The sequence below is a fragment of the Streptomyces sp. NPDC007863 genome, from assembly GCF_040633895.1.
Taxonomy (GTDB): Bacteria; Actinomycetota; Actinomycetes; order Streptomycetales; family Streptomycetaceae; genus Streptomyces.
Window position 1 is genome coordinate 113,191 of the sequence record NZ_JBEYEI010000010.1, and the last position, 112,602, is coordinate 225,792.

The 112,602-nt window shown below is 72.3% G+C and carries 101 protein-coding genes and 1 pseudogene (2 of these 102 cut by a window edge); 48 read left to right on the forward strand and 54 right to left on the reverse strand.

Going from position 1 to position 112,602, the window contains the following annotated elements; all coding sequences use genetic code 11:
- Window positions 1–331, reverse strand: partial view of a hypothetical protein gene (locus tag ABZ621_RS17490; RefSeq protein WP_360605298.1) — the 5' portion only. It extends 119 nt beyond the left edge of the window; only the first 331 of its 450 coding nucleotides appear in the window; its start codon is at window positions 329–331; its stop codon lies beyond the left edge, outside the window.
- Window positions 332–415: 84 nt separating this feature from the next.
- Window positions 416–1,063: an HAD-IA family hydrolase gene (locus ABZ621_RS17495; protein ID WP_360605300.1), complete on the reverse strand. Its 648-nt coding sequence runs from the start codon at window positions 1,061–1,063 to the stop codon at window positions 416–418.
- Between the two features lie 141 nt (window positions 1,064–1,204).
- On the opposite strand from ABZ621_RS17495, the gene ABZ621_RS17500 reads away from it, so the two are divergent.
- The gene (locus ABZ621_RS17500; RefSeq protein ID WP_360605302.1) at window positions 1,205–1,690 is read left to right on the forward strand and encodes an SRPBCC family protein; all 486 of its coding nucleotides are present in this window, start codon (window positions 1,205–1,207) and stop codon (window positions 1,688–1,690) included.
- Window positions 1,691–1,836: 146 nt separating this feature from the next.
- Here the strand turns inward: ABZ621_RS17500 and ABZ621_RS17505 are convergent, their stop codons facing one another.
- The 3 genes from ABZ621_RS17505 to ABZ621_RS17515 form a co-directional block, all read right to left on the reverse strand.
- Window positions 1,837–2,457 carry a hypothetical protein gene (locus ABZ621_RS17505; protein ID WP_360605304.1) on the reverse strand — a complete coding sequence of 207 codons (621 nt, stop codon included), beginning with the start codon at window positions 2,455–2,457 and terminating at the stop codon, window positions 1,837–1,839.
- A gap of 66 nt (window positions 2,458–2,523) precedes the next feature.
- Window positions 2,524–4,545, reverse strand: a complete 2,022-nt coding sequence (locus tag ABZ621_RS17510; RefSeq protein ID WP_360605306.1) for a bifunctional serine/threonine protein kinase/MFS transporter — start codon at window positions 4,543–4,545, stop codon at window positions 2,524–2,526.
- A gap of 313 nt (window positions 4,546–4,858) precedes the next feature.
- Window positions 4,859–6,292 (reverse strand): hypothetical protein, encoded by a 1,434-nt coding sequence (locus ABZ621_RS17515; RefSeq protein WP_360605308.1) that lies wholly within the window; start codon window positions 6,290–6,292, stop codon window positions 4,859–4,861.
- A gap of 474 nt (window positions 6,293–6,766) precedes the next feature.
- Here ABZ621_RS17515 and ABZ621_RS17520 point away from each other — a divergent pair, with 474 nt between their 5' ends.
- The 7 genes from ABZ621_RS17520 (at window position 6,767) to ABZ621_RS17550 (ending at window position 14,401) form a co-directional block, all read left to right on the forward strand.
- Entirely contained in the window at window positions 6,767–7,405 is a 639-nt protein-coding gene (locus ABZ621_RS17520; RefSeq protein WP_360605310.1) for an endonuclease, read from the forward strand.
- A 95-nt stretch (window positions 7,406–7,500) separates the two neighbouring features.
- Complete coding sequence (locus ABZ621_RS17525; protein WP_360605312.1) at window positions 7,501–9,024, forward strand: ABC transporter substrate-binding protein; 1,524 nt, start codon at window positions 7,501–7,503, stop codon at window positions 9,022–9,024.
- A gap of 137 nt (window positions 9,025–9,161) precedes the next feature.
- Complete coding sequence (locus ABZ621_RS17530) at window positions 9,162–10,982, forward strand: ABC transporter permease subunit (RefSeq protein WP_360605614.1); 1,821 nt, start codon at window positions 9,162–9,164, stop codon at window positions 10,980–10,982.
- 22 nt (window positions 10,983–11,004) lie between these two features.
- The gene (locus ABZ621_RS17535) at window positions 11,005–11,928 is read left to right on the forward strand and encodes an ABC transporter ATP-binding protein (RefSeq protein WP_360605314.1); all 924 of its coding nucleotides are present in this window, start codon (window positions 11,005–11,007) and stop codon (window positions 11,926–11,928) included.
- Window positions 11,925–12,599, forward strand: a complete 675-nt coding sequence (locus tag ABZ621_RS17540) for a dipeptide/oligopeptide/nickel ABC transporter ATP-binding protein (protein WP_360605316.1) — start codon at window positions 11,925–11,927, stop codon at window positions 12,597–12,599. The genes ABZ621_RS17535 and ABZ621_RS17540 overlap by 4 nt, the downstream gene beginning before the upstream one ends.
- Window positions 12,596–13,846: an MFS transporter gene (locus ABZ621_RS17545; protein WP_360605318.1), complete on the forward strand. Its 1,251-nt coding sequence runs from the start codon at window positions 12,596–12,598 to the stop codon at window positions 13,844–13,846. The genes ABZ621_RS17540 and ABZ621_RS17545 overlap by 4 nt, the downstream gene beginning before the upstream one ends.
- Before the next feature lie 96 nt (window positions 13,847–13,942).
- Window positions 13,943–14,401, forward strand: coding sequence for an SUKH-3 domain-containing protein (locus ABZ621_RS17550; RefSeq protein ID WP_360605320.1), 459 nt, complete (start codon window positions 13,943–13,945; stop codon window positions 14,399–14,401).
- A 186-nt stretch (window positions 14,402–14,587) separates the two neighbouring features.
- Here ABZ621_RS17550 and ABZ621_RS17555 read toward each other — a convergent pair whose 3' ends face one another.
- The 3 genes from ABZ621_RS17555 to ABZ621_RS17565 form a co-directional block, all read right to left on the reverse strand.
- Window positions 14,588–15,367 carry an alpha/beta hydrolase gene (locus tag ABZ621_RS17555; RefSeq protein WP_360605322.1) on the reverse strand — a complete coding sequence of 260 codons (780 nt, stop codon included), beginning with the start codon at window positions 15,365–15,367 and terminating at the stop codon, window positions 14,588–14,590.
- 350 nt (window positions 15,368–15,717) lie between these two features.
- The gene (locus ABZ621_RS17560; protein WP_360605324.1) at window positions 15,718–16,401 is read right to left on the reverse strand and encodes a methyltransferase domain-containing protein; all 684 of its coding nucleotides are present in this window, start codon (window positions 16,399–16,401) and stop codon (window positions 15,718–15,720) included.
- 171 nt (window positions 16,402–16,572) lie between these two features.
- Complete coding sequence (locus ABZ621_RS17565; protein ID WP_360605326.1) at window positions 16,573–17,331, reverse strand: DeoR/GlpR family DNA-binding transcription regulator; 759 nt, start codon at window positions 17,329–17,331, stop codon at window positions 16,573–16,575.
- A 48-nt stretch (window positions 17,332–17,379) separates the two neighbouring features.
- On the opposite strand from ABZ621_RS17565, the gene ABZ621_RS17570 reads away from it, so the two are divergent.
- Entirely contained in the window at window positions 17,380–17,601 is a 222-nt protein-coding gene (locus ABZ621_RS17570; RefSeq protein WP_360605328.1) for a hypothetical protein, read from the forward strand.
- A complete protein-coding gene (locus ABZ621_RS17575) occupies window positions 17,598–18,341 on the forward strand; it encodes an NUDIX domain-containing protein (protein ID WP_360605330.1) in 744 nt (247 codons plus the stop codon). Before ABZ621_RS17570 ends, ABZ621_RS17575 begins: the two co-directional genes overlap by 4 nt.
- On the opposite strand, the gene ABZ621_RS17580 is transcribed toward ABZ621_RS17575, so the two are convergent.
- Window positions 18,338–18,727 (reverse strand): cupin domain-containing protein, encoded by a 390-nt coding sequence (locus ABZ621_RS17580; protein ID WP_360605332.1) that lies wholly within the window; start codon window positions 18,725–18,727, stop codon window positions 18,338–18,340. The two genes, ABZ621_RS17575 and ABZ621_RS17580, sit on opposite strands and share 4 nt — an antisense overlap.
- A 131-nt stretch (window positions 18,728–18,858) precedes the next feature.
- The gene (locus ABZ621_RS17585) at window positions 18,859–19,977 is read right to left on the reverse strand and encodes a serine hydrolase domain-containing protein (protein ID WP_360605334.1); all 1,119 of its coding nucleotides are present in this window, start codon (window positions 19,975–19,977) and stop codon (window positions 18,859–18,861) included.
- Between the two features lie 187 nt (window positions 19,978–20,164).
- On the opposite strand from ABZ621_RS17585, the gene ABZ621_RS17590 reads away from it, so the two are divergent.
- Together ABZ621_RS17590 and ABZ621_RS17595 are read left to right on the forward strand one after the other, a co-directional pair.
- Window positions 20,165–20,839, forward strand: coding sequence for a TetR/AcrR family transcriptional regulator (locus ABZ621_RS17590; protein ID WP_360605336.1), 675 nt, complete (start codon window positions 20,165–20,167; stop codon window positions 20,837–20,839).
- A gap of 167 nt (window positions 20,840–21,006) precedes the next feature.
- Complete coding sequence (locus ABZ621_RS17595) at window positions 21,007–22,281, forward strand: hypothetical protein (RefSeq protein WP_360605338.1); 1,275 nt, start codon at window positions 21,007–21,009, stop codon at window positions 22,279–22,281.
- On the opposite strand, the gene ABZ621_RS17600 is transcribed toward ABZ621_RS17595, so the two are convergent.
- The 3 genes from ABZ621_RS17600 to ABZ621_RS17610 all read right to left on the reverse strand — a co-directional run bounded on the left by ABZ621_RS17600 (window position 22,226) and on the right by ABZ621_RS17610 (window position 24,549).
- Entirely contained in the window at window positions 22,226–22,789 is a 564-nt protein-coding gene (locus ABZ621_RS17600) for a hypothetical protein (protein ID WP_360605340.1), read from the reverse strand. The genes ABZ621_RS17595 and ABZ621_RS17600 overlap by 56 nt on opposite strands.
- The gene (locus tag ABZ621_RS17605) at window positions 22,786–23,721 is read right to left on the reverse strand and encodes a class I SAM-dependent methyltransferase (RefSeq protein WP_360605342.1); all 936 of its coding nucleotides are present in this window, start codon (window positions 23,719–23,721) and stop codon (window positions 22,786–22,788) included. Before ABZ621_RS17605 ends, ABZ621_RS17600 begins: the two co-directional genes overlap by 4 nt.
- Window positions 23,722–23,811: 90 nt before the next feature.
- Window positions 23,812–24,549 (reverse strand): dienelactone hydrolase family protein, encoded by a 738-nt coding sequence (locus ABZ621_RS17610; protein WP_360605344.1) that lies wholly within the window; start codon window positions 24,547–24,549, stop codon window positions 23,812–23,814.
- 365 nt (window positions 24,550–24,914) lie between these two features.
- On the opposite strand from ABZ621_RS17610, the gene ABZ621_RS17615 reads away from it, so the two are divergent.
- The 5 genes from ABZ621_RS17615 (at window position 24,915) to ABZ621_RS17635 (ending at window position 30,576) form a co-directional block, all read left to right on the forward strand.
- On the forward strand, window positions 24,915–26,111 hold the full coding sequence (locus tag ABZ621_RS17615) for an FAD-dependent oxidoreductase (protein ID WP_360605346.1): 1,197 nt from the start codon (window positions 24,915–24,917) through the stop codon (window positions 26,109–26,111).
- A gap of 137 nt (window positions 26,112–26,248) precedes the next feature.
- Entirely contained in the window at window positions 26,249–27,322 is a 1,074-nt protein-coding gene (locus ABZ621_RS17620; RefSeq protein WP_360605348.1) for an ABC transporter permease, read from the forward strand.
- 69 nt (window positions 27,323–27,391) lie between these two features.
- Window positions 27,392–28,345, forward strand: a complete 954-nt coding sequence (locus ABZ621_RS17625) for a sigma-70 family RNA polymerase sigma factor (protein ID WP_360605350.1) — start codon at window positions 27,392–27,394, stop codon at window positions 28,343–28,345.
- Between the two features lie 132 nt (window positions 28,346–28,477).
- Window positions 28,478–29,830 (forward strand): phospholipase D-like domain-containing protein, encoded by a 1,353-nt coding sequence (locus ABZ621_RS17630; protein ID WP_360605352.1) that lies wholly within the window; start codon window positions 28,478–28,480, stop codon window positions 29,828–29,830.
- Window positions 29,831–30,042: 212 nt separating this feature from the next.
- Window positions 30,043–30,576: a hypothetical protein gene (locus ABZ621_RS17635; RefSeq protein ID WP_360605354.1), complete on the forward strand. Its 534-nt coding sequence runs from the start codon at window positions 30,043–30,045 to the stop codon at window positions 30,574–30,576.
- Between the two features lie 360 nt (window positions 30,577–30,936).
- Here the strand turns inward: ABZ621_RS17635 and ABZ621_RS17640 are convergent, their stop codons facing one another.
- Window positions 30,937–31,440, reverse strand: a complete 504-nt coding sequence (locus tag ABZ621_RS17640; RefSeq protein WP_360605356.1) for a hypothetical protein — start codon at window positions 31,438–31,440, stop codon at window positions 30,937–30,939.
- A 53-nt stretch (window positions 31,441–31,493) separates the two neighbouring features.
- Here ABZ621_RS17640 and ABZ621_RS17645 point away from each other — a divergent pair, with 53 nt between their 5' ends.
- The gene (locus ABZ621_RS17645) at window positions 31,494–32,099 is read left to right on the forward strand and encodes a hypothetical protein (protein WP_360605358.1); all 606 of its coding nucleotides are present in this window, start codon (window positions 31,494–31,496) and stop codon (window positions 32,097–32,099) included.
- A 760-nt stretch (window positions 32,100–32,859) separates the two neighbouring features.
- On the opposite strand, the gene ABZ621_RS17650 is transcribed toward ABZ621_RS17645, so the two are convergent.
- Complete coding sequence (locus ABZ621_RS17650; protein ID WP_360605360.1) at window positions 32,860–33,384, reverse strand: VOC family protein; 525 nt, start codon at window positions 33,382–33,384, stop codon at window positions 32,860–32,862.
- 457 nt (window positions 33,385–33,841) lie between these two features.
- Between ABZ621_RS17650 and ABZ621_RS17655 the strand changes: the two genes are divergently transcribed.
- Both ABZ621_RS17655 and ABZ621_RS17660 read left to right on the forward strand, forming a co-directional pair.
- The gene (locus ABZ621_RS17655) at window positions 33,842–34,552 is read left to right on the forward strand and encodes an RNA polymerase subunit sigma-70 (RefSeq protein ID WP_360605362.1); all 711 of its coding nucleotides are present in this window, start codon (window positions 33,842–33,844) and stop codon (window positions 34,550–34,552) included.
- 122 nt (window positions 34,553–34,674) lie between these two features.
- Window positions 34,675–35,121: a DUF732 domain-containing protein gene (locus tag ABZ621_RS17660; protein WP_360605364.1), complete on the forward strand. Its 447-nt coding sequence runs from the start codon at window positions 34,675–34,677 to the stop codon at window positions 35,119–35,121.
- A gap of 39 nt (window positions 35,122–35,160) precedes the next feature.
- Here the strand turns inward: ABZ621_RS17660 and ABZ621_RS17665 are convergent, their stop codons facing one another.
- The gene (locus ABZ621_RS17665) at window positions 35,161–35,631 is read right to left on the reverse strand and encodes an SsgA family sporulation/cell division regulator (RefSeq protein WP_360605366.1); all 471 of its coding nucleotides are present in this window, start codon (window positions 35,629–35,631) and stop codon (window positions 35,161–35,163) included.
- A complete protein-coding gene (locus ABZ621_RS17670; RefSeq protein WP_360605368.1) occupies window positions 35,628–35,933 on the reverse strand; it encodes a hypothetical protein in 306 nt (101 codons plus the stop codon). Before ABZ621_RS17670 ends, ABZ621_RS17665 begins: the two co-directional genes overlap by 4 nt.
- A gap of 361 nt (window positions 35,934–36,294) precedes the next feature.
- Between ABZ621_RS17670 and ABZ621_RS17675 the strand changes: the two genes are divergently transcribed.
- Entirely contained in the window at window positions 36,295–37,194 is a 900-nt protein-coding gene (locus ABZ621_RS17675) for a DUF2637 domain-containing protein (protein ID WP_360605370.1), read from the forward strand.
- A gap of 184 nt (window positions 37,195–37,378) precedes the next feature.
- On the opposite strand, the gene ABZ621_RS17680 is transcribed toward ABZ621_RS17675, so the two are convergent.
- Window positions 37,379–38,512, reverse strand: coding sequence for an NADH:flavin oxidoreductase (locus tag ABZ621_RS17680; RefSeq protein WP_360605372.1), 1,134 nt, complete (start codon window positions 38,510–38,512; stop codon window positions 37,379–37,381).
- Window positions 38,513–38,630: 118 nt separating this feature from the next.
- Between ABZ621_RS17680 and ABZ621_RS17685 the strand changes: the two genes are divergently transcribed.
- Together ABZ621_RS17685 and ABZ621_RS17690 are read left to right on the forward strand one after the other, a co-directional pair.
- Window positions 38,631–39,065, forward strand: coding sequence for a MarR family transcriptional regulator (locus ABZ621_RS17685; RefSeq protein WP_360605374.1), 435 nt, complete (start codon window positions 38,631–38,633; stop codon window positions 39,063–39,065).
- Between the two features lie 237 nt (window positions 39,066–39,302).
- Window positions 39,303–40,976: a carbohydrate binding domain-containing protein gene (locus ABZ621_RS17690; protein WP_360605376.1), complete on the forward strand. Its 1,674-nt coding sequence runs from the start codon at window positions 39,303–39,305 to the stop codon at window positions 40,974–40,976.
- Window positions 40,977–41,091: 115 nt separating this feature from the next.
- Here ABZ621_RS17690 and ABZ621_RS17695 read toward each other — a convergent pair whose 3' ends face one another.
- The 3 genes from ABZ621_RS17695 to ABZ621_RS17705 form a co-directional block, all read right to left on the reverse strand.
- The gene (locus tag ABZ621_RS17695; protein ID WP_360605378.1) at window positions 41,092–41,967 is read right to left on the reverse strand and encodes an alpha/beta hydrolase; all 876 of its coding nucleotides are present in this window, start codon (window positions 41,965–41,967) and stop codon (window positions 41,092–41,094) included.
- Window positions 41,964–42,557: a TetR/AcrR family transcriptional regulator gene (locus tag ABZ621_RS17700; protein WP_360605380.1), complete on the reverse strand. Its 594-nt coding sequence runs from the start codon at window positions 42,555–42,557 to the stop codon at window positions 41,964–41,966. The genes ABZ621_RS17695 and ABZ621_RS17700 overlap by 4 nt, the downstream gene beginning before the upstream one ends.
- Before the next feature lie 288 nt (window positions 42,558–42,845).
- Window positions 42,846–43,220 carry an FKBP-type peptidyl-prolyl cis-trans isomerase gene (locus ABZ621_RS17705; RefSeq protein WP_360605616.1) on the reverse strand — a complete coding sequence of 125 codons (375 nt, stop codon included), beginning with the start codon at window positions 43,218–43,220 and terminating at the stop codon, window positions 42,846–42,848.
- Window positions 43,221–43,409: 189 nt separating this feature from the next.
- Between ABZ621_RS17705 and ABZ621_RS17710 the strand changes: the two genes are divergently transcribed.
- Window positions 43,410–44,036 carry a hypothetical protein gene (locus ABZ621_RS17710; RefSeq protein WP_360605382.1) on the forward strand — a complete coding sequence of 209 codons (627 nt, stop codon included), beginning with the start codon at window positions 43,410–43,412 and terminating at the stop codon, window positions 44,034–44,036.
- Between the two features lie 95 nt (window positions 44,037–44,131).
- The gene (locus ABZ621_RS17715) at window positions 44,132–45,721 is read left to right on the forward strand and encodes an alpha/beta hydrolase (protein WP_360605384.1); all 1,590 of its coding nucleotides are present in this window, start codon (window positions 44,132–44,134) and stop codon (window positions 45,719–45,721) included.
- A gap of 49 nt (window positions 45,722–45,770) precedes the next feature.
- Here ABZ621_RS17715 and ABZ621_RS17720 read toward each other — a convergent pair whose 3' ends face one another.
- Both ABZ621_RS17720 and ABZ621_RS17725 read right to left on the reverse strand, forming a co-directional pair.
- On the reverse strand, window positions 45,771–46,970 hold the full coding sequence (locus ABZ621_RS17720; protein WP_360605386.1) for a M20 family metallopeptidase: 1,200 nt from the start codon (window positions 46,968–46,970) through the stop codon (window positions 45,771–45,773).
- Window positions 46,967–48,412 (reverse strand): MFS transporter, encoded by a 1,446-nt coding sequence (locus ABZ621_RS17725; protein WP_360605388.1) that lies wholly within the window; start codon window positions 48,410–48,412, stop codon window positions 46,967–46,969. Before ABZ621_RS17725 ends, ABZ621_RS17720 begins: the two co-directional genes overlap by 4 nt.
- A gap of 316 nt (window positions 48,413–48,728) precedes the next feature.
- Here ABZ621_RS17725 and ABZ621_RS17730 point away from each other — a divergent pair, with 316 nt between their 5' ends.
- The gene (locus ABZ621_RS17730) at window positions 48,729–49,748 is read left to right on the forward strand and encodes an Lrp/AsnC family transcriptional regulator (RefSeq protein ID WP_360605390.1); all 1,020 of its coding nucleotides are present in this window, start codon (window positions 48,729–48,731) and stop codon (window positions 49,746–49,748) included.
- A 181-nt stretch (window positions 49,749–49,929) separates the two neighbouring features.
- Here ABZ621_RS17730 and ABZ621_RS17735 read toward each other — a convergent pair whose 3' ends face one another.
- Complete coding sequence (locus tag ABZ621_RS17735; protein WP_360605392.1) at window positions 49,930–50,313, reverse strand: hypothetical protein; 384 nt, start codon at window positions 50,311–50,313, stop codon at window positions 49,930–49,932.
- A 286-nt stretch (window positions 50,314–50,599) separates the two neighbouring features.
- On the opposite strand from ABZ621_RS17735, the gene ABZ621_RS17740 reads away from it, so the two are divergent.
- Window positions 50,600–51,778, forward strand: coding sequence for an alginate lyase family protein (locus ABZ621_RS17740; protein ID WP_360605394.1), 1,179 nt, complete (start codon window positions 50,600–50,602; stop codon window positions 51,776–51,778).
- 361 nt (window positions 51,779–52,139) lie between these two features.
- On the opposite strand, the gene ABZ621_RS17745 is transcribed toward ABZ621_RS17740, so the two are convergent.
- Window positions 52,140–53,414: an MFS transporter gene (locus tag ABZ621_RS17745; protein ID WP_360605396.1), complete on the reverse strand. Its 1,275-nt coding sequence runs from the start codon at window positions 53,412–53,414 to the stop codon at window positions 52,140–52,142.
- Window positions 53,415–53,554: 140 nt separating this feature from the next.
- Here ABZ621_RS17745 and ABZ621_RS17750 point away from each other — a divergent pair, with 140 nt between their 5' ends.
- Both ABZ621_RS17750 and ABZ621_RS17755 read left to right on the forward strand, forming a co-directional pair.
- Window positions 53,555–54,163, forward strand: a complete 609-nt coding sequence (locus ABZ621_RS17750) for a CGNR zinc finger domain-containing protein (RefSeq protein ID WP_360605398.1) — start codon at window positions 53,555–53,557, stop codon at window positions 54,161–54,163.
- Between the two features lie 182 nt (window positions 54,164–54,345).
- On the forward strand, window positions 54,346–55,602 hold the full coding sequence (locus ABZ621_RS17755) for a PQQ-binding-like beta-propeller repeat protein (RefSeq protein WP_360605618.1): 1,257 nt from the start codon (window positions 54,346–54,348) through the stop codon (window positions 55,600–55,602).
- Between the two features lie 21 nt (window positions 55,603–55,623).
- Here ABZ621_RS17755 and ABZ621_RS17760 read toward each other — a convergent pair whose 3' ends face one another.
- Complete coding sequence (locus ABZ621_RS17760) at window positions 55,624–56,973, reverse strand: bifunctional folylpolyglutamate synthase/dihydrofolate synthase (RefSeq protein ID WP_360605400.1); 1,350 nt, start codon at window positions 56,971–56,973, stop codon at window positions 55,624–55,626.
- Window positions 56,974–57,294: 321 nt separating this feature from the next.
- Here ABZ621_RS17760 and ABZ621_RS17765 point away from each other — a divergent pair, with 321 nt between their 5' ends.
- On the forward strand, window positions 57,295–57,969 hold the full coding sequence (locus ABZ621_RS17765; protein WP_360605620.1) for a carbonic anhydrase: 675 nt from the start codon (window positions 57,295–57,297) through the stop codon (window positions 57,967–57,969).
- 115 nt (window positions 57,970–58,084) lie between these two features.
- Here the strand turns inward: ABZ621_RS17765 and ABZ621_RS17770 are convergent, their stop codons facing one another.
- The 3 genes from ABZ621_RS17770 to ABZ621_RS17780 form a co-directional block, all read right to left on the reverse strand.
- Window positions 58,085–58,354 (reverse strand): hypothetical protein, encoded by a 270-nt coding sequence (locus ABZ621_RS17770; RefSeq protein ID WP_360605402.1) that lies wholly within the window; start codon window positions 58,352–58,354, stop codon window positions 58,085–58,087.
- A 164-nt stretch (window positions 58,355–58,518) separates the two neighbouring features.
- Window positions 58,519–58,854: a hypothetical protein gene (locus ABZ621_RS17775; RefSeq protein WP_360605404.1), complete on the reverse strand. Its 336-nt coding sequence runs from the start codon at window positions 58,852–58,854 to the stop codon at window positions 58,519–58,521.
- A gap of 140 nt (window positions 58,855–58,994) precedes the next feature.
- Complete coding sequence (locus tag ABZ621_RS17780; RefSeq protein ID WP_360605406.1) at window positions 58,995–59,327, reverse strand: hypothetical protein; 333 nt, start codon at window positions 59,325–59,327, stop codon at window positions 58,995–58,997.
- Window positions 59,328–59,765: 438 nt separating this feature from the next.
- On the opposite strand from ABZ621_RS17780, the gene ABZ621_RS17785 reads away from it, so the two are divergent.
- Entirely contained in the window at window positions 59,766–60,650 is an 885-nt protein-coding gene (locus tag ABZ621_RS17785) for a ricin-type beta-trefoil lectin domain protein (protein WP_360605408.1), read from the forward strand.
- 64 nt (window positions 60,651–60,714) lie between these two features.
- On the opposite strand, the gene ABZ621_RS17790 is transcribed toward ABZ621_RS17785, so the two are convergent.
- Window positions 60,715–62,001: a family 43 glycosylhydrolase gene (locus tag ABZ621_RS17790; RefSeq protein ID WP_360605410.1), complete on the reverse strand. Its 1,287-nt coding sequence runs from the start codon at window positions 61,999–62,001 to the stop codon at window positions 60,715–60,717.
- A 391-nt stretch (window positions 62,002–62,392) separates the two neighbouring features.
- Between ABZ621_RS17790 and ABZ621_RS17795 the strand changes: the two genes are divergently transcribed.
- Window positions 62,393–63,268: a hypothetical protein gene (locus ABZ621_RS17795; RefSeq protein WP_360605412.1), complete on the forward strand. Its 876-nt coding sequence runs from the start codon at window positions 62,393–62,395 to the stop codon at window positions 63,266–63,268.
- A gap of 27 nt (window positions 63,269–63,295) precedes the next feature.
- Here the strand turns inward: ABZ621_RS17795 and ABZ621_RS17800 are convergent, their stop codons facing one another.
- Window positions 63,296–63,802 (reverse strand): GNAT family N-acetyltransferase, encoded by a 507-nt coding sequence (locus tag ABZ621_RS17800; protein ID WP_360605414.1) that lies wholly within the window; start codon window positions 63,800–63,802, stop codon window positions 63,296–63,298.
- A 234-nt stretch (window positions 63,803–64,036) separates the two neighbouring features.
- Here ABZ621_RS17800 and ABZ621_RS17805 point away from each other — a divergent pair, with 234 nt between their 5' ends.
- On the forward strand, window positions 64,037–64,417 hold the full coding sequence (locus ABZ621_RS17805; protein WP_360605416.1) for a hypothetical protein: 381 nt from the start codon (window positions 64,037–64,039) through the stop codon (window positions 64,415–64,417).
- Between the two features lie 82 nt (window positions 64,418–64,499).
- Here the strand turns inward: ABZ621_RS17805 and ABZ621_RS17810 are convergent, their stop codons facing one another.
- The 9 genes from ABZ621_RS17810 to ABZ621_RS17850 all read right to left on the reverse strand — a co-directional run bounded on the left by ABZ621_RS17810 (window position 64,500) and on the right by ABZ621_RS17850 (window position 75,341).
- Window positions 64,500–66,026, reverse strand: a complete 1,527-nt coding sequence (locus ABZ621_RS17810) for a PHB depolymerase family esterase (RefSeq protein WP_360605418.1) — start codon at window positions 66,024–66,026, stop codon at window positions 64,500–64,502.
- Between the two features lie 159 nt (window positions 66,027–66,185).
- On the reverse strand, window positions 66,186–67,523 hold the full coding sequence (locus ABZ621_RS17815) for a cytochrome P450 (RefSeq protein WP_360605420.1): 1,338 nt from the start codon (window positions 67,521–67,523) through the stop codon (window positions 66,186–66,188).
- A gap of 140 nt (window positions 67,524–67,663) precedes the next feature.
- Complete coding sequence (locus ABZ621_RS17820; protein ID WP_360605422.1) at window positions 67,664–68,104, reverse strand: VOC family protein; 441 nt, start codon at window positions 68,102–68,104, stop codon at window positions 67,664–67,666.
- Between the two features lie 142 nt (window positions 68,105–68,246).
- On the reverse strand, window positions 68,247–69,056 hold the full coding sequence (gene xdhC, locus ABZ621_RS17825) for a xanthine dehydrogenase accessory protein XdhC (protein WP_360605622.1): 810 nt from the start codon (window positions 69,054–69,056) through the stop codon (window positions 68,247–68,249).
- 1 nt (window position 69,057) lies between these two features.
- The gene (xdhB, locus tag ABZ621_RS17830; RefSeq protein ID WP_360605424.1) at window positions 69,058–71,445 is read right to left on the reverse strand and encodes a xanthine dehydrogenase molybdopterin binding subunit; all 2,388 of its coding nucleotides are present in this window, start codon (window positions 71,443–71,445) and stop codon (window positions 69,058–69,060) included.
- Window positions 71,442–72,962 carry an FAD binding domain-containing protein gene (locus ABZ621_RS17835; protein WP_360605426.1) on the reverse strand — a complete coding sequence of 507 codons (1,521 nt, stop codon included), beginning with the start codon at window positions 72,960–72,962 and terminating at the stop codon, window positions 71,442–71,444. The genes xdhB and ABZ621_RS17835 overlap by 4 nt, the downstream gene beginning before the upstream one ends.
- Window positions 72,963–73,482: 520 nt before the next feature.
- Window positions 73,483–74,280 (reverse strand): hypothetical protein, encoded by a 798-nt coding sequence (locus ABZ621_RS17840; protein WP_360605428.1) that lies wholly within the window; start codon window positions 74,278–74,280, stop codon window positions 73,483–73,485.
- 184 nt (window positions 74,281–74,464) lie between these two features.
- Window positions 74,465–74,863, reverse strand: coding sequence for an FKBP-type peptidyl-prolyl cis-trans isomerase (locus ABZ621_RS17845; protein WP_360605430.1), 399 nt, complete (start codon window positions 74,861–74,863; stop codon window positions 74,465–74,467).
- 55 nt (window positions 74,864–74,918) lie between these two features.
- Window positions 74,919–75,341 carry a hypothetical protein gene (locus ABZ621_RS17850; RefSeq protein WP_360605432.1) on the reverse strand — a complete coding sequence of 141 codons (423 nt, stop codon included), beginning with the start codon at window positions 75,339–75,341 and terminating at the stop codon, window positions 74,919–74,921.
- Window positions 75,342–75,524: 183 nt separating this feature from the next.
- Between ABZ621_RS17850 and ABZ621_RS17855 the strand changes: the two genes are divergently transcribed.
- From ABZ621_RS17855 to ABZ621_RS17865, 3 genes are read left to right on the forward strand one after another with little or no spacing between them, the layout of a single operon-like run.
- Complete coding sequence (locus ABZ621_RS17855) at window positions 75,525–76,754, forward strand: hypothetical protein (protein WP_360605434.1); 1,230 nt, start codon at window positions 75,525–75,527, stop codon at window positions 76,752–76,754.
- A complete protein-coding gene (locus ABZ621_RS17860; protein WP_360605436.1) occupies window positions 76,738–77,526 on the forward strand; it encodes an alpha-ketoglutarate-dependent dioxygenase AlkB in 789 nt (262 codons plus the stop codon). The genes ABZ621_RS17855 and ABZ621_RS17860 overlap by 17 nt, the downstream gene beginning before the upstream one ends.
- 58 nt (window positions 77,527–77,584) lie before the next feature.
- On the forward strand, window positions 77,585–78,178 hold the full coding sequence (locus ABZ621_RS17865; protein ID WP_360605438.1) for a DUF4291 domain-containing protein: 594 nt from the start codon (window positions 77,585–77,587) through the stop codon (window positions 78,176–78,178).
- Between the two features lie 104 nt (window positions 78,179–78,282).
- On the opposite strand, the gene ABZ621_RS17870 is transcribed toward ABZ621_RS17865, so the two are convergent.
- Window positions 78,283–78,696 carry a DUF4345 domain-containing protein gene (locus ABZ621_RS17870; RefSeq protein ID WP_360605440.1) on the reverse strand — a complete coding sequence of 138 codons (414 nt, stop codon included), beginning with the start codon at window positions 78,694–78,696 and terminating at the stop codon, window positions 78,283–78,285.
- An 89-nt stretch (window positions 78,697–78,785) separates the two neighbouring features.
- Here ABZ621_RS17870 and ABZ621_RS17875 point away from each other — a divergent pair, with 89 nt between their 5' ends.
- Window positions 78,786–79,415 carry a TetR/AcrR family transcriptional regulator gene (locus tag ABZ621_RS17875; protein ID WP_360605442.1) on the forward strand — a complete coding sequence of 210 codons (630 nt, stop codon included), beginning with the start codon at window positions 78,786–78,788 and terminating at the stop codon, window positions 79,413–79,415.
- Window positions 79,416–79,689: 274 nt separating this feature from the next.
- On the opposite strand, the gene ABZ621_RS17880 is transcribed toward ABZ621_RS17875, so the two are convergent.
- Window positions 79,690–80,136 carry a DUF1772 domain-containing protein gene (locus ABZ621_RS17880; protein ID WP_360605444.1) on the reverse strand — a complete coding sequence of 149 codons (447 nt, stop codon included), beginning with the start codon at window positions 80,134–80,136 and terminating at the stop codon, window positions 79,690–79,692.
- A gap of 91 nt (window positions 80,137–80,227) precedes the next feature.
- On the opposite strand from ABZ621_RS17880, the gene ABZ621_RS17885 reads away from it, so the two are divergent.
- Window positions 80,228–80,806, forward strand: coding sequence for a TetR/AcrR family transcriptional regulator (locus tag ABZ621_RS17885; RefSeq protein WP_360605446.1), 579 nt, complete (start codon window positions 80,228–80,230; stop codon window positions 80,804–80,806).
- Between the two features lie 11 nt (window positions 80,807–80,817).
- Here the strand turns inward: ABZ621_RS17885 and ABZ621_RS17890 are convergent, their stop codons facing one another.
- Window positions 80,818–82,455, reverse strand: coding sequence for an NAD(P)/FAD-dependent oxidoreductase (locus tag ABZ621_RS17890; protein WP_360605448.1), 1,638 nt, complete (start codon window positions 82,453–82,455; stop codon window positions 80,818–80,820).
- Window positions 82,456–82,707: 252 nt separating this feature from the next.
- Window positions 82,708–83,868 carry an FAD-dependent monooxygenase gene (locus tag ABZ621_RS17895; RefSeq protein WP_360605450.1) on the reverse strand — a complete coding sequence of 387 codons (1,161 nt, stop codon included), beginning with the start codon at window positions 83,866–83,868 and terminating at the stop codon, window positions 82,708–82,710.
- An 82-nt stretch (window positions 83,869–83,950) separates the two neighbouring features.
- Here ABZ621_RS17895 and ABZ621_RS17900 point away from each other — a divergent pair, with 82 nt between their 5' ends.
- From ABZ621_RS17900 to ABZ621_RS17915, 4 genes are all read left to right on the forward strand, one after another.
- Entirely contained in the window at window positions 83,951–84,508 is a 558-nt protein-coding gene (locus ABZ621_RS17900; protein WP_360605452.1) for a TetR family transcriptional regulator, read from the forward strand.
- Window positions 84,509–84,657: 149 nt separating this feature from the next.
- Window positions 84,658–84,942, forward strand: a complete 285-nt coding sequence (locus ABZ621_RS17905; protein WP_360605454.1) for a pyrimidine/purine nucleoside phosphorylase — start codon at window positions 84,658–84,660, stop codon at window positions 84,940–84,942.
- Between the two features lie 61 nt (window positions 84,943–85,003).
- The gene (locus ABZ621_RS17910) at window positions 85,004–85,366 is read left to right on the forward strand and encodes a hypothetical protein (protein WP_360605456.1); all 363 of its coding nucleotides are present in this window, start codon (window positions 85,004–85,006) and stop codon (window positions 85,364–85,366) included.
- 116 nt (window positions 85,367–85,482) lie between these two features.
- On the forward strand, window positions 85,483–85,827 hold the full coding sequence (locus ABZ621_RS17915) for a DUF1801 domain-containing protein (protein WP_360605458.1): 345 nt from the start codon (window positions 85,483–85,485) through the stop codon (window positions 85,825–85,827).
- A gap of 88 nt (window positions 85,828–85,915) precedes the next feature.
- Here ABZ621_RS17915 and ABZ621_RS17920 read toward each other — a convergent pair whose 3' ends face one another.
- The 3 genes from ABZ621_RS17920 to ABZ621_RS17930 form a co-directional block, all read right to left on the reverse strand.
- On the reverse strand, window positions 85,916–87,019 hold the full coding sequence (locus ABZ621_RS17920) for a S1 family peptidase (RefSeq protein ID WP_360605624.1): 1,104 nt from the start codon (window positions 87,017–87,019) through the stop codon (window positions 85,916–85,918).
- Between the two features lie 213 nt (window positions 87,020–87,232).
- A complete protein-coding gene (locus tag ABZ621_RS17925; RefSeq protein ID WP_360605460.1) occupies window positions 87,233–89,185 on the reverse strand; it encodes a GAF domain-containing protein in 1,953 nt (650 codons plus the stop codon).
- A gap of 123 nt (window positions 89,186–89,308) precedes the next feature.
- Window positions 89,309–90,694 (reverse strand): MFS transporter, encoded by a 1,386-nt coding sequence (locus tag ABZ621_RS17930; protein ID WP_360605462.1) that lies wholly within the window; start codon window positions 90,692–90,694, stop codon window positions 89,309–89,311.
- Window positions 90,695–91,227: 533 nt separating this feature from the next.
- Between ABZ621_RS17930 and ABZ621_RS17935 the strand changes: the two genes are divergently transcribed.
- Both ABZ621_RS17935 and ABZ621_RS17940 read left to right on the forward strand, forming a co-directional pair.
- Window positions 91,228–93,114: an AAA family ATPase gene (locus ABZ621_RS17935; protein ID WP_360605464.1), complete on the forward strand. Its 1,887-nt coding sequence runs from the start codon at window positions 91,228–91,230 to the stop codon at window positions 93,112–93,114.
- Between the two features lie 3 nt (window positions 93,115–93,117).
- A complete protein-coding gene (locus ABZ621_RS17940; RefSeq protein ID WP_360605466.1) occupies window positions 93,118–95,013 on the forward strand; it encodes a UvrD-helicase domain-containing protein in 1,896 nt (631 codons plus the stop codon).
- Between the two features lie 1,461 nt (window positions 95,014–96,474).
- Here the strand turns inward: ABZ621_RS17940 and ABZ621_RS17945 are convergent.
- The 3 genes from ABZ621_RS17945 to ABZ621_RS17955 all read right to left on the reverse strand — a co-directional run bounded on the left by ABZ621_RS17945 (window position 96,475) and on the right by ABZ621_RS17955 (window position 100,823).
- Entirely contained in the window at window positions 96,475–98,568 is a 2,094-nt protein-coding gene (locus tag ABZ621_RS17945) for a SpoIIE family protein phosphatase (RefSeq protein WP_360605468.1), read from the reverse strand.
- Between the two features lie 321 nt (window positions 98,569–98,889).
- Window positions 98,890–100,476, reverse strand: a complete 1,587-nt coding sequence (locus ABZ621_RS17950) for a hypothetical protein (protein ID WP_360605470.1) — start codon at window positions 100,474–100,476, stop codon at window positions 98,890–98,892.
- Window positions 100,473–100,823, reverse strand: a complete 351-nt coding sequence (locus ABZ621_RS17955; RefSeq protein ID WP_360605472.1) for a hypothetical protein — start codon at window positions 100,821–100,823, stop codon at window positions 100,473–100,475. Before ABZ621_RS17955 ends, ABZ621_RS17950 begins: the two co-directional genes overlap by 4 nt.
- A 399-nt stretch (window positions 100,824–101,222) precedes the next feature.
- Between ABZ621_RS17955 and ABZ621_RS17960 the strand changes: the two genes are divergently transcribed.
- The 3 genes and pseudogenes from ABZ621_RS17960 (at window position 101,223) to ABZ621_RS17970 (ending at window position 106,037) form a co-directional block, all read left to right on the forward strand.
- A complete protein-coding gene (locus ABZ621_RS17960; protein ID WP_360605475.1) occupies window positions 101,223–102,923 on the forward strand; it encodes a class I adenylate-forming enzyme family protein in 1,701 nt (566 codons plus the stop codon).
- A gap of 362 nt (window positions 102,924–103,285) precedes the next feature.
- A complete protein-coding gene (locus ABZ621_RS17965; RefSeq protein WP_360605477.1) occupies window positions 103,286–104,272 on the forward strand; it encodes an alpha/beta fold hydrolase in 987 nt (328 codons plus the stop codon).
- Window positions 104,273–105,047: 775 nt separating this feature from the next.
- Window positions 105,048–106,037, forward strand: a pseudogene (locus tag ABZ621_RS17970) (zinc-binding dehydrogenase).
- A gap of 202 nt (window positions 106,038–106,239) precedes the next feature.
- On the opposite strand, the gene ABZ621_RS17975 reads toward ABZ621_RS17970, so the two are convergent.
- Window positions 106,240–107,226: an alpha/beta fold hydrolase gene (locus ABZ621_RS17975; RefSeq protein WP_360605478.1), complete on the reverse strand. Its 987-nt coding sequence runs from the start codon at window positions 107,224–107,226 to the stop codon at window positions 106,240–106,242.
- A gap of 1,122 nt (window positions 107,227–108,348) precedes the next feature.
- Here ABZ621_RS17975 and ABZ621_RS17980 point away from each other — a divergent pair.
- Window positions 108,349–109,266, forward strand: coding sequence for an SMP-30/gluconolactonase/LRE family protein (locus ABZ621_RS17980; protein WP_360605480.1), 918 nt, complete (start codon window positions 108,349–108,351; stop codon window positions 109,264–109,266).
- A 265-nt stretch (window positions 109,267–109,531) separates the two neighbouring features.
- Here ABZ621_RS17980 and ABZ621_RS17985 read toward each other — a convergent pair whose 3' ends face one another.
- The 3 genes in view from ABZ621_RS17985 to ABZ621_RS17995 are tightly spaced (at most 28 nt apart) and all read right to left on the reverse strand, a layout consistent with a single transcriptional unit that may run on beyond the window.
- Window positions 109,532–110,794, reverse strand: a complete 1,263-nt coding sequence (locus tag ABZ621_RS17985) for an ABC transporter substrate-binding protein (RefSeq protein WP_360605482.1) — start codon at window positions 110,792–110,794, stop codon at window positions 109,532–109,534.
- Window positions 110,791–111,975, reverse strand: coding sequence for a branched-chain amino acid ABC transporter permease (locus ABZ621_RS17990; protein WP_360605626.1), 1,185 nt, complete (start codon window positions 111,973–111,975; stop codon window positions 110,791–110,793). The genes ABZ621_RS17985 and ABZ621_RS17990 overlap by 4 nt, the downstream gene beginning before the upstream one ends.
- A gap of 28 nt (window positions 111,976–112,003) precedes the next feature.
- Window positions 112,004–112,602 carry the 3' portion of a branched-chain amino acid ABC transporter permease gene (locus ABZ621_RS17995; protein ID WP_360605484.1) on the reverse strand. It continues 292 nt past the right edge of the window, so only the last 599 of its 891 coding nucleotides appear in the window; its start codon lies off the right edge, out of view — the gene reads right to left on this strand; its stop codon occupies window positions 112,004–112,006.

Below are 112,602 nucleotides of genomic sequence, written 5' to 3' on the forward strand. Positions count from 1 at the left end.
CTTCCGGGGTGCCGGCGCGGTCGGCCGTCACGTGGACCTGGGGAGGCGTCGACGTCGGCCGGTCGCGGAGCAGGTCGTCGTAGGGGCGTGCGCTGGTCAGGAGTCGACGCATGCCGCCGGCGGCGGTACGCGGGTCGACGCCGCGCAGGGCCACGCCGATCGCCTGCGTGCCGATGCCGCAGGAGCAGCCGGGCACGGCCGCGTGTTCCTGGCCGATCGGGGCGTCCAGAGCCTGCCCCTGCCGGCGGATGCTCGCGTGCCAGTCCGCGTGGATCAGGTGGTGGTCGTCGGTCGGCTCGCCGTCGAACCGCGCCACCGAGGTGCCTCGCATCGCGCGAGGCTACCGTGCCGCTGCGCCGGGCCCCAGCGACGTGACCGAGACCGGCCAGGGCCTCCTCGGCAGGACCCGTCCGGATCAGGGTCGGCGTGAGGCATCCGGCTCGGCCGGGGGGAAGGTGCCGGCGTCGAGGTGGGCCGCGATGCGCGTGATGGTCCGGGCGTTGTCCTCGTACAGATGCGCCTGCATGCCCGTCGCCCGCGCCGCCTCGACGTTGACCGCGACATCGTCGACGAACAGGCAGTCCTCCGCCCGCGCGCCCATGGCGGCGCACGCGGCGTCGAAGGCACGGGGGTCGGGCTTCTCGATGCCGATCTCGTGCGAGTAGACGATCTGTTCCACCAACTCGTCGAAGCGGTACAGCGTCGTCTCCCGCTCCCGGGCGCCGACGAAGCTGTTGCTCAGGATGCCCAGCCTGCACCTTCCGCGCAGCCCGCGAAGGTAGTCGATGAGCTCCTCGTTCGGTGTCCCCAGGTACTCCGCCCAGAGGTCGGCCATGAAGGCGTCGACCTGCGGGGCGTCGAGCCCCAATCGGACCGCCACTTGCTCGTGCACGTCCTTCTCGCTGACACTCCCGAGGCTCCCCGCCCGCCATATGTCGTGCATCCGCGCGTGGACCGTGCCGCGCGGCAACTCCAGCCGCTCCTCCCAGCATTGCACCCATCCCGTGTCCGGCGTGAACTCCAGCACGCCACCGATGTCGAGAATGACGCAGGCCTCGGTCATGTGAATCCCCTCTTCGTCGACGGAAGCTCTCGCACAGGGTCCGGTCGGCGAAGATCCGGAGACAGGCGGCCGCCGCACCCATTACCGTACCGGCGAGTAGGAAGTCGGCGACGGTGTCGCACGGTACAGAGGGAGCGGGCCATGGACCGGCAGTGGAGCCTGGAGGAGAGCGTGGTGGTCGACGCACCGCCCGCGGTCGTCTACGGGTTGGTGTCGGACCTCCGGAACATGGGGCGCTGGAGCCCGGAGTGCCGGTCCGTGTGGGTGCTGCGGCCTCCGGCGCGTACGGGTTCCCGGTTCGTCGGGTTCAACCGGCGCGGGCCGTTCCTCTGGCCGACCGTCGGGCGCGTGACCCAGGCCCGCCCGGACAGCGAGTTCGTCTTCGACATCAGCGCCTTCGGGCTGCCGATCGCGCGCTGGGGCTACCGGTTCGAGCCGGAGGGCTCGGGCACACGGGTCACCGAGTTCTGGCAGGACCTGCGGACCGAGGGGGTCCGCGCCCGCGCCGCCGAACTCCTCGGAACGGTCTTCGCCGGTTCCAACCCGGCCCGCCGCGTGGCGCTCAACCGGGCCGGCATGCGCACCACCCTCGCACGCATCGCGCAGACGGCCACCGCCGGACTCTGAGAGCTGACGTCCCCGTCTGTGGACCGGCCCCAGGGGGACGTACCGCCCCGATGCCCCTCCGGCCGGAAGGACTGGCCAGGGGGCCGGAAGGACTGGCGAGGGCGGCCGTCCGAGGGGGCGTTCGGAGCGGCCGCGTGCGGTGGGGCTCAGGAGCCGGTCGTCGGCAGGCTCAGGAACAGGTCGAAGTACGTACCGACGGACAGGAACAGCCCGATCCCGCCGAGTACTGCGCCCGCGACGGCGATCGCGCGGACCCAGACGGGGCGCCGGGGCAGGGTGAGCACGAGGACGGCGACGATCACGGCGAGGAGCGCGAAGACCCCGTTGACCAGCGCGGTGCTGTGCCAGGCGTCGCCGTAGATCTCGCTGATCTGCTGCGCGGGGGTGCCGGTGCCGGAGGTCTTGATCTGGCCGACGAGCGTCTCGCGCTCGGCGACGACCTTGCCGGTCCAGGTGCCGGTGAGGGCGACGACGGAGAGCGCGGCGGACACGACCGCAGCGGCGGCGGCACCGACGCCGGCGCCGGTGGCCTCCGGCCGGCCGGAGGCCGCGTCCTCGTCATCGTCCTCGTCATCGCCGTCGTGCTCGTCATCGCGCAGTTCGTCGATCGGGTCCGCACCGTCGTCGACGGCAGCGTGCCCGGTGGTCTCGCTGTCCGGGCCCGCTGCCGTCTCTTCGGTCGTCGCGGTCTTCGCGGTCGTCGCGGTCGCAGCGGTCGTCGCGGTCTTGTCGATCGTCTCGGCCGACTCGGTCGTCTTCGTGTCCATGCGGCGCACGCTAGGCGCCCCACATGAGAACCGCCTTAACCGATCGTCGGACCCCTGCGCGCTCGGCTAGGAATGGAGCTGTCCGGTGGCCATGAGCAGGACGACGACGCCGACGTTGGTCAGGGCCGCCGCCAGGACGTACCCGACGGGTGCCGGAGCGCGGGTGTCGGGCGGCGCGGCGAGGGCGCCGGCCGTCCTCGTCTGCCACCACACGTAGGCCGTGAGCAGGAGGACGGCGGCCGGGAGCAGGATGGCCTGCCCCGTGAAGTGCGGTACGGCCCCGCTGACGCCGACGACTCCCGCGGCGCCCAGCAGCACGCCCCGGCCGTCGAAGCGGAGGCCGATGCTCCCCGGACGGTCGCGTACCAGGACCGCCGCCGCGATCGCGGCGGTCACCGCGAAGGGGATTCCGGCGAACAGACACGCACGCCAGTCCAGGGCCATCGGGAGCCACCAGGTCGCCAGCAGGCCGAGTGCCGGGCCGCCGGCGCCCGCGATGGCGACGTAGATCCCGAACGCCTTCCGGCGTTCCTGGAGGTCGGCGAAGGAGGTGGACACCAGGGGCACCGCGGACGACGAGACCAGCGCGGCGAAGGCCCCTTGCAGGGCGCGGGCCGTGATCCAGACGCCGGACGACGGCGCGAGTCCGCCGAGCGCGGCGGCCGCCGCGAAGCCCGCCAGGCCGATCACCAGCATCCGCTTGCGCCCCATGAGGTCCGCGATCCTGGCGCCGAACAGCAGCACCCCGACGAAGGCCAGCGCGTAGGCGAGGGGCATCACGTCCAGGTAGACGGTGGACGACACCTTCCAGCCGTCGCCGGGAAGCCCCAGGTCCCTGCCGGCGCCCGCGTGCATCATCGCCGTGTTGGCGAACACCGCGTCGAAGACGACGACCGACTGGGCCAGCGCGAGCACGACCAGGCCCCACCAACGCCGGGGCATCGGGGCCTCCGGTTCCGGGAGGCGGGCCGGGGACGTGGGCGCGGCGCCCCAGGCTCCGGGTGACGGAGGAAGCGGCGCGCCGAAGCCGGCGGCGGCACCGGAGTGCCCGGAGTGCGCGGAGTGTGCAGGGGCGGTCGGGACGTACGCGGGCTGAGCGGGTGGCGCGGGCACCGGCGTTCTGGCGGGTGGGACGCGGGGGTCCTGCGGCGCGGCGGCACCGGCGTCTGCGGGTGGAGTGGGCGCTGCGGCGGGGGCGTAGTCCAGCAGATGGGCGGCGCGGCGGCCGAGCTGGGCGAGTACCGCCCCCGGCAGCCACTCTCCCGCCTGGTCGGTCGCCGTGCGCGCGGCCACCTCGTGCGGGGTGGGCCGCTTGGCCGGGTCCTTGTCGAGGCAGGCGCGTACGAGATCGACGAGCGCGTCCGGCACGCCGGTCAGGTCCGCCTCTTCCTCGGCGATCCGGAAGAGGTGGGCGTTGAGGCCGGTGTCCGTGGCGCCGAAGAGGAGCCGTCCGGTGGCGGCGTAGACGAGGAGCGCGCCCAGGCAGAACACGTCGGACGCGGGGGTCAGTTCGAGCCCGCGCACCTGCTCGGGCGACATGAAGCCGGGCGAGCCGATCAGCATGCCGGTGCGGGTGTGCAGGCTGTCGCCGGCCAGGCTGTCCATCGCCCGGGCGATCCCGAAGTCGATGACGCGGGGGCCGTCGACGGTGACCAGGACGTTGGACGGTTTGAGGTCGCGGTGGATGAGGCCCGCCTCGTGCACGGCCTGGAGGGCGAGGGCGAGGCGGTTGGCGAGGGTGCGGACCGAGTGCTCGGGCAGCGGCCCGAAGTCCCGGGCCACGACGGTGGTCAGGTCGGGCCCGGGGATGTACTGGGTCGCCACCCACGGCACGGCGGCGTCGGTGTCGGCGTCCAGGACGTCGGCGGTCCAGGCGCCGCCCACCCTCCGGGCCGCGGCCACCTCGCGGGCGAACCGTCTGCGGAACTCCGCGTGCTGGGCGTGTTCGGCCTGGACGACCTTGACGGCGACGGTACGCCCCAGGTCGGAGCGGCCCAGGTAGACGAGGCCCATCCCGCCCGCGCCCAGGCGGGCGATCAGGCGGTACGGGCCGATGTGCGCGGGGTCCTCCCCCGTCAGCTGTTCCACGGTAGAGGTCAGCCCTTTCGGTGCCGGTCGTCCGGTCCGCGGGGTGCGGCGGGCGGGGCGGGGTCGATCGGTTGCGCTGAGCGGAGTGCGTCACGTCCCATGTGTGGTGATTCCCCCGTGTGGGTGCGGAGATCTCGAGTTGGAACAGAATTCCAGAACGCGTCTCGCAGCGCCAACCTCCCGCCGTTCGAGGTGCGTTGACGACGAGCCAGGACACGCCGGGACGGCTGCGCGCCTGGCATCGCCCGCCCGACCGGCCGACCCGTCCGTGTGCTGCGGAGCGTGCGTGCGTACATGCGTGCGTGCGGGGAGGTCAGCCCATGGACGCACGCCGGCCGTCCCTGGCGGCGACGAACAGGGCCCCCTGGTGCAGGTCGAGACCGCGGGCCGCGGTCGGCGCCCCCACCTGGACGAGCGGACCCGCGCCCTCGAACGCGGCGGCGCGGAGGCGGAAGGCTTCCGGCTCCGCGCAGCCGACCGTGCGAAGCCGCCAGCGCGCAGGCGTGGTCGCGTCGGGGCGGGGCGGCAGGGCGAGTTGAAGCTGCGCGGCAGCCGGGCGTTCCGTCCGGTGGTCGGTGTGCGCGGCCGTCCAGGAGGCCATCACGAGCACCGCACGCGAAGGCGTACGGCCGTGGACGGGTGAGCCGTCCGCCAGGGAGGGCGGCGTTCGGTCGGCGATCGGCGGCGCCTCGACGAGGTCCGTTCGGCCCGTCTCCGCCCTGAGGACGCGGGCGAACCCGCGGGCGAGCCGCGGACCGCCCTGGACGGCCCACCGTCGGATCACGTCGCGGAACGCCGCCTCCCGGCGGCGTGCGTCCGTCCGCGCCCCGGCGGCGAGGATCGCCGTCCCCGCCCCCGAGAACGCCCGGCACAGCATGAGCACGGGAACGCGATCCGCGTGCTCGGGGTAGCGCACCGAGCGGAGTTCCAGCATGGCGCGGTGCAGAAGCACGGCGGCGGCGTGCGCGTCGGGGCCCAGGTCTCCGCCCGGCGCCTGACGCGGCCGCGCCTCCCCGCCGGTGCGCGGAGGGGTGACCGCGTCCGCGCGTCGGCCGGCGGCCGACAGGTGCCAGGAGTGGTCGTCCGGATGGCACTCTCCACCGGCCGCGCGGAGCCGGCCGCCCCCACCCAGGGATATCCCGATCTCCCCCGGTCCGGCGTCCAGGGTCACTCCGCCGGCGCCGGAGGCGGCGAAGTCGACGTCCGTGACGCCGTCCAGCCACACGTTCAGCACGGCGACGGGCGGCACAGGCCCTACGACGGCGAACCTGCGGTCGGCGACCACCTGGAGAAAGGCGGTCAGCCGACGGCCGGCGCGCTCCACCCGCATGTGCCGCACGGTCGCGGTCGTCATGTCGTAGTCGGCGGCCAACTCCTCCGCCTTCTCTCGCGTGAGCCGGTCTTGCGGTGCCATGACGTGCCCGAGGTAGTCCCGGCCCGGCGTGTACGGCCCGGTCGGTGCCGGCGGCAGGAGCGCTCCGACGTCGTGACCGGCGATGGCGGCCTGCTCGGTCATCCATGCGCGCCGCCGCTCGCCGAGACCCGCCATCCACTCCAGTACGGCCGACGCCCGGCGCTCCCGTTCACCGGCGCTCGCCGCGCTCACGGCCCAGAAGAGCGGGAACAGGTTGTTGTCCCACACGTCCGCCGCCTCGCGCACCGCCTCCCGGTCGAAGACGCGAACGTCCGCCGCGGCCTCCGCCATCCGCTGCACCGAACGGTCGAGCAGCGCCGCCAGCACGGACACGGCCGATGTGGCCGACCCGCCGGACGTGGGAGGCGCGGGCGAGCACGGCACGTCGGACGACGGAGGAGGAGGGGCAGGCGTGGTCATGCCGTGATGCTCGCAGGTGACGGCCAACGGATGGCGGGATGGCCGTCCGGCCCCTCCGGCCCCTCCGGCCCCTCCGGCCGCGTCGCGGACGAGGTACGTCACGGAGCCGCTCCCTCGGGCGACTCCGCCCGGTGGACCCAGTCCGGGAACCAGTCGGCGGCGTCTTCCCGCGTGGAACGGCCCCAGTATGCGCGGGCCGTGGCGCGCCCGCCGTGATGGCGTCGTGGATCCGGCCGCGGATCCGGTGCCGATACCCCCGTGTGACGACCCCGTTGCCGGGCAGCCGCTCGGAGAGACCTGACAGACCGGACAGACCGGAGAGACCCGAGAGCGACGTACGGAGCGACGCCGCCGCACTCCGACGCACGAAGGCGAGGTACGCGGGAGATGACCCCCGACACGATGGCCTCCCGACTGCTCTCCGCGTACGGCCGGACCTACGCCCAGCAGGCGGGCATCCCCCTCCGCGACAAGCCCTCCCCGCTGTACCGGCTCCTGGTGCTCACGGTGCTCTGCTCGATCCGGATCAGCGCCGACACGGCGGTCGCGGCCGCGCGGGAGCTGTCCCGGGCCGGGTTCCGGACACCCCGGGCGATGGCCCGCTCCGACTGGCAGGACCGGGTGGACGCCCTGGGCAGGGCCCACTACGTGCGGTACGACGAGAGCACCGCCACCGCCCTCGGCGACGGGGCGCGCCTGGTGCTCGCACGCTGGCACGGCGACCTCCGCCGCCTGCGGGACGAGGCCGACGGCGACCCGGAGGCCCTGCGCGAGCTGCTCCGGGAGGTGCCGCGGATCGGCCCGGTCGGCGCGGACATCTTCTGCCGCGAGGCCCAGGCGGTCCGGCCGTGGCTGCGTCCGTACTTCGACGACCGGGCGTGCGAAGGGGCGCGGACCCTCGGTCTTCCGCACACGCCGCGTGGCCTCGGACGTCGCGTACCTCCGGAGGACCACGCGAGGCTCGCCGCCGCGCTCGTCCGAGTCGGCCTCTCGAAAGACGCGGCACGGAATCTCCGGGCCGCCTGACCGCATCGGACCTCGCCCCGCCCCACCCCCTTAATGAATACGATTTTCATTCTGTTAAGGTCTGGATCCTCACCACCGCACCCTTGAGGATCCGCATGTCTCACCCCTCCCCCCACCCGCGCCGAACCCGCCGCAGCGTGACCGCCCTCCTCTCCGCCGCCACGGCCTCGGCCCTCCTGAGCGGCTGCTTCGCAGGCGGCGGGGGCGAGGCCGGCCCTGGGTCCGGGGACGACGGCGAGCGCATACGGGTGGCGATGATGCAGCCGCCGCGATCGGGACTCTCCCCGCTCTCCGACGACGCCTTCAAGCTGTCGCGGTGGTCCACCGCGGAGACCCTGGTCCGCCTGGACCCCGACGGCGACGCCCTCCCCTCCCTCGCGACGGGCTGGCGGCAGCAGGGCAGGACCTGGACGTTCACCCTCCGCCAGGGCGTCACCTTCCACGACGGCAGCCCGCTCACGTCCTCGGACGTCGTCCGCTCCCTCTCCGCCGCCGCGACGGCCTCACCGAAGCCGCGGATCCTCGACGGCGTCGACCTCACCGTCCGGGCGGACGGCCCCCGTTCGGTGACCGTGACCACCACCCGCGCCGATCCCCTCGTACCGCAGCGACTCAGCTCTCCCCAGCTGTCGATCCTGGCCGCCAAGGCGTACCGGGGCAGGAGCGTGAACCCCGTGGGCGCCGGCACCGGACCGTTCGTCCTCGTGCGCGCCGACGGCACCTCGTCGGCGACTCTCGACCGGTACGACCGCTACTGGGGCGGCCGGGCGAAGGCCCCGGGCATCGACGTGCGCTACGTCCCCGACGGGACCGCCCGGGCCGCCGCGCTGCGCAGCGGGGAGGCGGACATCGTCGAGGCGGTGCCCGTCTCGCAGGCCGGCCTGCTGGACCCGGCCCTCGTCACCGAGGTGCCGATGCCCCGGACCAACACCCTGTACCTGAACACCGAGCGCGGCGCCTTCCGCGATCCGGCGCTGCGGGCCGCCGCCCGTGAGGCCGTCGACGCGCGGAGCCTCGTCGCGGGTGTGTACGAGGGCCGGGCGGACCGCGCCGACGGCCTCCTGGGACCGGCGCTGCCCTGGGCGGCGAAGCTGCGCACCCCGCCCCGGCGCACGGCGGCCGGTGACCCGAAGGGCGCCACGATCACCATCGGCACGTTCACGGACCGGGCCGAGCTTCCCGAGGTCGCCCAGCTGCTCCAACAGCAGCTGAGCAAGGCGGGGTTCGAGGTCGAGCTGGACGTGCGGGAGTACGCGCACATCGAAGCGGACGCCCTGGCCGGGAAGTTCGACGCCTTCGTCCTGTCACGGGCCACCGTGCTCGACTCCGGTGACCCGGCGGCGTACCTGTACAGCGACTTCGCGGGTGACGGTTCCTTCAACATCTCCCAGCTCTCCGATCCCGCCGTCGACTCCGCGCTCTCCGTCGCCGCGACGACGGGAACGGGCGAAGCGCGGCGGAAGGCCGTCGTCACGGCCGAGGCCGCCGTGCTCGCCACCGACGCGGCCGTGCCGCTGCTGCACGAACGAGTCATCCAGGGCGACGCCGAGAACGTGGTGGACGCCGCGCACGACCCTCGCGAGCGCGAGCTGGTCACCATCGACACGTACGTACGGTGAAGGCACTGTTCCACCGCCGTACGGTAAGGGCACTGTTCCACCGCCGTACGGCGAAGGCTCCCGTCCCCGGCCTGCGCGCGCCCTCCCCCGCGGCCGTACGGGCGAGCACCGCGCGGCTCGTCGCCCTGGCCGCCGTCATGACCGCGGTCGGATTGCTGCCCTGGCTCTCCGGCAGGGATCCGGCGCTCACCCTGCTTCGCGCCCGGTCCGCCGAACAGGAACCGACGCCCGAGGCGCTCGCCGCCATCCGGGCCGACCTCGGCCTGGACGCGGGCCCCGTGGGGCTTCTCGGCGGCTGGCTGAACGGGCTGCTCCACGGCGACCTGGGGGTCTCGTGGGTGTCGGGCACCGACGTGCTGACGACGGTCGTGTCCGGGCTCGGGGTGTCGCTGACGCTCATGGGCGCGGCCCTGGCCGTCACCCTCGTCGTCGGGGCGCTGCTCGCCGCCCCGGCACTGCTGCGGGGACGCGCCACGGGCGGGACGCCGGCAGCGGTGCTCGCGGCGGTTCCCGAGTTCCTGCTCGCCCTGGTCCTGCTCCTGACGGTCGGCGTGTGGCTGGGGTGGCTGCCCACGTCCGGCTGGGCGGGGCCGGCCCATCTGGTGCTGCCGGCCGTGGCCCTCGGCGTGCCGGCCGGCGCGCTCCTCGGCCGGTTGGTCGCCGAGGCGCTCCCGGCCGTGCTCGAAGAACGGTGGGTGGAGTCGTGGCGCGGGGCGGGCATCGGCCGGTGGCGGATCACCAGGGCGGCGGTGCGCCGCGCGATGCCCGCGCTCGCCGCCCAGTTCGGCATGGTGGCCGTCGGTCTGACCGGCGGAGCGGTGGCCGTGGAGACGGTGTTCGCCGTACCCGGCATCGGCCGTACGGCGCTGGGCGCGGCGACGTCGCAGGACCTGCCGCTGCTCCAGGGGTGCGTTCTCGCGCTGCTCGGGCTGGGGCTGCTCGCCGGGGCCACGGCCTCGCTGGTCCGGCGCCGGCTGCTGGGGCCCGCCCTGCGGGAGGCCGGGCTCGCGCTTCCCGCGCCGCGTCCCCGACGGATCACGCTCGCCGTGCCGGTCGTACTGGCGGTCGTTCTGGCGGGGGTGGTCTGGTGGGGCCTGCTGCGCGATCCGTACGCGGTGGACGTGGCGGCCCGGCTCGCCGGGCCTTCCCGCTCGCATCCGCTCGGCGCGGACGCGCTCGGCCGGGACGTGCTCGCCCGCCTGGGGCACGGTGCGGCGGCGACGGTGGGCACCGCCGCGGCCGTGACGGCGGCCGGCTGGCTGATCGCGCTCGCGCTCGGTTTCGTCCCGGGAGTGGCGTCCGGCTTCTCGGACGTCGCCAACGCGCTGCCGCCGGTCCTCACCGGGATGCTGGTCGCGGCGGTCACCGGTCCGGGAGCCGGGACGGCCGCGCTGGCCGTGACGCTGACGTCGTGGCCCCCGCTCGCCGCCCACGCCGCCGCCCTGGTCCAGGAGATACGGGCCTCCCGGTTCCTGTCGGCACAGCGGGCCATCGGCGCGAGCCCCCTGTGGGTGTGGACGCGGCACGTCCTGCCGTCGGTGGCCGGTCCGGTCGCCCGGCACGCCGTGCTGCGCCTGCCGGGCGTCGCGCTCGCCCTGGCGTCGCTGGGCTTCCTGGGGCTCGGCGCCCGGCCCCCGTCGCCCGAGTGGGGACTGCTGCTCGACGAATCGGCCGACTACGTCGAGCGGGCACCGGTCCCCGCCCTCGCCCCTGCCGTGGCCCTCGCGCTGCTCGCCGCGCTCGCGGTCTGCCTGTCGTCCCTCGGCACCGCCCGCCACCCCGGCCCGCGCTCCCCCGGTTCCGTGCTCGCTTCGAAGAAAGCCCGCCCCCGTGTCGTTCCCTCCGCACGTCCCTCCACCCGCGTCTCCACCCGCATCTCCGCCCGCCTCTCCGAACGTGCCCCCGTCCGTCCCCCGGCCCGACCCTCTTCCCGACCCTCTTCCCGTCCCTCCGTCTGATGCCCCGGCTCCGCTGCTCCGGGTGGACGGTCTGCGGATCGGCTTCCCCGGCGGTGAGGCCGAGGCCGTCCGCGGAGTCTCCTTCGAACTGGCCGCCGGTGAAGCGTTCGCCCTGGTCGGCGAGTCCGGGGCGGGCAAGTCCCTCACCGCGCGGGCGTTGCTGGGGATGGTCCCGCGCGAGGCCACCGTGCGGGGTCGGGTGCTGCTGGACGGCGGCCCGGTCACACCGGCCGATCTCGGCCGCCGCATCGCGTGGATCCCCCAGGACGCGATGTCGGCCCTGTCGCCGGTGCACCGCGTCGAGAACCAACTCGCTTTCTCCATAAGGTCGGTGACCCGCACGGGACGCCGCGAGGCCCGGTCGGCGGCCCGCCGCGCGCTCGCCGCGGTCGGTCTCGGACCGGAGGCCGCCGGCGCGTATCCGCACGCCCTGTCGGGCGGGATGCGGCAGCGTGCCGTGATCGCGATGGCCCTGGTGAACGGGCCGGCGCTGGTCGTGGCCGACGAGCCGACCACCGCGCTCGATCCCGAGCGCCAGGAAGCCGTGCTGACGCTGCTCCGCGAACGCTGCGCGGCAGCGGGGGCCACCCTGCTGCTCGTCAGTCACGACCTGCCGGCGGTACGACGGCACGCCGACCGCGTGGCCGTGATGTACGCCGGACGGATCACCGAACTCGGCTCGGCGGAGCAGGTACTGGAACGCCCGGTCGCCCCGTACACACGGGGCCTGCTCGCTTCCCTCCCGCGAACCGGGCTTCCCCGCCGGGCGCGCCTCCCCGTCCTCGCCGGCGCGCCGCCCGCGCCGGGAGCGGGCGGCGCGGGGTGCGGCTTCGCGCCCCGCTGCCCGGGCGCCGACGACCTCTGCCGGCGCGCGGAGCCGACGCTCCGTACGGTGGATGCCCGCGCCGTGGCCTGCCACCACCCCTCTGAGGAGGCGACGGCGTGAACGCTCTCCTGGACGTGCGTGACCTCGAAGTACGGTACGGAACACGTCAGGTCGTGAACGGGGTGTCGTTCACGGTCGGTCGCGGGGAAGCGGTCGGCCTGGTCGGCCCGTCGGGCTGCGGCAAGTCGACGACCGCGCTGGCGGTGCTGCGTTTGCTCCGGCCGGCCGCCGGCGCGGTGCACCTCGCCGGAATCGACGTCACCGACCTTCCGGAACGCGAACTCCGGCTCCTGCGGCCCCGGTTCCAGCCGGTCTTCCAGGACCCCCACGGGGCTCTGAGCCCGCGCCGGCGGGTCCGTGACCAGATCGCGGAACCCCTGCGCGTCCACGGCCGGTGGTCCCGGGCGGACGGACCGGCCCGCGTGGACGAACTGATGGAACTCGTCGGGCTCTCGCCCGCCCACGGACCGCGGTTCCCGCACGAGTTGTCCGGAGGCCAGTGCCAGCGTGTCGTCATCGCCCGCGCCCTGGCCACGCGCCCCGAACTGCTCGTCCTCGACGAGCCGACCTCGGCGCTCGATCCCTCCCTGCGCGCGGGAGTCCTCAATCTGCTGATGGGCCTCCAGGACTCCCTGGGTGTGGGCTATCTGCTCATCTCCCACGACCACACGGCGGTCCGGCACGTCAGCGACCGCGTCCTGACCATGCGCGACGGCAGGCTCACCCCATGACACCGCTCGGCCGCCTTCTGATCGGCAGTCAATTCGCCTTCAACACGGGCTTCTTCGCCGTCCTGCCGTATCTCGCGGAGCACCTGACGGGAACGCTCGGCCTGAGCGGGGCCGTGGTCGGGCTCGTCCTCGGCCTGCGGACCTTCAGCCAGCAGGGCCTCTTCGTGGTCGGAGGACTGCTCACCGACCGGTACGGGCCACGCCCCGTCGTCCTCGTCGGCTGTGCGCTGCGCGTCGCCGGATTCTGCTGGCTCGCACTGGCGACGGGCGTCGGGACGGTCATCGGAGCCGTCACCCTCGTCGGCTTCGCCGCCGCGCTGTTCTCGCCGGCGGTCGAGTCCGAGATCACCCGCGAGGCGCTGCGCATCGAGCACGCGGGAGGCCCCCGCCGCACCCGGACCCTCGCCCGCTTCGCGGCCGGCGGCCAGGCCGGCGCCCTCATCGGCCCGGCAGCCGGATCCCTCCTCCTCGCCTGGGGCGGCGACACCGCGTTCCGCTCGGCGTGCTTCGCGGGAGCGGCCGTCTTCGTACTCGTCTTCGCGGCCCATACTCTGCTGATGCCACGGAAGGACGGGAACGGGGCGGGGACTCCGCCCGGTGCCGAGGGCGTGAGGACGACGGTACGGCTCGTCCTGGGCAACCGTCGCTTCCTGCGACTCACCGTCGCGTACGCGGCCTATCTGCTGGCCTACAACCAGCTCTACCTGGCGCTGCCGGCCGAACTCGAACGCTCCACCGGCTCCCAGGCCGCGCTGGGCTGGCTGTTCGCGCTCTCCGCCACGCTGGTCGTGTGCCTGTCCGGACCGGTGGAGAAGCTGGCCGCCACGCGCCTGGACCATCCCGGCGCGGCGCGGGCCGGCCTCCTCGTCATCGCCGGGTCCTTCGCGGCGGCAGCGCTCCTGCGGCCCCTGGAAGGCATCTGGGCCGCCCTGGCGTTCACGGTGCTGCTCACCCTCGGGCAGACGCTGATCCTGCCCGCCACCCGGGCCATGCTCCCCGACCTCGTGGACCACCGGCACCTCGGACTGTTCACCGGAGCTCTTTCCTCCCTGTCCGGCCTGGCCGTACTCGCGGCCGGCGCCCCGCTCGGCGCCCTCCTCGACCTCGGCGGCTCCCTGCCGTGGCTGATCCTGGGCGCGCTCCCGCTCCTCGCCCTCACCGCCGTCCCGACCACGAGCCCAAGGGAACGCGCCGAGCCGACGGCGGCAACCGGCCGCCGATCGCCCGGGGAAACCTCGATATCGTGATCGCGATCGCGCATCGGCCATCAACGCGGCGACGGATTCCTCGCACGTGAGAACGGCGAGTCATGGTGCCTGGAATGCAAAGAGAGGTGCCATCGGATGGGTGCGGAGAAGATCCAGGCGAGAGAGGAAACCCTCCGCAGGGCGTTCACCGGTGCCTCACGAGTCGAGTGCGGCTTCGTGGACCTCAAGGCGGCCCGCCTGGCCTATCAAAGGTCGGGTTTCCCTGTCACCGACGAACTCCTGGAGTTCCTGGCGGCGTACGGCGAGACGACGGTGTTCTGGCCGTCGTACGTCACCGGGGACGAATCGTCCCTGACGATCTCGATCGACGAGGTCGCCCAGGCCTACGCGCCGAACGTCCGGTCCTTCGAAAAGCGCCTCGGCATGTCCGCACTGCCGCTGGGCGTCGCCCTCTCGACCGAGGAGATGGTTCTCCTCGCGGAGAACGGTGACATCCTCCTCGCCGGTGACGCCGGAGTTCAGCGAGTGGCACACGGCTTCGAGGCAGCCATGCGTGCTCTGATCACTGGCGACTGGGACATGACGTTCTTCTGAGGAACGACCCGGTCAATTGGTGGCACTCACAGAGCGGATCGTGATCTCCAGAAGTCCGCCCCCGGATTGACGCGCACGGCTCACCGGCGCCGGCTCAGGACGGAGCAGCTCCTCCTCGGCGGAACAGTCGGAATCGGCATCTTCCACCAGGCACAGATTGATTCCACGGTGCCGATCCGGCTCGCGTCATGAGGCCAGGAAGGGCGCGATGGCGGCCGTCAGACCCGGGTGGGCCAGGATGTCGTAGTGGCCGGCGCCGGGCAGGATGGCCAGTTGCGCATGCGAGCGGCCCGATCCGTCGAAGCCGGCGTCCTTCAGGCCGCCGCCGAGCAGGGCGTAGAACTCCACCATGTGCGCGGGGCGGATGGCGTCGGCGTCGCCGAACACGAGCAGGGTGGGCGCGGTGATGGCGGGGACCTCGGCGCTCCAGTCGTAGTCCCGGTGCTTCAGCTCGGCCGTCTTGCCGACCAGCACCGGCCAGTCCTGGGGCCGGGGCGCGAGCCGCGCGTAGAGCCCGTGGACCGGGGACCGCTTCATCGCCTCGGCGGCCTGGGCACTCATCTGGTCCATCGCGGCGACGACTTCCGGGTGCCAGCCCTCGCGCTTGCAGGGCGTGGACACGATCACGAGCCGACGCACCGTGTGCGGGTGCTGGATCGCCGTGCGCAGCGCGACGTCCGCCCCCGTGGAGTAGCCCAGCAGGTCGGCCCGCTCGCATCCGAGGTGCTTGATCAGGGCAGCGATGTCGTCCGCCATGAACTCCGGGCGCAGCGGACGGTCGATGTCCGCCGTGCGCCCGTGACCCTGCAGATCGACCAGGATCACCCTGCGGTTCCGCGACAGCACCGGCACCAGCGGCGCGAGCGTCTCCGCCGCTCCGAGCCCACCGTGCAGCAGGATGACGGGCTCACCGGAGCCGTGCTCCTCGAAGTACAGGGACAGGCCGTTGACGTCTGCGTAGCTCATCGCATCACCCTTCATCGTGATCACTGCGGGGGTGGACCGCGATGCCCGGTGAAAGTCATCGGTCCGCCCCGCAGACCGTCCACGATCGCACTCCCCGCCCCGGTGCACGCGGTGCGACCGCCCCGCGTCCGGCCGTCGGACGCGCCCGCGGCCGCCCTTCGCTGTCGGCACCCCGACTGCCCGCGCAGCAAAGGCGGCGGCGCGTGACGGAGCCTGCCTGAGAAGCAGTCGGATTCGACATCATGTGGCGGTGAAGTACTTCGAGGACAACCCCGAGATATTCGCCGCCCTGGTGGCCGCCATCGCCGTCGTCGGCGGTCTCCTCGGCAGTGTCATCGGGGTCCGGGGTGTCAGCGGAGGCGGCGGGCGCGCAGCACGACGTCGTGGGTGTGGTGGGCGCCCGCGCCGCCCTCGGGGAGCACGCGGGGGCGCTCCTCGTCGACCTCGATCCTCCAGTCGTCGCCGAGGAGCGCGGCGACCATCGAGGGCCAGACGTAGTCGGCGGGGTCGAAGGCGCTGTCCTGGCCGGCGTGGTGCTCGTCCATGCCCGCGTGGTGGACGAACAGCAGGACGCCACCGGGCGCGACGGCGTCGAGCAGGGCGCGCTCGGCCGCCGCGCCCGGGGTGCGGAGCAGCGCCGGGTACTGCGCGGAGACCAGGTCGAAGGAGGCGGGCGGGAGCGCCGCCTCGGTCAGACCGGCGTGCACCCAGCGCACGCCGGCGCCGGCCTCCCGCGCATGGGCGGCGGCCCGGGCCAGCGCCACGCCCGAGACCTCCACGGCGGTGACGTCCCAGCCGGAGCGGGCGAGCCAGATGGCATCCGCCCCCTCGCCGCAGCCGACGTCCAGCACGCGCCCGGGCGGGAGGTCGGCGACCCCCGCGACGAGCGCCCCGTTGGGCTGTCCGCTCCAGAGCTGCGGGCGCTCGGAGTAGCGGCTGTCCCACTCGTCGCGCACGGCGGGGTCGCCGATGTAGCCATCGGCGAAGGAGGGGCTGTCGGAGGAGAGGACTTCTGCTGCGGTGTCGTCGGCCATGACCCCACCGTCGCCCAGCGCCTCCTCGCCGGGCCAGTCCTGTTGCCGAAACGGCAAAGGCAGGGAGGAGTCTTCGTACGAGCCCGGGCCCGGGACCGGGCCCGGCCGATCATGAACCGAGCGACGCCCCCACCTTCGTCCCGCTTCCCGCGTCCTCGTCCGGCTCGGCTTTCAGCCGGCTGCCAGGACGTCCACGCCGAGCGCCGCGAGTCGCCCCACCGTCGGGTCCCCGGAGTCCGCGTCGGTGATCAGTCCGGTGATCGACTCCCACGGCAGGACGCGGTACGGCGAGGCCGTGCCGATCTTCTCGGAGGAGGCCAGGATGTACGTGTCCGCGGCCCGTGCGGACAGTGCGCGTTTCATCGCCGCCTCGTCGGCGTCGGCGGTGGTCAGTCCCGCCTCGGGGTGAACGCCCGTGACGCCGAGCAGGCAGAGTTCGGCGGAGACGTTCTGCGCCGCCTCGACGGCGGCGGCGCCGCAGGTGACCGCCGAGTGCTTGAAGACGCGGCCGCCGATCAGGAAGAGCTCCGCGTGCGGATGGTCGATCAGCGCCGTGGCGATGGTCGGGCTGTGGGTGATCACCGTGCACGCGAGGTCCCTCGGGAGGGCCCGCGCCACGGCGAGGGCGGTGGTTCCGCCGTCGAGGATCACCGAGCCGCCCGGCCGTACGAGCCCCGCGGCCACCGAGGCGACCTTGCGCTTGCCGTCGGAGGCCAGCGCCTGCCGGGCGTCGTAGTCCGCCACGGCGGGAGACACCGGAAGCGCGCCGCCGTAGACCCGCTGGCACAGCCCCTCGGCGGCGAGGTCCCGCAGGTCGCGCCGCACGGTGTCCTCCGAGACGCGGAGGCCGGTGGCGACGTCCTTGGCCACGATCTTCCCGGTGCGGGCGAGCAGTTCGAGCAGGTGCTCGCGCCGTTCAGCAGCCAGCATGCACGTTCCTTCCTGTTCTTGCACGATCCTGCATGTATCTTAACGGGCATGAACGACGAGCCGCAGCCCATCCCGATCGCCGCCCCCTTCCGATCCGTCCCCGTCGGCGCCACCACCGATCCGCCGGCCGATCCCCCCATCGGTTCCCCCGTCGGTTCCCCCTCCGACGCCCTCCCCGGCCAGGACGTCGCGGCCGCGCACCGCCGGCTCCGGCCCGTCCCGCACGAGGGCACCGCGACGACCCGCCGCCCCGCGCCGGTGTCGGCATGACCGGCCGCGCGGGGATCGACACCCCCGATCACCGCGGACGCACCGGCCTTCACCTGGCCGGACGCGAGCTCGACCGCAACCCCGACGTCCGGATCCGCGACGTCGAACTCACCTCCCAGGGCTGGCACGTCCTGCGCCGCACCACCTTCGACTACCGCCGCCGCGACGGCCGGTGGGAGACCCAGCAGCGGGAGACGTACGACCGCGGCAACGGCGCCGTCGTCCTGCCCTACGACTCCGAACGCGGCTGCGTCCTGCTCACCCGCCAGTTCCGCTACCCGGCCTACGTCAACGATCACCCCGACGGCATGCTCGTCGAGGCGGCGGCGGGACTCCTCGACGCGGACGACCCGCACACGGCGATCCGCCGCGAGAGCGCCGAGGAACTCGGTGTCGCCCTCGGCCCGCTCACACCCGTGCTCGACGCCTACATGAGCCCCGGCTCGGTCACCGAACGCCTGCACTTCTTCGCCGCGCCCTACACCCCGGCCGACCGAACCGGCGCCGGCGGAGGGCTGGAGGAGGACGGCGAGGACATCGAAGTCCTCGAAGTGCCCTTCACCGACGCCCTCGCCATGGCCCACGACGGACGCATCACCGACGGCAAGACCATCCTGCTCCTGCAATGGGCGGCCCTGTTCGGCCCCTTCTCCCCGCATCAGAAGAGCCCGGCGTTCGCGGCGGGCGAGGAGGACGGCCGGACGTCTTCCGTACGAGGAGCGGGGCCGCGGCCCGCCTAGGCCTCGGTACGGCTCCGCAGGCGGCTGCCGCGCGGCAGGGTGACGGACATGATGTCGCTGGGACCGTCCAGCGCGATGCGGTGCCAGCGCCCGCGCGGGACGATGACCGCCGTCCCGGCCGTCAGCGTGACCTCCTCCTCCTTCTCCCCCGGCCGCTCCGGGCGGAAGCAGAGACGCATCCCGCCGGTGAGGCAGGACACAAGTTCGTCCGCCTCGGTGTGGATCTCCCAGTGGTCGCCGTGGACGTCGGCGTCGGTCTCCACGTGGAAGGTCATCAACTGCCAGCCGTCCCGCTCGGAGTCGAACACGGGTCGCGCGGCGCTCACCTCACCGCTCTGGTCCAGGTGAATGAACGAGGAGAAGAGATCGATCGGTGCAGCGGTCATGTCGGGACATCCAATCTGCGTAGTGCGTCGAGTGGGTTGCGGACGTCGACCGCCGGACCGGCCGGCCGCGGCACGGCGGCAGGGGGCGGGCAGGCAGGCGGCGCGGCGGTGGCAGGCCGGTGGTCGGGCCGTCAGCCGTACATCGCGACGCGGTACAGCGCCGCGAGCGCGTCGTCGATGGGGTGGGGCCGGGGGCTGCCGGAGGAGTCGAGCCTGTTCCACCGTTGCAGGTTCACCGCGACCGCGAGCTGCCGCTCGCCGTCGGCGCGGATCATGGCCAGCGTCCCGCCGCCCCAGACCGTGCCGCCGTTGCCCCAGAAGGTGATTCGACCGGGCTCCGCCATCGGGTACAGGCCGAGGCCGTAGTCGATCACCGCCCCCGTGTGGGTGACGACCGGGCCGGTGCGCCGCATCTGCGCCAGCGACGACGGGCTGACGATCTCGCCGGCGAGCAACAGGCGGTAGAAGCGGTTGAGGTCCGCGACGGTCGACGTCAGCGAGCCCGCCAGCCCCACCCACGACATGTCGTGGACGCTGTAGTCGCGCGGCGGGTCGATCATGCCGAACCATGCCTCGTAGAGCTGCGAGTGCGGACCGTCGACGGACGGTCCGGTGGGGAACGCCGTGTCCCGGAGCCCGGCGCGCTCGATGACGCTCCGGGTGATGTGCCGCTCGGCCGTCGTGCCGGTCACCCGTTCCAGGAGCCGGCCGAGAAGCAGGTAGTTGGTGTTGGAGTACACCCCCGGGGTGCCGCCGGGGGTGCCGACGGCGGGCGCGGAGACCCCCATCCCGATCAGCTCGACGGGGTCGAAGCGCGTGAAGCGGTGGTCGTCCAGGCTCTGGGGGCTGGTGTCGGCGACGGCGGGGAGCGCCTTGAGGGAGGGGTAGGCGTACGGGAGGTACTCGGCGAGAGCGCTGGTGTGGTTGATCAGCATCCGCACCGTGATCGCGTCACCGCGCTCCCCGGGGACGAGCTCCGGAAGGTACCGGCCGATCGGCGCGTCGAGACCGATCCGGCCCGCCTCTGCCAGTCGCAGCACCGCGACGGAGGCGAAGGTCTTGGTGATGCTGCCGACGCGGTGCCGCATGCCGGCGGTGACGGGGCGGCCGGTGGCGACATCGGCGACCCCGGCGGCGCCGCGCCAGACCTGGTCACCGGCCCGCACCTCGGCGAACAGGCCCGGAATCCCGGCGCGGTGGACGTTCTCGACGGCGGCGTCCAGCGCCGCTGAATCCAGTGGGTTCCTCACGACATGCGTCCTTTCGCATCGCTCGGGGTGAGCTCCACATCGGTCGCCCCGATCCGGGCGACGGGGCGTGCGAGACACGTCGGCCCACCTGCTGCCGGTGCGCTCGCCACACCCATGTCCTCATTATGCACGCACCGCGTGCATCACCAAGTGCATGCGCTAGACTCGGTCCGACGAGAGGGGCGAAATGGCAGGTCGAAGGCGTTGGACGACCGAGGAAATCCTCGACGCGGCAGCGGAGTTGCTGCGCACGAGCGACGCGGAGTCGTTCAGCGTGCGCAAGCTCGCCGCGACCCTGGGGACGGATTCCTCCAGTCTGTACCGGCACTTCCGCAGCAAGACCGAACTGCTGCGGGCGGTCGCCGACCGGATCCTCCTGGCCTCCATGGACGGCTACCGCGCCGAGGGCGACTGGAAGCAGCGCATCACCGCCCTGGCCCTGCGCGTGAGAGAGGCGTTCGGCCAACAGCCCCAACTCGCCGCGGTCTGGGGGCGGTACGCGTCGGGCGGCGCCGGTTCCCGGCTGGTCATGGAAGAGGTGCTGCAGGCCCTGCGCGCGTCGGGGCTGCCCGACGAGGAGATCCCGGCGCGCTATCACCGGCTCGCGGTCCTCATCGCCGCCCTGATCGCCTCCGAGGCCGGAGTCGGCAGCATCACGGCGGAAGAGTACGAGCAGGGCATGGAGCTGTTCCGCGTCGCGGTCCTGGGCGCCGACCCCGAACGCTTCCCCGCCCTGGCCCACTTCGCCCGTGACGTCCGCCCCCTCGGAGCGGATCGCCAGGCCGCGTTCGAGGAGATCCTCGCCGCACAGCTCGACCACATCGAGGCCGCCATCGCCCCGAGCCGACCGACCGGCTCGTAGGCGTCGGCCACCCACCCAGCCGGTTCCGCACGGCGGCAGGCTGCCGCGCGGTGGTCCGGGCCCGGGTGCGGGTCCGGGTCCGGTTGCCGTGTCCCTTCGTCGGCGCGCCTCGTTCGCACAGCGGGTTGCACGTCGAACGGATGCGAGGTGGGTTTGTGGAGGTCCGGATGGTGTCGGAGAACGTGGGCGGGTCCGGTGCCGGGTCGGTGCGGCCGGGGCGGATGAACGCGCTGGACCGGGCGTTCGCGTTCCTCTCCGACCGCAGCACCGAACCGTTCATGGTGGGCCATGTCCTGGACTTTCCCGCCGACTCGTTCACGCTCGACGCCCTGCGCGCCCGTGTGGACGAGCGTGCGGCCGGGCTGGAGACCCTGAATGTCGCGGCGGTGCCGGGAGCACGGTCGTGGACCCGGACAGCGCCGCCCCGTTCCGGGCTGCACGTCGGCGCGGAGCGGGTGGACGGCCGGCTCGCCGAGGCGACCGACGAGGCTCTGCGCCGACCGCTTCCCGCCCGTCCGGCGCCCCGCTGGGACCTGCGGCTGCTGACGTGCCGTACCGAGCAGGTGCAACGCGTGTGCTTCCGTATCGAACACGCGCTCACGGACGGTGTCGGCGCCGCCCATCTGCTGGCCGCGCTGCTGGCCGACGAGCCGTGCGCGGGGCCGTATCCGTACCGTCCGCCCGTGCGAGGGCGGCGCGGCTCCGCGGTGTGGCTGGCCAAGTGGCCGCTGGGGAAGCTCCCTGTCGAGGAGACGGTTCCGGCCGGGTCCGACGCCGCGCGGAGCGGGCAGGTGGCCATGGCGTACGCGGATGTCCCGGAGGCGGACCTGCGGGCGGTGGCGGCACGGTGCGGGGTGGGCGTCAACGACGTGTACCTCGCCGCGGTGACAGGCGCCCTCGCGACCCTCCAGCAGCGGCAGACCGGCCGGGCGAGGGACCTGATGGTGGTGATGCCGATGTCGGTCCGCCCTCGGGGGGCCGCGCTCGCGCCGGGAAACGCGGCGCTGCCGGCGATCGTACGGTTGCCGTGCACAGCGGCGGCGCCGGGGCAGCGCCTGGAGGACCTGGCCGGACAGACCCTCGCGCACAAGGAGTCCGGGCTGCGGGAGAGCGGCTGGAGGACCCTTCTGCGCCTTCCGCCCCGCTTGCTGTGCCGGACGACGGAACGTGCCGGCTTCCGGCTCGCCGCCAGCCACATCAACCTCAACGGCACCTACCGCGTCCTCGACGCCCCCCTGCTCGGCGGCAGCGTCTTCGCCCTGAACAGTCCCGGCATGCTCGGCTACTTCTCCCTCATCCGCACGACCGACACCGCCCGCGTCACGGTCGTTCACGACCGGTCCCTCGTGGCGGCCGCCGAACTGCCGGGGCTGTGGGTGCAGGCCCTCACGGAACTCGCCCGGCACGGTGAGCAGCCGGCGGAACGGATGGCGGAAGCGTGAGCACATGGCGGTACCAGCGCCGGTGCACCGCGGGTTCGACGCACAGGACGGCCGCGCCCGCGATCGCACCGACCAGGAGGGCCGCGGCTCCGCCACCGTTGAGGAGCGCGCCGAGGCAGGCGGCGGCGAGGGCGAGGGGACGCAGCAGGGTCAGCGGGCCGAGGCCGATGACCACCGCGAGGGTGCTGGCGCGGAAGGGCAGGACGAGGTACGCCGCGAGCGAGACCGCCACGACGGCGGTGTAGGCGGCGAGCGGGAGCAGGTATCCGAGGCCTCCGGCGGCCAGGGTGCCGAAGGTCTCGGCCGGGTCGGACGCGGTGGACAGGACGATGACGGCGGTCAGCGTGGGGGCGAGCAGCAGCACGGCCCCGACGGCCAGGCCGCGCAGGGCCGCTCGCGCCGTGGCCCGGTGCTTCCGGATGCGGGCGTCACGGCCGGCATAGGCGCGGAATCCGCTGAACGACGCGTCGATCAGACCGAGGAGCACGAGGAGCATGGCGGTCGTCATCGGGCGGCCTCGGCCAGGTGTTCCGGGCCGACCAGCCGGCGCGCGGCCCGTCCCAGCGCCAGGCGGAGCGGCGCCTCCAGGTGCGGGCGTACGCCGATGACCGGCCGCAGCGTGGTGCCGAACGGGTTCGCCGTACCGCGCGGCTCGTACAGCAGCGGCCGGATGCCGGGTGCGGCGGCGGCGCGCAGCAGGGTCTCGTCGCTGTGTGCGCGCCGCGCGGAGACGACGCCGTCGTGGCGGCCGAGGGGGTGGCGCATCCGGGCGCGGTGGAACACCCACGCGCCGATGGGGGCCAGGCCGGTCGCGGCGATGTCGAAGTGGCAGAAGGCCTGCGCCGGTGAGGCGGCCTGGGCCTGGAAGAACTCGGCCAGGGCCGGACCGCGGAAGTGGTGCAGCACGCCGGTGGAGACGTAGACGGTCGCCGCCTCCGGCATGGCGAAGGCGTTCCCGTGGACGAAACGACAGTCGAGCCCCTCCGCGCGGGCCAGCCGGTCCGCTTCGCCGACCAGCGAGGCGTCGAGGTCGACTCCCACCAGCTCGACGTCCGCTCCCAGGGCGTTGGTCGCCGCGAGCCAGCGGACCAGGTAGCCGAGCCCGCAACCGACGTCGACCAGGCGGTACGGGCCGGACCGCGCGCCGACCGACCGGATCGCGGTGAGGAGCGGACCGAGCACGTGGACCAGGCGTTCGCCGATCCGCAGCTCCTCGCTCAGGCGCTGGAGCTCGGTGTGCACGCCGATGAGCAGACGGTCCACGGCGTGCGGATCGAGTACGCCGTCCTCGTCCGCGGGCAACGCGGCGACGATCCGGGCCCCGCGCTCGTCTCCGCTCTCCAGGAGCCGCTCGATCACCTCGGCGCGCCGGACCGGGAGCCGGCGGCCGCTCCCTGGCTCCACCACCGTGATCAGGTCGGATATCTCAAACTGGTGCACGAGGCAGAACCCTATGGGTTCCCCGGGCCCTGCTCCGGCCTCTGTCTCCGGTCGCCCGGCAGGGAGATCACACCGCCTGGCTCAGGGGGATCACTCCCCCTTGGCCAGGGTGCGGTCCAGGAGGGGAATCAGGCGGTCCCAGTGGCGCTTCAGGCCGGAGGCGCTGAAGGCGTCCGTGTCGGACATGGTGAAGCCGTGGATGGTGCCGGGGTAGATCTCGGAGGCGTGGTCGACACCCGCGGCGTCCAGGACCTGGTTGAGCTCGTCGAACGCCTCGGGCGTCACGTCGCCTTCGGCGTGGCCGAGGTGGACCTGAGCGGTGATCTTGGAGAAGAGGTCCGGCCCGTCGACGCCCACGGGACCGTGGAACGCGGCGACGGCGGCCACCTGGCCGGGATGGGCGGCGGCGGTACGCATCGCGTACAGGCCACCGATGCAGTACCCGGTCACCGCGACCGGTCCCGCGCCGACCTCGGGCTGGGCGGCGAGGAACCCGAGATAGGCGTCGGCGTCGCTCAGGACGCGTTCGGCGGTGTGCGCCTCGATCAAGGGCATCAGCCGCGCGAAGACGGCGGGGCGGTCCTCCTCCCCGATGTGCGCGGGCAGCTCGACGACCGGTGCCGGGCCATGGCGGTAAAGGAGATGGGGGACGAGTACGTAGTACCCGTGCCCGGCCAGTTCGCGGGCCATGTCCCGCAGCACGGGCCGGATGCCGAAGCCGTCCGCGTACATCAGCACCCCCGGGTGCCGCCCGCCTCCGTCCGGGAACGCGGCGAACGCGTCGGCGTGCCCGTCCGCGGTGGGAATCCGCAAGGTCTTGGTGGGCATGAGCTCTCCTGTCGTGGTTGATGTGTCCAGCCTGTGATCAACACGACGGAGGCGGAGCCCGCGCGGCCGCGCAAGATCCACGATCGAGTGACGGGCCCGCACCGGCCCGTACGGCGCTCAGGAGAGCACCGGGTCACCGATCCGTGCGTGGCGCGATGCCGTCCCGGTAGTCATCTCCACAACATAGCCCACAGCCCTGGTCGTTCGGATCGAGATCACGTCGAGGCGGATTCCCCCGTTCTCTACCGCCGCCCACCAACCCCCCCCCTGTGACTCACGTCACATTCGACACCTGTCAGGAATCGCGTGGCTGCCCCGCTCAAGCCATCGAGAGCAGGCACGAAGCACAACGACAGGAGCCGGACATGAAGCAGCACCGCATCGTCGTTCTCGGGGCCGGATACGCCGGGGCCTACGTGGCCGGGACCCTGGCCCGCCGGCTGTCGCCGAAGGACGTCGAGATCACCGTGGTCAACGCCGAGCCGGAGTTCGTGCAGCGGCTGCGGCTGCACCAGTTCGCGGCCGGCCAGGAGATCGAAGCGCCGCGGCTGGCCGACGTCTTCGCTGGGACGGGGGTCCGGCTGCGCCTGGCCCGTGTCACCGCGGTCGACCCCGAGCGGCAGGTGGTCGCCGTGGCCGACGCCGGCGGCGGCGACGAGTTCGGGTACGACACGCTCGTCTACGCGCTCGGCAGCCACGGCGACTCCCACGGCGTCCCCGGCGTCGCCGAGCACGCCTTCGACGTCGGCACCCGGCCCTCGGCACTGCGTCTGCGCGAGCGCCTGGCCGGCCTGGACGAGGGCGGGCGGGTGGTCGTGGTCGGTGACGGGCTCACCGGGCTCGAGACCGCCACCGAGGTCGCCGAGTCGCGGCCCGGCCTGTCGGTGGCCCTGGTCGCCCGCGGGGAGCTGGGCGCCCGGCTCTCGGCCGGGGCGCGCGGTCATCTGCGCCGGGCGTGCGAGCGGCTGGGCATCACCGTGTGGGAGCACACCGAGGTCGAGTCCGTCGAGGCAGGGCGCGTGGTGTGCGCCGACGGCACCGTCCTGGCGTCGGACACGACCGTCTGGGCGGCCGGGTTCGCGGTCGGCCCGCTCGCCGCGGCGAGCGGTCTCCAGGTCACCGAGAACGGCCGGATCGTCGTCGACCGCGCCATGCGGTCGGTCTCGCACCCGAACGTCTACGCCGTCGGCGACAGCGTTCTCGCCGTGGGCGACAACGGCCGGCCGCTGCCGATGTCCTGCGCCACGGCCGGTTACACCGGCCAGCAGGCCACCCACGCGATCGTGGCCCGTCTGACCGGCCGCACGATGGCGACCACCAAGCTGGAGTACGTCGGCAACCACATCAGCCTCGGCCGGCGCGACGCGATCCTGCAGATGGTCGACGGCGAGGGGCAGGCGAAGCCCACGTACACGGGCGGCGGGAAGGCCACACGCTTCAAGGCGGTCATCGTCTGGATGTCGCTGTGGGCCACCTCGCACCCGACCTTCGGCCTGCCCAGGCGCAAGCACCGCCTGGCCACCGCACCGGTCACGTCGTCCACCGAGACGGTGGCGGCGTAGCCGTGCGACCCATCGCCGCTCGGGCGGGGTCCGGGGCAGGGCCCGGGGCCGGGGCCGGGGCCAGAGTCGATTCGGCTGACGCAGCAGCCGCTTCCGCTCCGGCCGGGGCCGCAGCCGGCGTCTCGTCCTGGCCCGCCGTGGCCAGGGCGGTCGCCCTGCTCACGGCGGGCATCAGCCTGCTGCTCGCCGCCTTCGCCTGGCCGTCCGTACGCTCATCGGTGCACGACGTGCCGATCGCCGTCGCCGGGCCCGCCCCCGCCGTCGAACAGTTCACCGCCGTACTCGGTCAACGGCTCCCCGGCGGCTTCGAGGTCACCGAGGTCGCCGACACCGCCGCCGCCGAACGGCTGATCCGCCATCGCGAGGTGTACGGGGCGATCGACCTCGGCTCCGGCACGCCCCAGGTCATCACCGCGTCCGGCGCGAGCATCGCCGTCGCCCAGACGCTGAACGGCATCGCGACCGGCCTCGGCCGGGCACCGAGCGCCGGCACGACAGAAGCCGACACGACGGAAGCGGGCACGGCGGGAGCGGGCACGACCGGGGCCGCCACGAGCGGAGCGGGCCCGACGGAAGCCGGAGCGGCGGGAGCCGGCACCACGCCCACCGTCCGCGACCTCGTTCCGCTGCCGGTTGACGACCCGCGCGGCGCGGGACTGGCCGCCGGAGCCCTGCCGCTCGTCATGGGCGGCCTCCTCGCCGCCCTGCTCCTGACCAGGCTCGTACGCGGCCGTACCCGCCGCGTCGCCGGAGCACTCGCCTTCGCCGTCACCGGCGGCCTCGCCACGGCGACGATCCTCCACCTCTGGTTCGGCTCGCTCGACGGCTCGTTCTGGGCCAACGGCGGCGCCATCGCCCTGACGCTCGCCGCCACCTCCCTGAGCATCCTCGGTCTCGCGTCACTGCTCGGGTCCGTCGGCTTCGGTCTCGGCGCAGCCGTCATGATGCTCGTCGGGAACCCCCTGTCCGGCACCGCGACCGCGCCCGAGATGCTGCCCGGCTGGTCCGGCGCCCTCGGACAGCTACTGCCGCCCGGGGCCGGTGGCCGACTGCTGCGCTCCACCGCCTTCTTCGACGGTCACGGCGCCACGGGCCCGGTCGTGGTCCTGGCCGCCTGGCTCGCGCTCGGGGTCGTACTGTGCCTGGCCGGCGGCCTGCGCGCCCGCACCGCAGCCGCCCTCGCCGGCCCGCCGGCACCTGCGACGGCCTGACCGACCAGCCCCCCGGCCTGCCCCTTCACCCCTTCACCCCTTCCCTCAAGATCTTCTAGGGTGGTCCCCGTGGACAGCACCGTCTCCGATCCCTTCGACACCCATCGGTTCGAGCTCGGCCGGAACCGGCTGGCCTCGCTGGCGTACCGGCTGCTCGGCTCCGCCGTCGACGCCGAGGACGCCGTGCAGGACGCGTTCCTGCGCTGGCAGGCCGCCGACCGGCAGCGGATCGAGGTGCCGGAGGCCTGGCTGACCAAGGTCGTCACCAACCTGTGCCTCGACCGGCTCCGTTCGGCACAGGCGCGCCGCGAACGCTCCGTCGGTGCCTGGCTGCCCGAACCGCTCCTCGACGGCGACCCGATGCTCGGCCCCGCCGACACCTTCGAGCAGCGCGAATCGGTCTCCCTGGCCGTGCTCACGCTCATGGAGCGCCTGTCCCCCGTCGAGCGGGCCGTCTACGTCCTGCGGGAAGCCTTCTCGTACGGCCATGCCGAGATCGCCGAGATCCTCGACATCTCCGAGTCGGCGAGCCAGCAGCACCTCCACAGGGCGCGGCAGCGCGTCACGGCCGCCCGCCGCCACGGGGCCGAGGTCGACCGGGCGGCGGCCCGCAGGATCGTCGAGGAGTTCCTCGCCGCCGCCTCCTCGGGCCGCACCGAACGGCTGGTGGCCCTGCTCACCGACGACGCGACCGCGATCTCCGACGGTGCCGGTCTGGCCGAGAAGCTGCTGCGGTTCGACACCCCGCAGCGCGTCGCCGCCGTCGCCCGCGCCGGCTTCAAACCCACCCCCGCGAAGCGGCGCCTGGCCGGCGGCACCCCCGCCATCCACTACGCGCTCCTCAACGGCACCCCCGCCATCGTCACCGTGGTCGGCGACCGGGTCGTCGGCTCCGTCACCTTCGACCTCGTGGACGGAAAGATCGCCACCGTACGCGGCATCGCCGCCCCCGCCCGCCTCACCCGCCTCACCGAAGCCTGGCGCCGGCACGAACCCGACACCCCCCTCATCGCCGAGTGGTGACCCGCCGCACGTCCACAGCGGTGACGTCCGACGAGGCCGCGTCACGCCCTCTCGACGGAAAGGTGTGAGTCGCGAGCCGGGAGCCGGGAGCCGGGAGCCGCGACGAAGAGTCCCCGCACTATGGTGACGGCCGTGATCAAGAACAGGATCAAGAACAGGTTCCTCACCGGCCTCCTCATCGTGGGACTCCTCGTGGCGGGTGCGCCGGCCGCCACCGCGCAGGACGACACGTACGTGAAGACCGGCGTCGTCTTCAACAAGCCGAACGGCACGACCACCGAGCAGGGCGCGATCCTCAGCCACCTCGGGCGCCTCGTCAACGGCACGCCCAGCGGGTCGACCATCCGCATATCCCTGTACGCGTTCGGGTCGTCCTGGCTCGCCGACCAGCTGGTGCAGGCGCATCAGCGCAACGTGAACGTGCAGGTCCTCGTCGACGACACCAGCGTCTCCGCGGCGTGGATGGGCTCGTCGGGCAAGGCTGTCCGGGACAAGCTCCAGGCCGCCTTCGCGACGCAGTCCGCGCCCGGTCAGGCATCGTGGTTCCGGGTGTGCGCGGCGGGCCGGCCGTGTCTGGCCGCGGGGACCGGCGGCGTGAACCACAACAAGTTCTTCCTGTTCACCCGCTCCACCGGAAGCGGTTCGCCGACCACGGGCACGGTCGTCGAGGACATCGTGGTGCAGTCCTCCGGGAACCTCACCACCTGGGACCGCGAGTCCGGCTGGAACGACGCGATGACCGTCACCGGCAACGCCCCCCTGCACGCGGGCTACGTCCGCTACTTCGACCTGATGGCCGCTTCGCAGGCGCAGCCGGACGGGTCGAGGACGGTGAGCGACCTGGCCATCGACGTGGAGGCCGGGCAGGCCAAGGGCTACTTCTTCCCGCGCTCCTCGACCGACGTCGTGGAGAACATCCTGAGCATGGTCGAGACCCGTGTGCCGAACGCCGACGGAACGGTCGCCCCGGTCTGCCACGGCAACACCCCGGGCCACGGAACGGCGGACGGCCGCACCGTGATCCGCATCGCCAACGGGCACATCTCACGACCGGCCGTGGCGCAGAAGCTGTGGACGCTCGCCGACGCGGGCTGCTACGTCGACGTCGTCTACGGCAAGCTCTCCGACTACGGGGCCGTCGGCACGCACCGGGAGACGGCGTACTGGCTGACGCGGTCGACCGGGAAGGGAAGGATCTCCCTCCACCGCCTGGCGAACGACGAGGTGACGAACCCGGCCGCGCCCGAGGTCTCCGGCACGACCACCCACACCAAGTACCTGCTGATCGAGGGCTCGTACAAGGGCGTGAAGGATCAGAAGCTGGTCTTCACGGGCAGCCACACGTACACGGGCCTGGCGCTCACCGCCAACGACGAGGCGCTCCTGAAGTACGTCGCCCCGGAGATGCACGACGCGTACGTCACGAACTTCCGCGACCAGCGCGCCGCCGCCCTCGCGGAGTCCCAGTACGGCGGCGTTCTCTGAGACGTCGTCTCCTGGTTCCGCGACCCGCTGGGCGGCCTTGTCGCCCAGGCGGTAGCCCGGCCGACCAGGGCAGTCGTTCAGCGCCGTCCTGGACTGGTTTCTCCTCACGGTCCTGGGGGATGAACCGCCAGTAGCGGCCGTGGGCCGGGACACCTCTCGCGTCGGACGCCTTGGACGCGTCCGCGGGGGCAGGTACACGAGACGGGGGGATCATGAACGAGGCGCTCGACTCCGCCGGATTGGCGCTGTGTTGCGCCGCAGCCATCCGCCTGGGTGGGGCCGTGCGCGTGCTGACTGCCCGATCCGGCCTGATCGATCACTCCAGCCCGATCATGGCCGGGTTGGAGAGCATCATGGTGTCCCTCGACGGGCGAGGGTTCGACGACGACCTGCTCGGCGATGCGTTTGCCGAGAGCTGGTCCCTGGATGACAGATATCCGGCGGGGCTTCCGGGGCACGCCTTCGTCAGAGGCTGGTCGCGTCTCGTGTTCGGCACGGTGGTGCTGACCAGGCCCAGCCAGCAGAACATCGTGGCAGCGCAGACGTTGGACTTCGCCTCGGAAGCGACGGCGGCCTGGCCGTCCGCCGTTCGTATCGGCCCTTTCGACACCCTGGCCCGCTTCGAGGAGGCTTGCCGGCAGGAGGCGGAGGACCGGCTGCGCAAGAACGGACTGCCTGCTCTGCGGCAAGTGACGGAAGAACGGACGGAGTTGTATCGCCAGGTGGCGGAGCAGCTCGTCGGGTAGTCGGTGCTTCGGCCTGGCCTCGACCGCCGACCGGCCCCGTACACGGCTTCCGACCACCCGTCGATGCCGGCCCAAGTGCTGTGGGGCTCGATGTGCTGGCGTGCGTCGAGGTGTTGGATGGCCCGTCGCGACGGATCCCGATGGCCGGGATGCCTCGGATGTGGACTTCCAGGCCCTGGTGTCGTACCTGCTCGCACCGGAGATGCCCCGCGGCCCCCTTTCGCGGCCTGCAGGCTGACGGAGTCGATCGCGTGCCGAGACCGGTCCGGGTGTCGGCTCCCCCGGAGGAACCCGACCTGGCCGAGCACCGGCGGCAGCAAGGAAAGACCACGCCGTAGGCAGGGACGTCCAAGGGACCGTCTATGCCCCGAGTCCGGCGCAGAGGGCGGCGTAGGTCCGGAGGTGGTCGGGGTTGCCGCGGAGGGCGCCGAGGCCGATCACGTCGAACTCGTCCGCCGTGTCGGTCGCCTCTACGCCCAGCGCCGCCAGAGCCTCGTTGATCGTCGCTCCGTCGGGTGTCAGGCGCACCTTCCCGTCGAACGCGGCCGCCCACTGGTCGCCCGTGCCGGCGAAGTACTCGGTCTGGATGACGGCGAAGCGTGGTGCGTGCCCGGGGGTCACCTCGCGGACGAGGTCGTGCAGGACCTCCTCTCCCGGGAACGTCACGCTCTCCGTGAGGATCCCGGGCGGCAGGTCGAGCTCCGCGTGGTTGCCCCGTACCGCCGCCCAGTAGGCGGAGAAGTAGTGGTCGATCGGGAAGACGGTGATGTCCGCGTGTGCGAGTCCGGCGCGCAGCCCCAAGGATTCGGCTCGTGGGGTGTCCACCTGGCCGGCCACGACGAGGGCGCACAGAGCGTGGGTCATGCGGGCATCGTATCCAGTGGGGCGTGTGACGATCAGAGGGGAGCTGGAGGGCCATGGGCGGGGAAATCGCCGGTGCGGCGGAGGAGTTCGAGCGCGGCGCGGACCGGCTGCGGGATGCCTTGCAGGGTCTCGTGGCGGCCGTCGACCGGGCCGCTGAACCGGAGGTCGAGGAGTGGGTCCAGGAGCGACGGACCACGCGCGGGGCACAAGGGCGTCAGTTCGGGATGCGTATGACTCGTATCGCTCCGGCCCGTCCCCACCACGCGGGCGCCGTCGCCGCCGCGTTGGCCGCCGCCGATGATGCGATGACCGCGGCGGGCTGGCGCACCGAGATCAGGGAGGACGCCCGGGGGCCTCGACTCCTCGCGCAGCAGGACGGCTTCGAAGTCGGCCTCTTCAGCGTGCCGAACGCCGGGCTGAGCGCGTGGGGGAAAGCGCCCACCGTCTGGTTCCGCACCCGCTGGAAGCGTCCACCACGCGCGGCCACGCCTGAGGCATTGGCGCCCGGTGACGGGCTGTGCCCCGGGTGCGACGGCTGGGGCACCTGCTTCGCGTGCGAGGGCCTGGGATTCATGGACGGCCGGCAGTGTCCGGAGTGCGGTCTCGGCATGGACTGCTCGTACTGCGGCGGTTCCGGTAGGCAACGCGTCGATCGTTGACGCGACGCAGCGGCGCGGGGTTCGCGGCCTTCTGCGCGTCGTCCTGACCGGGGTGGGTGGGTGCGAGCCGGCGAAGTTCGGCCCGGGACCGTGTGCGCCTCAGCCGGTGGGGTGCGGATTCGTCTCTTGCGTGGCGATCGCATGGCGTCCATCCCCCATGCCGAACCAGAGACGCTCCTCCGGCTCGTCGTGGGCGCCCGCCCCGCACTCGACCCCTACGCCACCGGGCGTGCCGGGTGCGCCCTGGGCGCGGAGCCCCTTCCGTCGCCGCAGACGACCGCACCTGAACGACGGGAGGTGGCTGGGCAGCAGTTCTCGGAGGCGCGCGTGGCCTTGCGAGCCCTCGCGCCTCCGTGACGGCAAGGGCCGACACGGTCCGCTTGCCCCGCGCCCCCGCCGTGGGAATGGAGGCGACCGTCGATGGTTCCGTATCGCGGCCTCGCGGCGCGCTTCTCGTGCCCGGTACCAGCGGAGCCCGCGGTCCGAGCGGATTGCCTGCGGGTACGCTCCGCCGACGCGCCGGCCGGATTGCCCCCCGGGGGGGGAGAGCTTCCCGTCCACACCTGCCACCCCTGCGTGTACGGGATCTTTCTGATCCAGCCGGCCGTACGGCAGCTGCGCGGCGAGCGCTCCTCGGCTCCGCGAAGGCCTGTGCGTGGTCGTTCGAGAGATCGCCGGACTGCTCTCCGCGTACGTACCTCGCCGCGGAGAGCTTGAGGAGAAACCGCTCCCCGGCTGCTGCGAACGAGCCCGGAAGGGCTCAGTGGCTCGGGCGCCGCGGGGCGCTCGCCACCCCTGCGTCCCGGCCGCTCAGCGCGGCGTCCAGCGTCTCCTGGGCCATACGCATCGACTCCGCGTACTTCGGCTCGAACATCCGCTCCCAGGCCCGGTCCGGTGCGACGTCCTCGACCCGGCTCACCACCCACCAGATGTTGCCGAACGGATCCCGCACCCGGCCGCCGCGATCCCCCCACGCGCTGTCGGCGCTCTCGGTGATCACCTGCGCCCCGTGCGCGACGGCAGCGGCCATGGCGGCGTCCGCGTCCGGGACGTAGACCCGCAGCAGCGAGGGCATGACCGGCCAGTCGGGCCGTCGGTCGAAGGCCAGCACCACCGTGTCGCCGACACGGATCTCACCGTGGCCGATGGTGCCGTCCTCGACCGGCACCCGTGCGAGTTCCTCGCCGTCGAACGCGGCGGCAATGAAGTCGAGCAGCGCACCGGTGTCGTCCGTGACCACCCACGGTGCCACGCTGGTGTAACCCTCGGGTGCAGTGTGCGTCATCGGTCTCATCTCCTCGTGGTCCTTCGCGATGTCACCAACCTAGAGGCCAACTAGGACAACAGCGGACCTAGATGGCGCGACGTTCCGCAGGTCTCCGGAGCGGCATCGTGGCGATGCGCCTCTCCCTGGTTTCGGACCTGCACCGGGATCTCGTCACTCCTTCGTGTGAATCAATCACCGGATCGACGGACATCTCACGGCTCGATCATGTCGTTATGTGGACGTAAGAGGGACACAGGGGGGCGGAGAAAGGATTCTTCCGCACGTCGGCGCTGCCGCATCGGCCTATCGGCCGGCCCTGCCGTTCCGCACACATACGCATTCCGCACACGAACGAACCGGCCACCTCGCGCCCTCTCCCAAGGACACCCCCATGCATCGCCCTACGATCAACCGGCCAGGCGGCACTCCGGAGAGCCCGAGTTCGGGAGCGCCGCCGGCGCCTGCGCCGGACCGCGTGGGCGATTCCGCCGAGGCGGATTTCGACGCGCTCTACCTGTCCACCGCACCCGGCCTCACGCAGCAGGCGTACGTGCTGACCGGCTGCCGTCGCCTCGCCTTCGAGTCGGCCGAGCAGGCGTTCCACCGGGCTTGGGAGCAGTGGCCCGAGGTGGCGCGCGATCCCGACCCCGAGGCGTGGGTCAGGGCGCGGGCCCACGAGTACGCTCTCGCCCCTTGGCACCGCCTGCGCCCCGGCAGGCCCCGGCCCGATCCGCCGGCCGCCGATCCCGTCGTGCGCGTGCTCCTGGAACTCCCGCCGTGGCAGCGCCGGACGGCGCTGCTGTGCGACGGCCTCGACCTGAGCGTGGCGGAAGCCGCCGCCGAGACGCACGCGAGCACGGCGGCCACCGCCGGCCGGCTGCGTCATGCCCGCGCCGTCATCAGCGGGCGGCTGCCCGACGGCGTCGCGGGCGCCCCGGACCACCCGCTCCGAAGGCGCGTCAAGGACGCGTCGGCCGCCACGCTCGCGCAGCCCTGGTGTGTCCGCGCGGCGAGCGAGCGTCGGGCACGCGCCCTCACCATCGTCGTGTTCGCGGCGACCGCGGCCCTCGCCCTCCTCGCCGGAGCCTTCGCCCTCGCCCCGTCGGCCGACAGGTCCGACGACGACAGCGGCCGCTCGCCCCACGCGCGTTCCCAGCCCGCCGACCCGTCGCCCGGGACGCGGTGACGTACGTCGGGGGCACATCTCTTCAGGTCCGTACGAGGCACGTCACAACGTTGTCATCACCGCCGCGCCTTCGCCTCGCCTGACGCACCATGTCCCCAACTCACCGGACATCAAGGGGAACCATGCGTATCCGCACCACCAGCGCGACCGCCGCCGCCGTCGCCGTACTCGCTCTCACCCTCGTCGGCTGCGTCGGCGACTCCGACGGCCACAAGCCCACCACCGTCGAAGTCCCTTCTCCTCCCTCCACATCCACATCCGCACCCAAGGCGACGGGCACGGCGGACCCGGGTGCCGGTGCCACGAACGCCGGCCTTCCGCCCGCGCCCACCGGCGCCCGGCGGGACGCGCTCCTCGCGGCCCTCCGTGACGTCAACGCCGACCTCGCCCGCGACGAGGAGAAGGCCGTCGACGCGGCCCGCAACCAGTGCGCGGCGCTCGACGGCGGCGCCGCGAGGCCCGACCGCAGTGCCGCGCAGCGGTTCTCCTACGACGGCGTGACGCTGACCGATGACGACGGGACCCACCTCAACATCGCGCTGCGCGGGACGCTCTGCCCCGAGTCCTGAGGCATCCGCCCGCCGCGGCCGGGGCGAGCGGAGCACGTATCAGCCCGCGGGCGGGGTGTCGCGGGCCAGGAGCCGGCCGAGCTGCGCTTCCAGGTCGCCGTACTCGGTCTCGCGGCCGGCCGGGACGATCGCGTACGTGGCCGCGAGGAAGTCCTCGATGACGGTGCGCGGCGCGTGGAACGTCACCGGGCAGCCGGGTGGGTGCAACCAGAAGTAGACGACGTCGTGGGCGGGGTCGAGCGACGGATGGACGGATACGTCTCCCGGACCCGCCCAGCCGTTGAGCCCCTGGACGAGGAGGTCGCGGGCGAAGACCCACGTGACGGGCGCCGGAAGGTCGACCCGGCAGTCCAGGTGCACCGCGTACGGATCCCCTCGGTGGTAGCGCAGCCGGGCCGGCACGGGCATCGTCCGGTCCGGCGCGGTGTACGCCGCCAAGGTCAAGGGGACGACGCAGTCGGCGGCCCGCGGCGCGCGGCAGGGCGCCTTCTCCGGATTCCCGCCGGTCACGGGCGCTCCACCCCCGACACCACGCGCCGTGCGCCACGGGCGCCCGGGACCAGCTCCGGCAGGGCCGGGGAGACCAGAGTCGGGGCCGGCAGGACCGGGGTCGGCAACAGCGGGGTCAGCAGGGTCGAGGTCGGCACGGTCGGGCTGACCGACACGATCGCCAGTGGGCGGTCCTGCGCGGCCGTCCCTGGGACGAAGCGCCCGGTCTCCAGCCACTGGCAGGCGAGCGCGGCAAAGATCGGAGACTCGCGCAGAACCGTTTCGTCCAGAGCCAGGACGGTGACGCGAGGGTAGGAGGTCATGCCAGAGGAAACGATGCTGCAAGATCTCGGTAACTCCTCGGGTCAATCCCCCTTGACGTTCGGGCCGGCCCCCGAGCAACTCCTCCGTTCGTCCGCCCCTCGACCCGCCACACGCTTCGCTCAGGCGTTTGAGAGACGGATTCCGCATCCCCCATCAAGCGAATTGATCACCCATTGGTGGTGCGACCTTCCCCCGACCGCCGTCGTTAGGTGGGCATGACGTCGGAAGGGGTGTTTGCAGAAAGGGTTCTTCTATGGAACGCCGTCACACCCACGAGTTAACCGGAGAAGATCACGTGCGCGCCTCCGCACTCCGTGCTCTCGACGGAACGACCTGAAACAAGGGCACGAAGAAAGTCAGATGGACTGGTACAGAGACAAGCCGAACTTCTACGTCCCGCACCACCCCATGGAGCCGGTACGGGAGATGCCGCAGTACCCCGGCGTGGGGCGTGAGGTCCCGCCGTATCCCACGGGCGCGGGCTGGGACGTGCGGGAGTACCCGGGCCTGGGGGACGACGTCCCGCTGTACGCCTCGGGTCCGGTGCGGGAGATGCCGCAGCACTCCGGGGCGGGGCGCGACGTCCCGCTCCATCCTCCGCGTTCCGGGCGCGACGAGCGCGGCCGGTACGACAACGGCCCGCTCCCCACCCGGCAGCCCTGGGACGACGACGGGCTCGACACCACCATGAGTCACAGGAAACTGGAGGAGGAGCTGGCCCACCTGCTGGCCACGGAGCCGGGGCCGCCGCAGGACGCCGGCCCGGAGGACCGGCAGGCGCCCAGGATCGACAGGCGGCGCACCCGTCCGAGACCGCAGTTCCTCGGCCTCTGTCGGCGCATCACCCAGGTGACCGCGCTCTTCGCCGCCATCGCCGTGTGCGCGGCATGTCTGCTCGCGTGGTCCATCGCCTACACGTACGGGCAGCTCTCGGAGACCGCGGCGTCCGTACTCCCGATGAACCTCGCGCTCTGGTGGCCGCTCACGCTGTACGGCCCCTGGTCCGTCGCGGCCCTCTCGATCCTGCGGGCGGCCGTCCAGCGACAGCCCGCGAGGCGTTCCTGGGGTGTGCTCCTGGTGACCTCGGCCATGGCGGTGGCCCTGTGCGTGAGCCACTCGTCCCACTCGGTGCTGGCGTACGTGACGCTCGGGATTCCGCCGATCACCTCGCTCGTGTGCTTCTGGGAGCTCGTCGGCCAGTTCTCCTGCGAGCGCCGGACCCGGCGGAGGGCGCGCGTCCAGCAGCCCTCCAAGGCATGAGGAACTCCCGGAGGAATCCGGGGAGATTCCGGGGAGAACCCAGAAGCATTCCGGAAGATCCCTGAAGAACCCTCATGGACCCTGATGATTCCTGGCGGTTCCCGGGCGCTTCCCTGGCGCATCCCCATGAAGAAACGGTTCGCCGATTCCCTCGGCGAACCGTTCCGGCCAGGCCGCCGCGCGACTAGCTCAGCGTCTTCACCGCGGCGGCGTCGTACGGCTTCAGCTCGTCGAAGCGGCCCGACAGGACCTTCGACGCCCACTCGGGGTCCTGGAGCAGGGCGCGGCCGACGGCGACCATGTCGAACTCGTCGCGCTCCAGGCGGTCCAGGAGGTCGTCGATGCCCTGCACCGGGGAGCCCTCGCCCATGAAGGCGCCGATGAAGTCGCCGTCGAGGCCGACCGAGCCGACGGTGATGGTGGGCCTGCCGGTGAGCTTCTTGGTCCAGCCCGCGAGGTTCAGGTCCGAGCCTTCGAACTCGGGGATCCAGTAGCGGCGGGTGGAGGCGTGGAAGGCGTCGACGCCGGCCGCGGCGAGCGGGGACAGGATCGCCTCCAGCTCCTGCGGCGTCTCGGCGAGGCGCGCCTCGTAGGCGTCCTGCTTCCACTGCGAGTAGCGGAAGATCACCGGGAAGTCGGACGAGACGTTCGCCCGCACCGCCGCCACGATCTCGGCCGCGAACTTCGTACGGGCCACGGGGTCGCCGCCGTAGCCGTCGGTGCGGCGGTTCGTCCCCGCCCACAGGAACTGGTCGATGAGGTAGCCGTGGGCGCCGTGCAGTTCGACGCCGTCGAAGCCGATGCGCTCGGCGGCCGCCGCGGCCTCGGCGAAGGCGCCGATGACGTCGTCCAGGTCGCCCTGGGTCATCGCCTTGCCCGCTCCCTCGGTCCCGTCGGTGCGGATGCCGGAGGGGCCGACGGCCGGGGCCTCGGGGTAGGGGGCCTGGCCCTCCTTGCGCACCATGCCGATGTGCCAGAGCTGCGGCACGATCGTGCCGCCCTCCGCGTGGACGGCCTCGGCGACCTTCGCCCAGCCCGCCAGCTGCTCCTCGCCGTGGAACCTCGGCACCCGGTCGCTCTGGCCGGCGGAGTCGTGGCCGACGTAGGTCCCCTCGGTGACGATCAGTCCCACGCCGGCGGCGGCACGGCGGGCGTAGTAGGACCGCACGTCGTCGCCGGCGATGCCGCCCGGGGAGAACATGCGCGTCATCGGCGCCATCGCGATGCGGTTCGGGACGGTCAGGCCGTTCAGCGCGACGGGCCGGGACAGGATCTCGGCCGCGCGGGAGGCGGGGGACGCGGACGCGGTGACAGTCACAGGGACGCTCCTCAGGGCTACTGCTTGACTACTTCGATGCTTGAGAACCTCATGCAATGACGAAGACGGTAGAGCTCGATATTTGAGGTAGTCAAGTATCTCCGGGTAGAGTGATCCCATGACCGAAGCTCCCCGCGCCGACACGGCCCAGCTCATGGAGCTGCTCTCCCTGTCCCTCGGCGTCTACTACGGCGAGTTCATCGCCTCGGCGGCGAGCGAGAACCTCACGGCGAGCCAGGGCAAGGCCCTGACCGTGCTGCGCCGGGGACCCGCGGCGATGCGCGCCCTCGCCGAGACCATGACCTGTGACGCCTCGAACATCACCGGGATCGTCGACCGGCTGGAGAAGCGCGGCCTGGTGCGCCGCGAGGCCGGCGCCTCCGACCGGCGCGTGAAGAACGTCGTCCTCACCGCGGAGGGCGAGCGCGTCGCCGACGCCATCCGCGCGCGGATGCGCACCACCCAGGAGGGCCTCGACCGGCTCGGCGACGAGGACCGGGACCGTCTGCGAAGCCTCCTGGAACGGATCTTCCTCTCTCACCCCACCGCCTGATCCCCCTCCCTCGGGCGGGAACACCCGCGAGCCGTGGGCCGCTCTCCGCCCGGGACGGCACCCCCGAGCACCCAACTCCTCACCGCCTCCGCCGAGTTCTTTCGCGGGGGCGGTGAGCTGCGTTTCTCCATGAACCGACTCAAGGGGTGAGACGGAGGTCTTGACGGCGCGATTGGTCCAGTCCAATCTGTGACGCGCTTGCCCCTCCCTGCCACCCCACAGTTCCCCCCTGGAGGAATGGTGCTCGTACGCAACCGTCTGGTGGCGTCGCTCGGCGCGTCGCTTCTGGGCGCGGCGGCCCTCGTCGCCCTGCCCGCCCCGGCCCAGGCCGCCGAACTGCTGACGAACCCGGGCTTCGAGTCCGGCTCCCTGTCCGGGTGGAGCTGCTCCGGCGGCACCGGCTCGGTCGTGTCGAGCCCCGTCCACGGCGGCACCAAGGCACTGGCCGGCGCGGTGAGCGCCTCCGACACCGCCAGATGCGCCCAGACGGTCGCCGTCCAGCCCAACACGACCTACACACTGGCCGGTTGGGTGCGCGGCAACTACGTCTACCTCGGCGTCGACGGCGGCGCCTCGACCTGGACCGCGTCGGCACCCTCGTACCAGCGCCTCTCGCTGAGCTTCACGACCGGTGCGAGCCAGACCAGTGCCACCGTCTACACCCACGGCTGGTACGGGCAGGGCACCTACCACGCCGACGACCTCAGCCTCGACGGCCCCGGCGGCGGGGGCGGCGGCGACACCCAGGCGCCGAGCGCGCCCACCGGCCTCCAGGTGGCCTCCAAGACCGCCTCCGCGGTCACCCTCGCCTGGACCGCCGCCTCCGACGACGTGGGCGTCACCGGATACGACGTCTACCAGGGGGCCACCAAGGTCACCACGGCGACCGGCACGAGCGCCACGGTCGGCGGGCTGGCCCCGAGCACCGCGTACACCTTCACGGTCAAGGCCCGTGACGCCGCCGGCAACGTCTCCCCCGCGTCCGCTCCGGTCACGGTCAGCACCGAGGCGGGCGGCGGAGGCGGCACCGGCTTCAAGCAGGCCGCGCCCTACCTGTACCTCGGCTGGGGCAACCCGCCGGCCCCGGCCACGGTCATGAACGCCACCGGCATCAAGACCTTCACCATGGCCTTCATCCTCTCGTCCGGCGGATGCAACCCGGCCTGGGACGGCCAGCGCCCGCTCACCGGCGGGATCGACCAGTCCACCATCAACGCCATCCGGGCGGCCGGCGGCGACATCGTCCCGTCCATCGGCGGCTGGTCCGGCAACAAGCTCGGCCCCAACTGCGCCACCGCGGAGGCCCTCGCCGGCGCCTACCAGAAGGTCATCGACGCCTACGGGCTCAAGTCCATCGACGTCGACATCGAGAACACCGACGAGTTCGAGAACGCCGCCGTCCAGGACCGTGTCCTCGGCGCGCTGAAGATCGTCAAGGCGAACAACCCTGGCCTGCGCACCATCCTCACCTTCGGCACCTCGACCACCGGCCCCACCTCCTGGGGCAACCGGCTCATCGAGCAGTCCAAGGCGCTCGACGCCGGCATCGACGTCTTCACGATCATGCCCTTCGACTTCGGCGGCGGCGCCGACATGTACGGCAACACCGTGAACGCGGCCGAGGGTCTGAAGAACAAGCTCAAGTCCGTCTACGGCTGGGACGACGCCACCGCCTACGCCCACATCGGCATCTCCGGCATGAACGGCCTCTCCGACCAGCAGGAGGTCACCACCCCGCAGACCTGGACCGCCATCCGGGACTGGGCCAACACCCACCACATCGCACGGCTCGCCTTCTGGTCCGTCAACCGCGACCGGGGCTGCGCCGGTGGCGGGGTGACCGAGACGTGCTCCGGAATCGCCCAGGCGGACTGGGAGTTCACGAAGATCACCGCCGGCTTCACCGGCTGACGCCCCCCTCCCCGATCGGCGGGCCGGGCTCCCCTTCGCGGGCCCGGCCCGCCGCCGTACGTACCGGTCGGGGCCGCCCGCCGGGTCACGGTACGGACTCCGTGGCAGCACGGGCTCAGGCGCGCAGGGTCTTCCGCAGGAGTTCGCCGAACTCGGCGGGATGGGTGGTCGAGCCGGTGTGGCCGCCGGGGAAGTGCCGGAGGTCCACACCGAGGCGTTCGGCGAGGAAAGCGGCTGTGCGGTGAGGGAGTTCGCCGCGCGAGTCCTGGCCGCCCGCGAGGACGAGCCGGTCCGTCAGCGCTTCCAGACGGTGGACGTCGGGGGCGTAGGCCATGAAGGCCGGGACGATGCGTCCGACGAAGTACGGCAGGTCCGCCATCGTCCGCGCGGCGCGTGCGGCCGCCTGCGGCGGCAGGGCGGGCGCGGCCTTCGGCTCGGCGCTCCCGGCCTCGGCCCCCTCCTTCACCCCGGCCGCCCCGTCCTCGACCCCCTCCGTCAGCCCGGCGGCGAACACGGCCATCGCCGGCATGAGGCCTTCGGTACGGAGCGTGTCCCGCACCCGGACGAGGAGCGCGCGGTGTTCGGCCGCGTCCGGCAGGACCTCCACCACGGGCGGCTCGTGCACCACGACGCGTTCGACCCGTTCGGGGTGGGTGGTGAGCAGGTGCAGCGCGGCGATCGCCCCCGAGCTCGCGCCGAACACGCGGGCCGGCTCGCCGGGCGACAGCCGCTCCAGGAGACGCAGGGCGTCGTCGGCGTGTTCGGACACGCGCTGCTCGGCCTCGGCGTCGTCCAGCACGCTGCTCCCGATTCCGCGCGGGTCGTAGGCCGCGACGGTGTAGTCGGCGGCGAGCGCGTCGACGACGCCGTCGAAGGCGGCCGCGCCGCCCGCGCCTCCGGGGATGAGCAGCAGGAGCGGGCCCTGGCCGCGCACTTCGTAGTGCAGGGTCGCGCCGTCCACGCGCAGGCTGCCGACGACGGGCTCGGTCATGAGGGGTCTCCTTCTCGGGGGGAGGGCCAGTTCTCCAGGAGGGAGTGCAGGGCGTCGAGGGCCCGGACCCAGGACTGCTGCGGCGTCCGCTCGTGCGCGAACCCGCCCGCCGCCTCCAGGGCGACGAATCCGTGGAACGTGCTGCGCAGCAGCCGGACGGCGTCGGTGAGATCGGGTTCGGCCAAGCCGTAGCCCCGCAGCATGCCGTAGGTCAGCGCGACCGCGCGGCGCGGTCCGGGCGCGTCCGCGGCCAGCTCCGGGGCGATCTCGATGGGGGTCTGCGTCGCGGTGTAGCGGCCCGGGTGCTCGTGGGCGTACGCGCGCCAGGCGTTCGCGAACGCCACCAGCGCGTCCTTGCCCGACAGTCCGGCGGTCGCCTCCGCGATGCGGAGGGTCTTCTCGTCCGCCGCCAGGAGCGCGATCCGGCCGCGCAGGTCGTTCAGGTTCCGCACGTGCGCGTAGAGGCTCGCGTCCTTCACCCCGAGCCGCCGTGCCAGCTGCGACATCGTCAGCCGGTCGAACCCGGCCTCGTCCGCCAGCTCGGCCGCCACAGCGGTCACTCGATCCGCGGTCAGCCCGGCACGCACCATGCGCCCTCCCTTTCCTAAGGATCCTAGTTTCAAGCTAGGGGTATTAGGTTGTCAATCGAGTACGGGCCACCGCATCGACGTCGTGGGATGAGGGCGCAGCACGTCCGGAGCGGTCCGGCGCGTGTCACCGGCGCCCTCGCCAGGGCGCGCCGGCTGATCGGCACTCGGCGGGGACAGTCGCGCCCCTCGTCTCGGCCGTCTCTCTCGTCGGCGCGTGAAGGGCCGCCTTCCGGAAGGGGCCCTTCACGCGCGCTCGGCACGCCCCCCGGGGGGGGCGTCACCGTCGCGTCAGCCGACCGAGAGGAGGTCGACGACGAAGATCAGCGTCTCGCCCGGCTTGATGGCCGACGACGGCGAGCGGTCGCCGTAGGCCAGGTGGGGCGGGATGACCAGCTTCCGGCGGCCGCCGACCTTCATGCCGCGCACGCCCATGTCCCAGCCCTTGATGACCTGGCGTCCTCCCAGCGTGAACTCGAAGGCCTGACCGCGGTTCCACGAGGCGTCGAACTCCTCGCCGGTGGAGTGGGCCACGCCCACGTAGTGGACCCCGACCACGGACCCCTTGGCGGCCTCGTCCCCGTCCCCCACCACCAGATCCTCGATGTGCAGGTAGGGGGACGGCCTGCCTCGGGGGGACTCGATCTCCGGTCGCTCAAGGGCCATCGCCCGCTCCTCGCTCTCGTCGCCGGCCGACCCGTCGTCGGCCGACATGCCTGAGTGATCATTCTCGCCCAACCGACCCGTGGTGTGCGGCAGAATCACGGTCGACTGGGCGGGCACGGATGAGGGCGGGCGAACGTGGGACGTTTCGGGTCGTGGGGTCGGGGCAGCCGGGAAAGCCTGCGGCGGGCCGTGCCGACCGATCCCGGACTGCTGGCCGAGGCCGCCAGGAACCCGGGTGGCAGTGTCGCCGAGATCGACCCGACGTACGTCGACGACCCGAACGGCTACGTGCCGCCCGAGGCGATTCGCGGCGCCTGGCTGGTAGACGCCCACGGGAAACTCACCGGCGCGTACGAGAAGAACCCCCACCACGGCGTGCCCCAGGACGACTTCGGCAAGCTCGACGCCTCCGGCCACTGGCTCGGCTGGCTCGGCGACCATCCTGCCGCCGCCCTCCGGGCGGGCATCGAGGACTCCTTGCGCGCGCAGGTCGCGGACGCGGTCGTCGAGTGGGTCAAGATCCTGGAGACGCCCCGCTTCCTCACGGGCGGGCGCCCGCGCTCCGAGGACGAGCGAACCCTGCTGGTGACCCGCGCGGCCCTCGCCGCGCCCTTCGCGCTGTCCGTCCGTACCGCACAGCACGGCCGTTCCGTCCTCCTCGGGGTCTTCTCGTGGGCGGCCGTGGACCTCGCTCCGCCCGGAGTCCGCAGGGACCGGCAGTGGTTCGACCTCGGCGTCGGCCTCGACTGGGCCGCCGAGCAGCTGCGACAGCGCGTCTACGCGATCGACGGCGCGGACGACGACGCCGAGGGCTAGGGCGGCAGCGGTCCGGAGTCACTGGGGGTGGCCTCACCCCCGATGGGACCGGTGGCCGGATGGGTTGCCGGGCCTTCCGGCGACAAGGTTGGGGCATGACAACACGCCGTACGACTACGTCACTTGCCGCCTCGACCCTGGCCGTCGCCGCCATCGCCTCCATGGGACTCGTCGCTGTGGGAGGGCCCGCGAGCGCGACCGGCGACGAGGCCCGCACCACCCCCGCATCCACCACCGGCACCGCGACCGCCACCACCACCGCTTCCGTGATCCCCGGCGGTGACGGTCTGCGGTGGGCCGACTGTCCTGCTTCGGTGAAGCCCGGCCCCGGGCAGCGGTGCGCGACGCTTTCCGTGCCGCTCGACTACGGCGACCCCACCGGTCCGCGCGTCGACATCGCCGTCTCCCGGCTGGCCTCCGTACGGCCGGAGGCCCGCCGCGGGACGCTGCTCGTGATCGCGGGCGGTCCCGGGAGCTCCGGGGTGCAACGGCTCTCGCAGAAGGGCGCGGCGCTCGCGAAGGAGACCGGTGGCGCGTACGACCTCGTCGCCTTCGACCCGCGCGGGGTCGGCGGCTCGACGAAGGCGCGGTGCGGGCTCGCGGACGAGGACCGGTGGATGGTGACCCTGCGGTCCTGGCCCGCCGCCGACGGGTCGATCGGCTCCAACGTCGAGCGTGCGCGCCGGATCGCCGAGGCGTGCGACCGGAACGGCGGCGCCATGCTGCGGAGCCTGACCACCGCCAACCAGGTGCGGGACATGGAGGCTCTGCGGCAGGCGCTCGGCGAGTCGAAGGTGTCGGCGTGGGCCAACTCCTACGGGACGTACGTCGCCGCCCGATACGCCCAGGAGTATTCGGACCGGACCGATCGCTGGGTCCTGGACAGCAGCGCGGACCCGGACCCGCGCCGGCTCGCGTACGGCTGGCTCGCCGACATGGCGAAGGGCGCCGAGGACCGGTTCCCGGACTTCGCGGCCTGGGCCTCGCACCCGGACCGGGAAGCGGAGGGCCTCCGGCTGGCCGACGGCCCCGGGGAGGTGCGCGCCCTCGTGGTCGGCCTCGCCGCGCGCCTCGACCGGGAGCCCCGCGCCACCAGCGTGCCCGGCGCGCTCCTCACCGGCACCGCCCTGCGGCAGGCGCTGCAGTCCGCCCTCTACTCCGACGCCGCCTTCCCCGGCTTCGCGCGTCTCGTCGGCCAGGCCCTCGACCCGAAGGCACTGCCCGTGCTGCCGCCGGAGCTGACCGGCGCGATGCCCGACGAGGCGGCCGCGATCACCGTCGGGGTGGTGTGCAACGACGTCGACTGGCCCCGTTCCGTGCCGGCGTACGCCAGGGCGGTCGCCGCCGACCGGGCCCGTCACCCGCTGACCGGCGGCATGCCGGTGAACGCCACTCCCTGCGCCTTCTGGAAGGGCGGGGCGGTGGAGAAGCCGGTCCGTCTCACCGACGACGGGCCGTCCAACATCCTGATGATCCAGAACCTGCGGGACCCCTCCACCCCTTACTCCTCCGGCCTGAAGATGCGTCAGGCGCTGGGCGACCGCGCCCGGATGGTCTCCGTCGACCGGGGCGGGCACGGCTCGTACCTGGTGGGCGCCGGCGGCACCGGAAACGCCTGCGGCGACCGGACGGTCACCCGCTTCCTGCTGACGGGCGAGCGCCCTGACGCCGACGTGCGGTGCTGAGTCGTCGAAGACGTCGGACGAAGTCGCCCTCCCCGCTTCCCTGTTCCCGCTACTCCGGGGACGGGCCGGAGAAGGGGGCCCGGGCGGCGCGGCGGGCGAGGAGGGCGGTGCGGTGGTGGGTGTCGGTGGCCAGGCCCAGGGCGGTCCAGGCCATGGCCAGGCCGCCGTCCAGGACGGCTCGGTCGGCTTGCGGGGTGGTGCCGTAGCGGGTGAAGTCGGGGTTGTGCATGACGGCGTCGCCGGAGTCGTAGCCGATCATGGGGTGGATGGTGGGGACCAGGTGGGAGACGTTGCCCATGTCCGTCGAGCCGCCCCGGAGGGTCGGGGCGACGTCCTGGATGCCGCGGCCGAGGTCGCGGGCCGCGGCGAGGTAGCCGCGAGCGATGTCGAGGTCCTGGCGCAGGTCGGCGTAGTCGTTGCCGACCGCTTCCAGGGCCAGTTCGGCGCCGGTTGCGAGCGCGCCGGCTTCGAAGCAGGCGCGGACGCGGGCCTGGAGTTCGCGCAGTTCGTCGAGGGTTCCGGCGCGGCAGTCGTAGTCCGCGGTGGCGAGGGCCGGGATGACGTTGGCGGCGTCGCCGCCGTGGGTGACGACGCCGGAGACGACCGCGCCCGGGAGCATCTGCTGGCGGTGGGCGGCGATGGCCACCTGCGCGATCATCAGGGCGTCGGCCGCGTTGACGCCGCGCTCGGGCATCGCGGCGGCGTGGGCGGCGCGGCCGGTGTAGCTCACCTTCCAGCTGCCGATGGCCTGGGAGGTCATGCCCACGGCGTCCTGCGGGGCGGCATGGACCATCATCGCGGCCGCCACGTCGTCGAAGGCCCCGGCCCGCAGCATGTCGACCTTGCCGCCGCCCGATTCCTCGGCCGGGGTGCCGAGGAGTTTCACGGTGATGCCGAGGTCGTCGGCGTACGGGGCCAGGGCCAGGGCGGCCGCCACCGCGGCGGCGCCGTTGACGTTGTGGCCGCACGCGTGGCCGATGCCGGGCAGCGCGTCGTACTCGGCGCAGATGCCGATGACCAGGTCGCCGCTGCCGGCGGTGGCCCGGAACGCGGTCGGCAGTCCGTACGCGCCGCGCTCCGTGTCGAAGCCGGCGGCCTCGACGAGGTCGGCGATGCGACGGGCCGACCGGTGTTCCTCGTAGGCGAGTTCGGGGTCGGCGTGCAGGGCGTGGCTGAGGTCGATCAGGTCCTCGCGGCGGGCTTCGAGGACGGCGCGGGTGTGCTCCCGCAGGCTGGTCGCGGCGGTCATGCGCGCTCCTTGTCGGACTGGGCGGTGCGGTACAGCAGGGCGATCACGGCGCCGGCGACGGACACGGCCGCGCAGAGGGTCCACGAGGTGGTGTAGGCGCCGAGTGCGGGCAGGGGCCGGCCCGCGGCGGTGTGCCCGGCGAAGACGGTGAGGACCGCGGCGGCGCCGAGGGAGCCGCCGACGTTGATGAGGAGTTCGTTGATGCCGGAGCCGACGGCGGTCCGGTCGCGGGGGACGGACTCGACGGCGAGGGTGCGCGTGGAGTGCTGGAGGAAGCCGGTGCCGAGTCCCGCGACGGCCGTGGCGGTGAGGAAGGCGGGCAGGTTCGTGTGGGCGACGGCGCAGAGCACGTACCCCGTGGCCATCAGCAGGGAGCCGCAGACGAGGGTGAGGCGGTCGGAGAGGATCCTGGCCACCGCGGGTGCCACGAGCGCGCCCGCCGCGAGGGCCAGCAGGTTGGGGAGCATCGCCAGGGCGATGGCGAAGGGGTCGAGGCCGGGGCCGTATCCGTCACGGGCGGTGCTGGTGCCGAGGAAGACCGGGTTGGCGACCTGGAGGCCCAGCATGCAGAAGGTGAAGGTCAGCGTCACGAGGGAGACCACCGCGACGTTGCGGCGGCGGAACATCCGGACGTCGATCATCGGCTCGGTGGTACTGAGCTCGACCAGGACCCACAGCGCCGTCACCGCCGCGCCGCCGACCAGGCAGCCGAGCGTGCGCGCGGAGCTCCACTCCCAGCCGGGGGTGCCGCCCAGTCCGAGCCCGAGCATCACGGCGAGCAGGCCGACGCAGAGCAGGACGCCGCCCGCCCAGTCGACCCGGCCGCCCGGCCGGTGGTCGGACTCCGGCAGCAGGCGCCAGCTGAGGAGGAACGCGAGGGAGGTGGCGACCGCGGGGACCCAGAGGGCCGCGGTCGGGCTGTCCACCGAACGGGCCACCAGGCCGCTGGTCACGAGCCCGAGGGTCAGGCCGCCCACCAGGGCGGCGACCATCACGCTGATGCCCCTGCGGCTCTCGGCGTCTCCCGAACGGTTGCGCAGGATGCCCACGAGGAGGGGGAAGAAGCCGGCGAAGGCTCCCTGGAGGATCTGCCCGGCGAGGAGGGTCGGGAAGTCGCGGGCGACGCCGACCAGGAGCGATCCGAGCAGGACGATCGCGAGGTTCCAGCGCAGCACCCGGCGGTGGCCGTGCAGATCGCCCAGCCGGGAGAGGACCGGGGTGAAGGCGACGCTCGCGAGCAGGTTGGCGATGCTGATCCAGTTCAGGTCCGCGGCGGACACCCGCAGGATGTCGGTGAGGCCGCGCAGGACCGGGGAGAGGAAGCCCTGCGTGATGCCGCTGGAGAGCTCGACGAGGATCACGGCGGTGATCACGGCGGCCGCGGGAGTGGGGCGTACGGGGCCTCTGGGGGTGGTGGCTGGGGGCGCGACGGTTTCCGTCATACGTAACACCTGTTCGGTGGCGGGCCCTCGCGGGCGGCAGGAGGCGGTGTGGCGGCGGCCGATGCGCTCCGGCCGGCCGTACGACGGGCTGGGAGCGCCCGGCGCGGGCCGCACCACAATGTCGCCAACGCGACCGGACCGCGACAAGGGTCGACGGTGGAATCGGGGGAAGGGGACATCCAGTACCCGCTGTGCGGCGGATACTGGCAGAGGACATCGCGATGCGGTGGGGATCCGGCGGTTCGCGGGAGCGCGCGGCTGTCGTCCCGTACGGTCCGCGGAGCAGCACGCGCAGGAAAGACGGAAGGAGCGGGCCGTGACCGTCCCCCACTCCGGTCCGCCGGGCCTGGACGCCGTGGACCACACGGTGCTGCGCGCCCTGCACCGCAATCCGCGCGCCGCCTTCGCCGAGATCGGCGTGGCGGCGGGGGTGCACGAGCGGACCGTGGCCCGTCGGCTCGAACGGCTGACCGCCACCGGGCGGGTCCGTTTCACCGCCGCGCTCATCCCCGAGTACCTCGGCGAGGGTGTGATCGCCGAGCTCGCCGTACGGTGCGCGCCCGGCCGCGTGCACGAGACCGCGCTGGCGCTCGCACGCCGCGCCGACACCCGGTCGGTCGAGGTCGCCACGGGCGACCTGGAGGTGTACGCGGAGATCACGGCCCCCGACCACGACGCCCTGCTCACCCTGATCGACTCGGCGATCGGCCGGCTCGACGGCGTCGTCGACGTACGGTCCCAGGTGGTGCTGCGGCTCCTACTGACGGCGAGCGACTGGGCGCCGTACGACGAGCGGCCGACGGACGTACGACGGCGGGTCGTGGAGGGCCTGCCGCTGCCCGAGGCACTCCAGGTGGACGATCTGGACCGGCGCCTCGTCGCGCTGCTCGGCACGGACGCCCGCATGTCCACCACCCGCCTCGCGCAGGCGCTGCGGGTGGGCGAGACGACGGCCCGGCGACGGCTCGCGCGTCTGATGGCCTCGCACGTGCTGCACCTGCGGCTGCACGCCGACCCGTCCGTCCTCGGCTACCCGGTGGAGGCGCGGTTCCGGCTCGCCGTCGCCCCGAACCGTCTCGACGCCGCGCTACGGCTCCTGGCCCGCGAGCCGGCCGTCCGCCATCTGGTCCTCACCACCGGCACCAGCAACGTCCTGGGCTACTCCAGCCATCGGGACACCCGCGACCTGCACGCCTTCACCACACGGGTCTTCGCCCTCCTGGACGGCGCCACCGCGACGGAGACGGCCGTCCTCATGCGTACGTACAAGAGGGCGGGGATTCCGGAGCGTGTCATGGGGGCGGGGGCGGGGGCGGGGGCGCCTGCGAGACCGTAGGGCCCACACCCTCGGCCCCGCAACGGACAGCACAGAGACCCCGTCCCCATCCCCCATCCCCACGGATGCGGGGAGCAGCGACCCACGCCCGTACGGACGGCCATCTCGGCAGGGCCATCCCCGCACACGCGGGGCCGACTTGGAAGAGAGGATGAAGAGAAGAGAAGTCTCGGGAAGTCTCTCAGGAAGTCGGGAAACCCTCGGGACCACGGTCGCCGAAGACACGGGCGACCCACCGGTCGACACGGGCCCCGAAGTCCGACGCCGAGGTGATCCCCGAGGCCGGCAGGCAACCGGCGTCGTCCAGGTCGACGACGAAGTCCACGTCGGCCCAGCCGCCACGGAACAGTACGACCGACAGCACGGCGTCCGCCGGACCGGATATCACCAGCCCGAGGGAGTCCGGATCGCGTATCCGATCCCTGTCGGTCGACAGTGGCTGAGGCCAGGGAGCCTCCGCGTCCCTCCACGTCGCCCGGGCGACAACAAGACCGGCTGACGTCCAGCCCGGCATCCGCCGAGCGAGAACGACGGCCGCCTCGTCGAGATCGACCACTCTGTCCATACGCGCATCCCCCTCGTCCCTGGTCAGTCTGCGGCAAGCGCGCGCGAGGCGGGCGGCGGCCGCACCGGGCAGGCCCACGAGGCGTGCCCGGTACGGCCCGACCCTCCGCCCCCCGGACACCGCACGCATCCCGCCCGGTCGCGTCGGGGGCATCGAGGACCACCCGGAGGCCAACCCCCTTCCTTCACACCTTGACGAAAGAGTGGTCCAGACCTATGGTCTCGGCTCAACACGCCTTCCCCGCAAGGCGTTTCACGTTCACACGAGAACGGAAGGCCCCCCACCCATGCGCAGAACCGCACTCCTCGCGGCCGTCGCCGCACTCGTCACCGGTGCCCTCGCCTGGCCGTCCGCACCCCGCGCCGAAGCCGCCCCCGCCGTCTTCACCCATCCCGGAGTCACCGTCTCCCAGGGCCAGTTGGACTTCGCCCGCTCCAAGGTCCTGGCCGGCGCGCAGCCCTGGAAGGGCGCGTACGACCAGATGATGGCGAGCAAGTACGCCGACCTGAACCGCACCCCGAAGCCGCGCGCGGTCGTGGAGTGCGGCTCGTACTCCAACCCCAACTACGGCTGCACCGACGAGCGGGAGGACGCGATCGCGGCGTACACCCACGCGCTCGCCTGGTACGTCACCCGCGACGCCCGCCATGCGCAGAAGTCCATCCAGCTGATGGACGCCTGGTCCGCCGTCATCACGGACCACACCAACAGCAACGCCCCGCTCCAGACCGGCTGGGCGGGCTCCTCGTGGCCCAAGGCCGCCGAGATCATCAAGTACACGTACGCGGGCGGCTGGCCGAACTCGGGCCGGTTCGCGACGATGCTCCGCGACGTCTACCTCCCCGAGGTCGTCAACGGCTCGAACTCCAACGGGAACTGGGAGCTGTCGATGATGGAGGCCGCCGTCGGCATATCCGTCTTCCTGGAGGACAGGGCGTCGTACGACAAGGCCATGGCGAAGTTCCGCACGCGCACCGCCGCCTACGTGTACCTCGCCTCCGACGGCGCGCTGCCGAAGACCGTGCCGAGCCAGAACCTCGACACCCGCGACAAGATCATCAAGTACTGGCAGGGCCAGTCGACCTTCACCACCGGCCTCACCCAGGAGACCTGCCGCGACTTCACCCACACCGGCTACGGCATCTCCGCCATCGCGCACGTCGCCGAGACCAGCCGGATCCAGGGCCAGGACCTGTACGGCACGGACGTCGGCGAACGGCTGCGCCAGGCGCTCGGCTTCCAGTCCAGGTACGAACTCGGCGCGGCCGTGCCCAGCACGCTGTGCGGCGGCAGCCTGCACCTGGGGCTCGGCCCCGTCACCGAGGTCGGCTACAACGCCATGCACAACCGTCTCGGCTTCGCCATGACCAACACCGAGACACTGACCAAGCGCAACCGCCCCGCCGGCACCAACAACCTCTTCGTCGCGTGGGAGACCCTCACCCACGGAGACAACCCCTCCTGATCGGAGCGGAAAGCGAGACCCGGCCGGGAAGAGCAGCGGGCACGCCCCGACGCATCCCGGCCGGCGCCTCGACCGCGCACACGAGCGCCCCGCGCGCGACACGCTTCGGGCACGGCCCGGCCCGTGACGGCGAAGGCGGGGGTCGGGTGCCGGGTGCCGGGTGCCGGTCGAGAAGCTGCCCAGTACGCGGCGACTGCCCGGTGCCGCCGGCTCCCAGTGCACCGCCTTCGCGACCGGCAGTATCTTGCGGATCCCCCCACAAGCCCCACCCACTGGTGAGGGGATGGCGTCATCCGGACAGGATCTCCGTGGATGGATCGGCATAGGGGTGCCCGTCGGCGGCGTCGAGGCCGGGACGGCGTCACTCGTCCGATCGGAAGGCCCCCACGGGACGACTCTCCGCCTCGCGGAGGCGTTGGGTGGTGACCCGGGAGGCGAGGGGGATCGCGGCGAGGGCGAGTCCGGCGGCCGCGGCGAGGAAGACGGCGCGGACCCCCAGGTGGCGTCCGAGCAGGCCTCCGCCGAACGCGCCGAGGGGTACGACGCCCAGGACGATCAGGCGGTACGCGGCGGTGACGCGGCCGAGGAGCGCGTCGGGGACGGCCGCTTGGCGCAGCGTGCTGACGACGATCTGGTTGAGCGAGCCGGCGAACGCCGCGCCGAACATCGCGGCCAGGGCGAGCGGCGTGCTGTGGCCGAGCCCGAGGACCGCGTAACCGGCGGCCGGGACGAGGGCGGCGAGCCAGGTGGTGGGGCCGCCGCCGATGCGGGGCACGACGCGCTCGGCGAGCAGCGAGCCCGCGATGGCGCCTGCCGCGGGCACCGCGATGAAGAGGCCGTAGTGCGCCATGGCCACCGCGTACGGTCCGGTGATCAGCAGGACGAGGAGCCCACCGGTGGCCGCGCCGAAGAAGTTGATCGCCGCCGAGATGAACGCGACGCGCCGCAGCAGGTCGTGGCGCCAGAAGTGGACCCATCCGGTGCGGATGTCCTGGGTGAGGGTGGTCCGGCCGGAGCGGCCCGATCCGCCGGGGCCGTCGGGCTCGGGCTCCTCTCCCGTGGGCCGCAGCACGGGCAGCAGCAGGGCCGCGAGTCCGGCGAGGGCGAAGGCCGCCGCGCCCGTGAAGAAGGCCGCGGACGCCGCCAGCGCGAACAGCGCCGCACCGGCGGGCGGGCCGATGAACGTGTTGACGAGCGACTGCGTGGCGAACAGCCTGCCGTTGGCGCGCTCCAGCTTCGCGCGGGGCAGGAGGCGGGGCGGTATGGCCAGGGCCGCGTTGTCGACCAACGTCTCGGCACAGCCGGCGACGAACACCGCGGCGTAGAGAAGGGCGACGTGGCGCCACCCGTCGGCCAGGGCGAGGGCGAGCAGCGCGAACCCCGCCGCGCGCAGCAGATTGCCCGCGACGAGGATCCGCCGCCGGTCCATCCGGTCGGCGAGCGCACCCGCGGGAAGGGTCGCCAGCAGCCAGGGCAGGAACTGCACCACCGTCATGCCGGCCACCACGAGCGGGTCACGGGTCAGTGTGGCGACGAGGAGCGGGGCCGCGGCCTGGAGGAGTCCGTCGGCGAGGTTCGAGGACGCCTGCGACGCCCACAGGGCGGTGAACGGTCTGACGGCGGCGGCGACGGGCACGGCGTTCCCCTCGTGGAGATCTCATGGGTGATTCGCTGATTAGGCATGACAGCGAAAGCACCCTCATGATCACAGAGGATCACCTCACATGCAATGATGCATTCACCCATGAGGATCGACATCCATGAGAGGAGCCGACGGTGAAGTTCGGCCACATCGCGGGCGACCGCATGCTCGACCTGGTGAACACCGTCGCGTGGCGACTGGGCGGACCCGAACGCACCGAGTCCCTGCGGACCTACTCCGACGTCGTCGAGTGGTGTCTCGAATCCGGTCTGATCGGTACGAGCGAGGCCACCGCCCTGCGCGACCTCGCCGACCTCGACAGCGCCGCGGCCGAGCGGGAACGCGAACGGGTCGTCGCCGCGCGGGAGACGGTCTACGAAGTCCTCTTCGCCGACGACGCGGCAGCCGCCGCGGACCTCGCGGGCCTGTACCGGGCGTCGATCGCCGCGGCGGACCTCGTCCACGCGGACGGCCGCTGGAAGTGGCAGGACCGGGAGACCGACCTCCACCTGCCCCGCCACCGCATCGTCCGGGGGCTCGTGACCCTCACCCAGCGCGACGACCTCGACCGCCTGCACCAGTGCGAGGACGCCACGTGCGGATGGGTCTACCTCGACACGTCACCGCGACGGAACCGCCGCTGGTGCGACACGAAGGACTGCGGCGACCGCAACCGCACCCGCGCCTACTACGCCCGGCAGAAACAGAAGCAGCGGGAGAAGACGGCGAGCCGTCAGTCCTGATCCACCGGGGGCGCCTCCGCAGTGTCCCGATTGGTTCACGAAGCCGTCCCGATCCGACCCCGGCACCGCCTTCGTCCGGAGACGACGGCTAGCGTTCCGTGCCGCCGGGTCGCACGTCCGTACGACGCCGACCCGAGCGGTTCCCCGATCCGACGGCTCCACGGGAGTACAGCGACATGACGATGCGAGGCGACAGCGTGCCGAGTGGCAGATTCTCCCGGCGGCGCGCACTGCGGCTGGTCGGCGGCGGACTCACGCTGGCCGTCCTGACGGCGGGCGCGACCGGCTGCCGCGAGGACGAATCCGGCCTCGGCGGATCGGGAAGCTCCGGCGGATCGGGCGGTTCCAGCAGTCCCGGCGGCGACAAGCCCGCCGGGGGCGGCGCCGGCAACGCGGGCGGTGCGCCCCGGCCGCTGTGGACGAAGACGACGTCCGCGCAGACCTACGGTGACAACGACGAACTCGTCGCCACGAGCGGTGTGGTGATCGCCAGCGGTGAGCCGCTGGCCGCGCTGGACGCCGCGTCGGGCGCGGAGCGGTGGTCGTCGAAGGACGGCGCGGTGCCCGGCGCGCCGATGCTGCTCGGCAACGGCACGCTGTACCTGGCCAGCGCCACGTACGACGGCACGGTCGCCGGCTACGACCCGGCTTCGGGCAAGGAGACCTGGCGCAGCCACCTGGGCAAGGGGTACCGGCAGCCGAGGCCGATCGCGGTGGACGACGAGCAGGTGTACGTCATCGCCGAGGTCCTGGAGGCCGACGGGTCCTCGAAGACCAACGTGATCGCCGCGCTGAACAGCCGTACCGGCAGGCCGGCGTGGAAGGAGCGGCGCGACCTCGGCACCGAGGGCAACGGCATCCACGCCCACGCCCAGGGCCGCCACCTCGTCTACACCGACTTCAAGAAGAACCTCACGGTGCGCGACACCACCACCGGCAGGCAGGTGTGGACGCACAAGACCACCAAGACCAACTACGGCTTCTTCGCCGTGTACGAGAACCTGGTGATCGTGCCGCAGGGCCCGAAGCTCCAGGCCTTCGGCCTTGCCGACGGCTCGCTGAAGTGGTCGGTGGAGACGGCGGAGAGCTACGTGTCCTTCAAGGAGCCGGCCGTCCTGGACGACGTCCTCTACCTCGCGGACAGCGGCCGCACCCTGCGCGCCCTCGACCCCCGTACCGGCAAGGAGATCTGGACGTCCCAGGCGCTCGCCGACGCGAACCTCACGGTGCCACGGCAGTACGTGAAGGCCGGTGGCGTCCTCTACGCGGCCACGGACCTGGACCAGCGGGGTGGTGTGATCGCCATCGACGCGAAGACCGGTGCGGTGCGCTGGACGTTCAACGACGGCTCCGGCGACTACCACGCGTGGCTCGTGGCCACCGACGGGAAGCACGTGTTCGCCCTGCACGGCAAGAAGCTGCACGCGCTCCCCGTCTGACAGCCAGTCCCCGACACCCCGTCACGCGGGCTGCAGGCCCAGGGCCGTACGGGATTCGCCGACCAGGCGCAGCGATCCGAAGACGACGATCAGGCCGTCGGGTCCGGCGAGTTCGGCGGCGCGGTGGAGCGCGGACCCGGCGTCCTCGGCGGTCACGCACGGGCCTCGGCGGCCGGGCGCGAGCCGTGCGCGCAGGGTCGCGGGCTCCGCGGCTCTGCTCGCGCCGGTGCGGGTGAGGACCAGGGGCCAGTCGGCGGGGAGCGGGGCGAGCATGCCGGAGACGTCCTTGTCGTCCATCGACGCGAAGAGCAGCACGGGCGGTCGCGCGTGTCCCCCGCCGCGGGCGTGGCGCAGGATCTCCGGGGCCACGGTCGCGACGCCCTGCGGATTGGTGGCGCCTTCCAGGAGGACGCGGCCCGTCCAGTCGCCCAGGCGGGTCTCGACCAGTTCGAGGCGCCCGGGCCAGCGGGTGGCCGCCAGGCGGGCGCGGAGCCGGTCGCCGTCCGGCTCGTGGATGTGGCCGCGTTCGACGAGGGCGTCCACCGCGGCGACGGCGACCGCGAGGTTGTGGTGCTGGTGTGCTCCGGGGAGCGGGCAGGGCAGATCGCGGTGCACGGCGCGGGGCGTGGTGATGTCGACGAGCGTCACCGGGCCGTGCGGGCCCGTGTCGCCGGCGACACGGGCGGTGTAGCGGATCTCGTGGTCCATCCGCCAGACGGAGAGCCCCGCCCGTTCCTTGAGGACCCGCGCGGCGGTCGTGGCGGCTTCCGGGTCCAGGCGCCCGAGGACGACGTGGTCCCCGTCCCGCGCGACCGCGACCTTCGCCTCGGCGATCTGCGTGAGGGAGGTGCCGAGCAGGCGGGTGTGGTCGAGGCCGATGCCGGTGACGACCTTCACGTCCAGGCCGAGTTCCGCGGCCGCCGCCCGTCTCCCGCCGATGCCGGCCTCGGCGACGGTCAGCTCGACGCCCGCCCGCCGGAAGTGCACGGCCGCGGTGAGCGCGTAGACGCCCTGGGCGAGGACGGGCAGGTCGTGCCGTTCGATCGCCTGCCAGACCTCGGAGTACGCCGCCGCGTACTCGTCGCGCGTCACGGGGACCCCGTCGATCCGGATCCGTTCCCTGGGCTCCTGAAGGTGGGGGCTGGGCATGCTGCCGACCCGTGCGCCGGTCGCGGCCACCGCCGACACGGCGTACGCGCACGTCGAACCCTTGCCGTTCGTCCCGACCACCAGCATCCCGCGCAGTGCCCGCTCCGGTCTTCCCAGCATCTCCAGCAGCCGGGAGACGTTCGCCTGTCGCACCGGCCGGGAAACCCCGTCGGGGTTCTCGTGCAGCTTCGCCAGCATGTCGACGCACATTCGGTAGTCCACGCACCGGATCATGCCACCGGGCGTGACGGCTCGGCAGCGAAGGGCGAAACTCCTTGGTGGCGCGCATGGTTGACGACTGCTGCGCGCGGACACGACTCCGCCCACTGCACCTGACCGCCGTACCGTCGTACCGCCATACCCCCGTCCCTGAGGCCCCGCCCCGGAGTTCAAGAGCAATCCAAGAGACCTCGTGCATTCGGCAAACACACAGACGGCCACCGGGCCCGGCCGTACGTTCCTGCCGTGAACCATTCTTCGGAACCTCTTCCGCCCGGTGACGCTGACGGTTGCACGCGGCAGGCGGCTCCCTCGCGCCGCGGACTGCTGCGCACCGCCGTGACCGGGGCCGCCGCGACCGGGGCGGTCGTGGCCACGGGTGCCTGGGCGCCCGTGCCGGGGAGGCGGGCCCGGCCCGCGACGCCCGGAGCCGCGCTGCGCGAGCTGAGGGCGGGCAACCAACGCTGGCGCACCTTCCACGAGAAGCATCCGCACGAGACGCGCGCCGTCCGCACCGAGGTGGTGTCCGGGCAGCACCCGTTCGCGGTCGTCCTCGGCTGCATCGACTCCCGGGTCCCGCCGGAGCTCGTCTTCGACCAGGGCCTGGGCGACCTGATCGCGGTCCGCTCCGCCGGCGAGGTCCTCGACGAGGCGGTGCTCGGGAGCGTGGCGTACGGGGTGCTGGACCTCGGGATCCCCCTCATCATGGTCCTCGGGCACCAGTCGTGCGGTGCCGTCTCCGCGGCGGTCCGCGCGGACGCGACCGGTGAGAAGCTGCCTGCCCACATCCAGTACGTCGCCGAGCAGATCAAGCCCGCGATCGACCGTTCGCTCCCCGGCTCCGCCCGCGTGGACGCCGCCGTCACCACCCAGGTCCGGCTCGTCCGCTCGCGGCTCGCCGCCGAACCCGACCTGGCCGACAGGATCGCCACGGGCCGACTGGCCGTCGTCGGCGCCCGCTACGAACTCACGAACCAACTCGTCCGCGAGATCCACTGACGCCGAACGGGCGTGTCCCGGATCGGTCCGACCGCCCGGCGCGTGGAAGCAGGGGGTTCTTCGGGGCGGCTTCCGCCGCCGCACGGGTGGCGCGCCGGACGAGGTGGTGGAACGGTCATCGGTACGTGCCGGGGTTGGGTGGCAGGGGCTGGGGCGGCATGGCCGGCGGTGCGGGCGGCCAGAACGGGTCGTACGGCCGTTCCGGCGATCCCTGGTCGCCGGTCACCGGCGGCGGCTTGGTGTCGGCCTCCTGGGAGCCGGTCGCTCCGAAGAGGTGGAGGCACAGCACGGTGACGAGGGCGACGGCACCGCAGAGGCCGACGATGACAGCCGTGGCGAGGACGACGCGACGGGCGCTGCCGCCGGGGTGGGATGGGTCGGACATGGTGTTCTCTCTCCTTCTCCGCTTGTCCGCCCCGCCGGGCCGCCCCGGCCGGCTGATGCCGACCGGGGCGGTGTCGTCGAGGCGGACTGGTTGCCGATGGACGGTCAGGTCAGGACACTTCCGGTCCGGTCGGGTCCTGTTCGGACCGGACCGGACCGGACCGATCAGAGGTCGCGCACGTCGGCGGAGACGCCTCCGACGCCCGATCCGCCGACGCAGCGGCCGCTGGAGGCCTTCCGCTTGCCCGGCTGGAGGGTGACCCAGGGGCCGGTCTCGTCCCACGTCCAGCCGCAGACGATGACGGCGCGGAACTCGATGGGGTGGTTGTTGTTGTTCTTGCAGACGGCCGTGGCGTCACGACCGTCCGCGGACACCGAGTACGTGCACGACTCGCCACCCCCCGGCGGGCGCTTGACCACCGCTTCGGCGGGCGCGAGCTGCGCGACTGCGGCCAGGGTGAGTGCGGCGCCCAGGGTCAGAGCGCGCCGTACGTTGCGCATGATGTCTCTCCTTGCTGCGGATGCGGTCGTCGCCGCGGGTTCGGTCGAAGTGGTGCGGGACGTCGAGGTGGTGCGGGACGTCGAGGTGGTGCGAGGGGGCGGGGCGGGGCGAGGGTTCGCGGGCGGCACGTGACGGCCGCTCACAGGTCGCGGACCTCCGTGATGATGCTTCCGACTCCGGTGCCGCCGCAGGTGCCCTGTGCTCCGTCGCTCTCACCGGGGGCGAGGGCGAGCCACGAGCTCTCGAGGTCGAGGGCCCATCCGCAGACGAAGATGAACTTGACCTCGATCATGTGGCTCCCGACGTTCTTGCAGATGGCCTTGCCGGTCTTGCCGTCGGCGCTGACCGTGGACGTGCATGCCTCGCCGCTGCCGGGCGGGCGCATCATGGCCGCCTGGGCGGGGGCGGCCTGGAGGACGGTGCCGGCGAGGAGCAGGGCCCCCACGGTGAGGGCCCTCAGCTTGGAACGCATGGTTTCTCCTTGACGTGTCGGTCGACGAGGGGAACGGACTCGCCTGTCACCTGTTGGGGTGATGGTTTCGGGGACGGTCCGCCCGCGGACCGAAGGGAGTTCAGGGGATCGCGGGCGGGCCGGCTCCGGCGTACGGCCGTCCGGGAGCCGCGTACGGCCCCCGTCCGTCGGCCGTGTCGGCGAGCCGGGTGTTCCGAGTGTGCGGCGGTGCGTCAGCGGGCCACAAGCTTGTCCCGGTTGCTTCCGTGATGTCGGGATCCCTAAGGTTCTGACCTGCTGGGACGTGCTTGTCCCGGGACGTGGGACGCACGGTTGGATCAACAGCCGGGGCCAGGACAGAGGGATGACGACATGCCCGCCCGTCACACTTCGGACACCGACGCGGCCGGCAGGCTCGGTGCCGCGCTGCGCGCCTTGCAGCAGCGATCGGGGTGCACCTTGCGTGACCTCGAGGACCGCCTCAACGTCAGCGACTCGTCCCTCTCGCGGTACTTCCGCGGCAGCACCGTCCCGCCCTGGCCCGTCGTCCGGGACCTGTGTCACGCCCTGGACGGCGACCCCGACGCGTACCGGGTCCTGTGGGAGGCGGCGGACCGGCACCAGCCCCGTCCGTCCCTGCCTGCCGCCCAGCCCGCGGACCGGTCCGCCGCCCTGGAGAACAGCCCGGCAGACGGCCCCGCAGACGGCCCGGGAGACAGTCCGGGAGACAGCCCCGCAGAAAGCCCCGGACATGGCCCGGAAGACGGCTCAGAAGATCGCTCCGGGGCCCTCCGCCGGCGGCTTCCCGGGCTCCTCGCCCGCCTGCGCCGGCCCGGCCGGGTCGGATCGCTGCTGACGGGACTGCTGGTCGGGGCGGTGCTCGGCTCGTTCGGCACCCTGGTCGTCGTCCGTCCGGCACCGGTGGCGGAAGCCACTCGGGAGGTCGCCGCCGCGGGCACCGGAGGTTCCCCGTCCGACTCCGTCAGGATCTTCGTGAGCCGCGCGACGGGCGGCTGCCTCGACCACAGCCTCGACAAGCGGCTGCGGTCCTACGCCTGCAACGGCATGAGCTACCAGCGGTGGACCATGACCCGCCTCACGGACGGCACCCACCGGTTGAGGAACCACGCCACCGGTGCCTGCCTGGAGCACAGCGAGCCCGCCGGCCTGCGGGCCACCCCCTGCTCCGCCTCCTCGGCGTCCCAGCAGTGGCGGGTGACCCCCGGCCCCGACGACGCGGTGCAGGTGCGGAACGGAACGACGGGAGCCTGCCTGGACGACAGCGCGCTCGCGGGACTGCGAGCGCTGCCGTGCAGGGACACGGACCGCCAGCGGTGGGGCTGACCTCCCGCCGTTCCCTCCCGCCGTTCCCTCCCGCCGTTCCCTCCCGCCCGTTCCCTCCCCCCTTTCAGTCCACCTCGATGCTGTCCAGCTCGGCGTACAGGTCCCCCTTCGACAGGCGGACGGTGTTCCATCCCGCCCTGAGGTCGAGGGGGGCTTCGACGCTGCTCCACCGGTCCCACCCGGTGTGGGGGTACGGGACGTCGCCCGCGGCGCGCCCGTTGACCGTGAGGGTGTGGGAGGCGGGCGAGGGGGCTCCCGCCGGGTCCAGCGAGCCGTTGCCGAACCGCACGGTCAGCGTGTGGCGCCCGCCGGACGCGGCGAAGACCCTGAACTCCACGTGGCTGTCGGCGTGGTCGATGTGGCCGACGGCCCGCCCGTCCTGGGCGCCGTCGGCGTCCCGTACGAGGGCGTGATGGACGACTGCCCGCTCCGCCTGGTGACGGACCTTGCTGCCTCGGACGACCGGGTGACCGCCGTCCGCGAAGCCGAGATCCGCCCGGTACATGACGCGCCGTTCGCCCAGGGGCCTCCAGCCGTGGAAGAGGAGGTGGTCCCGGCCGTCGGGACCGGTGACGACGTCCTGGCCACCCGGTCCGATGACCGTCCGCCGGACGCTTTCGGTCGTCACGAGCGGCGCGGCGGCCTTCGTGTACGGGCCGTCCAGCCGGTCGGCGACCGCGTACCCGATCTTGTACCCCTCGCCGTCGTACGCGTCAGCCGAGTAGAGGAGAACGTAGCGGCCGGCACGCTTGACGAGCGTGGGCGCCTCCACGAGGCCGCCCTCCCAGTCGAGGTCCCGGGTGATGAGTCGCACCGGCGGTCCGGTGACGCGGGTGCCGTCCCAGGACGTCGGCTGCAGATGGATCCAGGTGGGCCGCGAACAGCAGTTTCCGTCGTTCTTCCAGAGGATGTAGCGCTGGTCGCCCTCGGTGTGGCTGGAGGCGTCGATCGCCCCGCCCTCGGTGTCCGGACAGACCAGCGGGCGGTCCCCCACCGGGGTGAACGGTCCGTCGGCGGAGTCCGCCACGGCGACGCCCACGCACTGACGCCCGCTCGCCTCGTCCCTCGCCGTGTAGTGCATGGTGAAGCCGTCGCCGTTGTCGTACACCTCGGGCGCCCACACCTTCCCGCGTGGTTCGAGCGCGGCCCAGCCGCCGAGCGCGGGCAGGACGTCGTCGGCGTCGAGTTCCCAGCGGACCAGATCGCGCGAGGTCGCGTGGCGGATGTTGTGCCCGTCCCCGTTCGTCGCGTACGCGTGGTACGTGGCCCCCACCCGCACGACGTCCGGGTCCGGGAAGTCGTGGTCGAGGACCGGCCCTCCTCCGTCCGCGCGCGCCTGCGGGGAGGCCACGCACAACAGAAGGGCGAGGGCGCAGCCGACCCGCCCTACGGCGGATGTCCCTCTGTTCACTGCCTTGTGCCGGTCCATCACGCGCGCCCTCTCCGTCTCCGTCGGCCTGTCCAAGCCCAGGCGGCCCAAGCGGCCCCCATGGACGTCATGGGCGTCGCGGGTGTCGCGGGTGTCGCGGGTGTCGCGGGTGTCATGGCGTCACGACACCGTCCTGGGCGTGCCCCCGGCCTAACGACGCGACGATCAAGACGGCACCCTGCGGCGGCGGGGCGGGCGACCCCCGTCCTCCAGCAGCGCGCCCGCGCTGCCGGCGCCACCGCTTGCGGGGAGGCGGGGCGGTGCTGTGGGATCGGGCGGGGGCCGTGCCGGGGCGGGAAGAGGGGTGCGGGTCGTGGACGGAACGACGGCGCTGGACGGTGTACTGGGGCAGGCTCACACGGTCCGGGTCAGCCTGGTGGGCGGGGACGGAACGGACTCCGGGGTCCGGGTGGACCTCTCCGATCCGGTGGAGTCGGCGCGGCTCAGGAAGGCGATGGCCGTGGACTCCCTCCCCGGCTTCCACTGCATGTGCCTCGGGGACGTCCGCTTCGAGGTGGGCGACCGTTCCGGCGGACGGCTCGCGGTCGTCGTGCTCCATCACGGGGAGACGCTGCGGTGGGAGCGGTGGGAGAGCGACGCCGTCCTGGCCGACGGCCGGCTGCTCCTGGCGTGGCTGGACGGGCACGGCATGCCCGAACCCATGCGGCGGTACGAGGCCGACCGGCGACAGGCGGACGCGAGGGCCGCGGAGGAACGCGACTGGCTGGCGGCGATGCCCGCCGGGCTGGCAGGCGCCGCCGACCGGATGCTCGACCTCTCCCGAACCGGCGGCAGGCCCTCCCCCGAGCTGCTCGCCGAACTCACGGAACGGCTGCGGCAGTCGTGCCCCGACCCGGTCGAACGCGTGCTGGCCCTGCTCTCCTGGTACGGCTCCGGCAGCGGCCGCTGCTCCGGCTTCCCCGTCCACGAAGGCGTGCCCGGCGAACTGCTGGGCCGGGTCCCGATCGCCGACCTCGTCGCCGCGCTGCTCGACGCCGGGGCGCGGGAGCGGCACGACGCCGGAGCCGTACGGCACCTGGCGGGCTGGAAGAGCCGGCCGCACCAGGAGCGGGACGTCGCGGCCCTGCCCGAACCTCTGCGCGAGCGGCTGCTGGCGCACGCGCGGCGCTCCGAGGACGCGGACAAACGGGGCCGCGCGGAGCGGTGGCTGGCCCGGCGGCACGTCTGAGACTCGTCGTGGCGTGGATGCGGCGCTTCAGCGCACGCCCAACCGGAGCACCATGGTGTCCGCGTCGCCCTCCCGCCCGACCGTGACGAACCCGCGGGAGGCGTAGAGCGCGGCGGCGTGGTTGCCGTCCTCGACGCTGAGGCTCAGGCGGTCGACGCCCGACCGCGCCGCCATCTCCACCACCGCGTCCAGCAGAGCGCCGCCGACGCCCCGGCCCCGGTGTCCCGGGACCACGCCGGCGGTCAGCTCGGGCACCTGCGGGTCGACGTGGCCGTATCCCGGGTCGCCGGCGGGGAACGTCCTGGCCCAGACCGCGCCGACGGGCGTGCCCGAGGGGTCCTCGGCGACCACGCCGAAGTCCCCGGCCCGTGGCCACCCGGTGACGTAGTGGGCGAAGTGCGGCGTCGCCAGGATCTCCTCCCGGCTGAACCGCGGGGCGTCCCAGTTGAACGCCTCCACCAGCATCGCCACCAGGAACTCGGCGTCCCCGGCTGCGGCCGGCCGCAGCCGGACTCCGGTTTCCGGAGGGTTCACCCCTGCCACGGCATCCCCGTCCATACTCTCCTCGCTTCGCACGCTCGTCGGTCGTCGGTCGTCGGTCGTCGGTCGTCGAGAGGCCTTGGGGCCGCCCCCCGTAGGTGATCCTGCCGTGGTTGCGGCAGGAGGGGGCCGAAAGGGCGCCGGCCGGCAGGGCGTCCCGGTGTCGGGGCCGCCGTGGTGGGGTATCCCCCGCATCGGCCAGGTCGGGCAGGCGACACGGGGGCGGGGATGGGTCGTAGGGGTGTGGACAAGGGCTGTCTCGGCGTCGGCTTGGTCTTCCTGCCGTTCGTCCTGGGGCTCGGGTATGTGCTGGTCATGGCGGCCTGGCGGCTCGGGCGGTTTCTGTGGACGACGGGTGGGCCGCGACTCGCCGAGGGGGATCCGGCGGCGTGGACCGCTCTCGGCATGGTCCTCTTCCTCCTCGCGGTGATCGCCTTCATCCACTGGCACGCGGGCCGCGACGGCGGGCCGAACCCCCGGCCCGGGCGGGCGGTCCACCAAGGGGAGGACTGGTACTGGGAACCCGATCCGGTCGAGTACCCGCCGAGGCCCAAGCCGAAGCCGAAGCCGGACGCCGGTTCACGACGCCCTCCTTCGCAGGAGTCGTGATCACGGGTGCGCGGTCCATCCGGTGACGGGCTTCGGTCCCGGGCGCGGGGCTCGGCGCCTCAGGGCTCAAGGGCTGAACGGCTCAGCACGTGACCCAGTAGCCCGGCGAGGTCTCCTTGATGGTGCTGGAGGCCAGGACGTTCCAGAGGCCGAGGTTCTGGTTCGAGCCGTTGGCGTAGGTGTAGCCGCCGGACTGGTGCGCCCGGCCGGCCTGGGTGTGGGCGTAGTTGCTGGCGGTCACGCAGAGCGCGGCGCCCGTGGTGGTGGCCGTGACGGGTGCGGTCCTGGCGCCGGGCGCTCCGGAGGCGTCGACGGCCGCGACCGTGTAGCCGTACGCCGTGCCGGCGGTCAGGCCGGAGTCGGTGTAGCCGGTGGACGTCACCGGAGCGGCGTTCACCTTGGTGCCGTCGCGGTAGACGTCGTACGACGACGCGCCCGGGACCGCGTTCCAGGACAGCGAGGCGCTCGACGCCGTGGTGCCGGTGACGGCCAGGCCGGTGGGGGCGGGAAGGCCGGGGGCGGGGGCGTCGGTGGTGCCCGCGCCGAGGGCCTTGGCCATGTTCATCACGGCCGTCATCTGCGGGCCGCTCTTCTGCGCGTAGTCCGCCGACTTGTAGCCCCACCAGTCCCAGCAGCCACGCGGGTTGCCGGTCATGGTGGTGGCCTGCGGGTAGAGGACGATCATGTCGTTCGTGTCGGCGTACTCGTTGAGGTAGGCCTTGTCCATGAGGGCGTTGCCGACCAGGCCGTAGTACTGGTAGCAGCCGTGGAGCGTGACCATCAGCTTGCAGGAGGCCCCGTCCTGGCAGGACCGCGGCACGTAGGCGAAGCCTTCGTTGCCCAGGCTGACGGCGCTCGGGCTGCCGCCGGGGGTGTACGCGCTCTGGTCGAACCTGACCAGCTTGCCGGTCGGCGCGGAGGAGGTCGCCGGGCTCACGCTCCCGAGCAGGTGCGTCAGCATGTCCTTCACCGGGTTGCCCCCGCAGTTGTTGACGTACGGCGAACTGGTGGACGTACACGCGTTGGGGCCGATCGGGCTGACCCAGGCGTGGCCCGACGTGGACGTGTTGTCGTAGATCACGTCGGCGCCGAAGTCGCGGTAGTACGTGGCGAGGTCGTCGTTCACGGGGGCCTTGACGGTGGCGTCGTTGGTGCCGTGGAAGAGCCAGACCTTGTCTCCCGACAGGTTGGCGACCGGGTCGACCTTGCCCGTCGCGGCCCGGTCGCGGGTCAGCTGCTCCAGCTGGGCGGGGGTCTTGCGGGCCATGAACGTGTCCATGCACGCGTACAAGGCCGTGTTGAGGTTGTTCTGCGCGCAGTCGTACGGGCCGGCCGAGAAGATTCCGGCGCCCGCGAAGACGTCCGAGTAGGCGACGTGCATCTGGTTGGCCATGAACCCGCCGGACGAGAGGCCGCTGACGTACGTCGCGCTGATGTCGTACTGCTGGAGCGTGCCGGGCGTCGGCGCCGGAACCGCGGCCGTGGCCCCGCCGACCGTCGTGGCGGCGAGGCCGACGGCCGCCACAGCGGCGACGAGGAACTTCCCGACCGCGCCGGCTCTGCCGCTCCTGCCGGTCCCGCCGGTCCCGCCGGTCCTTCTGATCTTCATGCGCATCTCCGGGTGCAGGTGGGGTGAGATGCGGACATCCTGGTGAACGGCGGGGACCCCGGCCCACATGTGGTGCCGCCACTTCCGTGGGTGGGAATGTGGCGCGCCGTGCCATGGAAGCGACGGGTTCCGGCCTGCGTGGCCGGGGCACACCCGGCGTTACGGACGCCGGGGCTGCCGCTCGACCGCCACCCGCAGCGGGGCCCTGAACGACAGCAGGCCCAGCATGGGAGGTTCGGCCTCGGGGTCCGCCGGCGTCACGGAGGGAAGGCGGCGCGCCGCCGCCCGCAGGGCCACCGCCGCCTCGGTGCGGGCGAGCGTGGCGCCGGGGCAGAGGTGACGGCCGGCGCCGAACGCCAGGTGGCGGCGGGCGTTCGCCCGTCCCGGGCACATGCGCTCCGGGTCCGGGAAGACGGCCGGATCGGAGCCGCTTCCCATGAGCATCAGCAGCACCTGCGCGCCCGCCGGCAGCTCCACGCCGCCCAGCCGGGTGGCTTCGGCGGTCACCCTGCGCCAGGTGGTCACGGGCGGCTCACGGCGCAGGACCTCCTCCACCCACGCCTCGGCGAGGCCCGTCTCCTCGGCGGCCCTCCGCCACGCTCCCGGCTCGGTGAGCGCCGTGCGCAGGACGGTGGCGATGAGCTGCCCGGTGGTGGACTGGCCGGCGACGAAGACGAAGAAGCAGGCGGCGACGGCGGTGGCGGCGTCCAGGGGCGTGCCGTCGGGCAGCCGATGGTCGGCGAGGGCGCGGACGAACGAGCCGGGCGGCGCGTCGTCGTCGCGTACGGTCGCGCTGAGCCACTGGTGGAACTCCGCGACGAGATCCGCCAGTTCCAGCTGACGGGCGAGCGGGGGGCGCCCCCAGAACAGTTCCAGCGCGGCGTCGCTCCAGGTGATGAGCGTGGCGGGATCGACGCCGCGGATGCCGAGGAGCTCCATGAGCACGCGGCAGGGAAGGATCTGGGCGAAGGGGACGAACAGGTCGAGTTCCGTCCCGTCGTCGGGCAGCCGGCCGAGCAGCTCGTCGGCGATGCGCTCGATCGTCGGTACGGCGGCGGCGACGCTCCGCGCGTCGAAGAACCGCATGACGACGCGGCGCAGCCCGGCGTGGCTCGGGCTCCCGTTGTTGGCGAGCGCGGGCGGCAGCGTGAACCCGGCACGGACGAGGATCCGCATCACGGCGACGGGCAGCGGCGTGACCGCGTGCTGAGCGTTGTCGGGGAGGAACCGGTCCGTGTCGAGCAGGGCGCGCCGGATGTCCTGGTGCCGGCTGACCAGCCACAGCCCCGTACCGGGATCCTGGTGCACGGGCGCCTCGGCGCGCAGCCGGTCGAGCCACGGGTACGGATCACGCACGAAGGAGTCGCCGAACAGGTCGAGCAGCCCCAGGGACTCGGTCGCGCGGACGGCGTCGCCGGCCAGGCGGCCGTCCGACGGGAACGAACCGGGCCTGACTGCGTCGTCGACTTCGCGGGCATCCGCGACCGGGGATATCACTGCCGGAAGCTAACACGTCGCAGGCAGCAACCCCGCCGCATGTGTGCGGCATCACTCGCCGTGACACAGCGGTCGCCGCGCGCTCGTCGGTCACGCGGGAGAGGTGACGCGCCGGCGGCGGCGCCAAGGAGCGCGTGGCGTCAGTTCGTCTGCTCGGCCAGGGCGAGGATGATGCCCGAGGGGCCCCGGAGGTAGCAGAGGCGGTAGACATCCCGGTACTGCGCCACCTCGCCGATGAGTTCGGCGCCGTGGGTGCGGAGGCGGGCGAGGGTGTCGTCGATGTCGTCGACGGCGAACATGACCCGGTGCAGGCCCAGGGTGTTCGGGGGCGGGTTGGGAGAGCCGTCGCCGATCGCCGCGGGGGTCCGGTACTGGGCGAGTTCCAGTTTGCCGTGGCCGTCCGGGGTGCGCAGCATCGCGATCTCGCTGCGGACCCCGTCGAGTCCGACCGCCTGGTCCGCGAAGAGGCCCTCGATCTGCGCCCTGCCGTCGAGCGTCATGCCCAGTTCGGTGAAGAAGGCGACGGCGGCCTCCAGGTCCTCGACGACGATGCCGACGTTGTCCATCCGGTGGAGTGTCATGGCTGCTCTCCCTCTGCCTCGCGAGGCCTCGGTCCTTCGCAGCCACCGGTATATCCGGGACCGGGGTGGCGGGCTCGGTCCGACACCCGCAAGCCGGCCGGGTTTCGCGGACCTCCGCCCGGCGGACCGGGTGGGATCCGGTTCAGCGGCCGGTCTTCTGGAAGGTCAGGAGGAGGTCGGCCGCGACGCTGACCGCGATCGTGGCGGGTTCCTTTCCGGTGATCTCGGGGAGCCCGATCGGCGTCTTGATCCGGTCGATGGTGGCGGGATCGTGACCGCCCTCCGTGGCCAGGCGCTGCCGGAAGCGGGCCCATTTGGCGGCCGAGCCGATCAGGCCGATCGAACCGAGGCCGGGCGTACGGAGCGCGGCGTCGCACAGGGCGGCGTCCTCGGCGTGGTCGTGGGTGGCGATGAGCACGTGAGTGCCGGGTGCGAGTTCTCCGAGGACCTCCTCGGGGAGGAGCGGGGTGTGGTGGACGTGGAGCCGGGCCACCGCGTCGTCGAGGACGGCGAGGCGTTCCGTCGTGAGCATGTCGGGGCGGCTGTCGATCAGGTGCAGGTCCAGGTCGTGCCGGGCCAGGACGCGGGCCAGTTCGAGGCCGACGTGCCCGATGCCGAAGATCGCCACGGCGGGCGGCACCGGCAGGGGTTCCAGGAGCACCGAGACCGTGCCGCCGCAGCACTGGACGCCGTGGCGGCCGGTGACCTTGTCGTTCAGGGCGAAGTCCATCAGCTCCGGCTCCGCCTCGGGCGTGTCGATCAGCTCCCGGGCCCGGTCGATGGCGACGGCCTCGATGTTGCCGCCGCCGATCGAGCCCCACACTCCCGTCCGTCCCACGACGAGTTTGGCGCCGGCCTTGCGGGGTGCGTGACCGCGTACGGTCGCGACGGTCACGAGTACGCCGGTTTCCCGGCGTTCCCGCAACCGCGCGACCGCGGCGATCCAGGTCATGTCAGACATGGCTCGGAACGTTCGCTTCCGGCTCTTCCTCCAGGCCGGCGGCCGACCCGCCGCCACGGGCCGACTCGATGGCCCAGTACACCGCTTCCGGCGTCGCCGGGCTGGCGAGCTCGACGCTGACTCCGGCCGGGCCGAACGCCGCGGCGGCCTGCCGCAGCGCCTCGCGCACCGAGAAGGCGAGCATGAGCGGAGGCTCGCCGACGGCCTTGGAGCCGTACACGGCGCCCTCCTCCGTTGCGTTCTCCATCAGTCTGACGTGGAACTCCTCCGGCATCTCCGAGAAGCTGGGCAGCTTGTACGTGCTCGCCGCCCGGGTGAGCAGCCGGCCGCGGTGCGGGCCGTCGCCGGTGTCCCAGCGGAGGTCCTCCAGGGTCAGCCAGCCGGCGCCCTGCACGAAGCCGCCCTCGACCTGGCCGATGTCGATCATCGGGGAGAGGCTGTCGCCGACGTCGTGGACGATGTCCACGCGCCGGATGCGGTACGCGCCGGTGAAGCCGTCCACCTCCACCTCGGTCGCGGCGGCGCCGTGCGCGAAGTACTTGAACGGGGAGCCGCGGAAGGACGCCGCGTCCCAGTGCAGGCCCTCGGTCCGGTAGTAGCCGGCCGCCGACAGCTGCACCCGCTGGAAGTACGCGGTGCGGACCAGGTCGTCCCAGGCGATCTCCTTGTCGCTGCCGAGGGCGCGCGCGACGCCGTCGACGACGCGTACGTCGGAGGCGTTGGCGCCCAGCTGGGTGGCGGCCACCTGGAGGAGGCGTGCGCGCAGCTGCTCGCAGGCGTTCTTGATGGCCCCGCCGTTGAGGTCGGTGCCGGCGCTGGCGGCGGTCGCCGAGGTGTTGGGCACCTTGTCGGTACGCGTCGGGGCCAGCCGCACCCGGTGCAGCGGGATGCCGAGCGTGGTCGCGGCCACCTGCATCATCTTGGTGTGCAGGCCTTGGCCCATCTCGGTGCCGCCGTGGTTGATCAGGACGGAGCCGTCCTTGTAGATCAGCACGAGTGCGCCGCCCTGGTTGAAGGCGGTGAGGTTGAAGGAGATGCCGAACTTGATGCCGGTGAGCGCGAGTGCCCGCTTGGTGTGCGGGTGCGCGGCGTTGAAGGCGTCGATGGCGCGCCTGCGGTCGGCGAGGCCGGCGTCGTCCTGGACCTGCCGCCACACGTCGGCGATCCGCTCGGCCTGGGTGACCGGCTGGCCGTACGGCGTCGTCTGCCCCTGGCCGGGCCGGTAGAAGTTGCGTTCCCGCAGCTCCATCGGGTCGAGGCCGAGCAGGGGGGCGCAGCGGCCCAGGATGTCCTCGATCACCAGCATGCCCTGGGGGCCGCCGAAGCCCCGGAAGGCGGTGTTCGAGACGGTGTTGGTCCTGGCGATGCGGCCGGCGACGCGCGCGTTCGGGATCCAGTAGGTGTTGTCGATGTGGCACAGGGCGCGGGCGAGCACCGGCTCGGAGAGGTCCAGGCTCCAGCCGCCGTCCGCGACCAGGGTGGCGTCGAGGGCCTGGACGCGGCCGTCGGCGTCGAAGCCGATCCTCCAGGTGGCGTGGAAGCCGTGCCGCTTGCCGGACATGGTGAGGTCCTGGGTGCGGTTGAGCCGGAAGCGGACGGGCCGGCCGGTCAGTTTGGCGCCGAGCGCGGCGACGGCCGCGAAGCCGTGCGGCTGCATCTCCTTGCCGCCGAAGCCGCCGCCCATGCGCAGACACTGCACGGTGACCTCGTGGGCGGGAACGCCGAGCACGTGCGCGACGATCTCCTGCGTCTCGGAGGGGTGCTGGGTGCTGCTCTGGACGAAGACCTGCTCGTTCTCGTCGATCAGGGCGAGGGCCGCGTGGGTCTCCAGGTAGAAGTGTTCCTGCCCGGAGAAGCGGAACTCGCCGCTGAACACGTGCGCGGAGTCCGCGAAGCCGGCGTCGATGTCGCCGGTCTCCATCAGCGGCCGGGCGCCGTGGTAGCTCTCGGCCGCGATCGCCTCCTCCAGGGTGACCAGGGAGGGCCGCTCGTCGAGTTCCACCTCGACGGCCGCGGCGCCGAGCCGGGCGGCCTCCAGGGTCTCGCCGAGCACCCAGGCCACGGCGTGGCCGTGGAACATGACCTCGTCGGGGAAGAGCGGCTCGTCGTGCTTCATGCCGGCGTCGTTGACGCCGGGCACGTCGGCGCCGGTCAGGACGCGGACGACACCGGGTACGGCGAGCGCGGGCTCGGTGCGCAGCGCGGTGATCCGGCCGTGGGCCTTCATGACCTGGACGGGGTGGGCGTGGAGCACGTCCTTGGTGCGGTGCACCAGGTCGTCGGTGTAGAGCGCCGCGCCGGTGACGTGCAGGTGGGCGCTCTCGTGCGGCATCGAGACGCCGACGACGGCCTTCTCGGGACGCTCGGAGAGATGACTCATGACGACACCGCCTCGGTGGTGGTCTGGGCGTACAGCTTCAACAGGCTCTGGCCGAGCATCGCGGAGCGGTAGAGGGCGCTGGCGCGGTGGTCGTCCAGCGGCGTGCCCTCGGCGCGCAGCTCGCGCGCGGCGGCCTCGACGGTCTCCGCCGTCCACGGCCTGCCCTCCAGGGCGGCCTCGGTGGCCAGGGCGCGGATCGGGGTGGCGGCGACTCCGCCGAGCCCGATCCGCGCCTTCCGGACGACGCCTTCCTCGGCGTCGATGTCGAGCGCGAAGGCGACGGCGACGCTGGAGATGTCGTCGAAGCGGCGCTTGGCGATCTTGTGGAAGGCGGTGACGGGCGCCTGCGGCAGCGGGACGCGTACGGCGCGGATCAGCTCGTCGGGGCGGCGCACGCTCTGCCGGTAACCGGTGAAGTACTCCGCCAGCGGGAGCACGCGCTCCCCGTCGGCGTCGGCGAGCACCAGGGACGCCTCCAGCGCGAGCAGCACCGGCGGGCTGTCGCCGATGGGGGATCCGGTGCCGAGGTTGCCGCCGAGGGTGGCGCTGTTGCGGATCAGGCGGGAGGCGAACTGCGGGAACAGCGCGGCCAGCAGGGGTACTTCGCCGTCCAGTCGCCGCTCGATCTCGGTGAGGGTCAGGGCCGCGCCGAGCTCGATGTGGTCGGACTCGTGCCGCAGTTCGCGCAGTTCGGGGAGCCGGTCGACGGCGACGACACAACTCTCGCGGCGGGAGCGGATGTTCACCTCGACGCCGTAGTCGGTGCCGCCGGAGACGACCACCGCCTCGGGCTTCTCGCGCAGGACGCGGAGCGCCTCGGCGAGGCTGCCCGGCCGCAGGAAGGTACCGCCGTCCTGGGTGTAGTGGGTCGCGGCCGGCTCCGGCGCGGCCTGGTCGCGGCGGCGCGCCAGCGGGTCCTCCGCGGCGGGCTCGCCGACGGCGAACGCGGCGTCCCGGATCGGCCGGTAGCCGGTACAGCGACAGAGGTTGCCGCTCAGCGCGTGCAGGTCGAAACCGTTGGGGCCGTGCTCGGCGTCATGCCCGTCGGCGGCGCCGTGCCCGCCTGCCGTGTCACCGCCCTCGGCGCCGTGCGCGCAGCGGTCGGGCCGGTAGTACTCCGACGCCATGCTGCAGATGAATCCCGGGGTGCAGTAGCCACACTGGGAGCCGCCGCGCACGGCCATCTCCTCCTGCACGGGGTGCAGGGCGGGGGCCGTGCCGGGCGCGTCGGGCGCGTCGGCGGTGGCGAGCGTGGCGAGGCCTTCGGCCGTGACGACCTCCTGGCCGTCGAGGGCGGCCACCGGCACGAGGCAGGCGTTGACCGCGACCCAGTCGGTGGGCTTGTGCACGCCGGGCCGGGCCACCAGCACCGAACAGGCACCGCACTCGCCCTCGGCGCAGCCTTCCTTGGTACCGGTGAGGCCGCGCTCGCGCAGGAAGTCCAGCACCGTGGTGTGTGCCGGGGCGGGGGCGATCGGCGCCTCCCGCCCGTTCACGGTGATCCGCGCCCCGGTCACGACTGCTCCTCGCTGCGGTGCGGTGCCGTACGGACGGACGTGGGACTGGGACTGGGACTGGGACTGGGACTGGGAGTGGGAGTGGGAGTGTTCACCATGTCAGGCCTTCTGTGTCGGTGCGTGGTGGGAGCACCGGCCCGGGGCGCGCGCGTCGGATGTCCACACGACGACACACGGCAGGGCCGGCACGTACGAGCAAAGAGCGAGAACGGCGGCGCCACGACAGGGCCCGCCGGAACAGCGGCCGCTTCAGCAGCCGTGCGCTACACGACCCGGGACCCAGGCAGCACGGTGAGCGAGGCGATTCAGGTCGGAGAAGATCGACATCCGCCCTCGCCCCCTTTCCGTACTCACGAGTCGGTGCGCACGAAACTAGGGCCCTGCGGGTTCATCGGTCAAGAACCGTCCGGAGTGCCCTGAGCGGATCCCACCGTCCGTATCAACGGCGCATGCCATGCCGTCCCGGCGGTCCGTGGGGCAGGAGCCAGCGCCAAGCGGCCGAGGGCATCGCAGACGGGGTTCAGAGGGCGAGCACGGGGCGCGTGGAGAAGTCCTCGTAGAGCCCCTCCCCCTCGGCGCCGTACACGAACTCGGCCGTGTACGGATTGCGGTGGGCCGTGGCCAGGGGAAGCCATCCCAGAAGGTGGCCGTAGCCGCCGCACACCGACTCGCCGCCGTCTCCGCCGTGCACCGCGGTGACGTCGCAGGTCAGTTCCGCACGGTAGGTGTCGTAGGCGATGCGCAGGCCGAAGGCGTTCGGCCGCTGCTGCGGGCCGTCCGCGTCGTCGTAGGGGACGCGGTCGAGCGGGCAGTCGTCGCCCCACCGGAAGAGGGTCGTGGCACCGGCCCCGCAGGCGTGCTCCCATTCGTCCGGACTCGGCATCCGCAGGCCGCGCGCCGCGAGCGCGGCAGGCATGTCGGCGGGCGGCTCGGTCAGGGCCTCGTCCTCGACGGCCATGAGTACGGTGGCCAGGACGGCGCTCCGCCGCGGGCTGAGGACCCGCGCGAGATGGGCCCGCAGGTCGGGGCCGTCCCCGAGGCCCTGCTCCAGGCTCGCCGCGTAGTCGGCCTCCTGCTCGGGCGTCGGCCGCCAGGCGTCGAGGTCGAAGCCGAGCGTCACCCGGCCACCGGGTATCAGCGCGAACGCCTGCGCGTCCCGCTCGATCCGTACCCGGTGCAAGGGGGCGCCGAGGTGCTCGACGGTCTCGACGCCGGTCACACGACCGCCCACCAGCTCCGCGGCCTCGCGGGCGAGGTGACGGGCCGTGGACAGGTCGAGGGACCGCCACTGGGCGAGGCCGAGCTGGGCGAGTGTCATGTTCCGGAGTGTTGCACGGGCCTCTGACACGAGCGGTTCGCCGGCGCGTCGGGTGCCGTGAAGGGAGCCGTGCCGAGGACCGCGATCAGGGGCCGCGCCCGGCGGCCGGCGACGTCGGGGGCCCTGCGGTCACCGCGCCCGGCGGGTCCTGTCCCCCGGCTCGGGTCCCCACGCTCAGGCCCCTCTATCGCGCGGACTCCCCGGGCCCCACGACCGAGAGAAGGTCCACGACGAAGACGAGAGTCGAACCCGGGGGGATCAACGGCGAGGGCGACTGCTTGCCGTAGCCGAGCCGCGGCGGGACGACGATCTCGCGCCGGCCGCCCACCTTCATGCCCCGCACGCCCCGGTCCCAGCCCTTGATGACCCGGCCGCCGCCCAGGGCGAACTTGAACGGCTCGCCCCGGTCCCAGGAGGCGTCGAACTCTTTCCCGGTCGCGAACGTCACCCCGACGTAGTGGACCCGGACGACCGTGCCCGGCCTGGCCTCCGCGCCGTCTCCGACGACGAGGTCGCGAACGGTCAGCTCCGTGGGAGCGTCACCCTCCGGAACCTCGACCTCGGGCTTCGTCGGTTCACTCATCGCAGCCTCATCCTCGTCACTCGCCGCGAGCAGCGCCCACAGGGGCCCGACCGGGTCAGTCCCTGCCGTACTTGCGGTGGTAGTCGTCGTCGTTGTCGTAGTTGCCGTCGTAGTACTCGTCCGGGTCACCGTACTCGCGGTGCCAGTCGTCGTCGTTGTCGTAGTCGCCGTCGTAGTAGTCGTCGTTCGCGCGTCCGCCGCGCCGCAGGCCACCCGTGGCAGGCACGCCCCGCTCGGGCGCGGAGGTGGTGGGGGTGACGGGCGGTTCGGTGACGGCGGGGGTGGCAGTGACGGCGGGGGTGGTGGTGGCAGCGGGGGCGGACTCGGGCGGTATCGAGGCGGAAACCCCCGAGGGAGCGCGATCGGACGTCTCTGTCGTGGGGAGGAAACCCAGCGCCACGGCGGCACCCAGACCGACCGCGGTGTAGACGGCGGCGCCGATGAGGAACCGGGTGTTGCTCCCGCCGGTCTTCGTCACGGTTCTCCTTGGGTCGGTCGGGCGCTCACCGGAGCACGACAAGTATGGACCTCCCGGAGCCTCGCGCCCCGGCCGTATCCGACGGCAGAACCAGAGGGGGGAGTCTCCGGAGCACCGGTACCGTTCACCGAGGCCGGGCTCAGCGCCTACTCCTTCCGGCCACGAAAGACGGGGATTTCTTTCATGAGTGCGATCGAGTCGACGGAAGCCTTCATCGAGGACGCGGGCAACCTCCTGGTGGCCCCTCGCCCGCTGCACGAGGACGACGCGGTCAGAGGGTTCCTCGGGGCCGTGGTCACTCCGGAGGAGTTCGCGTCCGGCTCGCCCGATCTCGCCGGGAAGAGCGTCTACCTCTGTGGGGACGTGTCGGGTCTCCCCGTCGACCGGCTGCGCGCGGCCGCGCGGGTCTTCGTCGTCCGGGAGCTGTCGCACGGCCACCGCGAGGACGTACACCGGCCGTGGACCTTCGTCGATCTCGGCCGGGTACCCCTTCGCGTCCACGGTGTCGGGGTCTACTACCGCCGTTTCTTCGACCCCGACGCCGATCACTTCGGCAGGATCCGTGCCGAGCACGCGTTCCAGTCGCTGACGGAATCCACCAAGCCCGGAACGGCTCGTCGCAGCGGGATCTATCTGACGCCCGTCACACGGGTCGGCGACGACCTGCACTTCCGTCTGCTCCGGTGCTCCACCAACCTGTCGGGCCCGACCGAAGGATTCCGGGCGACCGACACGATCGTCGTCGATGCCCTGAATCGGGAGGCGGCCACCGTCTTCCGGAACCAGGCACCGCTCAATCACGTGCTCGCCCAGATCTACCACAACACCCATGCCACGGCGGAGCGCAAGCAGTCGAAGGCGAAGATCTCCGCGCACGCCGACAAGACCAAGGACATGCCCGCCGACGGGATCATGGCCTTCTGCACCTTCTACGAAGGGCTGGACGGACTGCGGCCTTTGGACCACGACGCCTTCGACCGTGGTGTGAAGGGCGTCAGCGGGCTGACCAGACTGCACTTCCGCCTCAAGGAGCCGGCCGCTCGACGCGAAGGGGCGGAACTGCCTTCGCAGTTCACCCTCACCCTCTATCCCGGCTCGGTGTTCTTCATGCCGCTGTCCACCAACCGCCTGTACACCCACGAGATCCGGCCTTCGGGGTTGGACGCGACGCTGCTTCCGACCCGGCTGGGATACGTGGTGCGCTGCTCCGGCACCGAAGCCGTACACAAGGACGGCCGGACGTATCTCAAAGTGGCCGAGGATCTCGTTCCGTTGGAGCCGCCGACGGAGGCCGGTATGGACAAGCTCCGCAAGCTGTACGCCGAGGAGAACAGGACCTCCTCCTTCATCGACTACGGACGCGATTTTCCGTTCAGCATGAACACGGGAGACTACGTTGCCCCCCGCGCCTAGGATCCGGGACGAGGTCACCTTCCGCACCCTGCCGGTCGAGGAGAACCTCTTCGCGGAGTTGTCCGCCTCCGCCCACTTCGAGGACCTGGGCAAGGGCCGCCGCGGCGCCACGCTCACCAGGGTCGACGAGTCGGGCGGTGTGCCTCTGGTACGCACCACCACGCGCTACGCCAGCCCGACGCAGCCGTTCCGATCGGTGCACGAGCGGCTTGCGGAGCGGGTTCGGGCGTGCGCGGGGATACCCGTCGGCTTCAACAACGCGCTCATCGAGACCTATACGGACGCGTACAGGAAGATGGGAAGCCACTCAGACCAGGCCCTGGACCTCTCGGACGGGTCGTCCATCGCCCTCTTCTCCTGCTACCGGTCCCCGGAAGCGAGCCCGCCGAGAAAACTGGTCTTCGAGTCGAAGGCGAAGGAACACGGCGGCGAGACGTACGAGATCGCCCTCACCCACAACAGTGTCGTCGCGTTCTCCGTCGCGTCCAATCGTCGCTTCCGGCACAGAATCGTCCTCGACGCGCCACCCGCGACCCGGAACGATGACAACCCGTGGCTGGGTCTCACGTTCCGAACGTCCAAGACGATCCTTCGCTTCCGGGACGGCGATGCGTATCTCCCCCAGGGCGACCGCCTCACCTCCGCCGACGACGAACAGCGGCGCGAGTTCTACACCCTGCGCCGCCGCGAGAACGAGGAGACCGCCTTCACCTACCCCGCTCTGACGTACACCGTCAGCGAGAGCGACTTGAGGCCGCCCGCGCCCCTGTGAGAGCCGCGGCCAGGGTAATTCGATGGCGCGCGTGAGACGGCGTGATCACCCTGGTCGAGTGACAGAACCCAGGCATCGGATCCGAGCCGTCCATTCGGACTCCACGATCACCGTCTACCAGGCGTACGCGCCGGAGATCGGTCTCGCGGCGGCGCGGGACGGCCGGTTCCCGGCCGCGTGGCGACGGGACCGCATGACGTGGATCAAGCCGTCGTTCCTGTGGATGATGTATCGCTGCGGATGGGGCACCAAGGAGGGCCAGGAGACCGTCCTCGCTGTCGAGATCACCCGGGAGGGCTTCGCGTGGGCGCTGCGGCGTGCGTGCCTGTCGCACTTCGAGCCGGGGCTCCACATCGACCACGGCACCTGGAGACGCCGGCTGAAGGAGGCCCCTGCCCGCGTGCAGTGGGACCCGGAGCGCGACCTGCGGCTGCGGCCCCTTCCCCACCGATCGCTGCAGCTCGGGCTCGCCGGTGAAGCCGCACGCCTCTACGCCGACGAGTGGATCGTCTCCGTCACCGATGTCACCCCGCTGGCCCGCGCGATCCACGCCCGGGTGCGAGACGGAGACCTGGACGCCGCCCGGCGACTCCTGCCACCCGAACAGCCCTATCCGGTGAGCGCCGCGGCGCTGTCCCACCTCCACCGGTAGGCAGGACGGTCCGACGACCCGACGGCCCGTGGGCCCCCGGCCCGACGACTTGACGGCCCGACGGCCCGACGGCTCACGGAGAGGGCGACGCGCCGCCCGCCCGCTCACCGCGCGATGGTGGCGCCCTCCGCCGTTCCTTCCCGCGCGCGCTCATCCGCCGTGGCCAGCCAGAAGAAGACCGGAGGGAGGGCGAGTTCGATGACCGTCAGGGCGATCTGGAAGCCGTGGGGCCAGCCGTGCACGGCGACCGAGAGCAGGCGGCCGACGCCGCCGAGGAGGAAGACCGCGGCCAGGAGGCGTACCGCCTGGGCGGGGATGGGGCGCTCGCGGGCGGTCCAGAGCCAGGCGAGGCCGTAGCCGACGAAGGCGGCGCCCATGAAGCGGCCCCAACTGTCGACCGTCGCGCCGGCGGAAGTCGCCCCGGGGAGGGCCGCGTTGCCGAGGAGCACGTGGTAGAGACCGATCGCCACGCAGGACCAGCCCATGAGTCGGGTGAGCGTGCGCAGAGCCGTGACCATGATTCCTCCGAGCCGTGCCGGTGGACTTAAGTTGACGTGTGTCTACTAGGGTCCGCCCCCAGTGGACACATGTCAACTAGTCTTCGGTCATGCCTCCCCGCCGACGCCTCAGCCCCGCCGACCGCCGCGCCCAGCTCCTCGCCGTCGGTGCGCGGCTCTTCGCGGCGCGCCCGTACGACGACGTCCTGATGGAGGAGGTCGCGGAGGAGGCCGGGGTCTCCCGGGCCCTGCTCTACCGTCACTTCCCCAGCAAGCACGCCCTCTTCGCCGCCGTGTACCAGGAGGCCGCGGACCGGCTGCTCGCCGAGACGCGGTTCGATCCCGCCGACTCCCTGGTGGAGCAGCTCGTCCAGGGCATGGACGTCCACCTCGACTACTTCGTGGCGAACCGCAACGCCGTCCTCGCCGCGAACCGGGTCCTCGCGGGCGATCCCGTGATCCAGACGATCATGACGAACGAGTTGGACGCGTTGCGCGCACGGCTGCTGGCCGTTCTCCCGCCGGCGGACGCGCGCACCCGCGAAGCGGTGTCCGGCGCCCTGAAGAGCTGGCTGGTCTTCGTCCAGGTGCTCTGCGTCGACTGGCTCACCCACGAGACCTGCACCCGCACCCAGTTGCGCGATGTCTGCATCGGCGCGGCGGTCGGCGCCCTCCGGCCGCTCCTCCCGGAGGATCCCGCGCCCGAGTGGCCGTCCGGGCGGACCGGAGGGGGCGCCTGAGCCCCCCGAGAGCGGGGCCCGCATCGACGTCCAGGGACCGGGCTCGGAGCCCGGATCGGCCGCGTACGCGCCGAAGAACCGCACCGACGCGACGGCGGTGGTGTTCCTGGAGGCGAACTGCGAGGGCGACGCGCTCTTCAGCCTGCGGCCGGGCGGCGGCGCCTCGGAACGCCTGCTCGTGCGGTCGGTCGTCTTCTCCTGACCCACGACAGCGAAGGGCCCGCCTCGGCCGCCGCGCGTGCGGCGGCCGAGGCGGGCCCTTCGGCGTCCGGGCTCAGGCGAGGGCCGCGACGAGCAGGGCGAAGGCGGCGATGATGACCGCGACCCGCACGTAGTGGTACCGGTCCCAGCGGTTCGCTTGCTGCTTCCAGTCGGCGGGCCGGTTCTCGGGGGTCCAGGTCTTGCCTCGGTTGTTGATCGGAACGAGCAGGGCGACCGACATGATCACGCTGACCATCAGCAGCGCGCCGGCGGTGACGACGAGACCCGTGCCGGGGTGGTGCCACCCGGCCACGGCCCAGACCGCGACGAGGGCGAGTGAGCCGAGGTACCAGACCGGCATGACGGCGCCGAGCATCCGGCCCCCGTGGGCCCGGGCGAGGAGAGTGCTGTCCTCGGGGAGTGCGTGGAAGATCGGGTTCATGACGAAGGCGACGGAGAACTCCACCCCCACCATCACGCCGACCACCACCGTGGTGAGGACCTCAAGCACGTCGAACATGGCCACCCCTCCAAATTCCTAGCAGTGCTAGCAGATGAGTCAACGCTAGACCTACTGCCGCTCGATTGTCTAGCGGTGCTAGGGTCGAATCATGTCGGTACAGGAACGCAAGCAGCGCGAGCGGGCGGACCGCGAGCGCCTCATCGTCGCCACGGCCCGCGAACTCGCCGAACAGCAGGGCTGGGACGCGGTCACCACGCGCCGGCTCGCCGAGCGCATCGAGTACAGCCAGCCCGTCCTCTACAGCCACTTCCGCGGCAAGCGAGAGATCATCGGTGCCGTGGCGCTCCAAGGCGCCGCCGAGATGGCCGTGTCGCTGCGCGCGGCGGCCTCCGCCGCGGACGGGCCGCGCGGCCGGGCCGCCGCCCTGGCCCGCGCGTATCTGGACTTCGCCACGCGCAACCCGGCGGTCTACGAGGCCATGTTCCACCTCGACGGCGGTCTGGCCTTCGCGCAGGAGTCCACCCCGCAGCCCTTGAAGGACGCCTTCGCCGCCCTGCTGGAGAACCTCGAAGAGGTCGCCGGGGAAGGCGTCCACCCGGGCCTGTTCACCGAGGTGTTCTGGGCGTCCCTGCACGGCCTCGCCACCCTCACCAAGGCGCGGCGCCTGCCGCCGGAGGACGCCGAGCGCAGGACGGAACTCCTGGTGGACCGGCTCGTCTCCCTCTGACGGCGGCAGCTCTACGTCGCGGGGCGGAGGGCGTGCTTCAGGAGGGACCGCCACAGGCGGGTGCGGCCGGGGCGGTCGAGGGCTTCGTGGGCGGCCAGGAGCCCGCCGGTGGCCGCGCCGAGGAAGCCGCCGGCCAGGACGTCCTGGCCGGAGAGGTACAGACCCTCGAACTCGGTACGCGGGCGCAGGCCGTCCGCCAGGCCGGGACGGGTGCCGTCGCCGAAGGCGGCGACGTCCTTGGCGAGGCCGTAGAGGCTGCCGCCCGGCCAGCGGGTGAAGTGCTCGGCCGTCAGCGGGGTGCCGAGTTCGTGGTACGCCACCCGGCCCCTGGTACGGGGAAGGTGGACGTACAGCCGGTCGAGGAGCCGTTCGGTGAGTTCGGCCTTCAGGGCGAGGTAGGCGGGGTCGCGGTCGTGCCAGCGCGAGCCGTGGAAGGGGGCGAACAGGGCCGGGTCGACGTACGCGAGGATCTCGCCCGTGGACCGGCCCGGGTACCGCGCGGTCCAGGTCGGGTCCTTGGCGGAGGAGAAGGAGAGGAAGAAGCCGCTGGTGTGCCCGCCGGTGCCGTCGAAGAAGGCGTCGCAGTCCCCGTCGGTCACCATCAGGTTGTACGGGGGCAGGCCCAGTTCCCGCGGGTCGCCGTCGAAGCCGAGGAAGAGGAGCACGAAGGGGAATCCCTCGCGCATGCCCCGCGCGGGGTCGGCCGCCCGCGCGTCGCGGGCGGGCCGGCGCGGCAGCAGGGTGCGGTAGGTGTGGTGGGCACCCGCCGCGCTCACCACGACCGGGGCGCGTACGCGGGTGCCGTCCGCCAGCACCACGCCCGTCGCCCGGGTCCCGTCCAGCTCGATCCGGTCGACCGGCGTGCGGACGAAGACCTCTCCCCCGGCCGCCCGGACCGGGTCGACCATCGCCCGGGCGATGGCGGCGCTGCCGCCCACCGGGTACCAGGCACCGGTCCTGAAGTGCTCGAACAGCACGGCGACGAGGAAGAACGGCAGCCTGGAGGAGGAGTCGGCGAGCAGCAGGACGGAGGGCGTGAGCACCGCCTGCCGGAGCCGCTCGTCGCGGACGAGGCCCGCGACCACCTCCCGGGCGGGTCGCAGCGCCTCGGGCGGGACGGCCGCCGACCGCAGCAGACCCGCGAGGCGCCGGGCCACCGGGCCCGAGAGGCGGCCGAGCGCCAGTGCGGGCAGCGTCGCCCGGCAGCGGGCGACGAGCCGGAACAGCTCCTCGATCCCGGACCGTTCGGCCGGGAACCGCGCGATCAGGCGGGCCTGGTAGGCGGCGAATCCGACGGGCGCCCGGTACACCTCGCCGCCCAGCCGGTACTCGTCGTACGGGTCCCCCAGCGGCGCCCACCGCAGCGCGCCGCCCGTCAGGTAGTCGGACAGCACCCGGACCGGCTCGCGCGGCGCGAGCTGCCCGACGTAGTGGATGCCGACGTCCCACTCCCAGCCGCGCCGCCGGTAGGCGTGGGTGTAGCCGCCGGCGGTGTAGTGCTGCTCGAAGACCGCGACCCTCCGCCCCTGCCGGGCGAGGCAGACGGCGGTCGTCAGCCCGCCGACCCCGGAGCCGACGACGACCGCGTCGTACGCGTCCCGCACCTCGCCCGGCGCGGGCGCCCGCCCCACCAGCACGCCGCGCGTCACCTCCGCTTCTCCGCTCCTCCGGGCCGCCGGTTCCGGCCACGGGGTCGCCAGGGGACACCAGGGTTCGGCATGGGGAGGGCTCCAGGTGGTGGGGAGGGGAGACGCGGGATCACCTGGTGGAACGTTCCGGTGGGGGCGGGGTGGCGGTGGAGGGCGCGAACTCACCTGGACGGACGGGGCCGGAAGGGTGGACGCCGACGTGGCCGGAGCCGGTGGTCCGCGTGGCACCACCGGGGGCCTCGGGGCGCGCGGTCAGTGCAGTCGGGGCGGGGTCCAGGCGTGGTGGCGCAGGATCATGCGCGTCGCGGTGCGGGAGGGGGTGAGGCGCATCGCGGTGTTGCGCAGGGCGACGGCAAGGGGGTGGGAGAGCTGCTTGCCCATGCGGCCGGCCTGGCGGGCGGCCCGCGCGACCGCCTGGCTGCGGGGACGCCGTTCGGCGTCGTAGCGGGCGAGCGCGGCCTCGGTGGTGGGCGCGGTGGCGAGTGCCGCCGCCAGGGTGACCGCGTCCTCCAGTGCCTGGCAGGCGCCTTGCCCGAGGTTGGGGGTCATCGCGTGCGCCGCGTCGCCGAGCAGGGCGACGCGGCCGACCGCGTACGAGGGGAGCGGCGTGCGGAGTTCGCCGACGTCGTGGTGGAGCACGGCGTCGGGGCGGGTCGCGTCGAGCAGCGCGGGGATCGGGTCGTGCCAGTCGTGGAACCGTCGGCGCAGTTCGGCCAGGGGGTCGGGGAACCGCGTGCCGGCGGGAAGGCTGAGGACGGCGTGCCATTCGGCCCGCCCGTCGTGGAGGGCGATGTGGCCGAATTCGGCTGCGTGCCCCCAGGTCAGTTCGAAGTCGGTGCGGAGGTCGACCGGTTGCGCGGTGAGGGCGCGGAGCACGGTCGAACCGCTGTGGACCGGGCCCGGGTGGGCCGGGAAGAGCCCGCCGCGGATCGTGCTGCCTATGCCGTCGGCGGCCACCACCAGGTCCGCGTCCAGGACCTCCCCCGGACCGCCTTCGACGCGCACCGCGTCGGGGCCTGTCTGCCGGACCGCGCCGGCGTCGAAGCCGATCAGCAGGGACTCCGGGGGCAGGGCCTCGCGCAGCAGCCGGTGGAGGGTGGCGCGCGGGATGCCCATGATCGGCGTACCGACCGCCTTCTCCAGGAGCGTGCCGTCCATCCGGGTCAGCCAGCCGCCCGCCGGGGTACGGGTGCCGCCGCTGTACTGGCCGCGCGAGGCGCTCCGGACGGCCTCGCCGACGCCGAGTTCGTCCAGCGCCCGGAGGCCGTTGGCGGCCAGGGAGATTCCCGCGCCGGCGTCCTGGAGCACGGGCGCGCGCTCGACGACCCGCGTCTCCCATCCGATGCGGCGCAGGCCGATCGCGGCGGCGAGCCCGCCGATGCCGCCTCCGACCACCACTGCCGTGCCGACCATGCCGCCTCCCCGGGTTTCTACATCTGTAGAAGCCGACTGTACCGACTCTCCCGCCGGGCTTCTACGGGTGTAGAAAGGGGGCATGACTCCGGACCGGCGCACCCTCCTCGCGGACGCGGCACTCGACGTACTCGCCGAGGAGGGGATCCGCGGCCTCACCCACCGGGCGGTCGACCGCCGGGCCGCGCTGCCGCCCGGCACCACGTCGGCGTACTTCCGCACCCGTGCGGCCCTGTTCACCGCCCTCGTCACCCGCCTGGTCCGGCTCGACCAGGAGGAGCTCCGGACGATGGCCGGACAACTGCCGCCCCTGCGCACCCCCGAGGAGCTGGTGGACGGCATGGTGGCGCTCACCCGGCGGCGGCTCGGCGGCGAGGGCCGCCGCCGGTCGCTCGCCCGCTACGCCTGCGCCGTCGAGAGCGTGCGCGACGCGGAGCTGCGGGAGATCCTCGTCCCCCGGGAGAACGCCGGCCGCCAGGCCGTCCGGCTGTTCCTCGCCGATCAGGGCGTGAAGGACGTCGAGACCCGTACGCACACCCTGCTGACCTGCGTCGACGGCATGGTCTTCGACCGGCTGGTGAACGGCGGCGAGGTGCCGCGCGAAGCTCTTGAGGGCCTCGTCGCCGCCGCGCTCCGCTAGGCCTACCCAACCCTGATCCGCCGGACAGGCCGTGGACACCCGCGGTCGGGTCCGGCCCACGTCAGGAGGGGCGCGAGGGTGCCGCTAGGCTGCAGCGGCCGGCCTGTCGAGCCGGTATCCAGCCCTTCTCGGCTTCCTGGAGGACACCCATGTTCAAGGTCAACGAGTACTTCGACGGGACGGTCAAGTCCATCGCCTTCACGGGCGCCGAGGGGCCCGCGACGGTCGGCGTCATGGCCCCGGGCGACTACGAGTTCGGCACCGGCAAGCGGGAGATCATGCACGTCGTCAGCGGCGCCCTGACGGTGCGGCTGCCCGGCTCCGACGACTGGCGCACCTTCGGCGCCGGAGAGAAGTTCGACGTCCCCGCCGACAGCACGTTCCAGCTCAAGGTCGCCGAGGAGACCGCCTACCTCTGCGAGTACCGCGACTAGCCACCGCCCGTCGGGGACACGGCAGCGGGGACGCGGGAGCGGCGACGTAGGCTCCCCTGTCATGCACAGCACGCTGACGGGGCACGCGCGATGCCTGTACGGCGACGAGTACGCCCCCACCCCGGAATGCGACCGCGACCACCGGGAGTTCCTCTTCGTCGAACGGCTGACCTTCGCGGACGCGGACGAGATCCACGCCATGATGCGTGAGCTCTGTCCCCACGTCGTCGACGGCCACCTGCCGGTCTGGATCCGGAACCTCGCCTATCGGCTGCTGCTCCTGCAGCGGCCGGACGAGCCGGCGCTGCTGCGGGAGGCCGCCGAGAACCTGTGGCTGCACGGCCCGGACTGGGACGACATCGCGGCGGACCTCACGACGCGGGCGGACGCCCTCGAAGCGGAGCGCTCGCGCCCGGAGCCGTAGGCGGGCCGCCGACGGCGCGTGGCACGGATGCGGGCGTCGGTGCCCGTGGTGTCGCCGGTGCCGTGGAATGCTTCCTTCCCGGGCGGTGGACCGGTTCGAAGAAGGGAAGCGCGGGGATGACCGAGGTCGACGAGTACTTCGACGGTCTGGACGCGGCCTCGCGGGACGCCTTCCGGCGGATCCGGGCGATCGCGCTGCGGGTCGCGCCGGAGGCGGAGGACGGACGCAGCTACGGCATGGCGGCCCTGCGGCACGGCGGCAAACCGCTCCTCGGGTTCCGGGCCGCCAAGGAGCACTTGAGCGTCTTCCCGTTCAGCCCGGAGGCGGTCGACGCCGTGCGGGAACGGCTGGACGGCTTCGACCTGTCGAAGGGCACGGTGCGTTTCACGGCCGGCCATCCGCTCCCCGACGACGTCGTCGCCGACCTCGTCCGTCACCGCCTGGCCGAGATCACGGGCTGAGCCGGCGGCCCGCGGGCACGGGTCGAGGCCGGCGGGGTCGCCGGCCTCGACGGGCTCGGGCCGTGTACGGGCCCGAGCCGTACGCGCCTCAGGCCGTGTGCAGGCGCAGTCCGTAGCGGGCCAGGATCTCGTTGACCGGCTGGAACCACGTCTCGCCGCCGGAGGAGCAGTTGCCCCAGCCGCCGGAGGTGACGCCCTGGGCCTGGTCGCCGCTCAGGAACGAGCCGCCGGAGTCGCCGCCCTCGGCGCAGACGCTGGTCTTCGTCATCTGGTACACCGCGCCCTGGCTGTAGTTGACCGTCTGGTTCTTGGCCAGGACGGTGCCGCAGTGCCAGCGCGTGGTCGAGCCCGAGCGGCAGATCGACGCGCCGACCGGGGCCTCGGCGGAGCCGCGTACGAGCTGGTCGGGGACGGTGCCCCAGCCGAGGACGACGGGCACGGTCCACCAGCCGCTGTGGATCGAGACGTACGCGTAGTCGTCACCGGGGAAAGACGAGCCCTGGAAGGTGCCCATGGCCGAGCCGTCCCAGCCGCGCACGGCCGCGCCGGCCTTCCCGCAGTGACCGGCCGTCACGAAGCCGCCGTGCACGGAGAAGCCGATCGAACAGCGGACGTTGCCGGTGTAGTACGGGTCGCCGCCCACCGTGCCCGCCGCGTAGGTGCGGGGCGCCTCGGCCGTCTCGGCGACGGTCACGAGGCCGTCCGCGCGGGCCCGGTCGAGGAACGCCCGCACGGCGGGGGTCTGCCGCTCGGCGCGTACGACGTCGACCACGACGCTGTTGGCCTTCGGGTCGACGTGCCAGCCGGCCACTCCGGCGGGGGCGCGGAGGCCGTCGAGGCGCGCCTTGGCGCGGTCGAGGGCGGCGGCGCTGTGGCGGACCAGGCGGGTGTCGGCGCCCAGGGCCCGTACGCCGGGTTCCTTGGCGCGCTCGGTGACGGCGACGACGAGCCGGCCGGCCGCCGGGTCGAACCAGGACCCGGCGTAGGCGGCGCCCGCGCGCTGCCGGGCGGTGCTCTCCACCTCGGTGGCCGTCTTCTCGGCCCGCAGCCGTTCCTCGGCCTGCGCCGCGGTGAGCCCGAGGTCCTTCCGCATGGCGTCGAGGAGTCCGGCCGACGCCGACGGCGGCGCGGTGGGCTCCGGGAGCGGGGCGGCGGTCGCCGCGGCCGCGCCGAGACCGACGGTGAGGAGCAGGGCGCCGACGGCGGCGCCCAGGGAGAGGGAGCGCGGTGAGGCGGAGCGCAGGGCGGTGGAGCGCCGGGGGGTGGTGCGTTTCACGGAACCTCCTGGTGTGGGGGAAGCCAAACGCTGAGAGCGCTCTCAGAGCGCTCTCCGACCTACGGTAGCGGGCTTCATTTGTCAGGTCCATACCAGGACGGGCTCGGGGGTGCTTCCGGGGTGAGGACCTCAGGCACCCTCGGCGGCGGCGGAGCCGGAGGTTCCCCGGGACAGTCGGTGGAGGCGGAGCGCCAGGTGGAGTTCGAGGGCACTGTCGGGGGTGTTCCAGTCGGGGCCGAGGAGTTGGGCGACGCGGTCGAGGCGCTGCACGACCGTGTTGACGTGGACGTGGAGGGCGTCCTTGGCACGCGCGAGGCTCGCCCCCTGGTCGTAGTACGCGTACAGGGTGCGGACCAGTTCGGTGCCGCGTTCGGCGTCGTAGGCGAGGACGGGGCCGAGGACGCGGTCGACGTACGCGGTGATGTCGGCGCGGTCGCCGAGCAGGACGCCGACGAAGCCGAGCGCCTCGACGTCGGCGCCCTCGCCGGTGCGGCCCAGGGCGTGGAGCGCGGTGAGGCAGCGGACGGCCTCGGCGTGCAGGGCCGCGTGGCCCTCCGGGCCGGTGTCGGGGCCCGCCGTGCCCACGGTGACGGGTGCGCCGAGGCCCCTGGCCAGGCCCGAGGCGAGCGCGTCGGCGAGGGGGCCGGCCTCGTCGCACGGCACGAGCAGGACGGTACGGCCCCGGCGGCTGCCCGCCAGGCCGCCGAGCCCGCGCGCCACGCGGCCGGCCTCCGCGGCGAGCCGGGAACGCAGCGCGGGTGCGCAGTCGACGACCGCGACGGCGTGGGGGCGGGCGAGGTCCACGCCGAGGCGCCGGGCGCGCAGGGCGAGGCTGCCCGGGTCCCAGTGCGCCGAGGAGGCGGGGCCGGCGAGCAGGTCGTCGAGGAGTTCGCCGCGGACCCGGTCCTCGGTCTCGGCGACCGAGCGGCGGATCAGCAGCAGCATCGCCGTGACCAGCGCCGACCTTTCGAGGAGGCGGCGGTCCGCCTCGGAGAGGTCGCCGCGTCCGGTCAGCACGATGCTGCCCAGGAGTTCGGCGCCCGCCAGGACGGCGCAGGTCCAGACACCTTCCGCACGGACCGCGCGGCCCTCGGTACGGGAGGCCGCCAGGCTCGCGGCGGCGGGCGTCACCGGCCCGGTGCCGATCCGGGCGAGTTCGGTGCCGTCGGTGTCGTGGACGGCCACTCCCCCGCCGAGCAGCACCGCGATCTCGGCGGCGACCTCGTCGGTGCCGGCGCCGCGCAACACCAGCTTGGAGAGCCGGTCGTGGGCGTCGGACGCCAGGTGGAGGGCCTCGCTGTGGGCGCGGGCGGTCGCGTTGGCGGCTTCGAGCCGGGCCAGGGCCGTGCGGGTCTCGTCCAGGCGGCGGGCGCTGTCGATGGCGACTGCGGCGTGGTCGGCGAGCGAGGCGAGCAGGGCGATGGCGTCGGGGGTGAACTCGCGCGGGGACCGGTCGGCCGCGAAGAGGACCCCGATGACCTCCTCGCCCAGCCGGAGCGGGACGCCGAGGATGCCGCGGAGCCCTTCCTCCGCGACGCCGTCGTCGATGGTCCCGGTGTGCCGGTAGCGGTGGTCGGTGCGGTAGTCCGTGCTCGCGTACGGCCGGGCCGTCTGCGCCACCAGGCCGCCCAGGCCCTCCCCCATGCCCAGCCGCAGCTGCTGGAAGGCGGCCGAGACGGACCCTTCGGTGACCCGCATGAACGTGTCGTGCGCGGCCGGGTCGTTCAGCGTCAGATAGGCCACGTCCGAGCCGAGCAGCGTACGGGCGCGCCGGACGATGGCCCGCAGCACCGCGTCGAGGTCCCGCAGGCCCGCGAGGTCGCCGGCCGTGTCGTACAGGGCGACCAACTCGGCCTCCCTGCGCCGGTACTGGTCGAGCACCCGCCGCACCGCCAGCGCGGCCCCGGTGGTCTCCTCGATCCACGCCACGTCCCCCGGGGCGGCTCCGTCGGCCCGGGCCCGGGCGGCCTGCGCGGCGAGCTCCTCGCCGGGCGCGCCGGCCGCCAGCAGGTCGAGGAGGCGGCGCGCGGCGGCCTCGGTCGGGGACGGCGTACGGGACTCGGCTCGTCGGCCGGGGGTCATGGGGCCTCCTCGGCCGGGCGGGTAGGGGGTGGATGGGCGCACGGTGGGACTGGTGGACGGGTGTACGGACAGGCCCGGCCGCCGTCATCAGCCTGTGATGACGGCGGCCGGATGCCCGGGGCGTTACGCCCGGTCGCCGACGGCGGTGGCGGGGGCCGCGGGGGCCGCCGTGGTGTGCTCGTCCCGCTCGTTGCGGGCGAGGTCACGGCCGAGCGTCTCGCGGGTGACGGCGACGGTGATGGTGGTGATCACGGCCGCCGCGCAGAGGTAGACGCTGATGGGCGTGGAACTGCCGTAGTCCTTGAGGAGTTCGACCGCGATCATGGGGGCCAGGGCACCGGCGAGGATCGACGCCAGCTGGGAGCCCATGGAGGCACCGGAGTAGCGGACCTTGGTGTCGAACATCTCGGAGATGAAGGCGGCCTGCGGCCCGTACATCGCGCCGTGCAGCAGCAGACCGGCCGTGACGGCCAGGGTGATCACGACGAACGACTTCGAGTCGACGAGCCCGAAGAAGACGAACGCCCACACCGCCATGCCCGCCGAACCGATCAGCGTGACCGGGCGCCGGCCGAGGCGGTCGGAGAGCGCGCCCCACAGCGGGATGGTGACGAAGTGGACGGCCGAGCCGATCAGGACGGCGTTCAGCGCGGTGCTCTTCGGCAGCTCCAGGTGGACGGTGACGTACACGAGGAGGAAGGAGGTGAGGATGTAGTACGAAATGTTCTCGCCGAAGCGGGTGCCGATGGCCGACAGGACCTCGCGCCAGCTGCGCCGGAAGACCTCGACGACCGGCGCCTCCTCCTTCACGCCCGCCGCGGCCGCCGCCTCCGCCTTGGCCTGCGCCTCCAGGAACACCGGGGACTCCGAGACCGAGACGCGGATCCACAGGCCGATCATGACGAGCAGTCCGGAGAGCAGGAACGGGATGCGCCAGCCCCAGGACTGGAAGGCGGCGTCCGACTGGACGGCGGCCAGCAGGGACAGGACGCCGGTGGCGAGGAGGTTGCCGCCGGGGGCGCCCGCCTGGGGCCAGGACGCCCAGAAGCCGCGGTGCTTGTCGCCGCCGTGCTCGGAGACGATGAGGACCGCTCCGCCCCACTCGCCGCCGAGGGCGAAGCCCTGGACGAGCCTCAGCAGCGTCAGCAGGATCGGCGCCCACACGCCGATCGACTCGTACGTGGGCAGCAGGCCCATCGCGAAGGTCGCGCCGCCCATCATCAGGAGGCTGAGCACCAGCAGCTTCTTGCGGCCGATCTTGTCGCCGAAGTGGCCGAAGACGATCCCGCCGAGCGGGCGGGCGGCGAAACCGATGGCGTACGTGATGAAGGCGATCAGGGTGCCCACGAGCGGGTCGGCGCTGGGGAAGAACAGGGTGTTGAAGACGAGGGCGGCGGCCGAGCCGTAGAGGAAGAAGTCGTACCACTCGATGGTGGTGCCGATGAGGCTGGCGGCGACGATTCTCTTCAGGGATCCGGGCGGGGTCGGGGAGGGTGTTGCGGCGGCCATGTGCACCACTTCCAGGCAAGTGCGGGGACGATTCGGTGTCGCCACACCGTAGGAAGACGCAGGTCAGGGGCGTATGTGGTGGGACACCATAGTTCGGGTGTGCCGTGTGCGCCCGGCGTCCATGGCCTGCTGTTGCGACCCTGCCGAAGGCCCGAGAGGGGCCGGGAGAGGGGCTGTCCGGGTTGCACTGATCGGGCACGTTTTGGTGGTGCGGTGCTGACTCCCGTGCTGGTTTGGTGCTGACTGAAGTCCCATGTCAGCACCCCTGTCGACCTCTCCCGTGCTGACTTGGTGCTGACTACGTAGCGTTGAACTCCGACATCTGCGACAGACCGGTTCCGATGGATGCGCCAAGGTCGGTCGTAGGTTGCGATCCCCCATGTGTGGCGCTGCTGGCCCCGTGGGTCGGATAGCCGTTCGCGGAGGCTGGTTCGAGTCGTACGATTTCCCGAATAGCCGCGCACAACTGGGGAGTGTGGCGCGGGGGATGCGCCTGCGCCCGCCTGGGGCGCCGGCCCTTCGGTGGGGGTGCCGTGTATCTGGCCACGCTGACGGCTGAGAACTTCCGTGTCTTCGGTGCCCGGAGATCGCCCGAGGAAGCGGGAGATGCGCTCGAACTGGAGCTGACGCCCGGTGTAACCGTTCTCCTGGGCGAGAACGACGCCGGGAAGACGGCCGTCGTCGACGCCATTCGGCTGTGCCTCCTGACGACAGCTGCGGATTTCTATCGTGTCACCAAGGACGATTTCCACGTTGGGCCAGGCGGGCGCGCGGACTTCTTCACGATCACCTGTCGCTTCATGGAGCTTTCGGAGGAGGAGCAGGGGATCTTCCTCGAGCACCTGACGACCGACTCGAGGGGAACGTCGTCCCTGTACATCAGCTTCAGGGCCGAGTTGATGGATTCCTTGCCCCCGCATCGCGTTTCGGTCACGACTCGTACGGGTCCGAATGGCGAGGGGCCCACGCTGGACGGCAAGGCGCGGGAGCACTTGAAGGCGACGTACCTTCGCCCGCTTCGTGACGCCGAGGGGGAGCTGCGGGCCGGTCGGGGTTCCCGGCTGTCGCAGATCCTCGCCGGATATCCCACGATGAAGGCCGAGGGCACGGACGATTTCGCAGTCGGCGATGACTCGGCCAGCACGCTGGTCGGCATCCTGCGTCGTGCCGAGCACCACATCCGTTCCAACAGGGCGGTGAAGGCTGCCCTGGATGACATCAACAAGGGGTACCTGGAGAAGTTCTCCATCGGAAGCGACGTCCTCCAAGGCGAGATCGGGGTCGCCGGGGACGCCACTCTCTCCCGAGCTCTGGAGCGTCTCGAACTCAGGCTTTCGACCGGCGAGCCGGAATGGACCCGTCGGGGGCTCGGATACAACAACGCGATGTTCATGGCCGCCGAACTCCTGCTACTGGGCAACAACGATGTGGCTCCGCTTCTTCTGATCGAGGAACCCGAGGCGCACCTTCACCCGCAGCTGCAGACACGCGTGATGGATCTGCTGCTCGATCGGGCAGCAGGTGGGGCGAGCGCCGGTGACCCGAGGGTCCAGGTCGTCCTCACCACCCACAGCCCGCACCTCGCCTCCGCCGTTCCCGTGGAGTGGATCACCCTTGTCGTCGGCGGCCGTGCTTTCAGCCTTACGCCGCATGCGACCAAGCTCGACGCGAGCGACTACGCCTTCCTGTCCAAGTTCCTCGACGCGACCAAGGCGAATCTGTTCTTCGCCCGGTCGGTGGCCTTGGTGGAGGGTGACGCGGAGGCGCTGCTTCTGCCCGCTCTCGCGGAGGCTGCGGGTTGGTCGTTCAGCGAGAATGGCGTCAGCGTCGTCAACGTCGGGCACACCGGCCTCTTCCGATATAGCCGCATCTTCCAGCGCGACGGCCAGCAGATTCCGGTGTCTGTCGCCTGCATACGCGACCGCGACCTGCTCCCTCCGGACACCCCTGCGAACATGCGGGGCCAGCTCCGGTCAGTCTCGGACATGACGCGCGAGCAGGTCGAGGAGTACGTCACGCGGCTGAAGGACGGGGACGACGGCCCGGTGAAGACCTTCGTCTCCGACCATTGGACGCTGGAGTATGACCTCGCAGCGGCCTCCTGGCCCCTCGCCACCGTCATGAACCAAGCCGTGCGTTCCGCCTGGGCGTCGATGAACAAGTGGCCCACCGGTGCCGAACTGGTCGAGATCCAGGCTCGTGCGGCCGGGCAGGTCGAGGGGTGGCGGGAAGAGGGGATCTCCCTGGGCGAGGTGGCCATGCGCATCTACGAGCCCCTGAGGAGAAAGCCCGGGAAGCAGGCCAGCAAGGCGATCGCGGCACAGTACGCGGCGCAGTTACTCACGCCGAGGTCCCTCGCCCGGTCGGACCTTCCCCCGTACCTGCGCGACGCGTTCGGTTACCTCTGCGGAGGGGCGTGAGTCATGGAACTGCCACTGACGCCGGACACGCTGTCCAAGGACAAGGCCGAGACGGTCGCGGCCGAGATGGGGCTCACCCTCCCGCACCAGGAACAGTGGGACTTCCTCCAGAGCCTCCACACCATGGACCTGCAGGCAGCACCGGGCTCCGGCAAGACGAGCCTGGTCGGCCTCAAACTGACGCTTCTCGCCCAGGGCTGGACGTCCGCCACCCAGGGGGTCTGCGTCCTGTCCCACACCAATACGGCCAAGGACGAGATCAAGCAACGGATCACCACTGCCACGGCAGGCCGTAGGTTCCTCGGCTACCCGCACTTCATCGGCACCATCCAGTCCTTCACACACACCTTCCTCGCCGCCCCCGCGATCAGAGGCCAGGGCGGGCGGATCGTCGTAGTGGACGACGCGGCCTACGCAGCAGCGGCCCAACGCATGCTCATGAAGGGCCGGTACTACGCCAACCTCCGCTCCACGCTGAAGCACCAGCAGGACGGTGAACGTCTCCTGTCTGATGCCCACTTCGTCTGCGACGGCGGCGAACTGAACGTGGTCTCCTACCGCAGGCTGCCGTTCAGGCCAGAGTCCAAGAGCGGCGAGGAGTTCGCGGCGCTCAAGCGACGTTTGGCATGGGCGGGGATATTTCGGTTCCAGGACATGTACGCCATCGCCGAACGGCACTTGATCCGCGCACCCCACCTCGCCCGAGCCATCTCGTCGCGCTTCCCGTTCGTACTCTTGGACGAGATGCAGGACACCGACACACTTCAGCAGCGCCTGCTCGACAAGGTCTTCGGATCCGGGGGCACAGTGGTGCAGCGGGTGGGCGACGTGAATCAGCGCATCTTCTCCGGTCGCCCGAAGGACGACATCGGTGCGGCAGCGTTCCCGTCACCGATGGCAACTGAACTGCCGGTCAGCCGTCGATTCGGCGGCCGCATAGCGGAGCTCGCCAGCGAGCTCACCGTCCACCGCAGGCAGAAGATCATCGGTGCGGGTCTGGACGGCACGGTGGCCCTGCTCCTCTTCGACGAGCAGTCCGTCCCGGAGGTCGTGCCGGCCTTCGAGCGCCTCGCGGCGGAGATGGTCCCCGAGGACCTGTTGTCCACCACCCCGCCCAGGGTCCTGGGAGCCCGGAAGAGGCCAGGAGAGGCGCAGCGGTTCCCGCAGAGCGTTGCCTGCTACGTCCCGGAGTTCGACGCCGCCGCGAAGACGTCCGGGACACATGGCTCCCTGGCCGACCTGGTGTGGGCCGCACGCACTCGCTGGGCACCGGGAACAAGCCGCGAGGCAGCGACAGACCTGTGGGACGGCATCCGTGCCATGGCCCGTCCCTACCTACCGGATCAGACAACACCGCTGCCCCCTCTGATCAGGTTGGACCGGTCTCCGGCCACTGCCGGCGGTCGGACGAGGGCGATCCTGCTCGACTTCCTCACGGGACCGGTAGAGAAGGCTGGAACCTGGGACGCGCTCTGTGCCCGGCTGGCCGTTGCGATTCGAGATCTGGCAGGCGCCGTTGCGTGGGACCTCCGCGATACGTCGGCGCCCCTTGGACCTGCGGCTCGCCCTGCCGCACCGAGCGCCCGACCGGGGACGAGCATGGCGGGCACCATCCAGAGAGCCAAGGGAGAAACACACGCCGCAACGCTCATCCTCGACTGCCTCGGACGCACCGGACAGAAATACGATGTCGGGCAGGCGCTAGCCTTCCTCGCAGGTCAAGGTGAACTCGCACGGGCTTCGGAGACCGTGAAGCAGGCCATGCAACTGGTATTCGTGGCCGCCACCCGTCCCACGCACCTTCTCGCCTTCGCGACCTTGAAAGAGCACGCGACACCCCACGTGGCGGCACTAGAGGGAAGAGGCTGGCTGATCCGCGATATCTCGCCACCGCGCTGAATCGGCTGAGTCCCGGCATACAAGGAGCGGCGGAAAGGCAGCTGCATGTACGGTACGCAGCCCCTTGCCCGGACGCAGGTCTCTCAGGGGCTGGACCTGTTTCCCGTACCGGGGTTGGCGTTCGTCCCCGCGGCTCATCGTTGCGCACCAGCAGCTTCGTCGAGTGCTGGTGGTATGCGGCCCGCACTTGTGATGGCCTCGCGAAAACTAGTGAATTGACAATCATTGGGCGGGACTTGGTCCGGGAGTGGCCCGGATCTTGGAGCGGTGGGGCGAGCGATCGGCCGTCCCTCATCCTGCTGGGTAACGTCCCACGCGGGACGTCCTCTCGTCGGAGGCGCCGCCAAGGGCACGCTGAGTGGTTGCCTGTGAGGGCAGAGCAGCAGCCTGGCGCCGAGCGGATGGGCGTAAGACGTGAGTCTGACACTGCTTGAGCAGGGCTCGCCTTCGCACCCCGCCGTTGGAAGCCGACATCTTTCCGATGGCCCACCAGGTCGAGTGCGTCGCGATCCTGGAGCCTGCGGTAAGGGCCGCTGACCTGCAAGTTTGCCGAGCGTGCATGATGGGCGATACATGCGTTAAGTGCGATACCTTGACGCATATTCGACGCACGTGCCGCACGTTTGACGCACGGACGACGCGGTTTCTGATGGGTTGTCATGCGTGATGGGCTACTACCGAGTGGAGTCCTCAGCTGCCTGGTCTTAGCTACCTTGAGGTGGCTGAGGCGCTGGCTGCTGAGCTGCTGTCTGCTCCGGTCCCACCCGCTTCTCGGTAGTGACATTCCGTGAGACTGGGTGGGGTGTCCGGTCCGTGTTGAGTAGGGGGCCGTAGGGGCTCCAGTGCCCACTTCTCCAAGTCCGGACCGCTGCCGCTCTTGACGATCCGGCCGCCGGCCTCCGCGAGTTCTTGCAGGAGCTGCTCCGTCAAGGTCACGCGAGGCTGTGGGGAGGGCTTGGATGTGGCCTGGCTGCCGGGGCTTCCTGCGCGTTGGCCGGCAAAGGCAGCGGAGGGGCTGTCTGGTTCCTCCGCGGGCGAGACCCTCGGGGAGGGTAGGCGCCGTGCGCCAGGTGGTGTCGGCCGGCACTCGCCAGGGCGACTCTCCACTGCCCGCCCTTCCGGGAGACCGTGACCAGGCCCCGGTTCTGCTGCGCCTGGCACGTGGTCGTGTAGGAACTGCTCTCCCGAACATCGACGGGACACCCCGCTGCCACCCACACAAGTGCCGCAAGCTGACGTTCATTGACCGGCCGTTCCCGTGGTCCACCCTCGACCTATGACTGGCATGTGACGGGCCGGATGCTGTCGGTGATCGTGGTGCAGGGCGGGTGCCGCGTGGAGGTTTCGCCCGAAGGAGTAGCCGGAGTAGGGCGATTCGAAACCGTGGACGTCAACGACTCGGTGCTTGCGGACGGGGGCGCGGACGGAGGGTGCCCGCGCACAACGTCGTGTGCGGAGGAGTCATGGCAGAGCTTGCTCCGTCCAGATCGTCTTGCCCCGCGGAGCGGGCCGGTGGCCCCATCGCTGAGTGATCTGCGAGGCGATGTAGAGGCCACGCCCGCCCTCGTCCGTGTCGTCGGCGCAACGGAGTTGGGGTGCGGTGCTGCTGTCGTCCGTGACCTCGCAGATGAGCGCACGGTCAAGGATCAGGCGCAGTCCGATCGACCCTGTCGAGTAGCGGACCGCGTTGGTGACCAGCTCGCTGACGACGAGCTGAGTGGTGAACTCGAGTTCACCCAGTCCCCAGGAACTCAGTCGGGCGGAGACGAATCCACGGGCGTCCGCGACGGCCGCCGGGTCGTTGCGTAGGGTCCAGGAGGCTACGTGCTCGGAGTCCAGCAGCTGGGTGCGGGCGAGCAGGAGGACCGCGTCGTGCTGGGGCAGTTGGGCGGTGAGAACCCCGAGGATGGCGTCGCAGGCGGCCTGCAGACCGCGCCCTTCGGCTCGGATCTCGTCGCGGAGGCGATCGAGTCGCTCGCCTCTGGTGGTGTGGGGGCTGGCGTCGCGCAGGGCCGAGTTGTACAGGACGAGGACACTGCCCTCAGGAAGGTCTCGCCGCACGCTGCTGTACCGGGCGACCCCCCGGCCGAGTAGCGGCCCCTCGGGAATGTCGACGACTTCCATCGTGCCGTCCGGGTAGGCGACCACCGGCGGGGGGTGGCCGGCGCTCGACATCACACACTCCCCCGATACCGGGTCGTACATCGCGATGAGACAGCTGGCGCGCACGGGGCCGTCCTCGGGACTTCCCTGTGCGAAGCCGCGCATCTCGCCGCCCAGGCGCGTGACGAGGCCGTGGAGACGCTCGAGCTGCTCGTCGGGAGGCAGATCCAGATCCGAGAGGACACCAATGGCGGCGCGCAGCTCACCCATGGCTGCTGCCGCATGAAAGCTGCGCCCGGCGGTGTCTCCCGCCACGAGTGCGACGCGGGCGCCGGACAGGGGGATGACGTCGAACCAGTCCCCTGCGGAGCCCGACGGCAGATAGCTGTGCGCGGTCTCCACCGCCGATTGCGCGGGCACCTCGGGCGGGCGCAGCCCCAGCTGCAGGATGCGGGCGGCGGATGTCTCTCTGGTGTGCAGTCTCGCGTTGTCCAGGCAGAGCGCGGCGCGGTCCACCAGCTGGACGGCGAGCGTGAGATCGTCCTGCTCGTACGCGGTGGTCCCGTGCAGACGGTAGAAGCAGGCGAGTCCGAGCACGACGCCTCTGGCGGCGAGAGGAACGATCATCAGGGAGTGCACCCCGGCCGACATGAGCCGCTTCCGCAGTTCCGGCTCCCTGCCGGCCCATTCCTGTTCGGCGTCCAGGTCGGTGATCAGTCTCGGCCGCAGGTCGGCGAGAGCCTCCTGGTATGCCGGACTCAAGGAGACATCGCTCATCTGGCCCACCCGCGCCCCGTCCCGCTCCCGGTCGTCGGCAGCGGCGCGTCCCACGCGCCTGAGAGGCGGGTTCCGGGCTGCCGCGCCGGCCTCAGGCGCGTCGCCGCGCAGCACCGAGTCGATGACGTCCACGGTGACGATGCTCGCGAGATCCGGTACGCCCACGGCGGCGAGTTCGTGGCCGATGCCGAGCACGTCCAGGGTGGCTCCCAAACGGCTACCGGCCTCGTCGAGCAGGCGCAGGCGTGACTGCGCGCGCGTACGTTGGGTGACGTCGAGGGCCACCGCGGCCAGGCCCAGTACGGCACCCTCCTCGTCGTGAAGACGGAACCAGGAGACGGACATCGTGGCGTCGAAGCGAGAGTCCTGGGGGTCTCGGACCAGCACCTCGATGTCCCGTGCCGGCAGCCCTGAATCCAGGACACGGCGCGCGGTCGACTCAGCCGCCTCCGGATCCTGGATCTGGAGGCGGCCTAGTACCTCGGCCAGCGACTTTCCCGCTATCGCCCCGACAGGGAACCGCCGGGCGAACCGTGTACTGGGCTTGAACCGCACGATCCGGAGGTCTTGGTCCAGAATGTGCAGGCTGAAGGGGAACTCCGAGAAAAGGGCGCTCAGCACGGCTTCGTCGAGCCCGTGGACGGCCGAGCTGCCTGCGCCCTGAGAGCTGCCCATGACAACCCGCTCCCTCCTGCTGCCCGGCAGTCCGGGGATGGACCTCCGATGACAGTGCCGAGAGGAGATCCGCTAACCCGCGCCGGCCGCGGCCGCCTCGGCCATCAGGTCGGTCACCTCGATGGGAGGGACGCCAGTGAGGCGTGGTCGGCGTCCAGCTCGATGGTCCTCCGGGGGTGGGGCTCCGCCCCAGAACCTGTGAACCAGGACGACGCCGGGCTTATCGGCCATGGGAGTTTCCTTGACTTGGCACGTGAGCCGTTACACCCACGGTACGCAGACAAGGGCTCCGTTGCGCGCTGTGTGGTCCGTCCGCCGCTCTCATCGCTGCGGGTCCCCGGAGACGACGGCGGTGGCAAGACTCTCGTACGTGGCCACCTTGGTCGACCTGCGGTCGAGGACGCTGCCGAGCCAGCCGAGTGCGAAGCCGGCGGGAACGGTGACGAGCCCGGGGTTCACGAGGGCGGTCCCATGGAAGTCCCTGTCGGGGAAGGCGGCCATGGGCGAGCCGGACAGCAGCGGGGACACGGCCAGCAGGGCGAGGGTGAGCACACTCGCTCCGTAGACGCACCAGAGGAGGCCGCGCCGGGTGAAGCCGCGCCACAGGAACGTGTACGCGAGAACGGGCGCGAGGGCGGAGGCGGTGAGGGTCAGGGCCAGGGTGGAGAGAACGAGCAGGTTCCAGCCGACGGCCTGTGCGGACAGGGCGACAGCGACGGCACCCACGACCGCCGCCGCCCAGCGGGCGTGGCGGTCCTGGCGAGGGACGCTTTCGGTGCCCGGCCGTGGGTGGCGCGGCAGCAGGTCGCGGGCCACCGAGGTCGCGGCGGCGAGCATGACGTCGGCGACGGTGGTCAGGGCGGTGAGGAACACCGCGCTGAAGACGGCCGAGACGAGGATGCCGCCGGGGCTGAGCACGTGGGTGACCAGCAGCAGGGACATGCTCCCTGTGGGATCGGCCTTGCTCAGCGCCGGGCCGCCGAGGATCGCGGCAGCGCCGAGGCCGATGATCACGAGCAGGGCCGAGATCGCGATCAGCTGCCCGACGGCCCAGCGCATGGCCATGCGCGTCGCCCGACCGGGTGGCGCACCGAGTACACGCATCGTGACGTGCGGCAGGCAGCACACCGCCAGCGCCACGGTGATGAGCTGACCGAAGCGGTTCGCCACCGCCATTGGACCGTCGCCGTACTGGACACCAGGCCCCAGGAAGGCCTCGCCCAGACCGCTTCCCGTGGCAGCCGCGCCCAGCAGCCGGTTGGGATTCCAGCCGAAGCGGTCGAGCACGAGGACGGCCGCCGCGGTCATCACCAGGAGCAGCACCAGCACCTTGACGAGCTGTACACGGCCGGTGCCGCGGACCCCGCCGCTCACGGCGAGGGAGACGACGACACCGCCGATCACGAGGATGCACGTCGTCTTCGCCCCGGTGCTGGTAAGGCCGAGGACGAAGGCCGACAGCGACCCGATGGCGGTGAGCTGCAGCACCACGTAGGGGAGGCAGACGCACAGCGTCACCAGGCCCATGGCCAGGCGGACCGAGCGCTCGGGAAAGCGGTGGGCGAGGGCGTCGCCCACCGTGTACCCGCCCGCCCTTCGCAGGGGGTCGGCGAACAGCAGGGCCAGCAGTACGAGGCCCATGACGACCCCGAGGGAGAGCATCATCCCGTCGTAGCCGGTCAGCGCGACGAGGCCGATGAGAGCCATGAGGGTCACGGCGGACAGGGCGCCGCCGCTGATGACGAGGCCGCTGCGCCAGGCCGGTTCCTCAGGAGACCGCGAGGGGAACATCGCGGCGTCGTCGTCGGCGGCCCCGCTGATGACCCACAAGCAGCCGCACAGGCTCAGAAACGTCGTGAGCACGGGGAAGAACGAGTCCGGAGCGTCGAAGGACGCCGCCGCTGTCACGACAGCCTCCGGTCGTGCCACAGGTCGAGCCGTTCCGACTCGCGCATCTGTCCCATCAGTGCCCAGCCGATCAGCAGTACCTGGGGACAGATCAGTACCAGTGCGAGCGAGAGGTGCCCCACGATCGGTTCGGCCAGGGCATCTGGCGCGGCCGACGCGGCCAGGGCCAGCAGGGCGTAGCCGACAACAGCTCGGCCCGTCCACCGGCCGCCGACCCGGGTGATCGCCGAGAACAGGTCACCGGCGTCACCTCCTTCGGTGGCGACAGCGGGAGAGGCCGCGACCGTAGGGGGTGGCGGATCCGGCGTGAACAGGGGAGCGGGTCGCGGCCGGCCGGGGTACGTCAAGGGGGCTCCAAGGGGACGGAGGGGAGAGCGCGGGTGTTCACGCGCATCGGCCGCCGTAGCATGCGGGGCGCGCGTCCATCGAGTCCATCGAGTACGAGGCGGGAGCTCCCGGATCGGGTGCATCGTGTGCGAGGTCCCAAGGGGGGACCGCCATCCTGTGGCGGGTCACACCGATGTCGGCGCCGTGTGGACGAGAGTGCCGTACCCGCTGGGGAAGCCTGTTCGGCCCACCGTGGCAAGACCTGGACACGATGGTTATCAGGGATTAACTTGACCGCCACTTGGTGAAGCCTTTGCGGATTTCATCCACCTCCCCTTCGGCTGTGTCCCGTGCACTCACGTGCTGATCCCCGGGGTCCGCGGCCATCTCGACAGGCATCCGGAGTACAGGAGTTCCCCATGAGTAGAGCGTGGCCGAAGAACATGCCCCCGTCCCTGGACTACCCGGATGCCGGGATCGACCGGTTGCTCGCGGGCGCCGCCCGGTCCTTCTCCGGCCGGATCGCCGTCCGCGACGGCGAGGAGACGCTGACCTTCGCGGAGCTGTATGACCACGCGCTGCGCGTGGCGGGCGGGCTGCGGGAGCGGGGCATCGCCCCGGGCGACGTCGTCGCGATGCACATGCCCAACTCGCTCTGGTACGTCGTGGCGTACTACGGCGCGATCTGCGCCGGCGCGACCGTCGCCCCGGTCAACCCCGCTCAACCGGTCCGCGCGCTCACCGAGCAGCTCCAGGATGTCGACGCCAGGGCGGTCGTCACGCACCCGGCGTGTGCCGCCGCGCTCGCCGACGTCGACGCCCCCGGCGTGCGGTTCACGGTGTACGTGCCCGCTTCCGCCGCCGCTCCGGCGCCGCACTCCGAGCCGTCCGCCGGCCAGGGAGTCCTGCCTCTCTCGGAGTTGCTCGCTTCCGCGCCGCTGACCGGTGGCGCGGTGGACCCGGACCAGGTCGCCCACTTCCAGCTGACCGGAGGTACCACCGGACGTTCCAAGGCCGTGCGCGTGCTCCACCGCAACGCCGTGGCCGCCGTGCTCCAGGCGGCGTGTCTGCGCTCCGCGACCCTGCCGGAGCAGGACGCCGAGGGCGGCGTGTTCCTCCGGCCGGTACCCGACGCCCTCAACGCGTACGCGCTGCCGGTGGGCGAGGGCGCCACCATCGCCGTCGCCCCGCTCTTCCACGGCATGGGCCTGATCACGCAGAGCGTCAACATCGTCCTGGGGCAGACCACCGTCATGGTGGCCGGCTTCCAGCCGGACGCCTTCCTCGCCGACGTCGAGCGCCATGGTGTCACCGCGATCACCGGGTCCCCCGCGATGTACTACGCCCTGCTCGCGAGCCCGGCCCTCGACAAGCACGACTACGCCCGGGTGCTGATGGCCGTCTCCGGAGCTGCGCCGATCGACACGAAGGCGCTGAGCCGCCTCGCCGAGGTCTTCCCGAACGCCCTGGTCTGCGAGGGGTACGGACTCACCGAGGCGAGCATGGGGCTCGCCGGCGCCCCGCCGAACCCGACCGTCGCGACTCCGGTGGGAAGTGTCGGCATCGCGGTGTTCGACACCCGCATCGAGATCCGCTCGCCGGACACGCACGCCGTCCTCGGGGTGGGGGAGACGGGTGAGGTGTGGGCGAGCGGCCCACAGGTCGCCGACGGGTACCACGGGCAGCCCGAGCTGACGGCGGAGCAGTTCGCCGACGGCTGGCTGCGCACCGGCGACATGGGGCGCCTCGACGAACACGGCCATCTTTTCCTCGTCGGACGCGCCAAGGACATGATCATCTACAAGGGTTACAACGTCTATCCGCAGCCGCTGGAGGAGATCCTCTGCAGCCATCCGGCCGTGGCCCAGGCCGCGGTCGTGGGCGCCCCGAGCGCGAACGCGGGCGAGATCCCGGCCGCCTTCGTCGTCCTGCGCCCCGGCGTCGCGGAAGCGGATGAGCTGGCCGACGAGCTGATGGTGTACGTGGCCGAGCGCGTCGCGCCCTACCAGAAGGTCCGTGACCTGCGCGTGGTCGACTTCCTGCCGCTGACGCCCACCGGCAAGATCCTCAAGACCGCGCTGCGCGACCGGCTCATCGAAGACGCCGCCACGAGCGACTGAGAGGAGGGGCGGTACGCCTGCGGCCTCGCGCCGCAGGAGTACCGCCCCCTATATCTACGCGCGTCACCTCGGTGCGGTCCTGCCCGGCGGCGGGCGGGTCAAGCCGGGCGACAGGCTGCCGACCAGGCCGGACGGGCGCGCGTTGTGCCCGGAGGCAGCGCACGGAACGTTCGCTTGTGATCGCCCACACGAATCGCGGCGGAGCCCGCCAGGCTGTGCGCGAAGGGTTGTCCGCCCTGACCGGCGCCTGGAAGGTGATCCTCCGATTCACTCGTCGTCCCTTCCGGTGTCCTGGATGAAGGCCCCCTCAGGCATGCGCCCGGGGCGGCCTTCCGGACACGACACCACTCACAGGAGTCACCTTGAACAGACCGTCCAACACCCCGCGACACCAGAGGCTGAACGCCCTCGCTGCAGCCCTGGTGGGTATGTTCGTCGTCGCCCTGCTCGGCCCCGCCTCTCCGGCCAACGCGGCCGCCGAACCGGTGCTGGCCACCCCGATCGCCACGTTCGACGCGGCCCTGCACTGCCCCAGCTCCTTCGCCCACCCCGACCGCGAGCCGGTATTGCTCGTCCACGGCACCAGCTCCACCGCCGACGAGAGCTGGGGCTGGGGCTACGCCCCAGCGCTGCGCGACGCGGGCTACGACGTCTGCACGGTCGACCTGCCCAACAGGTCGATGGGCGACATCCAGGACTCGACCGAGTACGTCGTCCACGCCATCAACAAGATCCAGGCCGCCACCGGCCGCAAGGTCGACGTCATCGGCCACAGCCAGGGCAACATGCAGATGCGCTGGGCGCTCAAGTGGTGGCCGAGCCTGCAGGCCAAGGTCGACGACGCGGTCTTCCTGGCCAACCCCGGCCACGGCATCGGCGCCGGCAACCTCTTCTGCACGGGCCTCTGCGCCCCCGCACTGCATCAGTTCAGCGTCGGATCCAACTTCCTCGCCGCCCTCAACGCCGGCGACGAGACCCCCGGCGCCGTCTCCTACACCAACCTCTACAGCCTCACCGACGAGGCAATCGTCCCCGTCACGACCGCGCCGGTGAGCGGCTCCGCGAACATCTCGATGCAGAGCGTCTGCCCCGGGCGCACCGTCACTCACTTCGGCTTCCTGTACGACTCCGTCGCCTACGGGCTGGTCGTCGACGCGCTCTCGCACTCCGGCACGGCCGACCCCGGCCGGCTGCCGCTCGGCAAGTGCCTCGACGTCAACCTCCCCGGTGTCTCAGCCGCCGAGGCGACCGCGGCGACCGGGGTCGCCGCCGCGAACATGAACGCGGAGCTCCTGAACGCCACCAAGGTCTGGGTCGAACCCTCCCTGCGTGCCTACGCCCTGTCCTGACCCCGCCCCTGACGACGGGCCCGTGCCGCCCGGCGGCACGGGCCCGCGCGCGTCGGCGCCGCCCCGTACCGGCGCATCGTGTCCAGGTGCTCCCCGCGTTGCCGCGAACCGCGCCCCGGGGCTGATGCGTGCCGGCGAGCCGAAGGAGGAGGCACGTGGATGGCTCCCTATGGGGACAGCCGCCACGACAGTGGGCCCGACCCGGCTCGTACGGGCCTCTCTCGGCTCGGTCGCCCCACTGCGCTCCGCAGGGCAGCCGAAGCCGTCGGTGCCCTCGCCCGCTCTAGGCTGCCAACTGGCGGCCTCATCGGCGAGCTGGTCGCCGATCAGCTCGTGCCCCACCCCGAGGATCCTGCGACGCGGCCTCACCCAGGCAGGCACGTCCTTCGCCGAGACTGTCGACGGCCCGCGACACGAGGAGAGTGCCCTCGCGCGTGCCGGCCGACGCGGGTTCGGTACCTCGGCTCAGCGCACCGCCGTGCACTGAGGGCCGCAGAGGGGCAGAGGTCCGTCTGCGCCGGGGCGGTCCTGTTGAACGTGTATCGCGCGATGCGCTACCCGTCGGAGGTGCGGGCGAGGACGAACAGCTCTCGGTTCTCCTCCGGACTCCGCGTCCCGTCGGCGTGGACCGTCACGTGGCCTGCGGAGCCAGTCACGGCATGAGCGGTGTCGCCGTCGACGGTGAACCCGACTTCGGCGCCGTCATCGCCGACCTCGCGCCCGACGTCGGGGAACTTCGCCACTTCCACCCGCAACGATCCGAGGAGCCGTGGGCATGACCGGACCCACGCGTGCCGTCGTCCTCGACCGCCCTGGCGGCATCGAGCGCCTTCAGGTGGTGGAGCGGCCCGTCCCCGAGCCTCCTTCGGAATGGGTTCGGATCAAGGTCGAGGCCTTCGGCCTGAACCGCTCGGAACCCCACACCCGGCTCGGCCTGGCCCAGGCGTCACCTTCCCCCGGGTTCTCGGCATCGAGGCCGTCGGCACGATCGACGTCGACCCCAGGGGGCTTCTCCCCCGGGGCACGCAGGTCGCGACCATGATGGGCGGCATGGGGCGCGTTTTCGACGGCGGGTACGCCGAGTACACCGTCGTGCCGGCCTCCCAGGTGATCCCCTTCCACTCCGACCTGCCCTGGGAAGTCATCGGTGCCGTCCCGGAGACCCTCCAGACCGCCCTCGGCTCCCTCACCGTGGGCCTCGACCTGGGCCCCGGACAGTCCCTGCTGATCCGGGGCGGAACGTCGGCACTCGGCCTCGCCACGCCCACGCTCGCCCGCGAGCGTGGGGCGACGGTCCTCTCCACCACGCGCCACCCCGACCGCCTCCAGGTGCTCACCGACCACGGAGTGCACCACCCGCTCGTCGACGACGGCAGGATCGCCGATCAGGTCCGCGAGGTCGTCCCCTCGGGCGTCGACGCCGCACTGGAGCTCGTGGGGACGCCCACCCTGCCCGACACCCTGAGGGCGACCGCCGTGCACGGAACGGTCTGTTTCACGGGAATGCTGTCCAACCAGTGGACCGTGCCCGATTTCTACCCGATCGGCTACCTCCCGCGGAGTGTCCGCCTGACCGCCTACTCGGGGGAAGCGGGCGACCTGCCGGCCGATGTCCTTCAGCTCCGCCTCGACGACATCGCCGCCGGATTCACCACCCCGGGCCCTCTTCACGTCTATGCACTCGACGACATCCGGGAAGGCTCACGACGATCTCGAACACGGCCGACACGTCGGAAAGCTCGTCGTCCGGTGTGGCTCCGTGTGAAGATCCGCGCTGGCTCCGGGACGAACCGGCCCATCCATGTCGCGCCGGCGGTCACCGTCGGGCCGCCGTGACATCCCGCTGCTGTTGCCCGACGACGGCGGCGAGGGCCCCAAGCACTGGACGCACATCCTGCCTGAACGCGCTGCGGGCCCGCGCCGCCGGGTGGGCGGCACGGGCCCGCTTTCGTGCTTCGGGCGGCGCGTCAGGAGGCGTAGGCCCGCAGCGGGGGCTCGGCCGGGACCTTCGTGGCGTTGAGGAGTTCTCCGCTCAGTTGCGCGGCGGTGATCGCCGTGGCCGCCGTGGCCTCGGCGGCCGAGACGCCCGGGAGGTTGACGTCCAGGCACTTGCCGAACGGCAGCCGGCTGGGGATGGCCGTGCCGTCGTGCGACAGGGCGTCCAGGACCAGCTTGTAGGTGACGGCGTCGTAGAGCATGCTGAAGTGGGCGACGACGCGGCCGAGGCAGACGTCCTGGACCGCGATGTTCTTGGCACCGTCCAGGGGCGCTGTCGTGAAGGGGATGATCGCCTCGTCGGTGAGGCTGTAGATGTTGGTGTAGGAGACGGCGCCGGGGGTCTCGTCGCCGGCGTTGAGGGCGGCGAGGAAGTTGGATCCGACGCTGAACTGATGCAGCGCCGGTGCGCACCAGCCGACGCAGAAGAGGTTGCCGGCGCCGATGCCGTGGCCGGGGTTGGCCAGGAAGACCGCGTCGTCGACCTTGGCCTGCAGGCTCGGCCACCACTTGAGCGCCCAGCGCATCTGCATGTTGCCCTGGCTGTGGCCGATGACGTCGACCTTGCGGCCGGTGGCGGCCTGGATCTTGTTGATGGCGTGGACGACGTACTCGGTCGAGTCCTGGATGTCGCCCATCGTCCGGTTGGGGAGCTCGACGCCGCAGACGTCGTAGCCCGCGTCGCGAAGGGCCGGGGCGTAGTTCCAGCCCCAGCTCTCGTCATAGGTGGAGCTGGTGCCGTGGACCAGCAACACCGGCTCACGGTCGGGGTGGGCGAAGGAGGAGGGACAGCGTAGGGCCGCGTCGAGGGTGGCGACCGGGGTGTTCAGCGACGGCTCCGCCGCGGCCGAGGCGGCCGGGGCGGGGGCGAGCAGGGCGGCCACGAACGCGGCCACGAGACTGGCACCGAGCGTGCGGGCCCACGACCGGCGGGCCGTGGCATGCGAACGTCTGTTCACGGATGGCTCCATTCTTGGGGGCGGCCGACACGAGAGCGGGCCCGGTCCCTCCCGTAAGCACAGGGGAGGCCCGGCCCGGCGCCGCGGCGGCGGGTGCTGAGGAGACCATCAGCGGCTCCCCCACGACCGGACAAGACTTCGTGCACGACCGGCGGTCCCCCGTGCCGAATCCGGTGGCCCGGCACAACGGCAGGCCCCGAGAAGTTCCACGCGTCACAGTCCCGCTGGTCGTGCGACCCGGCGAGCGGTCACGTCCGGAAGCCACCTGGGCCGGGGCGCATGGTCGGCGAAGGTCGCCTCAGCTTCCGGCCCATGCCCAGGCCGGCGACCCGATGTGCGGAAGTCACCGCAGGTCCTCGAAGCTCAGGCCCGGTATCCGCTCGGCGACAGTCCGCCCTCCCGCGCTCCGCGCATCACGGAAGATCCGGCGGACCGCAGATACGGCACCAGCTCCTGCCCACCCACCGCCGTGATCGCCAACCGCCCAGACCCGCGGGCGGCTTTCGCGGGTTCGCGTCTCCTGGTGCGTGGTGCGCCTCGCCGAAGGAGCCCGGAAAAACCCGAGCTTCTTCGATGAGTAGCTGACCAGCGGGTCCTTCGTCTGCTGCGTCAGGGTGGCGGGCGAACAGGCCTGGGCGGTCCGGGCGGGCGGCGAACTCATCGCGGTTTTCGGTGTGTCGGTCGACAGTGCGGGCGTCAAGCGCGTGGCTGAGCCGGTCGGACCTCATAGCCGCCGCGACGGCTGAAGCGGTGCCCGCACCCAAGTCGTCGCGCTGTCGGTGTGACCTCCCACAGACTTGGGACAGCTTGTCGTGATCACCCTGTCGCGCCGCCGGTGGCGGCTGGAACATGGCGGACGGTCCTTAGACCGACCGGCAAATGGGGGGCGGCGTCGCGGGGCTGGGCACGCGCATCTGCGGCGTTGTCGTCGATCACCATGGCTCCGCCATGCCTCAATCCTCAGCTTTGCAGCTGCACGCACCCAGCCCCACTCCTTCCTCCCCCCCGATTCGCCGGTCGGTCTTACCTCCACGACAAGGGAATCGCATGCACATGCCCAACATGATCCGCTGCGCCGTACGTCGTAGCCGAAGGCTGACCGGCCTGCTTGTGGCGGCTGCCGTGACCGGTTCGACGGTCGTCGCCTCCGCGTCCCCGGCGGCCGCCCTTGATCTGCCCTGCCCGGGTGCTCTGCAGAAGCAGCTCTCGGTCTTCCACCACGGCGGCACCGCTCTCACCCACTGGTACGAGAACCTGGACTTCGACGCCCAGGGCACGATGTGGGTCAGCAACAACACCGGCGATCAGGTGGAGCGGTACGACTCCGCAGGGACGCGTCTGGAGACCCGCTACGCCGACAACCCCGGCGCGGTGCGCCTCCACGGCGGCCAGCTCTACGTCAACCATGGCAACGGCTTCGCGGAGCAGATACTTCAGGAGAACGGGCGGGCGGCGGTGGACCGCCTCGACCCGCAGAACGCGGCGGCGCCGCGGGTGCGCTTCGTCAGCGACCTCAAGATGGCCAACGGCGGGGCGTTCGACGCGGAGGGCAACTACTACGTCACCAACGCGGGCAGCACCGAGACGGGCCCCCACGACGGCGTGGTGAAGATCCGCCCCGATGGCTCGCTGGACACCGCCTGGAGCCAGGCCGCCGATCAGTGGGGCCTGAACGGCGCCGTGGTGGCCGGCGACACCCTCTACGCCACCTCGACGTCCGACCCCACGTCGCCGATCACCGCGATTCCGCTGGCCGACCCCGCCCAGGCGCGGGTGATCGCCAGGCTTTCGATGGTCGCCACCCAAGGCCTCGACGACCTGACCTACGGTCCGGACGGCTACCTGTACGCGGTCGGCTTCCTCTCCGACAAGCTGCTGCGGGTGAACCCGGCGGATGGCAGCCACTGCGTGGTCGCCAACGCCTTCCTGGACAACCCCACCAGTGTGCGGTTCAGCAAGTTCCCCGGCGAGGACCAGAGCCGGGTCCTCTACGTCACCCAGGCGTCGGGCAGCATCCTGCGGATCAAGCTGGCCAGCTGACCGAGCCCTCTGGGCGGGGCTTCCGGAGCGGCGAGTCCACTGCGGACTCGCCGCTCCCAGGCCTGTGACCACCGCCCCCGCGGGCCCGGTCCCGGGGGACGGCATGGAACTCCTGCCACGGCACCGGCACCGGCCTGGAGCAGGCCGCGGACGACGGCTCCCGGGCGGAACCGGATCCCGGCCCAGCAGCCGGGCAGGGGCGCAACGACGACTGCACGGGACGCCGTTCGGCGTCCCGTGCAGTCATGTCACCGCGCCCGATGTATCAGCTTCCGTGCGCGGCGAGGTACTCGGCGAGTGCCGGGTCCTCAGTGGCGTCCTGGATCTGCTTCATGCCGCCGGGGACGCCCGCGGCGGGCTGGGCGATGTACGTCTTCGTGCTGGACGCCTTGGCCGGGTCGGAGAAGTCCTGCGGCTCGTGGAAGCCCTCGGCGTACGCGGTGAGGCTGCGCAGGGCCTTGCTGATGCCGTCGCGGCTGAGGTCCTTCTTCTCGCAGGCCGCCTTGAGGGTGCCCACGAGGAGGGAGGCGGCCCCGTTGCCGGCCTGCGCCGCCTGGTTCACCGGATCCTTGGGGTACGCCTTGGTGTAGTCGTCGACCAGCTTCTTCACCGACGGCTCGTCGACGCTCAGGGCGGGCCAGGGACTGGCCACGTACAGCAGCTTCTCCAGGGCCGGCTTCGCCGGTGTGGCCAGCAGCTGGGGCACGTAGGCCGGGGCGCTGGCGAGCACCGGCACCTTCAGGCCGGTGGCGGCCGCGACGCCGACGAGCGACGCGGTCTGGGCCGGGACGCCGCTGAACACGATGGCCTTGACGCCCGCCGCGCGCAGCGCGGTCACCTGCGCGGTGAGGTCCTTGTCGGTGGGCTTCACGGTCTGCGCGACGAGCGTGAGACCGGCCTTCTGGGCGGCGAACCTGGCGCCCTCGGCCGCGTTGCCGCCGTACTCGCCCTCGATGAAGACGTGACCGACCTTGTCGCCCTTCTTCAGCTTCGCGGCCTTCACCAGGAAGCCGACACCGTTGACCATGTCGATGTCGTACGTGCTGGCCATCAGGCGCAGGTGGGGCTTGCCCAGGACGGTGCCGGAGGCACCGATCTGGATCGACTGGAGCTTGTCCTTCTCGATGCCGTCCAGCAGCGCCGCGGTCTGCGCCGAGCCGCTCAGCTGGCCGAGCGCCGCGATCTGCGGCTCGACCTCGGCGTAGGCGGCGACGGCCTTCTGCACGTCGAGTCCGTGGTCGCGGACCACCAGCTCGATCGTCCGTCCACAGACGCCGCCCGCGGCGTTCACCTGCTTCAGATAGAGCTGCTCGGCCTGGAGGGCGCTCTTGCCGAGCGGCGCGACCGGACCGCTCAGGTCGGTCAGGACCCCGACGCTGATCTTGTCGTTCGTGATGCCGGGGCCCGTCTTGATGCCCGCCTTGTCGGTGGACGAGGCCGATTCGCCGCCCTTGGTGCTGCAGCCGGCCAGGACGACGGCCAGGGAGGTGGCCGCCGCGGCGGCTGCGAGGGTCTTTCTGCGGTTCACGGTGTGTGCTCCTTGAGGGTGTCGCCGCCGGTGGTGGCACCGGCGGAAGGCTGGGGGAAGGTGGACAGCGCGGTGGGGGCCGGGCGACGCGGCCGTGGCAGACCCCGCAGGACGCGGGCGGCCCGCCCGCCGCGGAGGCTGACGAGTCCTCCCGGGGCGAAGACCAGGGTCAGGACCAGCGCGGCACCGTAGAGGAAGCGCGCGGCGTCGGCCGAGCCGAGGCCCGGCTCGGAGGACCCGGCGGACACCACCAGCGGAAGGGCGTCGGAGTAGTGGGAGAGCAGCTGCGGGAGCACGCTGACGAAGACGGCCCCGACCGCCGCGCCCGCCACGGAGCCGAGACCGCCGATCACGATCATCGCGAGCATGTCCATGGACAGCAGCAGGCTGAAGTAGTCGGGTACGACCCGCTGGGCGGCCAGGGCGAGGAGTGCTCCGGCGGCCCCGGCGTACATCGACGAGACGGTGAAGGCGGCGGCGCGGTAGCGGGCGGCGGGGACCCCCATCACGGCGGCGGCCACCTCGCTGTCGCGCAGTGCTCCGAGGGCCCGGCCGGGACGGCCCTTGAGGAGGTTCCTGGCCGCCAGGGCGGCCACCGCGACCAGCACCAGGCCGAAGTACCAGAGCCGCTCCAGACCGCCGAACGGCACGCCGAGCACCGCCAGGCCGTCGTCGGCGTCTCCCAGGCTCAGCCCGAGGATCTCCATGTCGGGGACCGTCCGGCCGTTGAAACCGCCCGTGTACGACTCGGCGTTGAGCATCGCGTGGTGGCCGAAGAAGATCAGGGCCAGCGTGGCGACCCCGAGGTACATGCCGCGCAGCCGACCCGACAGGGGGCTGAAGGCGGCGCCCGCCACACCGGCGAGCAGCACCGCCGCGACGAACGCGAGCAGCGGGGGAAGCCCGAGGCCCGAGAGCTCCGTCGTTCCCGAGCGGTGGGGGTCGTCGGCGAGCCAGGTGTAGCCGTACGCCCCCACCGCCAGGAAGAAGGCATGGCCGAGGGAGAGCTGTCCGGCCGTTCCCACCAGAAGGTTCAGGCCGATGGCGGCGATCACCGCGACCATGGCGAACAGCCCGGTCTGCAGCCAGAAGGAGGAGAGATAGAGGGGCGGGGCGAGGAGTAGCAGGCAGCCGGCCAGAGCGACGATCCGCCGGGGGCCGAGAGCGCGCAGCCGGTGCACCAGGGACGTAGGGGCCTTCGTGGAAGGGTCAGACACGGGTGGACTCCTTGGCTCCGAGCAGGCCCTGCGGCCGGACGATCAGGACCAGCACCATCACGGCGTACGGGACGACCTCGGCGAGGCCGGAGCCGAGACCGCTCAACTGCTGCTGATAGCCGGTCGCCAGAGCCTCCGCCATGCCGACCAGCAGACTGCCCAGCAGCGCGCCGCCGACCGAGCCGAGTCCGCCGAGCACCGCCGCGGGGAAGGCGGCGAGGGCGATCTGGCCGGTGGTCCGGTCGATGCCGGTGCCGGGGAACGCCGCCAGGAACACGGCGGCCACCGCGGCCAGCGCACCCGCGAGCAGCCACGCGCTCATGCGCAGCCGGTCGCCTCGTACGCCCATCAGGGCGGCGGCTTCGGCGTCGGAGGAGTACGCGCGCATGGACAGGCCCCAGCCCGTCCACCGGAAGGCCGCCAGGAACGCGCCGACCAGGAGCGCGGCGGCAAGGAGCGAGTACATCCTGGCCTGGGCGACGGTCACGTCACCGATGGTGAGGACGGCGGCTCCCCAGGGGTCGCCGGTGCCGAGGACGTCGCCGCCGATCCGGCGGGCGAGTTCGGTGAGCAGGAGGATGTCGACGCCGA

What these genes read in the sequence shown, in the direction of transcription:
- ABZ621_RS17495 (WP_360605300.1), bottom strand. Translation starts at nt 1,063, where the DNA reads ATGACCGAGGCCTGCGTCATTCTCGACATCGGTGGCGTGCTGGAGTTC.
- ABZ621_RS17500 (WP_360605302.1), top strand. Translation starts at nt 1,205, where the DNA reads ATGGACCGGCAGTGGAGCCTGGAGGAGAGCGTGGTGGTCGACGCACCG.
- ABZ621_RS17505 (WP_360605304.1), bottom strand. Translation starts at nt 2,457, where the DNA reads ATGGACACGAAGACGACCGAGTCGGCCGAGACGATCGACAAGACCGCG.
- ABZ621_RS17520 (WP_360605310.1), top strand. Translation starts at nt 6,767, where the DNA reads ATGACCCCCGACACGATGGCCTCCCGACTGCTCTCCGCGTACGGCCGG.
- ABZ621_RS17525 (WP_360605312.1), top strand. Translation starts at nt 7,501, where the DNA reads ATGTCTCACCCCTCCCCCCACCCGCGCCGAACCCGCCGCAGCGTGACC.
- ABZ621_RS17530 (WP_360605614.1), top strand. Translation starts at nt 9,162, where the DNA reads ATGACCGCGGTCGGATTGCTGCCCTGGCTCTCCGGCAGGGATCCGGCG.
- ABZ621_RS17545 (WP_360605318.1), top strand. Translation starts at nt 12,596, where the DNA reads ATGACACCGCTCGGCCGCCTTCTGATCGGCAGTCAATTCGCCTTCAAC.
- ABZ621_RS17550 (WP_360605320.1), top strand. Translation starts at nt 13,943, where the DNA reads ATGGGTGCGGAGAAGATCCAGGCGAGAGAGGAAACCCTCCGCAGGGCG.
- ABZ621_RS17555 (WP_360605322.1), bottom strand. Translation starts at nt 15,367, where the DNA reads ATGAGCTACGCAGACGTCAACGGCCTGTCCCTGTACTTCGAGGAGCAC.
- ABZ621_RS17560 (WP_360605324.1), bottom strand. Translation starts at nt 16,401, where the DNA reads ATGGCCGACGACACCGCAGCAGAAGTCCTCTCCTCCGACAGCCCCTCC.
- ABZ621_RS17565 (WP_360605326.1), bottom strand. Translation starts at nt 17,331, where the DNA reads ATGCTGGCTGCTGAACGGCGCGAGCACCTGCTCGAACTGCTCGCCCGC.
- ABZ621_RS17570 (WP_360605328.1), top strand. Translation starts at nt 17,380, where the DNA reads ATGAACGACGAGCCGCAGCCCATCCCGATCGCCGCCCCCTTCCGATCC.
- ABZ621_RS17575 (WP_360605330.1), top strand. Translation starts at nt 17,598, where the DNA reads ATGACCGGCCGCGCGGGGATCGACACCCCCGATCACCGCGGACGCACC.
- ABZ621_RS17580 (WP_360605332.1), bottom strand. Translation starts at nt 18,727, where the DNA reads ATGACCGCTGCACCGATCGATCTCTTCTCCTCGTTCATTCACCTGGAC.
- ABZ621_RS17590 (WP_360605336.1), top strand. Translation starts at nt 20,165, where the DNA reads ATGGCAGGTCGAAGGCGTTGGACGACCGAGGAAATCCTCGACGCGGCA.
- ABZ621_RS17595 (WP_360605338.1), top strand. Translation starts at nt 21,007, where the DNA reads ATGGTGTCGGAGAACGTGGGCGGGTCCGGTGCCGGGTCGGTGCGGCCG.
- ABZ621_RS17600 (WP_360605340.1), bottom strand. Translation starts at nt 22,789, where the DNA reads ATGACGACCGCCATGCTCCTCGTGCTCCTCGGTCTGATCGACGCGTCG.
- ABZ621_RS17610 (WP_360605344.1), bottom strand. Translation starts at nt 24,549, where the DNA reads ATGCCCACCAAGACCTTGCGGATTCCCACCGCGGACGGGCACGCCGAC.
- ABZ621_RS17615 (WP_360605346.1), top strand. Translation starts at nt 24,915, where the DNA reads ATGAAGCAGCACCGCATCGTCGTTCTCGGGGCCGGATACGCCGGGGCC.
- ABZ621_RS17635 (WP_360605354.1), top strand. Translation starts at nt 30,043, where the DNA reads ATGAACGAGGCGCTCGACTCCGCCGGATTGGCGCTGTGTTGCGCCGCA.
- ABZ621_RS17640 (WP_360605356.1), bottom strand. Translation starts at nt 31,440, where the DNA reads ATGACCCACGCTCTGTGCGCCCTCGTCGTGGCCGGCCAGGTGGACACC.
- ABZ621_RS17645 (WP_360605358.1), top strand. Translation starts at nt 31,494, where the DNA reads ATGGGCGGGGAAATCGCCGGTGCGGCGGAGGAGTTCGAGCGCGGCGCG.
- ABZ621_RS17650 (WP_360605360.1), bottom strand. Translation starts at nt 33,384, where the DNA reads ATGACGCACACTGCACCCGAGGGTTACACCAGCGTGGCACCGTGGGTG.
- ABZ621_RS17660 (WP_360605364.1), top strand. Translation starts at nt 34,675, where the DNA reads ATGCGTATCCGCACCACCAGCGCGACCGCCGCCGCCGTCGCCGTACTC.
- ABZ621_RS17670 (WP_360605368.1), bottom strand. Translation starts at nt 35,933, where the DNA reads ATGACCTCCTACCCTCGCGTCACCGTCCTGGCTCTGGACGAAACGGTT.
- ABZ621_RS17675 (WP_360605370.1), top strand. Translation starts at nt 36,295, where the DNA reads ATGGACTGGTACAGAGACAAGCCGAACTTCTACGTCCCGCACCACCCC.
- ABZ621_RS17685 (WP_360605374.1), top strand. Translation starts at nt 38,631, where the DNA reads ATGACCGAAGCTCCCCGCGCCGACACGGCCCAGCTCATGGAGCTGCTC.
- ABZ621_RS17690 (WP_360605376.1), top strand. Translation starts at nt 39,303, where the DNA reads ATGGTGCTCGTACGCAACCGTCTGGTGGCGTCGCTCGGCGCGTCGCTT.
- ABZ621_RS17695 (WP_360605378.1), bottom strand. Translation starts at nt 41,967, where the DNA reads ATGACCGAGCCCGTCGTCGGCAGCCTGCGCGTGGACGGCGCGACCCTG.
- ABZ621_RS17700 (WP_360605380.1), bottom strand. Translation starts at nt 42,557, where the DNA reads ATGGTGCGTGCCGGGCTGACCGCGGATCGAGTGACCGCTGTGGCGGCC.
- ABZ621_RS17705 (WP_360605616.1), bottom strand. Translation starts at nt 43,220, where the DNA reads ATGGCCCTTGAGCGACCGGAGATCGAGTCCCCCCGAGGCAGGCCGTCC.
- ABZ621_RS17715 (WP_360605384.1), top strand. Translation starts at nt 44,132, where the DNA reads ATGACAACACGCCGTACGACTACGTCACTTGCCGCCTCGACCCTGGCC.
- ABZ621_RS17720 (WP_360605386.1), bottom strand. Translation starts at nt 46,970, where the DNA reads ATGACCGCCGCGACCAGCCTGCGGGAGCACACCCGCGCCGTCCTCGAA.
- ABZ621_RS17725 (WP_360605388.1), bottom strand. Translation starts at nt 48,412, where the DNA reads ATGACGGAAACCGTCGCGCCCCCAGCCACCACCCCCAGAGGCCCCGTA.
- ABZ621_RS17735 (WP_360605392.1), bottom strand. Translation starts at nt 50,313, where the DNA reads ATGGACAGAGTGGTCGATCTCGACGAGGCGGCCGTCGTTCTCGCTCGG.
- ABZ621_RS17740 (WP_360605394.1), top strand. Translation starts at nt 50,600, where the DNA reads ATGCGCAGAACCGCACTCCTCGCGGCCGTCGCCGCACTCGTCACCGGT.
- ABZ621_RS17755 (WP_360605618.1), top strand. Translation starts at nt 54,346, where the DNA reads ATGCGAGGCGACAGCGTGCCGAGTGGCAGATTCTCCCGGCGGCGCGCA.
- ABZ621_RS17770 (WP_360605402.1), bottom strand. Translation starts at nt 58,354, where the DNA reads ATGTCCGACCCATCCCACCCCGGCGGCAGCGCCCGTCGCGTCGTCCTC.
- ABZ621_RS17775 (WP_360605404.1), bottom strand. Translation starts at nt 58,854, where the DNA reads ATGCGCAACGTACGGCGCGCTCTGACCCTGGGCGCCGCACTCACCCTG.
- ABZ621_RS17780 (WP_360605406.1), bottom strand. Translation starts at nt 59,327, where the DNA reads ATGCGTTCCAAGCTGAGGGCCCTCACCGTGGGGGCCCTGCTCCTCGCC.
- ABZ621_RS17805 (WP_360605416.1), top strand. Translation starts at nt 64,037, where the DNA reads ATGGGTCGTAGGGGTGTGGACAAGGGCTGTCTCGGCGTCGGCTTGGTC.
- ABZ621_RS17810 (WP_360605418.1), bottom strand. Translation starts at nt 66,026, where the DNA reads ATGAAGATCAGAAGGACCGGCGGGACCGGCGGGACCGGCAGGAGCGGC.
- ABZ621_RS17820 (WP_360605422.1), bottom strand. Translation starts at nt 68,104, where the DNA reads ATGACACTCCACCGGATGGACAACGTCGGCATCGTCGTCGAGGACCTG.
- xdhC (WP_360605622.1), bottom strand. Translation starts at nt 69,056, where the DNA reads ATGACCTGGATCGCCGCGGTCGCGCGGTTGCGGGAACGCCGGGAAACC.
- xdhB (WP_360605424.1), bottom strand. Translation starts at nt 71,445, where the DNA reads ATGAGTCATCTCTCCGAGCGTCCCGAGAAGGCCGTCGTCGGCGTCTCG.
- ABZ621_RS17840 (WP_360605428.1), bottom strand. Translation starts at nt 74,280, where the DNA reads ATGACACTCGCCCAGCTCGGCCTCGCCCAGTGGCGGTCCCTCGACCTG.
- ABZ621_RS17845 (WP_360605430.1), bottom strand. Translation starts at nt 74,863, where the DNA reads ATGAGTGAACCGACGAAGCCCGAGGTCGAGGTTCCGGAGGGTGACGCT.
- ABZ621_RS17855 (WP_360605434.1), top strand. Translation starts at nt 75,525, where the DNA reads ATGAGTGCGATCGAGTCGACGGAAGCCTTCATCGAGGACGCGGGCAAC.
- ABZ621_RS17870 (WP_360605440.1), bottom strand. Translation starts at nt 78,696, where the DNA reads ATGGTCACGGCTCTGCGCACGCTCACCCGACTCATGGGCTGGTCCTGC.
- ABZ621_RS17875 (WP_360605442.1), top strand. Translation starts at nt 78,786, where the DNA reads ATGCCTCCCCGCCGACGCCTCAGCCCCGCCGACCGCCGCGCCCAGCTC.
- ABZ621_RS17880 (WP_360605444.1), bottom strand. Translation starts at nt 80,136, where the DNA reads ATGTTCGACGTGCTTGAGGTCCTCACCACGGTGGTGGTCGGCGTGATG.
- ABZ621_RS17885 (WP_360605446.1), top strand. Translation starts at nt 80,228, where the DNA reads ATGTCGGTACAGGAACGCAAGCAGCGCGAGCGGGCGGACCGCGAGCGC.
- ABZ621_RS17895 (WP_360605450.1), bottom strand. Translation starts at nt 83,868, where the DNA reads ATGGTCGGCACGGCAGTGGTGGTCGGAGGCGGCATCGGCGGGCTCGCC.
- ABZ621_RS17900 (WP_360605452.1), top strand. Translation starts at nt 83,951, where the DNA reads ATGACTCCGGACCGGCGCACCCTCCTCGCGGACGCGGCACTCGACGTA.
- ABZ621_RS17905 (WP_360605454.1), top strand. Translation starts at nt 84,658, where the DNA reads ATGTTCAAGGTCAACGAGTACTTCGACGGGACGGTCAAGTCCATCGCC.
- ABZ621_RS17910 (WP_360605456.1), top strand. Translation starts at nt 85,004, where the DNA reads ATGCACAGCACGCTGACGGGGCACGCGCGATGCCTGTACGGCGACGAG.
- ABZ621_RS17915 (WP_360605458.1), top strand. Translation starts at nt 85,483, where the DNA reads ATGACCGAGGTCGACGAGTACTTCGACGGTCTGGACGCGGCCTCGCGG.
- ABZ621_RS17925 (WP_360605460.1), bottom strand. Translation starts at nt 89,185, where the DNA reads ATGACCCCCGGCCGACGAGCCGAGTCCCGTACGCCGTCCCCGACCGAG.
- ABZ621_RS17930 (WP_360605462.1), bottom strand. Translation starts at nt 90,694, where the DNA reads ATGGCCGCCGCAACACCCTCCCCGACCCCGCCCGGATCCCTGAAGAGA.
- ABZ621_RS17940 (WP_360605466.1), top strand. Translation starts at nt 93,118, where the DNA reads ATGGAACTGCCACTGACGCCGGACACGCTGTCCAAGGACAAGGCCGAG.
- ABZ621_RS17945 (WP_360605468.1), bottom strand. Translation starts at nt 98,568, where the DNA reads ATGGGCAGCTCTCAGGGCGCAGGCAGCTCGGCCGTCCACGGGCTCGAC.
- ABZ621_RS17960 (WP_360605475.1), top strand. Translation starts at nt 101,223, where the DNA reads ATGAGTAGAGCGTGGCCGAAGAACATGCCCCCGTCCCTGGACTACCCG.